The sequence below is a fragment of the Paenalicyclobacillus ferrooxydans genome, assembly GCF_001399675.1.
Lineage (GTDB): Bacteria > Bacillota > Bacilli > Alicyclobacillales > Alicyclobacillaceae > Alicyclobacillus_B > Alicyclobacillus_B ferrooxydans.
In genome coordinates this window covers 1-115343 of record NZ_LJCO01000096.1, presented here as the reverse complement: position 1 = coordinate 115343, position 115343 = coordinate 1, and the positions used below count along the sequence as shown (strand labels likewise).

Genomic DNA, 115343 nt, shown 5'->3' with positions numbered 1-115343 from the left:
AATCAATATGCGCTTTACGAACGCATTCAAGGGGGAAGATTGACTTGAAACAAGGTGCTGTAAACTTGCGACCTCATGACCGCGCTCGAGCATGGGTGATCCGTATCATCCTCTGGGTGATTCTTGTCGTCACACTTGCCCCTCTGTTATATGTCGTTTCCGCCTCTTTCAGCTCGACGGACGCTTTGTCTTCTGCATCCCTCATTCCACTTCACGCGACCTTAGCCAACTATGTCAATGTGTTCTCCTCAGGATTCTTACGCTGGGCTTGGAACAGCACTGAGGTCGCGCTCGTCGTTTCTGCAGCTCAGCTGCTGATTACCAGCACAGCAGCCTACGCGTACTCCCGTTTACATTTTCTTGGACGCAAATACGGGCTCATGGTGCTCCTGTTACTTCAGATGTTTCCAAACTCGATGGCCGTTGCTGCCATTTACGCCGTCCTGGCGCAGTGGGGTCTGCTTGATAGGCTGTGGATGTATATGCTGCTCCTGATTGGCGGCAGTGCTTTTAATATCTGGCTGATGAAAGGCTTCTATGACACGATTCCGATTGAATTGGATGAAGCAGCCCGTGTGGACGGAGCAGGTCACTTTCGGATTCTTATGAGCGTCATCCTTCCGCTCGCGCGGCCAATGTTAGCTGTCGTGTTTTTCCTGTCGATGATTGGTTACTACAGCGAATATATTCTCGCCGGAACAGTCCTTCAATCTCCGTCCAACTACACACTCGGGCTCGGGATGTATAACCTTATCAACACGCAATTTGCACAAAACTGGGGACTGTTCTCCGCGGCCTCTCTCTTGTCCGCAATTCCTTTGGCGGTCGCGTTTGGTTTTCTCAATCCGCTCATGGCTCGGGGACTTACCGCAGGTGCGACGAAGGGTTAATTCAGAGACATCTTAGATATAGCTTACAGAGAAATGGAGAGAGAGAAATGCATTTAAAATATCCAACCTTTCACCCGAACGTTTCAGGTTTTTTGCATGGCGGAGATTACAACCCTGATCAGTGGTTGGATAATCCGCAAATCCTTGCCGAAGATATTCGTCTGATGAAACTAGCCCATTGCAACGTCATGTCCGTTGGGATCTTTGCGTGGTCTGCGCTCGAACCACAAGAGGGCGTGTATACTTTTGAGTGGCTTGACAGCGTGTTGGACAGGCTCTTTGAAAACGGCATTCATGTATTCCTCGCTACACCGAGCGGGGCTCGTCCCGCATGGATGGCTGAGCAATACCCAGAGGTTTTGCGCGTCGGAGCAAACCGCGTCCGCAACTTATACGGCCTGCGTCACAATCACTGTATGTCTTCTCCGATTTACAGACAAAAGGTTCTTGATATGAACACTCAATTGGCGAAGCGGTACGCGCATCACCCCGCCGTAATTGGCTGGCATTTGTCGAATGAGTACGGTGGGGATTGTCATTGTGACTTGTGTCAAGACGGATTCAGAACATGGCTCAAAGAGAAGTATCACTCTCTTGATAACCTGAACCGTGCTTGGTGGTCGCCGTTCTGGAGTCACACCATCACTCGCTGGTCGCAGCTTGAATCACCTGCGCCACACGGTGAATCCATGGTGCACGGGCTGAACCTGGACTGGAAGCGGTTTGTCACGGACCTCACCTTGGATTTTATGCGCAGTGAAATCCAACCGTTGCGTGCCGCCAATCCGGATTTACCGGTAACGACGAATTTCATGGAAGCTTACGATGGACTGAACTACTGGAAGTTTGTGAACGATCTCGATGTTATCTCTTGGGACTCGTATCCGACCTGGCACGATAAGGTGGACGATACAGATCAGGCGGCTTGGGTATCGATGATTCACGATATCAAGCGTTCGATGAAAGGCGGCAAGCCGTTTGTCTTGATGGAGAGCACGCCATCGACGACCAACTGGCAGCCCGTCAGTAAGTTGAAGCGGCCGGGTATGCATGTGCTCAGCGCTATACAGGCTGTTGCCCACGGAGCAGACAGTGTCCAATATTTTCAGTGGCGTAAGAGTCGCGGGTCCAGTGAAAAATTCCACGGTGCGGTAGTCGATCACGTTGGTCATGAAGGCACCCGTGTTTTCCAGGATGTGACCCGAGTTGGAGAGGTTCTGCAGCAACTTTCCGAGGTTGTTGGAAAGACCGTCCGACCGGAAGCCGCCGTGATTTTCGATTGGGAGAATCGCTGGGCCATTTGTGACGCACAGGGGCCTCGAAATGCAGGCATGCATTACGAGGAAACGGTCCGTGAATTTTACCAGGGACTGTGGCAGAACGGGATACCGGTAGACGTCATCAACGAGGAAGCAGACTTCTCGTCGTATAAGCTGTTGATAGCCCCCATGCTGTACATGGTTCTTCCTGGTGTTGGCGAACGAATCTCGGAGTTTGTGAGAGCAGGAGGAACGTTTGTCGCCACTTACTGGTCTGGGATTGTAAATGATACAGACCTGACGTTTGTCGGCGGGTTCCCTGGACCGCTTCGGGAGATACTTGGTATCTGGTCGGAAGAAATCGATGCCCTGTATGACAATGACAGCAATTCTATCGAAATGGTCGAAGGGAATGTGCTCAATCTCTCAGGAACCTACGAAGCCTATGAATTATGTGACCTGATTCACACAGAGACCGCCGAGGTTCTCGCGCGATATGGGGAAGACTTCTATCAGGGCAGACCGGCGCTGACGGTGAACCGCTTTGGTGATGGTTTTGCATACTACGTTGCTTCAAGAAACAAGCCTCCTTTTCATCAAGAGTTTATTGCACAACTGATTCAGCTACATCGGTTGACGAAGGTTCTTGATACAGATTTGCCACGCGGCGTTACCGTGCAACTCCGTTCAGACGGGGAAACGGAGCATGTGTTCGTGATGAACTTCACCTCAGAATCCAAGCACGTTTCCCTTGGTGATGCCGTTCTTGTTGATGCTCTGGCGAAGCTGCAGGTGAAGGATGACTTGAACATAGAACCTTATGGTGTAAGAGTACTGACAAGGACAGCAACGGGTCACTTTGTAAACTAGGTTTCTCAGTGTGGCGGTGTGCAATGGAATGACTTTGACCATTCCGATGCCATCGTCACATTTATCATTGAACCTGGCTGCAAGATTTTCATTCTTTGAGAGGGAGTTGATGACATGATTCAAGGATTTTGGAGCGGGGCGGACGTGTCTTTCCTGGATGAAATTGAAAATAAGGGGGGCAAGTTCTTTGACGAGTCTCAGGAGGATGACTGCTTGGCCATTCTTCAACGTTACGGTATGAACGCGATTCGCTTGCGCATATGGAACAATCCAAAGGATGGCTACTGCAGTTTAGACAACACGCTTCGTATGGCTAAGCGATTGAAGAACCTCGGCTTTGTTCTTGGTATTGACTTTCATTATTCCGACTGGTGGGCTGACCCCGGCAAACAGTACAAACCAAAGGCGTGGGAGAACCTGCCGTTCGACGCCTTGGTTCAAAGTGTCTATGACTTTACATACGAGGTGTTGGACAGGCTTCGGCAGCAAGGAACACCTGCAAATTTTGTGCAAGTCGGCAACGAAGTGACCTATGGCATGCTCTGGGAGGATGGCAGGCTACCTGGTCCAAACGAAGATGATGATGCAGAGGCATGGAAGCGGTTCAGCCGCCTGATGTCCTCGGGTGTTCGAGCAGCCCGCGATTGTCAGGGTCAAGATGTCAACGTACTCTTGCACATTGACCGCGGCGGGGATAATGCGGGCGCGAGGTTCTTCCTCGATCACGTGCTTTCGGAAGGTGTTGAGTTCGACAGCATTGGATTATCTTACTATCCATGGTGGCACGGCAGCATGCAGGAATTCGAGAGTAATTTGCACGACCTGGCTTCGCGATACCAAAAGGACCTTGTCCTTGTTGAGACTGCCTATCCCTGGACTGAAGTCCATCCTGAAAACGCTCTGACTACCGTAGATGCCTCCGCCGCCCAGCAAAAGGTCTTTTTGGAAACGGTGATGGACATTGTACAACGCGTGCCGGGCGGTCTCGGAAAGGGTGTCTTCTACTGGGAACCGGATGCCATCCCAGTGGGGGAATCACCGGCCGGTTGGAGTAAGATGTCTCTCTTCGACAGTGAGGGGAGAGTGCTGCCGGGGGTGGAAGCTTTCAACACATCTGAGAGACATCAATAAGTAATCAGGGTTTTACATTTCTTCTTCATGGACATCCTACGAACCCAGTGTTCGATGGTTGTGGTCAACAGATTCACGAACGACCATACGGGTCGGGAGCTCAATGAACTTTCTGCTTGCATGCTGATTCTGAATTTGCTGTATCAGGAGTTCCATGAGTTTTACTCCGATGTCTTGCCTCGGGATGTGAATGGTCGTCAGTGCCGGAGTGATGAGGTTCGCGAGTTCGATGTCATCGCAACCGGTAACTGACACCTCTTGAGGAACTTGCAACCCCGCCTCTCGGAGCCCGCGTAATGCTCCTACAGCAACCGAATCGTTGGATGCCGCAATGGCAGAGAAAAAGACACCTTGTTCGACAATGTCGCGTATCAAGTCATGTCCATATGTGATGGTGTCTTTGTAATCTGGTATCAGTTGCACCAAATTGGGGTGGACAGGGAGACCTGCTGATTCCAATGCATCAACGTAGCCTTGGTAACGAGGATTTTCCTCCGGATCGTCAAATTCGTACCCTAAAAAGAGAATACGTTCATGTCCAAGGGAGATGAGGTACTCTACATTCTTTCGCATCGCTGTTCGAAGGTCCACAAACACATATGGGGAATCATACGATTTACCGCGGTCGCTGTATACGCAGGTCGGAAACTGGGACGCAACGTTGGATAGGACGACAACATCTTCAATGTCAAACGGTGCGAGGAAGATAATCCCGTCGTAAAATCCATTCATAATGACGTTGATATCTTGAATGCGATCTCGATTCAAGTGGTACCACGACAGGGTGTACCCGTATTCGAGGGCAGTTTCTTCCACGCCTGCAACGATGTCATTGTAAAACAGATTGCTTACCGACGGCCCAATACAGGCAACCTGTCTGTAATGTTGGGAACGCAAGCTTCTTGCGGCTCGATTTGGAACGTAATTCAATTCCTTGATGGCTGCTTCAATTTTTTGTCTTACTTCTGTAGACACGTACCCACTGTTGTTGAGTACTCTTGAAACAGTGGACACGGACACATTGGCCCGTCTCGCAACATCAGTTCGGGTTGCTGGCATGGTGATTCTCCTTCTGTAAAAAGCACGCCGACTTTGCCGCTTTGTTTTTTCTCTCTTCCAATCAATTATACAAGGAATGAAACAGATCGCGCACTAGAGCATCATGTGGACTGGATGTGCTCGAACTGTACGTTTTGTATACTCAACCGAGGCAGGGTACGACCGCTTTCACTCGACGTGATATCTGATATAGCCTTGGGCAAGCATACTTTGAAAGAGGGATACAGAAAATATGATCTTTTCTCCATCCATTGAGGCGATTTATTGTGATACGGGCATAGATTTTTACGAATCCGTTGCTCGTATAGCGCGATTGGGGTTTGAGACGTTTGAATTTTGGAGTTGGTGGGACAAAGATATTCATGCTATCCAAAGACTAACTGAGGAATTCGGTTTAACAGTGGGTTCCTTCTGTACCAAGATGATTCCGCTTGTAAACCCTAGCAGGAGAAAGGAATACATAACCGGATTAGAGGAGAGTATCGCTGCAGCGACCAGCTTAGGGTGCAAACACTTGATCACCCAGGTTGGCGATGAACAACTCGGACTTTCTCGATGGGAGCAGAAGCAGAGCATTGTACAAGGTTTAAAGGAGTGCGTACCGCTTTTACAAGAACGAGGGATTACACTGCTTGTTGAGCCGTTAAATACAAAGGTAGATCATCCGGGTTATTTTCTGGTGAGGTCTCAAGATGGATTTGAGATTATTGACGAGGTTGACAGCCCGAACGTGAAGCTTGTATTTGATATCTATCACCAGCAAGTATCGGAAGGCAATCTGATTCCAAGCATGACTGGTAACGTGGATAAAATCGGATATCTGCACGCTGCGGATCACCCGGGTCGACACCAACCTGGAACAGGTGAGATTAATCTGATGAATGTCTTACGAGCTGTGGATCAGGCTGGGTATACGGGATGGGTTGGTTTGGAGTATGTTCCTATCGGCGACCCGGACGAGAGTCTGGTCCGAATTCGATTTGATTTTGAAGAGTTCTCGCATGAAACTCACTGGTGATGCCGACATACTGGCACCTGTGTCAAACTTGGGGGATATACGAGATTCTACACTTTCACAATGGGTCATTGCCGGCACAGTATAATAGATTGCAGAAAGAGGCGATGACACATGCCGGAGGAACGTAAAACGTTCACCGAGTGGGAAGCGAGCTACGGGATCGCGCTGTTGCATGTAGAAAAGGAGGACCTTCTAACCACCGACGGACTCCCGTTGATGATGACAGGTACGGAATTCGAACAGCGGGTTGTCGGCTATCTTGAGCGGAGAAGAGAGCACGACACCGCGGGCGAATTTCGCCGGACTGACGAAGTGAGTGCGACAGCCGAAGCCATGTATTCGGATATAGGCCCTGCGACAAGTGAGAACCGGTCAAGTGATAGGCGCCGGAACGAGAACAATCGGATGAACAACCACCGGATCGAGAAGCATCGGATCCCGATGAGATACATGGCTTGGCTGCTCGTTTTGGCGACTTTTCCAACACTGATTACCCTGCTGGTGAGCGGTTTCGTTCGTTTATTTTCCCGATTTATCCGTATTCGCTGGCAAATTTCCGCTGCGGTCTTGTTTGCAGACTTGATTGTGCTGCTGATTCGCCCTGTCGGGGCGTTACTCGCTGGGCCAGGGTACACCTGGTACCAGGTGCTAAACTTTGCTTACACGTTTTCAACGCGCGGGTGGGTCATCGCACAACACGTGCTCCTAAACCGCTCACTGAATTTCATTGGAGGGAACCACCCGTTGTTTTGGTCAGTGAGCGCCGGAGGCTCTCCATTGCCGCTCTACTTTGTCCTTGGTGAAGCAGTAGTGAGCAGCTTATTTTGGGCGACCACTCTCGTGTTTACAAAAGCACTCTATTGGGACCTTCGCGAAGTTCGTCAGATGTCATCTCAAGCCGCAGAGGAGTGACGCAAAGACTGATGCGTCGACTCCGTCAGGTCACCACAACTGAGTAAGAAAATACGAAGAAGACGCACATGCGAAGGGGGTCTGTTCGTGAAAGTAGTCATTGCTCCAGATTCATTCAAAGGTTCGTTGCCCGCACACGAAGTGGCTGATGCCTTGGCAGCAGGGGTTCGAATGGCCCATCCGACAACCGAAATTGATCTCGTACCCATCGCCGATGGCGGGGAAGGGACCGTCGACTGCTTGGTCACGGCGGTTGGCGGAGAAAAAATCAGTGTTCAGGTCCATGATCCGATTGGCCGACCGATTAACGCGCACTATGGGATACTGCAAAACGGCACCGTCGTCGTTGAAGTGGCTGCCGCTGCGGGACTTGGATTACTCAAAGAGGAGGAACGAGATGTACTCCAAGCCAACACGATTGGAGTTGGCGAGGTCATTGCAAACGCCCTCGATAGCGGGGCGACTTCTATCCTCGTTGGTCTAGGTGGGAGTGCCACGAACGACGCGGGGATGGGAATGCTGCACGCGCTCGGCGTTCGGTTTTATGATGCCGCTGGCCATGAGCTCCCTCCAACGCCGGAATCCGGTCTGCGGCTCGCTCACGTTGATGTTCGAGGCATTCATCCGAAGCTCAAAGAGGCACGCATTCGAGTGGCTTGCGACGTGACGAATCCCCTCTGTGGTCCTTTTGGTGCCACGGCGGTTTATGGACCACAGAAAGGTGTCACTGAGGAATTGATCCCAGTCCTCGACAGTGCGTTAGAACAGTTCGCATCTGTCGTCGAGAAGGACCTGCAGATATCGATTGCGACGATTCCTGGGGCAGGGGCGGCCGGGGGCTTGGGAGCAGCTTTGGTCGGACTGCTTGATGCTGAACTCGTGCAGGGAATTGACCTTATCTTAAACGAGTGCTCATTTGACGCAGTGCTTGCAAATGCGGACTTTGTCTTGACGGGTGAAGGAAAAACAGATGGGCAAACGGTACAAGGAAAGGCTGTTCAAGGGGTAGCGATGAGGGCAAACCAACGAAATGTTCCCGTATTCTGTGTTTCCGGGGCAATTTCAGCTGACGCGTCACAATTGTATCAGTACGGCGTCAGCGCACTCTTTTCCATTACCCATGGCCCTGTATCCCTCGAGGAGTCGATGAGTTCTGCACGCGAGTACCTAGTCGATACCGCAGCAAACATCACACGAGTCTACTTGGCTGGACAACAAGGCTGTCTTTAAGTCGCGTGTTGGCTGGAGTCTCTCTACTTTGTGCGTGAACCGTTCATTTGTGATCGCTTGCGGGCTTTCAATTCACGGCGTAAGTGCATGCTGAAGGCAAGTGGTGTTCCAACGGCAACAACTGCTCCAACCAATAACACACTGCCCACCAGAGTGTTGATGAGCGAGTTATTCCCTGTGACAGATGCGTAAACCATGCGCGTACCAATGATTCCTGCGATGCTGAGCACCAGTGCCACCCAAATGGGTGGCACTTTCACGTTCGGTTGCTTCTTCAAGTGTTATTCCTCCGATGAAGTCGCTCATATTGATAATAATTCCGCCAGATGAGACGGTACACTTTCAGTGCGTGAGGGATTGCACGCAAGCCGGGGATAAAGGGCAGGAACACCAAAATCAAGGTAACGACCAAAATGGTCGATACGACCAACAAGTCTGCGGAGCTGGAATTGCTGTAAGGCGGAATTTGGTACAGCATTGTGTAGAACCAGAGCCAAACAGCTCCTGGATAATTTCCAGTTTCCTTGATGATTCCCCACTGCCCACCGCTCATGTTGAGCTGCTGAGCATATTGACCCGCAGGTTGATCCTGTAATAGTAACAGGGACTTTGTCCGGTTTACCGCAGGCATTGGGCTATGTGAGCCGTCGATAGTATCTTCCAGTATGCCACTACGTGCTAATCTCAGATAAGCGTTCAAAATTTGAGGAACAGGGCCATAATCCAGTTTTGTTTGGGGCAAAACCAGACTCCCGTTTACCAGTTTGGCCTTGTCGAGATATTTTTCCACATTGTTGACCCATGCTGTCTGTTGCTTGGAAGAGGCACTTGACCATGCGTTCAGCGTCGGAGTAATGCTAGGGTTTACAACTGCGTACCTTCTTAGAGGGGCAAGGACCTCGACCTCGTCTGACATGATTGGGATTTGCACACCAGCCCACGCCTCTGGAGAGATGGGGCCCAGAGTTTGTGCCTGTCCATTGGTGTTATACGGAGGACCGTAAGTGCTGATTGCGTCTTGCCCTGATAAGTCATCGAGTGCGGTTTGGATGAACAATTGGGGTGCTTGGGTTGCTACCTGTTTTGCTGTCAAAGCAGGGACATCAGGCGTTGAGAAGATGGCAGCACACAATAGAACCAGCACGCCGATAACGCCGAGGGCAATGAACATCTCTCGAATCAGGTCGTAGGGTGTTTGGGGATAGTCTGCGTTGGTTTTAGTGATTTTCGCTGGCACTTCGTTCACCTCCGTCAGCATCTTCGTACGGTTCCACTACACCATGTTTGCGAACTAGGAAGAGGTGCGCCGCAATAAGAACGATTAAAACCATCGGCAGAACAAAGATATGTAATCCGTACATCTGTCCGAAGTTCAGCAAATTAAAAAATCCACCTAGCCCTGTAGAATTAATGGCATCCTTTCCTTGAACGCCGATCCACTGAGAGTCAAAGTTGTTTTGGGACAGGTATCCTGTGAGCCCCGCAACAATGGAGACTAAAAAAAGCAGCCAGCCGCCAATCCAAGTAAAATGGCGACCACCTCGCCAAGATGCCATGAAGAACTGCGCCCATAGGTGTAAAATCATAAAAAAGAAGAATGATTGGACCGACCAGAAATGCAGGCTGTTGAAGAAATGCCCAACGGCTGAAACGTGCCACCAATCGGGTCCGAAAATGGACAGGATTGTCCCAGTGATAATGAGCCACGCGAAAGAGGTGACGGTCAGAATGCCAAACAGATAAACATACGAATTTACATATATCGGCATCGTATCCGGGAGCAGGTGCTACATCGGAATTGTTCGTTCAAGGTATCGGCGAAGTGAGCCGGTCATGTTGGAACTCATCTGTCATGACCTCCCGGAAACGGTAGCACAAGGGCGATGATGAACACGAACACCATTAAGAGGACCACAATAATATCGGCCAGGGATAAGTCGAGCCACGAGTATTGCCATGCCCATCCAGGTTGAATAGGGGGTTGCAGCTGAGTGTTCACAGATGATTGTCCCTCCCTGAAATACGTAGATTCAGACATGGTATTTGTTCCCGATATTCCTTGATGTATTCTCACAAGGTGATTCGCAAGAGGCAAGATAAACGTGGTTTCAAACGATATCACAAATGTCAAAGGAGGCGTTCGCGTGCAAGAGGCGCTGGACAAGTACAGTAAGCTGCAAGAAAGACTGAAGGAACTACAGTCAGTGGCCATCGCGTTTTCTGGAGGCGTAGACAGCTCTTTTCTTCTATTCGCTGCACTGAATGCGCTAGGGCGAGAGAATGTACTTGCGGTCACTGCAGACTCTGAAACCTACCCTGAACGGGAACGGGATGCCGCGATTGCCTTGGCACATGAGCTTGGAGCGAAGCACATCGTTCTTCACACGAGTGAGCTAAACATTCCCGGGTACGCAGAAAATCCTGTCAACCGCTGCTATTTCTGCAAGAACGAATTGTTTTCTCACTTGATTCCTGTTGCAGCTGAGCACGGTATTCAACACGTCGCCTTCGGTGCCATTGCGGACGATCTCGGTGACTACCGCCCTGGACTCCAAGCTGCAAAAGAACGCGGCGTTATTGCGCCGCTGCAAGAAGTCATGCTCTATAAACGGGAAATTCGTTATCTTTCAAAAGACATGGGCCTGTCCACCTGGGACAAACCGTCCTTGGCGTGCTTGTCTTCACGCATTCCATACGGAGAATTCATATCTCAAGCAAAACTTTCCATGATTGACCAGGCTGAGTTTTTCCTCTCCCAGTTAGGGTTCCGCCAACTTCGTGTGAGACACCATCACGATATTGCCCGGATTGAGGTCCCGCGAGAGGACATTGTCGAGGTCGCGAAAGTCGCGGACATGATTGCAACGAAGTTCGCAGAAATCGGATATCGTTATGTGACTCTGGACTTAGCGGGGTATCGCACCGGGAGCCTGAATGAAGCGCTGAATAAAGAAGGAGTACGTCAATCTGGCTGACTGCTCTCCGGTGAGTGAGAGTATAGCGTTGAGGGGAGTTGCTGGTTTGAAGGATTACCGTAAAATCTTGGAGGCCGTCCGTGACCAACACTTGAGTGTTGAGGACGGACTAAAGCATCTAGGCCAACTTGAGACAGAAGATTTGGGATTTGCGCAAATCGATCACCACCGCGCACTGCGCAAGGGTTTTCCTGAGGTTGTGTACTGTGAAGGCAAAACGCCCGAGCAGTCTGCGGATATTCTGGTTCGGTTGAGCGAATCCGGCGAGGGGCCGGTTTTGGGAACGCGTGCAGACGAAAGGGTATTCGACCTGGTGAAAGGTCGCGTGCCTGGTATGGAATATGACCGTTTGTCGAGAACCATTGCGCTTCGGCGAGGACTCGCTGTTCCGATAGGAGAGGTGGCCGTGATCTGTGCGGGCACGTCAGATCTCCCTGTGGGTGAAGAAGCAGCCATCACGGCAGAGTTGATGGGTGCTGCAGTCACTCGTATCACAGATGTGGGCGTTGCGGGTATCCATCGGTTGTTCGCTCATCTTGAGGAACTTTACAGGGCTCGCGTGCTGGTTGTCGTTGCGGGGATGGAGGGGGCTTTGGTAAGTGTCGTTGCCGGCTTAGTCAATCAACCTGTAATCGCAGTTCCAACTAGTGTGGGGTACGGCACCCATTTTAACGGGATCACTCCCTTATTATCTATGCTCAATTCGTGTTCGTCAGGTGTCGGCGTCGTCAACATTGATAATGGGTTCGGAGCAGGCTATTTGGCTGGGATGATTAATCGAATGGGGATGTCGGAATGAACGCCGCATATTTTGAGTGCCAAGCCGGTGCCAGTGGGGATATGTTTCTTGGAGCTTGGTTGGACCTTGGCATTGATGAAGGTGAGTGGAGAAAATTACTGCAGGGCTTAGGTGTATCAGGATACGAGTTGTCACGAAGGTCGGTATTGAAGAATGGAATTCGCTCGACCAAGCTTGACGTCATTCTCGCCCATCACGACCATTACGACCATCACGACCATCACGACCATCACGACCATCACGACCATCACGACCATCACGACCATCACGACCATCATGACCATCATGACCATCATGACCATCATGACCATCATGACCATCATGACCATCATGACCATCATGACCATCATGACCATCATGACCATCATGACCATCATGACCATCATGACCATCATCATCGCAATTTGCTTGATATTCTTAATATTCTCGATAACAGTCAGTTGCCAGAGCCAGTCATCACAAAGAGCAAAGCGGCGTTTCGAGTTCTTGCTGAAGCAGAAGGCAAGATCCATGGGATGCCCTTGGACCAGGTTCATTTTCACGAGGTTGGGGCCGTTGATGCCATCGTCGACATTGTAGGATGCATGATTGGTTGGTATCTTGCTGGCATGCCGGAGTGCTATGTGTCGAACATCGAAGTGGGCGGTGGCACCGTCTGGTGTCAGCACGGTTTAATGCCGGTGCCTGCACCTGCAACTTCTGAGTTGTTAAAGGGGTTTCGCACGTATTCAACCGGGGATTTCGGCGAGACCGTTACGCCAACAGGCGCAGCCATCATACGCACCCTGTGTACACCTGCAAAAATACCCCACTTTGTGTCACAGAAAATAGGGTACGGAGCGGGAACAAAGGACTTTAAAGTAGCTAACGTACTTCGGATTCAACTTGGCAGCGTCGAAGACACGGATGGTTCAGGAAACAGCGACTCCATCGTGCCCAACTACTACGAGCCCATTGTCGTCCTTCAGGCGAATGTCGATGACATGACACCTGAGTGGGCTGGTTACACGGCGGAAAAGTTGCTGGAGAACGGAGCACTGGATGCATGGTGGACTCCAATTGTGATGAAAAAGGGTCGCCCGGCTTTGCAGTTTCAGGCAGTGTGTCACCCGGTAGACAAGCAGCGTTTCATTGATTTAATCGAGCGCGAGACAACAACACTCGGTGTTCGGGTGTATGAGTGCCAGCGAGCAGTGTTGGACAGGCGTATTGTGGATGTAGATACACCATATGGATCAGTTCGCGTAAAGGTTGCGTCTAAAGGAACGGAAATACGAAACGTTGCTCCGGAGTTTGAGGATTGTAAGCGTTGCGCCAAGGAATATGACATTCCTTTAAAACAGGTATATCAGGCAGCTCTGGCTCGTTACTACGCGCTGCATGCGATGTAAAAGAGCGCAGCCATCACCACTGTTGTGCGCTGTTATTGATGAGTGGAAGGATGCAATCAGCAAAGACCAATCGAAAAAGGACTCCACGGTGCGGTGGAGCCCAGGGGAACGAAATACGTTCCATCATTTTGCCGGGGTACGCTGGTCTCTACAGTCATTGACAACTTCGACCAGGTGCCTAGCGTAGTTTTCAATCTCCTTAAATTCGCCGCGGGTGATGTGATTGGGGTTGACCAAGTTCCCCCCAACCCCAATCGCAATCGCTCCAGCGTTCAGAAAATCTGTTGCATTGCCCACTGAAATCCCGCCGACCGCAATCATTGGAATGTGTCGTAATGGTCCCTGCAACTCCTGAAGATAGCCTGGCCCCATCGATTTGCTCGGGAAGACTTTTACCGCTGCTGCTCCTGCTTGATACGCTGTTACGATCTCTGTAGGTGTCAGAGCACCACTGAAGATGGGGATGCCGTGTTCTACTGAATAAGTAATCACACTGACATCTACGTGTGGAGTGACAAAAAACTGTGCACCTGAAGCTAACGCTGACTCAGCGTCCGATACCGTCAGGACAGTCCCTGCGCCAATCCACATCCTGTCCTGGTATGTCCTGCGAAGTTGCTCAATCATTCCACATGCGCCCGGCGTGTTCATCGTCACTTCAAGGACTCGGATACCACCTTCGTATAAAGCTGAACAGAGATTCAACTCGGATCCGGACGGAATGCCGCGCGCAATAGCAATAACCCCCGTGTCGAGAAGGAACCTGGCATCGGGAATTCCCTTCAGTCTTTGCACAACACAAGTCTCCTTTCAAGGGCATCATCTACCAGCAACTGCTAGTGGCCGGTTACCACTCGGCAATCGTGCCATCACTGTTACGCCACACTGGGTTTTTCCAATTGTGTCCTGTTCTTGCGGCTTCACGTACGTAGTTTTCGTCGATCTCGATGCCGAGTCCAGGTCCGGTCGGGTTCGCAATAAATCCTTCGTAGTAATGAAAGACGGTTTTATCCTGCAAGTAGTCGAGCAGGTCGTTGGTTTGATTGTAGTGAATCCCAAGGCTCTGCTCCTGAATGAATACATTCGGGGTGCACACGTCTATCTGGACGCAGGCTGCTAACGCAATAGGGCCGAGAGGACAATGCGGCGCCACGGCAACATCATACGCTTCTGCCATGGCGGCTATCTTTTTGACCTCCGAGATCCCTCCTGCATGGGATAGATCGGGTTGGATGATGTCAACAATACCCTCTTCGAAGAGTCGCTTAAAGTCCCAACGGGAATACATGCGTTCTCCGGTCGCGATGGGAGTGGATGTATATTTTGCCACCTCCCGCAATGCTTCGTTGTTCTCTGGGAGCACAGGTTCTTCAATAAACATTAAATGAAACTGGTCGAGTTCCTTTGCAATCACCTTAGCCATGGATTTGTGGATTCGTCCATGGAAGTCAACTGCGATGCCAAAATCCTTGCTTGTGGCCTCACGCACGGCAGCCACTCGGTTCACAATGGCTTCAACTTTCGAGTATGAATCGATAAAGTGCATTTCCTCTGAAGCATTCATTTTGACTGCTGTAAATCCCAGGTCCATTTTTTCTTTCGCCGATTGTCCAACATCAGACGGGCGGTCTCCGCCAATCCACGAGTAGACCCGGAGTTTGTCCCGCACTGCACCGCCAAGAAACTCATGCACCGGTAACCCGTATTTTTTCCCTTTAATATCCCACAGTGCCTGATCGATACCTGCAATCGCACTCATGAGTACAGGCCCGCCGCGATAGAACCCGGCTCGGTACAATGTTTGCCAGACGTCTTCAATCAATGTGGGGTCTTTACCAATTAAGTAATCTTCCATTTCATGCACAGACGCAGCGACTGCTGCGGCGTGGCCTTCTAAAACAGGTTCGCCCCAACCAGCGATGCCTTCATCTGTACTGATTTTCAGAAACACCCAACGCGGGGGTACCACAAACAACTCCAAATCGGTAATCTTCACGTCATTCATCTCCTGTCAAAGCCGCGTTTGGTTGTGCTTTTTTGCTCAAGTACACTTTGGGTAGTCAAAACCTATGCTGGCTACGATAGTGTGATTAAGTATTCTGCTAAAGTTACGTCCGACCCTCCTCGAAACAAATATACAGCTGAAAATACCGAATATTGCTCTAAAATAAAGTGAAGCAGTATCTAGCCACCTCGTCCCGGCTTGGCACAAAACTTGCGATGTGATCTATCGAGGAAACGAAAACTTCTGACACATTGTTGTTTCCAGACTTTCGAGGTGAGGTGTATGAAGGCTTAATGAGATGCTGATGAAGGAGTTGAAACCATGAGTTTGCTCGAAGATGTGCTGGAATTTGAGGATGAGCGTTTTTTTCAAGTGTATACAAAAGGTGTTGGACCGACTGGCCGCTTGCCATTGACGGAAGAGATGTTACGCACCTGGGCGAGCGGGGACCTGTTCGGCTGGACTCAAAATGCAGGCATGGGGTGGGATGTCAACCGACTTGCCAGTCGTCAAATCCTTCTTTTGAGTACTCAAGGCGGCATTCGGGAACCGGATGGAACACCGATTGCCCTCGGCTATCATACGGGTCACTGGGAACTTGGATTACTCACACAAGCGGCAGCGAAAACGCTCAGAGCCGAAGGGGCCATCCCTTTTGCAGCCTATGTGAGCGACCCGTGCGATGGGAGGTCACAAGGAACGAGTGCCATGTTTGACTCTCTTCCATATCGTAATGATGCTGCCTTGGTAATGCGTAGGTTGATTCGGTCCTTGCCGACTCGGGAGGCGGTGATGGGCTTTGCGACTTGCGATAAGGGGTTACCCGCCACCATGATAGCCCTGGCAAGCTTCCCAAACGTTCCGGTCATTCTGGTCCCAGGCGGGGTTACGTTGCCTCCGGAACACGGAGAAGACGCGGGCACAGTTCAGACGATTGGTGCCCGTTTCACTCACGGTGAGATGACATTAGAGGATGCCGCTGAGATGGGGTGTCGGGCCTGTGCAACCCCTGGTGGTGGATGCCAGTTTCTCGGAACGGCTGCGACGTCGCAGGTTGTCGCCGAGGCGATGGGGCTTGCTCTGCCGCATTCGGCATTGGCTCCTTCAGGGCAGCCAATTTGGGAGGAGATTGCTCGTCAATCTGCAGAGGCCATTTTGCACCAAATGAACACACGTATCACATCACAGGACATTTTAACCGATGCAGCAATTCACAATGCGATGGTTGTTCACGCTGCATTTGGGGGTTCAACCAATCTCTTGCTGCACATCCCTGCAATCGCTCACGCTGCCAAACGGAGTGTTCCATCCGTGAAAGACTGGACTCACGTCAACCACGATGTGCCGCGACTGGTGAGTGTGCTGCCAAACGGTCCGGAGTACCATCCGACGGTGCGTGTGTTTCTGGCAGGCGGTGTGCCAGAAGTCATGCTTCAACTTAGAAAAGATAACCTGCTCGATGAACGAGTGCTCACTGCAACTGGTGAGCCGCTGCATGTCGTACTTGATTGGTGGGAGAATTCCGAGCGGAGGTGGCAGCTGCGTAAGCGCTTAGTTGAGCAAGACGGTATTTCTCCGGACCGGATCATTATGGATCGGATGACGGCAAAGCAACGAGGGATGACCTCAACAGTCACCTTCCCAACTGGGAACTTAGCTCCGGAAGGGGCAGTCATTAAATCCACTGCTATCGATCCCAGTGTGGTTGATGACGATGGGGTCTATCGACACACAGGGCCTGTGAAAGCTTATACGTCCGAAAGAGCCGCGATTGAGGCAATCAAGACGGGCACTATTGTGGCCGGTGACGTTCTGGTTCTCATGGGCAGGGGACCATCAGGGACCGGTATGGAAGAGACGTATCAACTTACATCCGCACTCAAACACCTTAGCTTCGGAAAACAGGTCTGTCTGATCACAGACGCACGATTTTCAGGCGTGTCGACAGGAGCCTGTATCGGCCATGTGGGGCCGGAAGCATTGGCAGGAGGCCCGCTTGGCAAACTGCGGGACGGGGATATCGTGAGTGTTGTCATTGACACGCAAAATCTTGTCGGGACAGTAGACTTTGTCGGTGAAGGAGAATGCAGATTCCACGCTGATGAGGGCACTGCCATTCTTGCTGCGCGTCCGGCGCACCCTGGTTTAAAGGCAGACCCCGACTTACCTGATGATACACGTCTGTGGGCTGCGTTGCAGGGTATCAGCGGGGGGACGTGGCGCGGTAGTGTATATGACGTAGACCAAATCATAGAGGTTTTAGAAGCAGGGAAAAAGGCATTGGGTTTGTGAGTACAGAAATAGTTCTGTTAGGAAGAGTGTGTTACGCTGGTTCCAATAAATTGCTAAGAAGGTGTATCGATGCAGACTCGTAAGTTAGGAAAAAGCGGCATTGAAGTAAGTGCATTATGCCTTGGAACGATGACGTTTGGTAACCAAGCTGACAAAAAAGAGTCCCATGACATCCTTTCAAAAGCGTTTGACGCAGGTGTATATTTCATCGACACGGCTGATGCATATCCTTTAGGCGGGACATGGGAACAACTTGGACGGACCGAGGAAATCATCGGCGAGTGGCTGCAGGGGAAGCGCGATAAAGTCGTCTTAGCGACGAAGTGCTTTGGCCAAATGAGCGATCATCCAAATGACAAGGGACTTGGCAAAAAACATATCTTTGATGCAATCGATGCAAGTCTTCGTCGGTTGGGCACGGATTACATCGATCTCTACCAAGCTCATCAATTTGATTGGGACGTGCCCATGGAGGAAACACTCCGGGCTTTTGAGGATCTCGTTCGCCAAGGAAAGGTTCGTTACGTCGGAGTCTCGAACTGGCGGGCGTGGCAGGTTGCGAAGGCGCTCGGTATCAGCCGCTATTTTCACTATGATCCGATTCAGAGCGTTCAGCCGCGGTACAACTTGTTGTTCCGTATGATTGAGGAAGAACTCGTACCGCTCTGCCAGAGTGAGGGGGTTGGGATTATCTCGTATAACCCGCTCGCCGGAGGTATGCTCACGGGTCGATATCAACCAGGACAACAGGTTGAAGATGATACAAGGTTCTCACTTGGCGGCATCGGTGCCGGTGCGGGTAAACTGTATCAGGAGCGTTACTGGAACCAAGCGGTGTTTGAGGCTGTTGAGCACTACCGCAAGTGGTGTGCCGAACAAGGACGGAATATGGTGACGACGGCTGTTCAGTGGGTCATCAGCCAACCGGGGATTACCGCAGCCATCATTGGCGCTAGTCGGGCGTCCCAACTCGACGATTCTCTCCAGGCCGTACATGCACAACCACTCTCGGAGGAAGAACTGAAAGCGCTCGATGAACTATGGTTCCATTTGCCTAAACGCAAAGAATTTCGCTGAGAGAACGTAAACTATCGCCCAAATTTCCATGTGATTGTTTCTTTTAGACTGAGGTGTCTGTTCACGCGCAGGTGACAAGGCCGCGAAATGAGGCTGCATATTGGTTGACAGGAAAAGTACGTTTCAAAATGAGACGTACTTTTCATTTTGAAACATGAAGGCTATACGGGTTGATCGCGGCAAAGCCACAAGTTCTCCGACTCCGTCCATTCAACAAATCATCTCTCCTGGCACGAATTTTGCTGCATGATTCAGTGGTGAAGCAGGTTCTTCCGGGAGGTGCAGTTTTATGAAGATTCTATGCGTCGGTGACGCCATGATTCGTGGAGAAGCATTTGCAGAAGCGGCTCAAAAGCTGGGGGCAGCTGAAATCGTCGCCGGAGATTGGGAGACGGACTGGGACAGTCTCCAGCATCGGCGTCTTGTCGTGGAACAACAGGGGCCAGGCGTGGAGTCGGTTCCGCCCATCTTCTTGGAACATCAAGACACCGAGATGGCGCTTGGATTGTTCTGTCCGTTTGCAACCGAATTAATGGACGCCCTTCCGAGTCTCAAAGTGATTGGGGTCGCCCGCGCAGGTGTAGAAAACGTTGACATCGAGGGGGCAACTGAGCGCGGAATTCTGGTTTTTCACGTGACCGGCCGCAATGCAGAGGCCGTTTCTGATTACGCAGTCGGACTCATGCTCAGTGAAGCACGTAACATTGCAAGGGCGCACGCGGCCATCGCACAAGGGTCGTGGCGCAAACAGTTTTCGAATTCGGACTATGTTCCCGAGTTGAAAGGAAAAACCATTGGGATTGTGGGCTTCGGTCACATTGGGCGGCTGGTCGCGCGAAAGTTTAGCGGCTTTGACGTCCGTGTACTGGTCTACGACCCATGGGTCACCGGAGAGGTGCCGGATGGCGTGGCAGTCGTGGATAAAGAGACGCTGTTTCAGGAGTCCGATTTTGTCACCCTGCATGCTCGTCTGACCAACGAGAGCCGGCATCTGGTGAGTCAACACGAACTCGATTTGATGAAGTCGACATCTTATCTGGTCAATACAGCCCGTTCTGGGCTGATCGATACGGATGCATTGGTCACGGCCTTGCAGAGTGGCAGGATTGCAGGCGCTGCCCTCGATGTGTTCGACGTCGAGCCCATCCCGCAAGACCACCCATTGCTCCAACTGGATAACGTAACGTTAACCACCCATATTGCCGGGACAACGAGGGAGGCGTTAACGAGATCGCCTGAGCTGCTCGTTCAGGAGATTGATAACTTTTTCTCGGGCTCTACGCGAGTCACCTTAAAAAATCCAGAGGTCTTGGAGCGCCCCGGTGTCAGGGACAAGGCAGCCGAAATGATCGATGCGCTCGGTCGCCAGGCACCTGCACGATGAAGCAGCAAACCGCTTTTTCGCAGATGTTGCAAGAGGCAAGGCTCGGTTCGTACGCGGTGGCGGCTTTTAGCGCCTACAGTCTGGAGAGTTTTCAGGCTGCGCTCACAGCCGCTGACAACGCGGGGGTGCCTGTGTTGATTGCACTTGGCGAGCGTTACTTCTCAAACCTTCGCCCGCGTGTTGCCGTCGGGATGTTGCAAGGCTTGCTTGCGGCGAGTGGAACTGAAGATGCCTATCCTTTGCGTGTCGGATTGCACCTCGATCATGCCCTTCAGTTTGAGTCCTGCCGGGAAGCGATTGAAGCAGGTTTTAGCAGTGTCATGATGGATGCCTCTGGTGAGGCGTTTGAAGAGAACGTCTTGCGTACGCGTCAGGTCGTAGAGCTTGCGCATGCGCGAGGGGTTGGCGTCGAAGCCGAACTCGGCGGCCTGGCTGCAGGTGCCGCGAGCCATGAATTCGAGCAGGGAGATGAGGTACTCACCGACCCAAAGCAGGCTGAAGTGTTTGTCCGGGAGACGGGCGTCGACGCCCTCGCCGTATCGATTGGAACCGTTCACGGGATGTACAAGGGTGTACCCAATCTGGACCTGGCAAGACTTGAGGAAATTGCAAGACGCGTCGACGTGCCGCTCGTACTTCACGGTGGATCCGGTACGCCGCCCGAACTTCTTGCGAAGGCCATACGCCTTGGGATTGCCAAGGTGAACGTGAATACGGAAGCCTCCCTGGCCGGTGTCGATGCCATTCAATCGCGACTGTCACAGGCAAAGGCCCCCCATATGTCAGAACTCGGCATACTCTCGCGCAGTGCCATGGAAGCCGTGATGCAAAAGTACATCCGTCTGTTCCAGCCGGGGCGATGACCATGTTCTTGGTCCTCGACGTTGGGACGACGGGCGCACGAGCGCTGCTCATCGACACCTCGGGACGTATTCACGGTATGGCGTATCGCGAGTACAAAAACCGTTTTCTCGGCAAGGGCGCCATTGAGCAGGATGGGATGGCATGGTGGCAGGCTGTGACGGCAGTGGTCCGTCAGGTGCTCGCCCAAGGTGATGACGTTGCACGCGGTGATTCACGTAGTGTTTCACGCAGTATTGAAGCGGTTGCTGTCACTTCGCAACGCGCAACGGTTCTGCCCGTGAATGCTTCCGGAGAGTCGCTTGCGCCGGCGATTCTCTGGCAGGACAAACGGACACTCGGGGAGTGTCAGGGCATTGCAGAAGCTGTCGGTGAAGAGGCCGTTTACCAGACGACGGGCCTTCGGATTGATCCCTATTTTTCCCTTCCGAAAGTCCTTTGGTTTCAACACGAACATCCAGACATCTGGAAAAACACGTACACCTTTTTAACCGTCCACGACTGGATTGTTTATCAACTGACGGGGCGCTTTGCAACGGAGTGGACGCAGGCCTCAAGAACGCAACTGTTCGATGTCAGACAGCGGTCTTGGGCAACCAATTTGGCACAGGACCTGGGACTCGACTCTGTTCCGTTTCCAGATGTACACCCAACCGGCAGTGTTCTTCAGGGACTGTCCAAGCAGGCTGCTGAAATACTCGGCTTAAAAGCGGGAACACCGGTAGTGCTCGCCGGCGGGGATCAACAATGCGCTGCCATCGGACTGGGTGTGACTCGGCAGGGCCAGGTCAAGATTACAACGGGAACAGGGACATTCATTGTGTCTCCAGTAGACCATCCGGTCTTTGACAGCAAAAGGCGCGTCCTGTGCAGTGTGTCTGCTGTACCGAACCAATGGATTCTGGAAGCTGGCATTTTCACCACCGGTGCCGTTTTACGTTGGTGGCGTGATGAATTGGCGGATTGGGCCATAGCCGAAGGGGCGGAGAAAAACGCAGACCCGTACGATGTCATCACGAGCCTGGCTGGTACGGCTCCCCCGGGGAGCCAAGGCGCCTTATTGATTCCTCATTTTGCTGGCAGTGCTGCGCCTTATTGGAATGCCTCTGCACGAGGACTCTTGTTTGGACTCGGGCAGCACCATACCAAGGCAGACCTGGCCCGCGCCGTGCTGGAAGGCATTGCCCTTGAAACGAGCAAGAATCTCGCTTTGATGATGGGCTTGTTCAACGAGACAGGTGCTGAAGTTGGGGCAAACCCCGGGGCTGTCTGCAGCGATGTGGTAGATATGCTAGATGAGAAGCAAGGCAGCAGCAAACAGACGGTTCACGTCACCGGCGGAATGACCCGAAGCTGTCTGTTTAATCAGATTCAGGCTGACGTGTATGGCCGGCCTGTGACACCAGCTTCAACAGAACAGGCTACGGCCCTTGGCGCAGCGGTTCTGGCTGCTGTCGCGATCGGTGCGTATGAGGACCTGGATAGTGCAACAGCCGCCATGTGCAAAATGGATGAGGGGCGGACGGCGTATCCGGACGAGACCGTGCACGATCTCTATCAACACTTGCAGCATTTGCATCACCGTATCTACAGTGCCTTGGAAGCAGCAGGCGTGTACGGGACTTCTGGGAACCTGGAATCGAGTGAATTTTTGTAGTTCCTGGATGCGTTTTAAAATTCAAATCGAGGGGCAGTGACTCATGATGAGTGAGCGACTTCGAATCGACAATCCCATCAATCCGTATCAATGGAACGTGCAAGGAAAGGCCAATGAGCCGATTACGGTCGCAGGGTTACTCGACAAAGCACGCCACATTCTTGGAACGGAAATTGCACACATCCCCGTCACCTGGACCTTGGACGAGATCTTCAACCGACTGGAGGAGAACGCGCCGCGCATTGCGATTCTTGGCGGATCGTGGGATCACCCCGCACATATCATGGATTTGGGGACGGTGTTACGCGCGGCGGTGACCCTCTGGAATCAGGGGGCTGTTCCGTTCTACGCAGCAACGCCGGTGCTGTGCGATGGTACGGCGCAGAACACGATGGGGATGAGCTACTCGCTGCAGAGCCGAAACGCCATCGCGGAGATGGTCGTCAATCATCTGGAGGCCCAGAGCTATCACGGCGCATTTGTCATTCAAGGATGCGATAAACAGCCCCTCGGCGTTGTTTCCGGATTGGCCCAGTTGGATTACGTTCGCCGTCTACGCGGGGAGGCGCCAGTATGGGCATCCTTTGCGCCTGCCCATGTACTCAAAGGCGGCTCAATTCCAGAGAAGCTGCGAGCCGAACTCGAAGTGGTGGCAAAACGAGCAGAGGAACTTGGCCATAGTGATATCGCCGATGACCTGCGGGATACGATGTCCTATATCCTGCAGTGTTCTTCAAACACCGCGTTTCAAGGGGTATTCCTGCGCGCTGTGGCAGCCGGCGTGATTACGAAGGAGCAACATAAACTCTTCGAAAAAGTGCTCGCGGTGAACACATGTGACGCTGCTGGCGGCATCTGTGCATTCCATGGGACCGGGAACAGCTCCAGGGACCTGGTCGCCGGATTTGGCCTGGTTCACCCGGAGCTCGAGCTGCTGACAGAACCGCCCACACTCCAGCAGATTGAAACCGCGATCTCCGCCCTGATTGGCATCGTGAACAAACCGGAGTACAGCGTGGGTGAACTGGTGAAAGCCAACATTAAAAATGCCATCCGCATCCACAGTGCCGCTGGCGGGTCTACCAATTTGATGATGCACCTCGTATCGGCGATGGTCTATGCGGGCGAACCGTACACCTTATTTGACGTAGAGAAAGTGCATCAGGAACACCCGATTCCGGACTTGTTTGACTACAGCCTGACTGAGGGCCGGGACATTTACGCGTTGGCCTTGCAGTGCGGGGCAGGGCAGTCACGCGGCATGGAGACCCTGTTGTACGAACTGAATGAAAACGGTGTGCCTGTCGATCTCGATGCCCCGACGGTCACGGGCACCACATGGAGAGCGCGGATGGCAGACAAAAAGGGACTCTCTGCCCGGAATGTCACCCAAAACCCGATTATTCTATCCGAGCCGCGGCGCCCGTTCAGCGGGATCGACGTGCTGCGCGGGAACTTTTTTGACACCGCCATCGTGAAAATCAGCGGCATGACCACAGAACAGCTTGACGAGTTCGATGAGAAGCTCGCTGTCGTCATTTACTACAACAGTGAAGAAGAAGCCAATCAGAGCCTGCTCGACGTGGAATTGACTGATAAGTGGAAACGGGAGCGGATTGTTGATGAAAAGTTGCTGCGTCAAATCTGCCGCAAGAACGGAGCGACGGCAGATGCAGACGCTGACTACGATACCCTGTTCGACAAAATGGTGGCAGAGCAAATCTTGAAGGTTCTGATTGTGGTTGGCGGTCAGGGGCCGGAAGCGTTTGGAATGCCGGAGATGTTCACGCCGATGCAGCATATCAACGCCAATCATGCGCTGCAGAGAATGTCTGTCCTAATCAGCGACGGCAGGTATTCTGGCGTGACATACGGTGCCGCCATCGGGCATGTGACACCGGAGGCAATTGCGGGCGGGGGACTCCTGTACCTGCAGACGGGGGATGTCGTCCAGCTGAACTTCCGCGATAAAAACCTCGCGCTCCTCGACAGCAAGCTGCTTAGCGAAGGGAAAGTAGAGGCGGCCCAGGATGACTGGACCGAGAGTCGAACCGTGCTTGGTGAAACCCGCAAAGCCCGCTTGATTGAGCGGCGCAGACAGGTTGCCGCATCCAATCGGTTGGTGAACTGCACCGATGCCGCACACGGTGTTGTTCCGCAGAGCGTATGGGAAGAAGCCGTGTGGAATCAATCACATGCAAAAACCGGGGAGGCCCTGCACAGTGTACGATGAGACGAGAAAATCACTTGAAAAGCTAGGTTATCCAGGACGCGATGATATCCCGGTTGGGCCAAGTCAGAAACGGTTTTCCGACGGCGCGCAGGTCCGGGTTGAGATTCCGAGTTGTGAGGGGCCTGAGGTCCTCACTGCGATTCTCGAAGAGGCGGAACGACTCGATGTGCGCCTGCACCGGATCTCTCAAGGCAGCGGGATTATGCTGATGCCGGATGCCGAAATTCGCGAAATGGCAAAGCTCGGTGCTGAGGCGAATGTGGAGGTGAGCCTGTTCATCGGGCCACGCACCGGATGGTCTCCAAGTGCCTTGGCCAAGTCGGACACGGGTTCCATCGTCCAAGGGCGAAGTACAGGTGTGGAGCAATTGGTTCATGCGATTGAAGATGTCAAGCGCGCTTACGGTCTCGGGATTCGCAGTGTTCTCGTCACGGACTACGGCCTGCTTCGGGTATTGAATGAGATGCGCCAGACTGGTGACATCCCTCTGGATATGAAATACAAAGTGTCGGTGATGGCTGGCGTGACCAATCCCGCGGTTGCTCGCACGCTCGAGGAACTTGGCGCCAATACCATCAACGTTGCAACCGATTTATCGTTGGCACAGCTCAGCACCATCCGCTCTGTGACATCGGTTCCGATGGACATCTACGTTGAAGTTCCCGATAATGTCGGAGGTTTTGTGCGCTACTACGAGATCCCTGAATTCGTTCGCCTGACAGCACCTGTCTACATTAAATACGGTGTCAAAAACTCACCGGACATTTATCCGTCTGGCGAGCATCTGAAAGACCTCGCCGTCAAACTCGGTCGTGAGCGTGTCCGGCGTGCCCGAATCGGTCAAGAGTTCCTGGCCCGCTACTACCCAGAGGCCACGGTGAGCATGACTGCTCGTCGCTACGATGACCTCGCAGTGCCGGTGATCCGCTAGCCGTCACCGCAGACGTGGTAGCGTCGCAGAGCGTCACTCGTATTTGGAAGTCTGTTGGGCATAAAAAGGGACTGACCAGACTCCGTATGGCACGGGCTGGCAGTCCCTTTCTCTGTTCTGGGAGTAAAGGCAATCTTAACGCTGGTCCTTAACGCTGGTCGATTGAACCTACAACTCGTCGATTGGACCCACAATCGGATTGTGCAAGATGCCAATGGCATCAATCCGGATTTTGATGTCGTCTCCAGGTTGCAGCGTAAAATCATCTGGCGGCACCAAGCCAGTCCCGGTCATCAGAACCGTGCCGTCGGGAATGGGATTGTCGCGCCGAAGGTAGCCAATCAGTTCCTTAAAGGACCGCCGGAATTGCCCAAACGATACGACGTCTGAATACACGACGGTGCCGCCGCGTTCAATCTGTAACTGGATGTTCCACGATGCCGGATCGCTCACTTCATCCGAATTCCACAACAGTACCGGTCCAAAAGAACAACTTCTGTGGAAAACTTTGGCCTGAGGCAGGTACAGAGGGTTGTCACCTTCGATGTCCCGCGAGCTGAGATCATTGCCGACGGTCCACCCGACAATCTCTCCGCCTCTTGAGAGAACGAGTGAAAGCTCGGGTTCCGGGACCATCCACGTGGAATCACAACGCAACCCGAGTTCCTGCCCTGGAGGGACGACCCGCTGTGCTGTCGCCTTAAAGAACAGTTCGGGCCGTTCTGCCTCGTACACCCTGTCGTAGACACTGTCTGTGATTTTGGTTTCCGCATTTCGCGCGGCTCGACTGCGCTCATACGTGACGCCTGCTGCCCAAACCTCTTCAGAATGAACAGGAGGCAGCAGCAGGCCCTCCTCTTCGAGGGAAGCGAAGGACAGCGAGCTGCCCTGCAGGAACCGCTGTGCACCAGCATCAGGCGAGACACCAAGGGCACGGAAGGCATACCACATCGGCAGCGGATCAGTCCACTGGGGAACTTGACGCGTGACACTGTATACTTCGTCTCTTTCAACAATCCCGAGCTGTACTTGGCGACTCTGCGGGTCCAGATACCGGATGGTCTTCATTGAACTTCCTCCTTGGCGGGTGATGTACAGTGATGCGTTCCTCGATGGGCATGCAGACACCTCTGCAGCAGGTTATCCGTAGCAGCAGGTTATCCGTAATAGATGGCGCATGTCTTGATTTGGCTGTAGAAATCCAGTGCGGCTTGCCCTTGCTCACGGGTGTGGGAACTTGACATCTTCATGCCGCCAAATGGCGCCTGATACTCAACGCCGGCTGTTTCCTGATTAATGCGCACCATACCGGCCTGGGCTTCGTCGAGGAAGCGCAGGCCTTTGCGAATATCTCTTGTGAAGACAGCCGCTGAGAGCCCGTAGACCGTGTCGTTGCAGAGGGCAAGGGCTTCGTCAAAGTCCTGTGCAGGAAGCAGGGTTGCAACGGGGCCAAAGATCTCGTCTGTAACCAGCGGATGGGACTTGTCGACACCAGTCACGACAAGAGGCATTACATAGTGGCCAAGTGCTGGATCGACCTTCGCGACACCCTCGGCAACCTTCCTTGCGTCGCGGTTCGCCATTTGCACATACTTCATGACCGTTTCATGCTGGCTTAAAGATGCAACCGGCCCGAGGTAGCTGCTCGGGTCTGTCGCCTGGCTGATGTAGAGCTTTTGGACCTCGTCCTGCAAGGCTTCGGTGAAGGCTTCGTAAATTGATTGCTCGACAATAATCCGGCTTGTCGCCGTACATTTTTGTCCGGCTGAGCGGAACGCACCACTGAGTACTGCGGGAATCGTCAGGGATAAATCGGCATCGCCAAGCACGACTGCAGCGTTCTTTCCGCCCATCTCGGTCTGATAACGAATGTTTCGTTTGGCCGCCGTCGCCGCAACCTGCATTCCTGTCGCTGTCGATCCGGTGAAGCTGACCCCGTCAATCTCAATCTCTTCAAGAAGGGTATTGCCAATCACGCGGCCCTTACCGATGACCAGGTTCAGCACACCTGCAGGCAGGCCCGCTTGCTGGAATAGCTCTGCCACCTTGACCGCTGTGAGCGACGCGAACTCCGCAGGTTTCCATATCACGGTATTGCCGCAAATCAGGGCAGGTGCCATCTTCCAGATTGGAATGGCGACCGGGAAATTCCACGGTGTGATAATCGCCACGACGCCGAGGGGAACACGTTTGGTGTACTGCAAAACCTGACTGCTGCTAGCTGGAATTACGTCTCCGTTGGCACGTACCCCTTCAGCCGCGTAGTACTTGAGCAGGTTGACTGCCCGCATTACTTCGCCTTTCATCTCCGTGATGGGTTTACCCATTTCCGAACTCGCGACTTGTGCCAAATCATCGATGTGAGCCACGAACAACTCAGCAGTTTTGTACAAATAATTGGCCCGCTCGGTGCCTGTTAAGGCGGCCCACTTTGTAAGTGCATGGCGAGCCGCATCCCCCGCCTGGTGCATGTCGGATGCACTGGACAGATGCAGCACACCGACTGTGTCTTTCGTGTTCGACGGGTTGACGACGGTGATGGTCTCGCCACTTGGCGTCATCCACTCTCCATAAATCAAATTGCGTGAGTCCATAACAGAACCTCCCAAACTTTCTAAGCTGAAATTCAAAGCTGAATTAATGATAACTTCTGTATATTCTTTCTGTGTCCTGCCGCGAATTCACTCAGACAGTGGGCCCGATGCGGTATAGTGCAAAATCATCCATGCCGAGTGATTCCGAAACACACGGCACCCCGTTCACAACTCTGATCAGTTTCTCCAAAAGGCGCGGGACATCCAGCTCGTCTCTGAGTGGTCCGTCGAAGTCATCATAGAACTCGGCATATAAGCGTTCATCCAAGCACCACCTCAAGGTTGGCGCGAGCGGGCTGCCAAATGCGTGCGGTTTTCCTGTCAAATGGAGAATTACGTGCGCACCTGCCGCTGTAAGACCCGTTGTCGTTTCAAGCACATTTGACCCTGGTGCCATGGCCCAGACGGATTCTGAACTTGAGGAGCCGTGACTGACCGTTAACAATGCAGACGACAGACCCTCCGCCAGACTTTGGTGTGAAGAAGGCACGACGATGCGTGCACCGAGGTCGTGAAGCACACCGAGCAGCTGTTTCAGCAGGGAAGTCTGCTCAGCCGTGTCTTCATCAAATAGGAGACCCACCGTCAAATCGCGCCAACTCATCGGGGACCGCGATTGTGATTCTGCTCCCTGCCGCGCGTCTTGTACCCACTGCTCAACTTGTTCCTCTGCTTTCAGCGTGCCTCCCGACTCCTGAATCACCACAAGCTCGATTGGCTTTGCTGTCTGGCTTGAGATCTTGTTGAACAACTCCCGTGCAATCAACCCTTCACAACCTAAACTGACCATCATGCTGCCATAAACATTCGGGTGAAGCGCTAACTGACTGAAGATATGGCGCGTCTGGAGCAAGTCCGCACCGATTTGGGCGCATCCGTGCTGATGTTCAATGTACTTTAACTGCGGGTATCGCATTGCCACGTCAATCGCGACCTGGTTGGCGCACACGACCGCGGGCAGCGTGAACAAGTGGTTTCGAACCCCAAAGCTGCCATCTTTTCGGCGGAATCCCTGCAATGGCGTCATTCGTTTGGTTCCTCCTTGTGCAGGTCTCCACGGCCGCGCAGACTGTCTACATTGTGCACGTGAACATGCTCTCCGGCCGCGACGTCAACGGTTGCTTCACCAATGACTTCGCCGTATTTATGAATCGGGGATCCCTTTCGGATGGCAACCAGGGCAAACTTATGTCCAAATGGAATGTTGCTTTTCAGTGTTACTGACTGGATTGATTCGTTCCTCTGAATCTCTGTTCCCGCTGTTAAAGAATCAAGCGCTGTTGCCACGTTATCTGCGGGATGCATCTGAATCCACGTTCGCCGCTCCTCCACAACGTTCACCTCACTGATGAGCTCTCTCTGAATCCATCACGCCTTACCGACTGTAAGCGAGCTAAAAGTCGCACCAGATCTGACTAAAGTCTGCTGTCGATCCGTCTAAAAGCTGGCGCCAATCCGATAGATGCCAAACTCCCGATGCCCGAGTTTCTCTGCCTTGGTTTGATGCCCGTTCAGTACATCAAGCATGAAGTCAAACAGTCGTCCGCCGACCTCTACGACAGTCTCGTTCCCGTCAATGATGGTTCCGGCATTGATATCGATGTTGTCATTCATCTTGTCAAACGTCACCGTATTGGTCGCTACTTTAATCACGGGAACGATGGATGATCCGGTTGGCGTTCCCCGACCTGTTGTGAAAATGACGACTTGAGCGCCGCCAGCAACCATCCCAGTCAATTGCTCGATATCGTGTCCGGGCGTATCCATCACGACCAGTCCGTGTTTGGTTGGTCGTTCGCCGTATTCGATGACCTCCTGAATCGGAGCCGAGCCAGCTTTGTGAATGCAGCCGAGGCTCTTTTCCTCAATGGTGGTAATGCCTCCGGCGATATTTCCCGGTGCAGGTTGTGCGCCGCGGATATCAACGCCCATCTTCATTGCGTTTTTTTCGATGCGATCGACGATATACAGCAACTTGTCGCCGACCTCCTTGGAGACAGCCCGTTTTGCCAACAAGTGTTCAGCTCCGATGAGTTCTGTCGTCTCAGACAGGATGGATATACCGCCGTGACTGACCAAGATATCGGTTACGACACCGAGCGCTGGATTTGCAGAGATTCCTGAGCAGGCATCGGATCCGCCGCATTCTGTACCTAGAATCACGTCTGCCAGAGGGACCGGCTCTTGAAGGACGGAAGCACTGTCCTTAACAAACTGAGTTGCGGCGTTAACCCCTTTTTGCACGGCCTGTCTCATCCCCCCGGACGCGCGAAGCGTGATGAGTTCGACAGCTTTGCCAGCAGCAACTGCTGCATTGGCCAGTGCCTGCAGGTCATATGGCTCATGCCCCCAACTCAGGATGACGACGCCATACACATTGGGATGGGTTACAAATCCGTTGTACACGCGCAGGGTCTGAGTCAAATCATCCCCGGATTGATCAGTTCCATGTTGGTTTCGGAATGTCACCGCTTCTGGAACTTGCCGCACGATGGACTGAGCAATCTGGTTCATTTCATAGGAGACAGGAAAGACGAGTACGTGATTTCGCACACCTATTCTTCCATCGGAGCGTCTGTAACCTCGAATGTCCAAAGTCGGGCCTCCATTCATAAGCAGAATTTCAATTTTTAAGTAGCAAATAATGTGCCATGGCCAAACAAACCACATCACATAGCCAGGGATTCGTTGTGTTCCAAGTTGAAACACAGACGTTACAGTTTCGCATGACAAGTGAAACGAATTGTTGGCTTTGGCCGTGCTTCGACGTACGCGTGGCGGTGCACCATCGAGAACTCTTTCATCGCTGATATATCAGATTTCATATATCACGATGGAAAGTTACCCACCGCACATTCCTTTCCAGGGAGAGTTGGCATGAAACTTGCTGCCTTCATCTCAGGAAGCATGCTTTTGGCTTTGCCTGAGTCAGGTGGTTAAACCAGCTCATACAGGAAAGCACGGGGAGGTGGCACATGGTGGAAGGCTTGGCAGGCTGGGGGCGAGGAACGGAGCAGAGTTTCGCAGGGGATCACAACGGGTCACTCGGGACCATCCGGAGAGTGCACGTGCCCTCACTGCGAGATGTTGCTATCGAGTCGATTCGAGATGCAATCGTTTCGGGGCACTTAAGGTCTGGGCAGGCCCTGCGTGAGCGCGCACTGGCCGAGCAACTGGGTATCAGTACAACACCCATTAAGGAAGCGCTGCGGATTCTTGTACAACAAGGGCTGGTCATTACAGTCCCGCGTAAGGGAAACTTTGTTTCAACCCAGGTAGATTCCTTGTTGTCAGAAGTTTCAATGATTCGGGCTCAGCTGGAAGGGGCAGCAGCACGGTTGGCTGCGTTGAAGGCGACAGACGAAGACCTCGAGTTGCTTCAAGGTCAGCTCGCGGTGATGAAGAAGCTGACCCGCGACGACGTCCCTGATGCGAGAGCGCTATTCGAAGCGAACACGGCGTTTCATGAAACGGTCCGGGCAATCGCCCGCAACTCGATGATTACGCAGTTTTTGCAGACGGTCTCCGACCTCGACCGTGCGTTTCGAAAACGTGCCCTCGAGATGAATGGCGAGGTGCTTCTAGGGTTTAAGGAACATTCAGGGATTTATGAGGCGATTGCGGCTAAGGACCCGGACGTCGCAGAACTGGAGATGCGACGACACATCATGGAGACGGCTGGGCGGGTTTTGAACAAGGTTGATACTCCCATCAGATGACACTCCTATCAGATGATACTCCCATCAGATCGATCCGAACGGAGGGATTGCAGATGGAAAGCAAGAGTTGGCGCAGTCGGGAAGTCGTGGACGGGATTCATCGCGGGGGGCAGAGGGCGCTGCTCAAGTCCGCAGGCGTAAAAAAGTCGGACCTCCAGAAGCCGTTCATTGGTGTCGCGAATTCGTTTAATGCCATGCATGCGGGGCATGTCCACTTGAACGGTCTGACAGACTTGGTCTGCAAAGGGATTGAAGATGCTGGAGGATACCCGTTTGAGTTTGGGGTAATAGCGCTCTGTGACGGGATCGCTCAAGGGCACGACGGGATGTACTACGTTTTGCCAAGCAGGGAAGCGATTGCAGATTCGATTGAAATTGTCGCGCAAGCTCAACGACTCGACGGGCTCGTGATGCTCGGGAGTTGTGACAAAATTATCCCTGGAATGTTGATGGCCTTATGCCGGATCAATATTCCGGCCCTTCTTGTCACGGGGGGGCCGATGAAACCTGGGAAGTTCGATGGGGAGAGCAGGGCCATCTATGAAATTCGTGAAGCAGCAGGCAGGGTGCTTGCGGGAACGATGGACATGGCCGAATTTGAACGGATGGAGGACAACGTCACAAATGGTCCTGGTTCTTGCGCCATGATGGGCACCGCCAACAGTATGGCGATTGTGTCCGAAGTGATTGGTGCATCACTGCCGGGTTGTGCCACAGCCCACGCCGTGGAACAAAACAAAGCCTACATTGCGCGTCAAAGTGGCCTCAGAGTGGTCGAAATGGTCCGCGAAGACCTTAAACCGTCCGACATCATTACAGAACGTTCGTTCGAAAACGCAATGCGCGTTGCGATGGCTGTCGGGGGATCGACCAACACATTACTTCACATTCCAGCCGTCGCTCATGAACACGGGATTCGGCTGACCCCAGACGACTTTGAACAAATCAGTCGAACCACCCCGTTGCTCGTCAAGGCCAAACCATCCGGACGGCACACCTTATGGGATGTGGATCAGGCTGGCGGGGTATCGGCGATTGTGAAGGAACTGTCTACGTCGCTCCACATGGATGAAAAGACAGCCTACGGGACTACGTTGGCACAGTCCGTAGCGGACACAGTGAATCACAACAAGGACGTGATTCGTCCGATTGAGAACGCGTACGCAAGCGAGGGCAGCCTTGCGATTCTCAAAGGGACACTGGCGCCGGACGGATGTGTGGTGAAACAAGGGGCAGTCGTTCAGGAGATGCGCAAACAAACGGGGCCCGCCAAGGTTTTTGAGTGTCAGGAAGACGCGATTGAAGGAATGCGCCAGGGTCTCATACAGGCCGGAGACGTGGTTGTCATTCGTTACGAAGGCCCCAAGGGCGGGCCCGGGATGCGGGAGATGCTCACAGCCACCGCGGTATTGATGGGGATGGGACTTGGCGAGAGCGTCGCCCTCGTCACAGACGGCAGGTTCTCAGGATCAACGCACGGACCATGCATCGGTCACGTCTCGCCGGAGGCGGCCGCGGGCGGCCCGATTGCGTTCGTCAAGGACGGGGACTTGATTGAGCTAGACATTGAAAACCGTGCTCTGAATCTGCTGGTCGCACAGGATGAGCTTGAGCGTCGGAAAGAACACTGGACGCCAAAGCTGCCGAAAATCAGAACAGGTGTGCTCGAGCGATACGCTGCACTGGTGTCGTCAGCGGATGAGGGTGCAATACTCCGGGTTCCTCATTGAAATTGGGCGAAATGGGAGGAATGGCGAGGTTGATGAATAACAAGATGAAGAGAGTATGGGCGGATGGCGCATCCTGTTACAAGGTACTTGGTGCGTTTATCGGCTTTCCTTCCACTCCATTGGTGGAAATGTGCGCATATAACGGTCTCGATGTCGTTGTCATCGATAACGAGCACGGGCTTTTCTCTGATGAACAGGTTGAATACATGGTGATGGCAGCGGAAGCTGCCGGTATTACTCCGCTTGTCCGTGTGGTCTCAGCCGATCCGTTTCATGTTCTGAAAGCGCTCGACCGGGGGGCACATGGTGTTCATGTGCCTCAAATCGATTCGAAGTCTTTGGCAGAGCAGGTTGTCGAAGCAATCAAGTACCCTCCGCGAGGAAAACGCGGTGCTGCCTTCTCCATGCGGGCCGCCCGTTACGGCACCATACCAACGGATCAATATCTCGAAGAGGCAAATCGTGAAACCTTTGTCTGTATTCATATCGAAAGTATCAAGGCGGTGGAGAATCTGTCCGAGATTGCTTCTGTACGTGACATTGATGCCTGGTACATTGGCCCCACAGATTTATCCGTGTCGATGGGGTTGAAAGGAGATATCTATCACCCGGAATTGCTCGCTGCGGTCGATGTCATCAAAAGGGAAGCGCAGCGGGCAGGTGTGCGTCTCGGCATCCACGTGAAGGATGCTGTGGGGGCCAGGGACCGCTTCGAATGGGGAGCAAACTACGTATGCCTGACCGTGACGTCCCTCATCAACCGTGCCTTTCACGACTACAATACGCAGTCACGCCAGCTTTTTGAGCCCAGTTAGGACACAGGACAACGCCGACTAAATCAAAAACGCAAAGTAAATGCATGAGGAGGCGTCAGGCATGGTGAACTGGGGGCAGGCTCTGCGCACGATATCAGCCATTCCGGTAACACCGTTTGACAGACTGACCAAAGAGATTGACTGGGCAGGCGTGGAAGCGAATGTTGAATTCCTTATCCACAGCGGTATCAAGGTTGTGGTTGCGTGTGGGAATACGAGTGAGTTTTATGCGTTGACGTTAAAAGAAGCCAAGGCGGTAACTGAGCGGGTTGTTCAGGTTGCTGCCGGACGGGCACTCGTCATTGCTGGAGTGGGGTACAACGTGGAGACGGCGATTGAGTTAGGCAGACACGCCCTAAAGGTTGGAGCGGATGCAGTCCTCATTCATCAGCCTGTACACCCGTACGTGACTGATGACGGACTCGAATCTTACTACGAAACCGTGATGGAGGGGATTGGCGCACCCTCACTCGTTTATTTTAAGGACCCCGCCATCAGCGACGATGTTCTTGTTCGGATCAGTTCCCGGAGCGAACTCGTCGGTGTGAAGTACGCCGTCAACGACCTTCCAAGGTTTGCTTCCCTGGTAGGGAGGGTTCCGGCATCAAACGAAGTCGCGTGGATCTGTGGTACAGCTGAGAAATGGGCCCCATTCTTTTTTCACGCCGGAGCGGTTGGGTTCACATCCGGACTGGTGAATGTTTCACCTCGGCTATCACTGGCGATGCTATTCGCGCTGCAGAACAATCAGATGGAGACGGTATGGAAGATTTGGAGCCAAGTCGTGCCTTTTGAAAACCTGCGAGCCAAACACGCGAATGGCTACAACGTGCTGGTTGTCAAGGAAGCGATGAATCTGCTCGGACTACATGGTGGTGCAACAAGGCCGCCAGTTGGCGAACTGGCGGAAGGGGATGCACTTGTGCTTTCGAATATTTTGAAAGGCTGGTCAGTACTGTAGTCTGCTAGGTTTCTCGGTACTCTAGTCGGATTCATTTCATGATAAGAGAGGCGATATAAGTGGTGCAGGGCAAGTTTCAATCGAAAGGCACCTCCTATGGGGACCCGGGTTTCAGCATATTCTTGCGATCCGCCTTTTCAAGGCATCTCGGTTTCGACAACCAGGACTTGAAAAAGCCCATTATTGGCATCTGCAACACATACAGTGAGATTAATCGGTGCCACACACATTTTCCGGTTCTGGTCGAAGCCGTGAAACGGGGCGTGTTGATGGCCGGCGGGATCCCGCTGGAGTTTCCGACCATCTCGCTCGGAGAAGTGTTCACCAGCCCTACAGCAATGTTGTACCGAAATCTTGCTGCGATGGATACGGAGGAAATGATACGTGCGCAGCCGATTGACGGGGTTGTGTTATTAGCCGGATGTGATAAAACGACACCGGCGCAGTTAATGGGGGCTGCGAGTGCCGACATTCCGTCGATTATGCTCACTGGCGGTCCGATGCTCAATGGCGAGTACGAGGGGCGCACCTTGGGCGCGTGCACGGATTGCCGATGGTTCTGGCAGGAGCACCGTGCTGGCCGTGTCGATGAAGCTGAGTTGGAGGCCATTAACCTGGCGCTGGCGCCGAGTGCAGGTCACTGCATGGTGATGGGAAGCGCGAGCACCATGGCGGTCTGTGCAGAAGCCATGGGCATGATGCTCCCCGGGGCAGCAGCTATCCCAGCCCCTGATAATCGCCGTCTGCGGATTGCCGAAGAGACCGGTCGTCACATTGTTTCGTTGGTGGAACAAGGGCTTCGGCCTTCACAGATTATGACCGAGGAGGCTTTTGTGAACGGCATTCGGGCACTGCAGGCAGTTGGGGGCTCCACGAATGCCGTCATTCACCTGGTAGCGATTGCAGGGCGCCTGGGGATTCCTCTCCCGTTATCGCTGTTTCACGAATTGGGACAAAGTACACCGTTTTTAGCCAACCTCCGCCCTGCCGGTCAGTACCAGATGGAAGATTTCGCGAAAGCAGGCGGTGTACCCGCAGTGCTCCATGAACTCAAACCTCTGTTGCACCTTGACACCAGGACTGTAACCGGGAAAACGCTGGGAGAGAATCTGGACGGCTATCGGCGTCCGCAACATGAAAAGTACAAAGCAGTGATTGCCACTTTGGAAGAGCCCATTGCAGACACGGGTGGAATTGCGCTTCTGTCAGGGAATCTTGCACCCCGTGGTGCAGTCATCAAGCCCAAAGCGGCGTCGAAGGCCTTGCTGGTACATACCGGGAGGGCGGTGGTATTTGACAGCGTCGAAGATATGGAGCGCCGGATTGATGATGCTGATCTCGATGTTACGCCTTCGGATGTTTTGGTGTTGAGGAATGCAGGTCCCGTAGGAGCTCCGGGAATGCCTGAGGCAGGAATGATCCCAATTCCCAAAAAACTCTTGCAGCAGGGTGTCAATGACATGGTTCGAATCTCTGACTGTCGGATGAGTGGGACTGCATTTGGGACAGTCATTTTGCACGTAACTCCGGAGGCTGCTGTAGGCGGTCCTCTGGCACTGATTGAAAATGGCGACTTGATTAGCCTGGATGTACCCGCAGGCAGTCTGACGCTGGATGTGTCCGAGACCACCCTGGAAGCAAGGAGAAAAGCTTGGAAACGACCGCCGCATCACGAATCACGAGGTTACACGCGCTTGTATGAGGAGCATGTCTTGCAAGCGGATGAAGGTTGCGATTTTGATTTTCTGCGTTGTGCAGCAGTAGACAAGGAGGCGACAAAATGAGACTTGTCACACTGAAAAAGGGCGGAATGGAAGCCGCAGCAGTTCGCATTGGTGACCTGGTTGTGCCCGTATCGAAGATTAACGAGACCCTGAACCTGGATTTCCCACAATCCATATTCGATTTGGTTGTCGCAGGTAAGATAGCAGCGCTTTCGAATGTCGTTGCAGAACACGTCGATGCTCTCGCTGAGGAAGGATATTTTGTGTCGGAAGCAGAGTTTGGCCCACTATACAGATATCCGCGCAAAATTTGGGGCATCGGTCTGAACTACCGTGAACACGCTGGCGATTTAAACGCCGTATTACCGACGGAAGAACCCGCTAGTTTCATGAAGGCAGATACAACCATCATCGGCCCGAATGACGCCATCCTCTTGCCGCCTCAGTCATCGCGCGTCACTGCTGAAGCAGAAATTGCAGTGGTAATTGGCAAGGAGTGCAAGAACGTGAGTGTTGAGGAAGCCAGCAGCTATGTAGCTGGGTTTACCCCTGTCATTGACATGACCGCTGAAGATATTCTGCAGAAAAATCCACGTTATTTAACCCGGGCGAAGAACTTTGATACGTTTTTCAGCTTTGGCCCCGAGTTGTTGACACCAGACGAACTCCCGACTCTCGAGGACATCTCGGTTGGTACGTATTTAAACCACGCCTTGCATCGTGAGAATGTGGTGTCGAACATGACCTTCCTGCCTCTGTTTTTGGTTGCCTTTCATTCTCAGGTAATGACTCTCCTGCCCGGTGACATTATCTCCACGGGCACGCCTGGCGCAGTCGTTATTCGGGACGGAGATATCGCAGAGTGTCGGATTGATGGTTTTCTCCCACTCACGAACCCAGTGGGCCGGGCGTAAGGAGCATCTCCGATGAACAACATCGAGTCTTTGCTCAGCGGAGTCGGAATGGTTCCGAACGTAACCGGCCGCTTCCCAAACGAACTCGTTAAGGGAGAGCTGCGAACAAACCGGATTGTTGTCCTGCGGCTGACCAAGAAAACTGACGGGAACGCGGCTGGGCTTGGGATGGCTGATGTGACCACAAGCAGGGTCAACGAGTATATCTGGGTTTCTGATGCACTCCTGAAAGATGTTCAGGCAATCGAAGAGCTGGAAGTCGCTGGAGATCCGCTACTGTTTCAGTTTGACTCTACAGGGATGTTAATGGATCTCGACAGTTAGCTTTCTGTCCATTTGTCAACAATACGGCACTCTGGTGGTTCATAATCTTGGGAATTGCGATACAATTTTAACGGAAGGGAGATGACCTATGAAGATTGTCTTGGTAGCACCGTACAAGGAGATGGTACAGGATGCGCAGGAAGTTTGTCGCATGTACGGGGAGCTGATTGACATTGTAGTAGGGACAATGGCTGCTGGTCTTCGTGAAGGTAAGCGTGCCGTTGAAGAAGGTGCGGGAGTCTTGATTAGTCGCGGAGGCACATGGACCATGCTGTCTGAGGCACTCTCCGTTCCAGTGGTTGAAATTGCCGTCACTCCCTATGATGTCCTGAGAGCGTTGCAAAAGGCTCGTAAATACGGAAACAAGATAGGCGTTGCTGGGTTTGCCAATGTGATTAACTCCATGTCCGAATGGAGCAACATGCTGAACGTCGATGTGGTTCCGATTGAGATCCATGATGATACGGAACAGACCCGTCGACGTGTGCACGAAGCCTTAGATCAAGTTCAAGTAGACTGTTTGATTGGTGATCTGACCACCGTTGAATACGCAAAGGAAATTGGGATCCGTTGTGTTTTGATAGAGTCCGGAAAAGAAGCGATCTGGGATGCAATTCAAGAAGCCAAGCGGATTATGGCAGCCAGAATGGCGGACCGAAAGACGTTTGACTCACTCAATTCAGCTTTAAACAGTGTGCGTGAAGGTTTACTGGTTCTTGAGGATGGAACCATTCAGTTTGTCAACCAAGTTGTGCTGAAAATCATCGGCCGTGACGAGTGTGTAGGACTGCCGGCTCGGAAGTGTTTGCCTGCGGCCTTGGTCAGGTTTCTTCTTGAGGAGTCCGGAGAAAACAGCTCTGATATTATTCAAATCGGCAGTAAGTTGTGGTACACACAGAAAAATTACTCGCTAGACAGGAACAACTGTTTTGTCACATTCCATGCGGTTGAAAATATTGAGTCCATTGAACGGCATGTGCGCAGGCGTCTTTCTGAGGGTGGGCACGAAGCACGGTACGTGTTCGATGACCTGTATGGGCAGTCGGTCAAAATGCGAAAAATGATCGCCAAGGCAATCAACTTTGCACAGACCGATTCTTCGGTCTTGATTGTCGGGGAAACCGGGACAGGGAAAGAGGTTCTTGCACAGTCGATTCACAATGCAAGCGGGAGAGTGAACGGGCCTTTTGTGGCTGCCAACTGTGCTGCCTTCTCAGAGCAGTTGTTGGAAAGTGAGTTGTTTGGATACGCCGAGGGCGCTTTCACCGGGGCGAAACGCGGAGGCAAGCCGGGCCTGTTTGAGTTGGCTCATGGCGGGACAATCTTTCTCGATGAAATTGGAGAAACCACGTTGCATGTCCAACAACGGTTGTTGCGCGTATTACAGGAGCGCAGAGTAATGCGCATCGGCGGTGAGCGTGTGATTCCCGTTGACGTGCGTGTCATTGCGGCGACGAATCAACCCTTGTGGCAATTTGTTCGTGAGGGAAAGTTTCGACAAGACCTATTCTTTCGGCTGGATGTCTTGCGGATCAACACAATCCCCCTGCGTCAGAGACTGGAGGATATTCCAGAGTTGGTCGAACGGCTGCTTTACCAGTCCTGGTATAAACGCAAAGGAGTTGGCGTTAGGCCTCGCTTTGACCCGGCAGTGCTCCCTCATTTACAGGCTTATCACTGGCCGGGAAATGTGCGAGAGGTGCAAAACATGGTTGAGTATCTGTTAGCCATCCATACGCACGGTTGCATTGGCCACAATGAGATCGATGAGTGGTTCTCGCACAAGGCCTTGATTGACTTCGACGACAAGAACGAAGAGGCCTCGCCTGCTGCGGCTCACTCTCATTTGAACTCTGAATCTCTGGGGCTGTTGATAGGAAAGAGCATGGAGGAAATCGAACGATGGGCCATCGAAAAAACCCTGAAAGAAACGGATGGCGACATGACAAAAGCCGCTGCTGTGTTAGGTGTATCCAGAACGACGTTGTGGCGCAAGGTAAAGCAGTGGGAAGATGTCATGGCATGACGTAACTGCATGATGTAACCGCATGATGTAGTTAAGAAGGGGCTGCCTGTTGGCAGCCCTTTTCGACGGTAAAGGCAGGCACTCTATTTGGCTGAAACCCCTGTACCTGTGTTGGCCAGTGTTCCTTTGTGCTGTTCAATCTTAACCAGAAGGATTGAAATCGAAGCGATGACGAGGACGATGGTCAGGAAGATCATCCCGGAATACATGCTCCCTCCTGTGCTCTGGATGAGGTACCCAACGATAAACGGACCGAAGAATCCTCCAAGATTGCCGATGCCGTTGATGAGTCCCATTGCACCGCCGAGTGTCTCGTTTGGCAGAATGAGCGGCGGCATCGCCCAAAACACGCCGTTATAAGCAAACATGAACCCTTCGGCGAGGATCACGAAGATCAGGGCCCAGATGGCGTGGCCCTGGCCAAACAGTGTCGAGACGTATAAACAGACTGCACCCAAAAAGACGACGACGGCCGCGTGTTTCTTGCGTTCACCGGTCTTATCCGAGTGATTTGAATTTACGTACAATCCTATCAGAGCTGCAACCCAAGGCAGCGCGGACAAAAATCCTGTACCTACATTGCCACTGTGCGCGATGGACTTGACGAGTGTCGGTAACCACAGGCTGAAGCCGTAAAAACCGATTTGCATTAAGAAATAGAAAAGTACCAAGACCCAAACCCGGCCATCACTGAATGCCTTCTTGTAGCTCGATTCTTCCGCACCGACACCTTCGCGGTCTTTTTCCAAACTGGTAAGGATATAATTCCGTTCCTCCTCAGACAACCACTTCGCCTGATTCGGTTCGTCGTCCATGAAAACCCACCATATTAGTGCCCAGACCCACGGGAAAGCGCCTTCAATAAAGAACAAATAACGCCAGTTGGATACATGTAGAATCCAACCGGAGAGGGGGGACATGATGATGGATGCCAACGGGATACACATCATCCAGTACGAGTTGGCTCGTGCCCGTTCATTCAGCGGAAACCACTTCGCAAGCAGTACAAGCGTCGCGGGCCAAACGCCGCCTTCACACACACCGAGCAGAAAACGAAGTGTCAAGAGTTCACCAAGGTTTTGAACGAAGCCGGTACAAAAGGCAACAATACCCCAGATGATGAGGGTCCAAAAGACAAATTTCTTGGCGCTCATTCGCGAAGCAATGTGTCCACCTGGAATCTGCAGAAACAAGTAGCCAACGAAGAAGAGCCCTCCGACCAAACCAGAGATCGTTGCACCAAATCCCAAAGCCTTTTCCATTCCCGAGTACGCAAAGCTGACGTTGTTCCGGTCGATGAAAGCAATGGTGTACATGAGGAGCGCCACCGGAATAATGCGCACCCACCGTTTTGAAGGAATTGCTGCTGCTCCTGCTGACATGGTTTCTTCACCCTCTTTACAAAAATTTGAAGAGACGAGGTTCAGATGTTGGAAAGTTGCAAGAAGTTTACCAGCCCATTGCTCCTGTACGAGGCTGATCACGGTAGGCCCTGCCATGCACTTCACCAACAAGATGTATTTCGCGTCTTCGCAAACAAACACTCGCAAAATGCGTGCCACGACTTAATGTTGTGTAAATACGGAATTTACGAAAAATTAGTGTTCCAACTTGGAACACAGCTGTTTCAAAGTGTTTTGGTGAGCAGTAACAGATGTGACAGTTCTGCTCCAAATCTGATAACTGGAGTTCAGCTCCTTGTTGGCACGGATCTTGCATCTGATTTTCATAGGAGTCATGGGTCACGGCAGGCAAGAAAAACTGACAGGGGGATAAACATGAGCGTAATTCAACAACTGCTGCAAGATGTTCCGTTACCCCGGATGGTGCGTGTGAAGCAGACATTCCCCAGGCCTGTTGTCGGGAATATCGATGAGGCGATTGTCCAGTCGTTTATGCAGGAAAACGGGAAGATTCCCTGGCCGACCGGTGGTGAAGTGGCGGTTGTGGTCGGCAGCCGTGGTATTGCAGACATCAACCAGATTACCCGAGCTGTTGTGCGTCAGCTGAAACAGTACGGTCTCAAGCCGTTCATTGTTCCCGGGATGGGCAGTCACGGTGGGGCGACAGCAGAAGGCCAAAAGGAAGTGCTAGAAAGCCTTGGGGTTACAGAGGAGTCCATTGAAGCACCCATCCGATCCTCCATGGAAGTCGTACAAATTGGGACTTTGGAAAATGGACTGCCTGTGTACATGGACAAGTTTGCCCATCAGGCAGCTGGAATCGTGGTGGTAAATCGGATCAAACCGCATACCGCCTTTCGAGGTACGTACGAAAGCGGCATCGTCAAGATGATTGCCATCGGCCTCGGTAAACAAAAGGGAGCGGAGGCATGCCACAAGTTAGGCTTTGGCCACATGGCGAAGCATATCGTTGAGGCAGCTGAAGTCGCCATTGCAACCAACAAGATTTTGTGCGGGGTTGCAGTCCTTGAGAATGCGTACGATCACGTTGCGCAAATCGAGGTCTTACCGGCGAGCGAGATCATCGCCCGCGAACCAGCGCTCCTCGAACAAGCAAAAAGCTCTATGCCGCGCATCCTGGTTGATGAAATTGATGTTCTTGTAGTCGACGAGATAGGTAAGGACATCAGCGGGGATGGGATGGATCCGAATATCACAGGGCGTTACGCAACACCGTTTGCAACTGGGGGCCCAAACATAAAGAGAATCACCGTTCGGAGATTGACGGAACGCACACATGGAAATGCAAACGGACTCGGTGTTGCAGATACCACCACAAAACGGGTCTTTGATGCCATAGATTTTTCTAAAACATACCCCAACGCACTCACATCAACGGTGATCGAACCTGTAAAGCTGCCGATGGTGCTGGACAACGATAAACTGGCCATTCAGGCGGCCATTAAGACAAGCAATGTCCTACACGACGAGGATATTCGCCTCGTCCATATCCAGTCTACTCTTTCCCTGGAAGAGATTCGGGTGTCAGAGTCCCTGCTTCCGTTACTTTTGGGGAGAGACGACGTGGAGGTTCTGTCCTCACCTGAAACGTGGCCGTTTGATGAAAATGGTGAGCTTGATACTCATGAACTCTGGAGTGAGTGAGTACTGGAGAAGTGATTGGACGGCTACTTTGGAATTAGGGGGCCAAGCGCATGAAAGCGTATGTCTGGACGAATCCCAGTGAAATTCAGATACGGGAAATTCCGGACCCAACAGCAACAACTGAAGAAGTTGTGGTCAGAGTGCATTATGCCGGTATCTGCGGGTCAGACCTCTCGGGATATCTTGGAGAAAATTCCTTGCGAAAGCCCCCACTCATTATGGGCCATGAATTTACCGGGACTATCATCGCTAAAGATGACAGCGCTCAGGAGCGGGAAATCGGCGAGTTGGTTACCGTAAATCCGCTTTTGGCATGCGGTGTGTGCGAAGCATGCAGACGCGGCTTTCCGCAGTATTGTCCGTTCCGAGAAATCATCGGCATTCATCGTCCTGGTGCGTTTGCAGAGTTTGTTACCGTTCCTGCGTCCGCGTGTCTGCCCGTCTCAAATGAACAAAGCGGGTCACTCACGGAACCGCTGGCATGCAGCATTCGGGCAGCGCGTCAGGCCGGGGTGCAATCCGGTGACGCCGTTGCGGTCTTTGGCGCGGGGATCATTGGTTTATTCAGCGTATGGGCAGCTCGGTTTATGGGAGCCCGAACGGTAGTGCTCGTCGATACCAATCAAGCGAGACTGAAACTGGGCACTGCATTTGGTGCAACGAACTTGGTCGACGTGCACAATGGGGCGGTGTTGGAACAAATTACGGATGCTGCTGGCGGATACGTGCAGCGGGCCATCGATGCGGTGGGTCTCAGCGAGACGAGAGCACAGACGATACAAGTTGTGCAACCGGGTGGAACTGCGGCATGGATAGGCCTGCATGAAGAAGAGAGTGTAGTCCCGGCAAACTTGATTGTCCGCAAGGAAGTAAACACGGTCGGCTCATTCTGTTACGCGGAAGATGACTTTCAGACGGCACATCGGACCATCGAGAAAGGGCACATCGAATTAGACAACGCTTGGCTGTCCATTCGACCTGCCAAGGACATTCAGAGGTCTTTTGATGAACAAATTCACGGGCCTGCAACGTATCCCAAAATTCTGCTCTCTCTCATGAATTAGTTTACGAAAGCCAAGCAGCAGTGTAAGCCGTTTACGTATTTTGGAGTCGTACTGAAATTTGGAGGTGTTGTGGTGATGAAAGGTTACCAAGTCGCAGTACTCCCCGGGGATGGGATTGGAAACGAAGTCGTACCAGCTGCTGTCCGTGTCCTTAATGCAGCAGCCGAGTTGCACGGCGGGCTCAAGTTTGACTACCAAAATTTCTCGTGGAACTGTGCCTACTACCTCGAACATGGCCGGATGATGCCAGAAGATGCGCTCGATACACTGTCGACTTTTGACCTCATCTTTTTGGGTGCAGTTGGTTATCCAGGCGTACCGGATCACATTTCGTTATGGGGAATGCTCATCCCGATTCGCCGTCATTTTCAGCAGTACGTAAACTTGCGCCCAGTAAAAACACTGCGCGGCGTAAAGTCTCCGCTTTCTTCAGAACATGCGAAGGACATCGACTTTGTTGTGGTCCGTGAAAACAGTGAGGGCGAATACTCGAACATGGGTGGTCGCATTCACGAGGGGACACCGTTCGAGACCGCTGTCCAGTTGAGCTACTTTTCCAAAATGGGCGTCGACCGCACGCTCAGGTATGCATTTCAGCTCGCGCAGTCCTCCCGGCGGAAACGTTTGATGGCTGCGACCAAATCGAACGGGATCATCCATACCATGCCGTTCTGGGATGAAATGTGTAAGAGCATGATGAACGACTACCCAGATGTGGAAACCAGACTGATGCATGTCGATGCCTTAGCTGCGTATTTTGTGCTCCATCCGGAGGAACTTGATGTCGTCGTTGGGTCTAATTTATTCGGGGATATTCTGACTGACCTTGGTGCCGCAGTGATGGGAAGTATCGGTATGGCACCTGCTGCAAACATCAACCCGGAGAGAAAGTATCCCTCGATGTTCGAGCCTGTGCACGGCTCCGCACCGGATATCGCAGGTCAAGGGATTGCGAATCCCATCGGGCAGATATGGACCGCCAAGATGATGCTCGATTTCATTGGCGAAGAAGAACTCGGCGCACAGCTCCTCACTGCGATTGAACAGACTTTACAAAGCGAAATCAAGACCCCTGATTTGGGTGGACGGGCTACGACGGAAGAGATGGCGCACGCTGTCATTCAGAATCTCTACCGAAAGTGATTTTTGATATGGCCAAAGGGGGCAGCTAAGTCTGTCTCGGCACAGAGTGTTCATACCGAACGTCATTCCTGAAGCGGTGGCAAACGATTTGGCCGCTCGATTTGATAGAGACTATCGTGATGACGAACTTCCTCCGACAAAGCAAGATTTACAAGCCGGTTTCGCCGAGGCGGAAGGGGTACTGTGCTATTCGCGCATTGCCATACGCAAGGAGAGTTGCGGAAGCGGATGCCTATGTAAAACAAGGCAAGTGGGAGTACTGGACGCCACACCTTCTGCTTGGCCGGGACATCTTCGGTGCTACGCTTCTTGGCATCATCGGTAGCAGTCGTCGTGTACGAGCAGGAACCTCCTCCCTCGACGAACCGGTTGTTGCAGTTACCTACGGTTGTCACAACGCCGCACATCGGCAGCGCGACACATGAGACTCGACTGAAGATGGCCATGCTTGCAGCAAAGAACCTAACCGCTGTGCTCACGGGTGTATTCCCTCCAAATATCGTGAATAGGGAACTGTGGACAACCCCTAACCCATAGCGACGTACGACTAAGGGTTCCGCTTGTGTAAATGAAAATCATGCAGAATCCAAGTTTTTGTAACCCCGTTGTTGATAAAACACCGCAACGTCGACTGGGACTTCCTGAGGAGATTGCAGAGGCCGTTTGTTTTTTAGCATCTCCTGAATCCTCGTTTATCACAGGTGCCACGTTGCATGTAGACGGAGGATTTCTGGCAGGACACCCGCAAATTGTTCCAAGTGAATGAGCACAAAAGGAGAGGTTGCAGACAGTGGCGCTTGACGATGAAATCAGGACTTTTTTAGACCAATTAAAAGAACAACAAGCAATACCGACCTATGAAATGTCACCGCAAGCTGCCAGGCAGGCACGTCTTGAGGCACTTCATGCGACTGAGGAAGTGATACCAAAGCGAAGTGTACAGAGCGTCCTGAACTTGACAGTACCCGGCGAGGACGGAGAGGTGCCCATCCGAGTCTATCGACCCAGTCTGTCCAAGCCTCGCGGAGCACTTGTCTATTATCACGGAGGTGGATGGGTGCTTGGCAATCTTGATACCGTCGACGACACATGCCGTGCACTTTGTGACCAAGCAGGGTATGTGGTTGTATCGGTGGACTATCGTTTGGCGCCGGAACATAGATTCCCGGCTGCTCTTGAAGACTCGTATCTGGCCTTACAGTGGGTTATAGAGCATGCGCTAGAGCTTGACATTGCGAGAGAAAAGATAGTTGTCGGCGGCGACAGTGCAGGAGGCAATATCGCAACTGTCATGGCACTGAAAGCTTTCGAGGAAGGGAAGAACTTGCTCGGGCAACTGCTCGTGTATCCTATCACGAATTATAGTTTTGAGACCGCGTCCTATGAGGAGAATGCGAGCGGTTATAACTTGGAGAAACGGGGTATGGAGTGGTTTTGGGACCATTACCTTCGCCATCCTGATGATGGCCGTAACCCATATGCCTCACCCTTGTTGGCAGAAGACTTATCCGGCCTTCCTCAGACTTTTGTGCTGACAGCACAATATGACCCACTGCGTGACGAAGGGATTGCATACGTGAAACGTCTCCGTGAAGCGGGAGTTCCTCTTCAGCATGTTCATGAGAACACGATGATTCATGGCTTTTTTACAAATTATTGGGGGGGGAAGCGTAGAGAAGCTGCTCTCCACTATGCGGCTGACTGTTTACAGAGGTGGGCTTCGGATGATGAATCGTAATCACGAACCAGTGGGAAGGAAAAGCAGTTTCGCCTGATGTTTTATGCAAGCTTCGTTTTGGTAACATGTTTACAGAGTTTGCAACATGGTAGATAGCGTTTGTCATATTCAAGGGTGGTGCAGCTTTTCAATGAGAACCGACGAATCATTCACACCTAAGCCGCGTATTTTGACCTTTGGCGAGCCACTCGTGGCGATGGTTCCCGATGCACCCGGGGTTGTATCGCCGATGCATCAGTTTCGTCCGTACCCGGTCGGAGCAGAGTTAAACACTGCGGTTGGTTTGGCACGTTTGGGGCTTCACCCTGTGGTTGCGTGCTGTGTTGGAGCAGACCCATTTGGGTCTCTTATCCGGTCCGCTGCACGATCTGAGGGTATCGATATCAGTGAGGTACAAGTGTCAACTGCAGGATCAACAGCAGTGATGTTTAAGCAACGGTCAGGGTTACAGATGAATACGAGTGTTTACTACTATCGCAGTGCCTCACCCATGGCAATGGGTGAATGGAACCCCGAAGCCGTGCAAGAGCGTATTGTCACAGACAACTTTGACTGGGTGCATGCCACAGGGATAACTTGGATGATTAGCAACCAATGCCGAAATGTTGCGACGGACTTGTTTCGGATCGCGCACCAACGTGGAGTTCCTGTGTCGTTTGACATCAATGTGCGCTTAAAACTCGCTGCAGCTGAAGGATGGAGGCAATTAATCCAAGAGGTTCTTCCGTTCGTAACGTGGCTTTTTATTGGGGATGAAGAAGCTGATTTGTTGTTCGCAACGACTCACGCTCGTGAGATTGAGGCTGAGTGTCTAAACCATGGCTTCAATGGAGTAGGTGTGGTTGTGAAGCGAGGTGACAAAGGAGCAACGGTCAGCACTGGCGGAACAGAAATAACGGTCTCAGCTCGTCGAGTCGCGGCGGTGGTTGATACGGTCGGTGCCGGCGACGGCTTTAACGCCGGGTTCATCGCAGGTTTGTTACGGGACGGGAGCGTCGATGAGGCACTGTCACTAGGGACAATTGTTGGCGCATATGCAGTTACCAGTATTGGTGATTATCATGGCTATCCAACATGGACAGAAGCTTTGCAAGAGCTGCGAGGTATCCAAGGTGTTCCAAGATAAGTAAACAGGAAATCTTCTTACTGTAGATCTTGCGATCTGTATATCTGTGATCTGTATATCTGTGATCTGTATATCTTACGATGCCTTACCGTATATCTTCCGAAGCCGAGGACAGTCTATCATTGGAAAATGCAAACCAACTCGGCGGAGGGATCTGTGTGTCAGACGTGAAACTTGCTGTCATTTACTACAGTTCTACAGGAACAAACCACAAGATGGCGAATGCTGCAGCTGATGCGGCAAAAGAAGCCGGAGCGGAGGTGAGGGTCCTCAAGGTGCCAGAGCTTGCTCCTGAGGAAGCCATCGCATCGAATGCGGGCTGGAAGGCTCACCATGAAGCGACGAGGGATGTTCCTACAGCCAGCGCTGGGGACATCGAATGGGCCGATGCCATTATATTTAGTGTGCCGACCCGATTTGGCAATGTTCCATCCCAAATGAAACAGTTCCTTGACACAATGGGGGGGCTATGGGCACAGGGGAAGACCGTGAATAAGGTTGTCAGCGCCATGTCGAGTGCCCAAAACCCACATGGCGGTCAGGAAGCCACAATTCTGAGCCTGTACACGAGCATGTATCATTGGGGCACAATCGTCGTCGCCCCTGGCTATACAGACCAGTCTTTGTTTGGCGCAGGTGGGAATCCTTACGGTACAAGTGTGACGGCAGTGGAAGACGGATCGATTGACAACTCCTCGATTGCTGCCATCAAGCACCAGGCCAAGCGGGTCGTCACAGTTGCAGAGTGGGTGAAGGCAGGCCAGTCCCGAGGGTAATCTCCGCAAGTCGCAAGAGGCTCAAGGATGGAAGGCAGGAAAAACTGGGATAAGCTCACTTTGCATGCCGGAACGTCATATCAAAACGTTGAAACGGGCCGTTTCCATTCGGGAAGCGGCTTTTTGTTTTTCGTGTTAACTGCCGCTGTGCCAGTGCTGATGCAGGATTGTGATGTCCGAAATCGAAACATTACGTCAAAAGGGAGGGACGTTACGTGGCCAAAATCTCGTATGAATCGCTGTATGACCTGCATTTCAGTGGGGAACCTGTGTTATCGCCGACGGGGAATGAGTTTCTTTACGTCCATACAGTCATGGACAAAAAGGCAAATGGGTATCGGTCTGTTATCCACAGATATAACCTCGAGACAAGAGAGGACTCCTTGCTCACCTACGGAGGTGCATCTGCTGGCAAGGCTGTACAAGATAAAAACCCAGTGTATTCCTCTGGTGGGAATACGATCTCATTTGTGTCTAACCGTAGTGGAAAACCTCAGGTGTACCAGTTCTCTAAAGCGGGGGGGGAAGCGAGGCAACTGACCGAGTTTCCAGAAGGCGTCAAGTCATACGCTTTGAGCCCTGACGGGGAACACATGGTGATTGCTGCACGAAGCGAGACATCGATGCCGGTTGAAGCAGAGAAGATACCTGCAGCAGATGTGAGAGTCATTACGCATCTGCGCTACCACGGCAACGGAGAGGGATTCTATGAAGGGAAACCGGTGCACCTATGGTTGTTGACCGTTTCAACCGGTGAGATACGACAGTTGACATCTGGTGCTTACAGTGAGACTGAACCGACATTTGCTCCAGACGGACAGTCCATCGCGTTTGTTTCTTGGCGATCCGATTTTGAACAAGAAGTTACGCCTTCTATCTATCAACTTAATATTGCAAGTGGAGAAATGAACCGGGTCTATGAAGGGAAAGGGATGACCTCTGCCCCGGCATATTCACCAGACGGCAGGTGGATTGCTTTCTTTGGACATCGAGATGGGGAGCGGAGTGGAACGAACAACTGTTTATGGGTCGTGTCGATCTCGGGCGATGAGTTGCACTGCCTGTCAGCGTCGCTTGATCGGCCGCAAGGGACCCAAGTTGGGACAGATGCTCGTTATGAGACCGGCAAGGCAGTTCCAATATGGTCAGCAGACAGTAGGGCCATCTACTTTACAGCGACATCTGAGGGAAATGCGAAAGTTTATCGTGCATCCATCGAGGGGGATGTCCGCTGCGAAACTCTCGGCGAGAATCACGTTGTCACCTCCTTTCACGTCTTAGACGGTACATCGCTTGTCGCAGCGGAAGAGTCGCCTGTATGCCCGGCAGAGATATTTCTCTATGTGAACGGCACGAAGGAACAAGTTACACATCACAATGCTGAGTTTCTCAGTCAATATGAGGTAAGTACCCCGGAACCGTTTAATATTACGGCTCGGGACGGGCTCAGTATTCCCGGTTGGATTCTTCGCCCGGTCGAATTTACAAAAGGACAAAAATACCCGTTAGTCCTCGAGATCCACGGAGGGCCGCATTCTTCTTATGGGAATGCCTTTAACCATGAATTTCAGCTCTTAGCAGCGCACGGCTATGTTGTATTGTACATGAATCCAAGAGGCAGCCATGGGTACGGTGCGGAGTTTGTCAAAGGGTGTGTCGGAGACTGGGGTGGTGGAGACTACAACGACCTCATGGATGCGATAGACGAAGCTATCAAACTGCCTTATGTGGATCCGGACCGACTTGGGGTCACGGGCGGTAGTTATGGGGGCTACATGACAAACTGGATAGTTGGGCATACCGACCGTTTTAAAGCGGCTGTGACTCAGCGGTCGATTTCAAATCTCTACAGCATGTTTGGGACCAGCGATATCGGGTTTTGGTTTAATAAAGTTGAACTCGGAGGTGCAGACCTGTGGGATGCCGAGGAGTTCATTATGAATAGGTCACCAATTCGCTACGCGAAAAACGTGAGCACCCCCACCAAAGTGATTCATAGTGAGGAAGACTACCGCTGTCCCATGGAGCAAGCAGAGCAGTGGTTCACAGCCTTAAAGCGACTCAATGTCGCCACGGAGTTTGTCCGTTTTGCCGGAGAAAATCATGACTTGTCACGAAACGGGAAACCTTTGAATCGGATCTCTCGCTTGAAGCACATCTTGGAGTGGTTCGAAAAATATGTTCGGTGACCGGAGGGATTGGGTTCGCTCGTAGAGCAAGCATGGTACTTCACCGAACTCAAAGATGCAAAACAGCCCCTTCCTCTCGGCGTTGCGCCGACGGAAGCGGGCTGTTTTTTCTCATTCATTTTTCTCATTCAGTCAGGACAACGTCCCTGTATTCATTCAACGCGCCTTCATTCGGTCAGGACACCTTTATTCGGTCAAGACACCTTCATTCAGTCAGGATACCTTCATTTTGGACGGAACTAGCAGGTGGGTCTGTCTTAGCAACACCCTTCCCCCAAATTAGGAGCAGTGTGGCGACCGTGAAGTAGAGCACAGTATTTGGACCAAACTCAAATACGTTCTCAACACCGTTGTGAATGACGATGGCTACAAGGCCGATAAATGCGCCAATCGCTACGTATCTGTTTCTGCCTTCCATACGCTTCACGGTTTTCTTAAACACCTCGCGCAGGAGTGCCAAATGCATCGCCATGAACAGGACCAAACCAATCAGTCCAGATTCGCCAAGCACCTTCATGTAGTAGTTGTCGGAATAGATGCCAAGCCCGAAATCCGAGGCGACTTGTCCACCGTAATGTCCCATCCCGGCACCGAACAACGGGTTTGCGGACATCAGGTTAAAGGCGATGCCCCAACGTTCAAGTCGACCTCCTTGCTGGGCTTTCAACAAGTACACGGGTGAGAACAGGTCTACAAAACGATGATGAATTGGCGGCAAGAAGAAGGCAACAACACCGAGAAACAATACAACAATAAGAAACTTTCGATTGACGAGTGCCGCTACAATGACCAGTGCCAAGCCAAGTGCGAGAAGCGATCCTCTGTCATATGTGAACAGGTGCGTCCCAAAACACATGAAAAAACCGATTCCGTACATCCATTTGCGCCAACGATTTCGTTCATAGAGAAAGAGTCCCACAAGGAGTGGTTCAGTGAGGGCCATATAAGCCCCAAGTTCATTTGGACTTGTAATAATCGAAAATACCCGGGTGCGCAGGTGTTCGTTGACATCAGTCCAACCTTTGGGAATTGGAACAGCAATCACATACTGAAACAGACCGTGCACGCCGACTAAGATGGCGAGCGCAACGATAGCGTGGAAAAGTTTCGGTACGTCTTCAGGTTCAACAACAAACGGGATCAAAAAAGCAAACAGCATATAGAACACATCTGCCCTGTAGCCGTCAAACGCGATGGTTGGCTGGTTGAAACTTGCAAACATCAAAGCAAGACCGTAAATCATGTACCATCCTGCAAACTTGTACCAACCAAATCGTGGTGCGCTATGCCCGGCAAGGAGCTTCCTTAATGCTTGCCATGCAAGAACGAGCAGAGCCAGAATGCTCCATATGGAGCCGATGATGTGCAGGTGGGGTAGGTTTCGAAGCCCGAAATCAATGAGCGGGAAAAACGTGATGGCGTATACAGACCAACGTGCCATCCGATTGGCAGCCAACCCTCCGCGGGAAACAGACTGCACATCGGCTCGTGGAGAAAATGATTTGTGATGCGCGCTTATATCGGTCGATGTCAATGGGTCTCCTCCGTTCGAAACAGTTCACTTGTCAGAATACCACGATCATGTTAAGAAAACATGGCGATGTATGAATCTTGTTCTCATAGACACATCATGAGAGGTGTGTGATAGTATCGATACTGTACGATCCGATATCAGCTCGATACCGACGGGCGCGGCAACGCGTACTAAAGTCGAATTTGAGCCACAAACATCAAGTAAAGGGGTGAACGGTTATACATTCCTATTGGTTTTGGATTGGGAGGTTTCCGGTACGTACATACAGTACAATCTTCGCGGCGGCTTTCCTCCTCGGACTCGGTGTGACACTGTATTTTGCCCGGGTTTACGGAGAAAAAGGAGACACGGATCACTGGTGGAATTTGGCACCCCTCTGCCTGGTCTTTGGGATCGTCGGAGCTAGGTTCTGGCAGGTCTTCTTCTTTGACTGGTCGTTTTACAAGCAAAATCCAGGGCAAATTATCGCCATATGGAATGGGGGATTGTCGATCCAAGGTGGATTGGCAGGAGCCATTATTGCTGCGATCGTCTATCTGTGGCGACACAAGAAAAGTGTGTTGCACTTCTCAGATATCTCCGTACCAGGGGTAACGCTTGGGATGAGCATTGGCCGCGATGCGGATTTCATGAACGCTAGTGCGTATGGGAAGCCAACTGGACACAGTTGGGGTGTGGTTTTTCCGCCCGGTACACTTGCACATGATGAGTATGGCGCGCAACCGCTTTGGCCGGCCGTCATTTGGGAAGCACAGGTGGACATTATTCTCCTCGCCATCCTGTTTATTCTGTTCCAACGGCAGAAGGGTTGGCCAAGAGGGTTTGCTTCAGCCTACTACGTGATTACCTACAGTGTTATAAGGTTTTTCCTCGAGATCTTACGCGGAGACTCTCCTCGATTTGCTCTCGGGTGGGATGCCGCCCAGTACACAGCTGTTGTTACATTTGTGCTCGGGATTGTACTCCTCGTTTGGGTGTTCTGGAAGAACGGTGACAAGCGGATGTTCTACACCCGTCCGAACAACGGTGGCACCACAGAATCCAAATGACAGTCGGACAAGCACATGATATGAATGCAAAGGCCGTACCTTCTGAGGTACGGCCTTTCAGATGGTCCAGAAAGCCACTTTTCGAGGCTTTCTATCAATGTTCTGTTGACTTATGAAGACTCGTCCGATGAGTGCTCGTCATTCGGGAAATTGTCTTGGTGGGCGGTATTTGGCGGTTTGCTGAATCGTCTCCAAATCAAACGGACGAGAATCAGAATTGAGAATGCGATGATGTCAGTGAGCAGGTACACATCCCCGGTCGACAGCACAATTTTTCGAGCCAGGACCAACAGCACAAAGTCCATCAGTCGATGCGGAGACAGTGTCCGAAGTAAATCCAAGAGTTCGTAAACGAGCAGAATGGAAAAGAGATCGTTAATGATAGCGCGAAAACTGGCAAGAATGGACTGAGGGTGGACAACGATGCCTCCCCATTTAACAAGAAAGCCAATGATTCCCCAAACCAGAATGACGAGCATGATGGTAACAATGGCCCAGCGGACATAGACTGTAGCCTTTTCAGTAATGGAGACAATATTTCGTCGGTTCACAGTGTCCTCCTGATAAAGAGATCGAAGATTAGTATTGCCAAGATCGTCGTGAATCAAGAATGTACCACAAGCGATTATAGAAAAAAGGAGGGAATATAAAGATTTGAGGATACAGACAGTTGACGTATAATTGGAAGACTCAAATGGGGAAAAGTTTGGGAAAGCAAGGAGTTGGTGTTCGTCATGGCATCAGGCGGCCAGAATCGAAGCAACATTCGTCCGGGGCTTGAAGTGGATATCGTGTTGAAGAAAGACCAGCCCACGGGGAAATTGACGCGAGGCATTGTAAAGGACATCCTCACGAACTCAGCCAATCATCCAAGAGGCATTAAAGTACGTTTACAAGACGGTCAGATTGGTCGTGTCCAAAATATTGTTGATAAGTCATCGTGAGAAACAAACGGGCTGTGAAAAGCATACCAAAAAGCCTCCGACGTAAGTCGTCAGAGGCTTTTTTCACCCTTAACCAGGGTTATAGAACTTTGGTAGTCCAAGACTCACCATTCCAGACGTCTGTCACGATGTCCTGATAGAAGTCCGGCTCGTGAGATATCAGCAGAATGCTGCCTCGATACGCCATTAATGCACGTTTTAGTTCCTCTTTCGCATCGACATCAAGGTGGTTTGTCGGTTCATCAAAGACCAGTACATTCGACGGCTTGTTGATGAGTTTGCAAAGCCGAACTTTGGCCTTTTCTCCACCGCTAAGCACTTCCACTTTGCTCTCGATATGCTTCGTCGTGAGACCGCACTTGGCAAGTGCAGCTCGCACCTCTGCTTGTCCCATATGGGGGAACTCTTGCCACACCTCTTCAATACACGTTCTGTCCGGGATCTGCTTCGGTTCCTGCTCAAAGTAACCAATCTCAAGGTAGTCGCCGCGCACGACCTCTCCGGACAGCGCAGACAGCTCACCAAGCAGACTTTTCAGCAACGTTGTCTTACCGATACCGTTCGCACCGACAAGCGCTATCTTCTGACCCCGTTCCATTCGCAGATTGAGCGGACGAGACAACGGGCTGTCATAGCCGATAACCAAGTCACATGTTTCAATGATGGTTTTACTCGGTGTCCGAGATTCCAAGAAGTTGAATACCGGCTTTGGCTTCTCTTTCGCGAGCTCTATGACGTCCATGTTATCGAGCTTTTTCTGCCGCGACATAGCCATATTTCGTGTTGAGACCCGGGCTTTGTTCCGAGCCACAAAGTCTTTAAGCTCTGCAATCTCCTGCTGTTGTCTCTTGTACGCGGACTCCAGCTGCTGTTTCTTGACCTCGTAGACCTGTTGGAAGTTTTCGTAATCTCCCACGTACCGATTCAGGTCCTGGTTTTCCATGTGATAGATGATGTTAATCACGCTGTTCAAAAACGGAATATCGTGCGAGATGAGTACAAATGCATTCTCGTAGTCTTGAAGATACCGTTTTAGCCAGACAATATGCTGTTCGTCCAAGTAGTTTGTCGGTTCGTCGAGCAGAAGGATGTCCGGTTTCTCTAAGAGTAACTTCGCTAACAGTACCTTGGTTCTTTGCCCTCCGCTGAGGTCTTCCACGTCCCGGTCGAGTCCGATCTCGTTCAAACCCAAACCTCGAGCGAGTTCCTCGACCTTCGGATCAATCGCGTAAAAGTCCTGATGCGTGAGGAGTTCTTGAATGACACCGACTTCTTCCAACATTTGATCGAGTTCCTCAGGCGATGCATCTGCCATCTTTTCGTACATCAGGTTCATTTCTGACTCAAGATTGAACAGGTACTGGAAGGCGCTGCGGAGCACGTCTCGAATCGTCTGTCCACGTTCGAGGACCGCGTGTTGGTCCAAGTACCCGACTCGGACATTCTTCGCCCACTCAATTTGGCCTTCATCCGGTGCCAGTTTTCTTGTGATGATGTTCATGAAGGTCGACTTACCTTCGCCGTTTGCACCAATCAAACCAATATGTTCGCCTTTTAACATCCGAAATGAAACATTGTTAAAAATGGCTCTGTCACCAAAGCCATGGGTTAGGTTTTTCACGGTTAAAATGCTCAATGGTTTTAACGCCCTTCGCTGTGGAATGTCATGCCGCTGTTTGACGAATGAAATGCGACTCTTCGATTCTGCGGTGCATGGTCTATGATCGTCAAGAGGGGAATCTGTACAAGCACAAAAAAACGAGGTGCCGATACGAAATGTCAATTCGCACCGGCCATGGCGGGAGTGTCGAGTTGCGGTCTACAGAATGGCCACTCGAGCGGTGACGCGTTGTTGTCACAAAATGACCTGCACTTTTGGCGTATCGAGTTGCTACTGCGTGATGGCTTGCAGGATCAGGCTTGACACAGCCACGAGCGCCCATGTCGAGAGCCCCATTAAAAGCGGGCGATGCCCCGTTTTCATGAGAGAGCGGAGGTTGGTATTTAATCCAATCGCCGCAAGGGCGACGGATACAAAAAATTCGCCAAGCAGGCTGATGTTGGTTGCAACGGTGTGTCCAAACAGGCCAAAGGTATCGAGCGCTGCCATAGCCACGAAACCCAGAATGAACATTGGGAACTGGATACGGGTTTTGCGACGCGGCATGTCGTCGACCAGAGCATGCTCAGGCCCAGCCTCTGAATGTTCCACCGTGGCAGCTGTTTCCAATATGTGTTGATTTTGAGTCTGTTTTGCCGTCATGAATGCAAACCAAAGGCTCACAGGGATAATCGCCAGTGACCGGGTCAACTTCACCACAGTTGCGTACTGACCTGCTGCATGAGAAAACGAGTAGCCTGCGGCAACGACTGAAGATGTATCGTTAATTGCCGTGCCAGCCCACATTCCAAATTTCATGGACGAAAAGTGAAACATATGTCCAATCAAGGGGAACAGGAAGACGGCAACAACGTTAAAGAGAAAGATGGTCGAAATGGCGTACGCAATCTCGCCTTCTTCTGCGGCGACAATCGGGGCTATCGCGGAAATTGCAGAGGCACCGCAAATGCTCGTGCCGACGGTGATGAGTCGGATAATGTTCCTGGGCAAGTGGAACATCTTTCCGATCAGCGTGCCGCCCGTCAGGGCAACAGCGAGAGAGCCAATCATGACCCAAAACGACTGGCTGCCTGTCTTCCATACAACGTCTAAGTTTAAATTCGCACCGAGCAATATAATGGCGAATTGAAGTACCCGCTTGGCTGTAAAGGAGACACCTGGTTGTGTACGCACGGGATTTCGTAAAACGCCTCGGAGTAAGATTCCTAATACAATCGCGATGATGGGGGCACCTACGACAGGGAGGAGGTGGCCGATGAAGGAAGCGACGATAGCGATGACACAGGCAGCAAGGAAGCCCGGCAGCAAACGACCGGGGTCTTTCAGTTGTTCAAGCAACGACATATCACAAATCACTCCTTGTGGTGCACTCCTTATGGTGCATCTTGAATGAATCGATAATCAGGAGCGGACCCTTACATATATCCGGCAACAGCAAGCGCGGCTTCTCAAATTTAATGCTGCATATTCATAATGTAAAATACATATTCGTTTTTATTTTCATAAGTAATTATTATAGTGGTGGATGAACCTTCTGCTTCATTACCGTTTGCTTCTTTACCGTCGCCGTCCTGGGATCGCATTATTCTCCGTAACGTAAAGCCCCATCCAATTGAGGATAGGGCTTTACGTCGCAAGGCTTTTTCAGATGAGTTGGCCAGATGGCTGGCCGTTTTCGTTGCACCATGGTACCGTTCGTCCCAGGGAATTGCAGGCTTTCCTGTTTCGATAGACTTGTTATTTGGCGCGTTGCAGATGCTGACGACTTTGTATGCGCTGCTGTCTGTAGAACTGACGCGCGGAAGCCCAGATGTTTCCGGTGATCCAAACTCCGAACAGAAGCACGGGGATTCCGTAGACCCAGTCCATGGTGATTCCATTGGCAATTGCTCTGTAAACAAGAGATGTGCCGTAGACCCCGGCTGCGAGAGCCATCAGCCAAATTGCCCATAATCGGATTACCTTGACCACATTGATTACCTCCTCTGTGCTTCTTTTAGATATTAAGCGTGTTGGTAGCAAGCGGGTACAAAGCCGGGACGAGCTGCGACACGTTTTACACCTTTAAACTCTTTGCTGCACTCGCTTCGGAGTGGACAGTTGGCACAGTCGTTTTCCTGTTCCAGCTTTTTATACCAGTCTCTCCAGATGACGCGATGAACTCGCAAGAGCCGCGGCAGTTTATTCAGTCCTGGAACCCATGGAACCAACATCAACAGCAGGAACAGAATGGCAACGCTGTATGCGGCCATCTGATCTCCAGCGGAAGATGTCGACCAGGGCGGGATTTGGTATAGGAATGTGTAAGGTGTCAACCACCAAGGGCCAGGATACGCTTGTTCGTCGTGATTAATGCCCCATTGCTCGCCTAGCATGTCAATGTTTCCAGCGACTTGATGTAAGGCAGAACCCTGCAGGAACAAGAGATCATTCTGCACATTGTAGCGATAGACGCCATTGTTGGTTTCTCTATCGAGCGTGCCGGACAGCATTCCGGATTTTGCAAGGGACAGTTCATAATTCATCATCGTACTGACAGGTCCGTAGTCACCCTGTGGAATGACAACATTCCCATTAACCGCCTTCGCCTTGTTCAGCGCATTGTTGAGATTGGTATCCCACTTCTGTTGCTGCGCGCCCGTCGCGTGATCATAGGTGTACAGAGCCGTTTGTAATGCCGTATTGTGCGATGCATTTGCCAGCATGGAAAGAGGCGTCAATACATCTGCGTTAGCCGTTTGAATCTGGTATGGCGTTCCCCACCATGTTTGAGGGTGGAACGGACCAATCGACTGGATAGATTGATTGCCGTTGTTATATGGCGGTCCGTAAGTGGCGATGGCACCCGTCCCAGCGAGATCGCCAAGTGCAGTTTGCTCTACCAACACTGGGTTTTGGGTGGCGATTTGTTGGTTCGTGACAGCAGGGCGATATGGAGCTCCCCAGATGGCTGCCACGCCGACAATCAGAACGCCGGCAATAGCGAGACTTACGACGCCTTCTTTAACCATGTCGAAATCTTTCTGTTTGAACTTCAGTGTATCTCTTCCTGCAGCAGGAGCTTTCATTTTTTGTCACCTTCTTGCTCGGTAATCTTTGCTTGATATGGCGGGACAACGCCTTTGCTGCGAACAGCTATCAAGTGCCAAGCTACGAGTCCCATCAGAATTAACGGTAGAACAGCAATGTGCAGGCCGTACACCTGACCGTTGTTGAGGATGTTTAAAAACCCATCGAACCCGGCACCATTAAAAGCATCCTTACTTTGAACCTGATTCCACTGTGAGAAGAAATCCCCGCGGGATAGATAACCGGTAAACGCGGTTACGACAGATAGTCCGAATGAGGCCACGCCAATCACCCAGGTCAGTGCGCGTCCTTCGCGCCATGAACCCATGAAAAATTGTCCAACTAAGTGCATCGTCATGAAGAAGAAAAATGCTTGAACGCTCCAAAAGTGAATACTCCGCATGAAATCGCCAAGGCTTGAATATTGGTACCACAACGGTCCCTTTGAGGCCATAATGACGCCAGATACAATACAGAAAACAAGACTGCTAAGCGTAAATACACCAAAACTATATACGAGGGATGACACATAGACTGGTTGCTCTGACGGCAGCAAGTTATCCCAGGTTAGTTTCTCAGATACGCTTGTGCGCATCGATTTCGTCCAGTTCATTTTTTGTCATCTCCTTTACCATGCGGGTACTTTCCAATTGCGAATACAATGAAGACTGCGAGCCAGAGAAAACCAACGTAGTAATTTGGCCATGCGTTAGACATGTTGACCATTTGAAACACCTCCCGTGTCACAAACTTTAACCCTACTGCGCTTTTGGCAAAAGGTACGTTCAGACCGTTCGTAGGACTAGTCGGTTTATGCTATTGCGTCGTTAGAATGAACTACGGATACCTGACATCGAATCATCTCCAATTCAGCACAGCTTTGAGTGGTGCTTAACGAGTACACTTGAAGCCTAGTTCTTGTCAGGGTATGGACTTGTGCGCGAAATCACACGAGGGGTAATTCAGTCGGGTATTGTGTCATTTTGTTCATGACTGGACAAGCGGGGGGGCATGTATCAGATGGGGCCGGAAAGCGACCTTTGCAGTGTGAGGCTGCATACATCTCACCGGAACGGCTGACGGATTTGGAAGGTCGCACACATGATGCGGTGGGCGTAATTGCAGCACGGGTGACCATGCAAAAAAGCTGTGTCGATTTGGCTGCCGCATCTCAAATCCTTAATTCGGGTCCACGAGGCGGTACCCGACCCCGGGTTCCGTGAGCAAAAGGTTCGGCTGCGCTGCGTTGTCCTCGATTTTCTTTCTCAAGTGGCCCACATATACGCGCAGGTAATGACCTGCGGTTTCTGTGCCTTGTTCGCCCCATACTTGCTTTAACAATTGCCGGTGCGTCATGACACGGTTTGCATTGATGGCCAAGGCTTTTAACAGGTCATATTCGATGGGTGTCAGTTTAATGGGTTCGCCGTTCTTTTCAACGACGCGCCGCGAAAGATCAATTTGCAGAGGTCCAACTTGAATAATGGGTTCGTCCGGTTGCTGAGCGATATGGCGGAGGGCGACTCGAATCCTCGCCATCAGTTCACTCATTCCAAAGGGCTTCGTCATGTAATCATCAGCGCCGTTATCAAGCGCATAAACTTTCCCTGCTTCATCATCGCGGACTGTCAGAACAATAATCGGCATTGTCGCCCACTCGCGAATTTGCCGTAAAACATCGCGTCCATCCATATCAGGGAGCCCGAGATCGAGGATGAGTAAGTCGGGGATATCCATACTGGTTTTGAGAACCCCTTCTCTTCCCGTGGATGCCTCCATGGTGGAATACCCGTGTGCTTCGAGAGTGACACGAAGGAGTTTTCGAATCTGGACTTCGTCATCAATAATTAGAACCTTTGCTCCCATTAGGACGGCCCCCTTATACGCCTCAGGTACACGCTTCAGGCCATGTTCACCAGGCCCGCTTCCCATGCATTTCACCCTAATTAGGGCAGTTTATTAGGACAGACGGTAATCCTCTGTTAGTCAATCAATTCGTGGCTGAACTCTTCTGCCGTCTCTAATATTGGTTCAGGTGCATCACCAACTGGCAGTCTGATGGTTATCACCGTTCCTGCTTTTTCACCCGGCCTCGCAAAGATTTCCCCGCCGTGTGCCTGAATGATTCCTTTGCAGATAGCCAGGCCAAGACCTGTACCTGGCACGTTTTTTCCGGTGTCTGTGCGGTAAAACTTTTCGAAGATTTTTTCAGCGTCGTCAGCTTCGATACCAATGCCATAGTCTCGGATGCGGATGGTAAGAACCCCATCGTACTCCATGACGTCAAGTTCGATGGTGGTTCCATCTGCTGAGTACTTTGCAGCGTTGCTCATGAGATTCACAAGCACCTGTTCAATCAATACTTCGTCAACGGCCGCCGGGGGCAGGGAGCTTTGCAGATTGACTTCAACCTTGCGGTTTTGCAGCGACTCTTTGACTTGTCGCAGGGCGACACCGACAATGTCCGCCACGTCACACCATTTTTTGTTCAATTGAAGCATACCGCTTTCAAGTCGGACCATGCCAAGGAGATTGGTGATGAGTCGATTCATGCGCATGGCGCCTTCACGAACGGTGACAAGCAGTTCTTGCCTGTCGGCGTTAGAAAGGAAATTTTCTCCGTCAATGAGTCCGGTCACAGCACCAATGATGGTTGCCAACGGGGTCCGCAGTTCGTGTGAAATCGAGTCGAGCAGGGAAGTACGCAGCCGCTCAGACTCGGCAGTCAGATGAGCAATCTGGGCCTTTTCCTCGTAACGAACGCGCGCGATGGATACGGCTGCGAGGCCGGCAAGTGCTTGTACCACGCGAATGTGCCAGTGCGGATTGTCCTTTCCGAGTGGTCGTTGAGTGCCGATACACATCACCCCGTGTACCGTGGATTCGGTTTTCAGGGGGACGTACAGGATAGATGTGTTGCGATGGGTATTTGTCCCGTAACCGGCCATTTTCCCGTGCTCAAACACCCAACTGACAACTCTCGGCTCAACTACGGTAAATCCGTTTACAGTCGTCAGTCCCATTTGCGCACGTGCTGTCAGCTGTCCAGATGCGTCAGGCAACATGATGACTGTGGCAAGTCCGAACGTGCGCGACGCATGACCGACAATCTCTCCGAGTACCGTGTCTAAGTCCCGCGCTGCAGCAACTTGATTGCTCAGGGCGAATAAAGCAGACGTGACGCTTTCACGTTCGCGAGAGTCGCGGACACGTTTCCGAAGCTCGGCGGCCAAACTGGCTGTGAATGCAGCCACAGCCAGGTAGACGGCGAATGAAACAAAATAGCGGATATCGGATACGGTAAACGTGTGAATCGGCGGTACAAAAAAGAAATCGAAGGCAACAACCCCGATGCCAGCTGCATAAAAGGCAGAGCCAAGTCCCCATCGAACAGCACTTACGAGGACCGGCAGAAGGTACAACAGCGCCAGGTTAACGAGCGTAAACGCGTAGCCGATCTTCCAAAACATGAGGGTTAAAATGGCAACCATCAGGGTTACGGACAGATAAGGAATCACTTTCGCACGACCAACCCTTGGTTCATCCAGGAGCTGTTCAGATGATGACCATGGTACGACGTAGGAGGTAAGAACCCGCCACTTTGGTCGGGACGAAGATGTTTTTTTCAAGCAGGACAACCCCATTCATCGGAGGACTACCTCTAGTTATAAACCGGTAATGGTGAAAATGCCCTCATTTTTACACTTTTTTTACACCATGACTCAGCATTTATACACTATCTTTACCCAGAACGATCCTACAATCATGACTGTATTAGAGAATCCATGTGTTCGAGATTGTTTGTGATTTTACTGCCTTACAAATGGGCAACGTATAGAGCGGGGTGTGGAGATGGGAGATATCATATCACTTTTGTTGTACTTAGCCGTATTTGGCCTGCTGTTTGTGTTGTTCCGGGTTTTTGACAAGGCGTAGGGGGGATACATGGTGTGGGTGCTGCTTGTTATTTCTGTGGTCTTAATGGTGTACCTGACCTATGTCATTTTCAATCCTGAGAAGTTTTAGGACACGTAAAACAGCTAGGTCAGTTGACAGGTGCTGCGCCTTGAAGAGAAAGATGCGCCAACACTTCCGCCAACACTTCAATGTGCAGTAGTTGTGGATTTTGAGGAGTGAGATGAGATGACGTTTGCTGGGTCAATCGGCATTTTGGCCGTCATTGCGTTGATTTTGTTGATTGGGATCCCACTTGGTGGATACCTGTACCGAGTCTTCAGCGGTCAAAAAGGCAAGTTTGACGGTATGTTCAGGCCGATAGAAGGGTTCTTGTACCGGGTTGTCGGCGTCGACCCGTCGGTTCAGATGGATTGGAAGGCATATTTGCGGGCCCTAATGTTAGTGAACTTTATGATGATGATTCTCGCCTACCTCCTGTTTCGCTTGCAGCACGTTTTACCGCTCAATCCGGATGGCATTAAAGCGATGCCGTGGGATCTGGCGTTTAACACGGCAGCCAGTTTTATCACGAATACGAACTGGCAGAACTATGCGGGCGAACAGTCGCTGTCTTATTTATCACAGATGACCGCCATTACGTACTTGCAGTTTACGTCTGGAGCGACGGGTTTTGTTGCAGCGATTGCTTTTCTTCGCAGTGTCACCGTGAACCGTTCGGAGTCTATCGGAAACTTTTGGGTGGATTTTATTAAGATTCACACGCGAGTCTTGATTCCACTCGCTGTTGTATTTGCCTTGGTTCTCGTAGGTCTCGGTGTTCCAGAGACACTTTTGGGTGCACAGACCGTACACACCTTGCAAGGCGGGACGCAGATTATTTCGCGCGGACCTGTTGCTTCACTTGAAGCCATTAAGCAGCTCGGAACAAACGGCGGTGGATACTTTAACGCGAACTCGGCCCATCCGTTTGAAGACCCGAGTGCCTGGACCACTGTCCTTGAAATGATCGCGATGGGTATTATCTCGTGCGGTCTTGTCTGGACGTTTGGAAAGTTCATTGGAAATCGCAAGCAAGCGGTTGTTCTGTACGTGTTTCTCACGGCTGTCTTAGTCATCGGGGCATTCGTCATCTACGCGAGTGAGACGGCAGGGAACCCGATTCTGCAGCACACGCTGGGCATTCACGGCCCGAACATGGAAGGGAAAGAGGTCCGTTTTGGTCCTGCCATGTCGAGTGCATTTGCGGCCATCACAACCGCGTTTACGACGGGCGCTGTGAACTCGATGCACGACAGCTTTATGCCGATGGGCGGCTTTATTCCGCTCTTGTTTATGATGTTTAACCTGGTGTTTGGGGGTAAAGGCGTAGGCTTGCTCAACATCCTCATGTTCCTGATGATCACGGTCTTTCTGTCAGGGCTGATGGTTGGACGTACGCCTGAGATTTTCGGCAAGAAAATTGAAGCCCGCGAGATTAAGCTCGCCACCATTGCAATGCTGGTGCACCCGTTCATCATCCTCGTTCCCACTGCCATAGCGCTCGTGACGAAGGCGGGAACGTCATCCATCTTGAACCCCGGACTGCACGGTCTCTCCGAGGTGTTGTATGCGTACACATCGGGAGCAGCCAACAATGGGTCCGCGTTTGCGGGTTTGAACGGGAACACTGTCTTTTACAATATCTCGCTCGGACTGGTGATGTTGCTCGGACGGTACGTATCACTGATTGCCATGTTTGCGATTGCCGGATCACTTTCGAAAAAGGCCATTATTCCGCCCAGCGCCGGAACACTGCGGACAGACACGTTTGCGTTTGGCGGGGTTTTTGTCGCGGTCTTTGTCATTGTCGGGGCGCTGACGTTCTTCCCTGCCCTCGCTATCGGACCGATTGGAGAACAACTGCAGATGTGGGCCGGAATCGTGCACTGACAGGCGTTGTCGGTTAGACAAAATGTCAGAGATGCTTCCGTCGGTGAGACGACCTGCGCTGAGAAGGAGATTTGAAGATGGCTCGAAATACGAAATCTGTGTCACGGGATATTATGAAGCGGGCAATCTGGGATTCTTTTGTGAAGATGAACCCTGTTATCCTCGCCCGCAATCCGGTTATGTTTGTGGTTGAAATCGGGTTTGTGATCACATTGTTACTGACTTTTGCACCGAATCTGTTTGGTGGACATTACCCATCTACGCAGCGTATCTATAACCTGATTGTCACCATCATCTTGTTGTTGACCGTGTTGTTTGGCAACTTCGCAGAGGCCGTTGCTGAAGGCAGAGGTAAAGCCCAAGCAGAGTCTCTCCGGAAGACCAAGACGGACCTGGTGGCGAATCGCCGAATGGACAACGGTGGGTACGAAGAGGTTCCGGCGTCTACCCTTCACAAAGGCGACATTGTCCGCGTTGAAGCACTGGAAATGATACCTGCAGACGGTGAGGTCCTTGAAGGACTTGGCAGTGTGGATGAATCTGCCATTACCGGTGAGTCCGCCCCGGTCATCCGAGGTGCGGGCGGAGACTTCAGCTCCGTGACCGGCGGGACGAAGCTGTTGTCTGACGAGCTCATCATTCGCATCACGGTCGACCCCGGGGAGTCGTTCCTTGATAAGATGATTAGTCTGGTCGAGGGCGCGAGCCGCCAGAAAACCCCGAACGAACTTGCCTTGTCAGTTCTGCTTGCAGGGTTGACCTTAATCTTTTTAATCGTCGTTGTTACGCTTGAGCCTCTGGCGCACTACGTTCACCACACGATTGATATTGCGACCTTGATCGCACTCTTGGTGTGTTTGATTCCAACCACCATTGGTGCTCTCTTGTCCGCCATCGGGATTGCAGGCATGGACAGGGTCATTCGATTCAACGTGATCGCTAAATCAGGGAAAGCGGTCGAGGCTGCCGGTGACGTGAACACACTGATTCTCGATAAAACCGGAACCATCACCATCGGCAATCGACTCGCCAGTGAGTTTTTGCCGGCAGGGGACCACACGGAAAAGGACTTGATTGAGTCAGCGGTCATTTCATCTCTCTTTGATGAAACACCAGAGGGTCGTTCGGTGGTCGATCTCGGCAAAGAAAAAGGCGTCTCCTTCGCACGTGAACGATACACGGATGCACAGAATGTGGAGTTTAGTGCCGACACCCGCATGAGTGGCCTCGACCTGGGTGACGGAACGGTAGTCCGTAAAGGTGCCGTGGACGCCATTAAAAAACATGTCTCGGAGCTTGGTGGAACGATCCCAAAGGACTTGGACGAGAAGACCGAATATGTGGCGAAGGCTGGCGGAACACCCCTCGCCGTGATCAAGGACCGCGAGATTCTCGGGGTTATCTACCTGAAGGATATTGTGAAACCGGGGATGCGTGAACGGTTTGAAGAGCTTCGCAAGATGGGTATCAAGACGGTGATGTGCACGGGTGACAATCCCTTGACAGCCGCAACCATCGCGAAAGAAGCCGGGGTGGACGACTACATTGCCGAGGCAAAGCCTGAAGACAAGATGCGTCTTATTCGTACAGAGCAGGATCAAGGCAAACTGGTCGCCATGTCTGGTGACGGAACGAACGATGCACCGGCACTGGCGCAAGCAGACGTCGGGCTCGCCATGAACACGGGCACGACGGCGGCGAAGGAAGCCGGCAACATGATCGATCTTGATTCGGATCCGACAAAGTTGATTGAAGTTGTCTCCATCGGCAAGCAGCTGTTGATTACGCGCGGTGCTATCACGACATTTTCTATCGCCAATGACGTCGCGAAGTACTTCGCTATCATTCCCGCAATTTTCATGGTGACGATTCCCGCTTTAAAAGTGCTGAATGTGATGCATTTGACGAGTCCGCACAGTGCTATATTATCGGCGCTCATCTTTAATGCCATCATCATTCCGCTGTTGATTCCATTGGCCATGAGGGGTGTCAAGTACCGACCGATGAGTGCGACGAACATGCTCGTGAGAAACCTGCTTATCTACGGCATGGGTGGCGTGATCGCTCCATTTGTCGGGATTAAAATCATTGACCTGCTGCTCACGATCTTTGGTGTGGCCAACATATAGGGGGAATTGAAATGGTGAACTTCTGGCGTTCACTGCGCTTCACGATTGCGTTCGCTATCCTGCTTGGCATCATTTATCCGCTTGTGGTGACGGGGATTGGCAATCTGTTGTTCCCGTTTCAGGCAAAGGGAAGCATTGTTTCGCTCCAAGGACGCCCTGCAGGCTCGCTCCTGATTGCACAAAGTATTACGGCCCCAGGCCTGTTTCATCCGCGGCCTTCGGCTGTAAACTATGCTGCAAACGGCTCTGGCGGATCGAACCTTGGGCCGACAAATCCGGCGCTCGTGGCAGAGGTGAAGAAGAACCTGCAGACAGTGGAACAACAAAATCCGGGCACGCCCGTGGGTTCCATTCCAACCTCAATGGTTGAATCCTCGGCTTCAGGACTCGACCCAGATATCACGGTTCAGGATGCACTGATTCAAGTACCCCGCATCGCAAAGGCGACGGGGATCAGCAGGACTGATTTGACGAGTCTCATTAACCAGTACAAACAAGGACGCGCCCTCGGCATTTGGGGCGATCCGATGGTCAATGTCATGCAACTCAACTTGGCGATTGAAAAACGGCTTGGTAAATAACAGGAAAATAACATCCGCTCAGAACATGACACACGGCTCGGCGTAACAAACCGCTCTTACGACACACAGGCAACCCTCAGGACCATGAACACCAAGCGTGGTAATGGGTCAGCCTCGAGGCAAGGTGGCATACATGGCTTCGAATACTGGAGAGGTATTTGGTTCAGAACCGGGCCAGCTCAAGATATTTATCGGTGCTGCTCCGGGTGTGGGGAAAACCTATACGATGTTGCGCGAAGCGGGCTCACTCAGAGCCCGTGGTGTCGACGTTGTTATCGGGTATGTCGATGTCCGGGACAGACCTGAAACCGCTGCGCAAATTGGCGAACTTGAGATTTTACCGAGAAAAAAGATCCGGTTTCAGAAGCGCACCTTTGAAGAGGTAAACATTGAAGCCATTATCGAACGGGACCCAGACGTTGTCGTGATCGATGAATTGGCGCATAGCAATGCCCCCGGTTCGATGTTTCCAAAGCGCTATATGGATGTAGAATACCTGCTTGACCAAGGAATTTCCGTGTTAACCACTGTGAATGTACAGCACATTCGAGGCATTCACGAGGAAGCGGAAGAAATTACGGGTATTCCGGTTCGGGAGCTGATCCCAGAGTCGCTGATTAAGCGGGCGGATGAAGTTTCTGTCATTGATGTCACGCCGGAAACACTCAGACAACGCCTTCGGGATGGGAGTATCTATCCGTCAGACAGGGTCGATCAAGCTCTGCAAAACTTTTTTCGTAAATCGAACCTGTCCGGACTCAGAGAACTGGCATTGCGGATGGTGGCCGAGGACGTTGACGAACGCCTGGAACGGTCCTACTCCCGCCGCAAAATTCCGGGTCCTGTGGGTGCAAGGGAAGTAATTATGGTCTGTGTGAGCCATTTGCCCCGAGCCGCGAAACTTATCCAGCGCGGACATCGTATGGCGATGCGGTTGAAAGCAGACCTATACGTCCTCTCCATCTGCAGCACAGTCGAGGACTCACTTTCGGAACGAGACAAAGCAAGCCTAACCAAGCTGAAAGAACTGGCCGACGAGTACGACGGGGAGTTTGTCGTTGAACCGCGCAATGACCGAAAGATTGGGGACATCATTGCCAAGGCTGCTCAGCGACTCAATGTGACTCAAATTGTCATTGGGCAACCGGCCCCAGACCGGAAATGGGAACTGTGGCGTGAGAACCCGATTCGCTATCTGCTTCGAAACCTGCGGTACACAGACCTCCGTATCGTGGGATGGCGTGATCCGCCAGGACACCCTGTAAAGGTGTGGAAATCAAACGGATCGTCTGGTGAGACGGGGTTGCACCAACGGCTCAAGGGAAGACTGACCATTTACGTGGGTGCAGCCCCAGGTGTCGGGAAAACGTACAAGATGCTTCAGGATGCGCACGACTGGCGAAAGCGCGGGTGGGACGTCGTGATTGGTCTGATTGAGACCCACGGGCGCCAGGAGACTGCGGACCAGATTGGCGATCTGGAGACGGTACCAAAGAAACAGTTGCTGCTCGAAGGGCGTACGTACGAGGAAATGGATGTCGATGCGATTGTAAGGCGAAAGCCGTCGATTGTGCTCATCGATGAACTTGCACATACAAACGTCCCAGGCTGCGTACGCGAAAAACGCTATCAAGATATTCAATATATCCTTGAGCATGGCATCAACGTTGTAACAGCTGTCAATGTACAGCACCTAGAGAGCTTGCACGATAAAGTGGAGCACATCACTGGCGTTAAGGTTCGAGAGCGCGTGCCAGACTGGTTCATGAAACTGGCGAGAGAGATTAAGTTGATTGACGTGACCCCGGAGACACTGCAACAACGCCTGGTGGAAGGCCGAATCTACACGAAGGATAAGGTTGAGCGCGCACTGGATAACTTCTTTCAAACCGCACACCTTGCAGCCCTTCGGGAGTTGGCTCTGCTCGAGGTGGCAGATGATGTGGATCAGCGGATCGACAAAGCGAGAAAGTCCGACCGTCTGAACAGTGTTCGCTCAGAACGAATTCTCGTTTGCGTGAATCACCGCCCGCATTCCGAGAAACTCATTCGGCGTGGCTGGAGGCTTGCAGACCGACTGGATGCCGAACTCTGGGTCCTTGTGGTGTCGCTCGACGAAGGGATGTCTCAACAGGACGAACGCGACTTGATTAAGGTTCAACGCCTCAGCGAACAGTTTGATGCCCATTTTCTGAACAAACCGGCGGTGAACCACAACGTAGGTGCCACCATTGTAGAAACTGCGATGGAACTTGAAGTGTCGCAACTGGTAGCAGGTCAACCATTGGCGCCGAAAGGGCTGATTTCCCGCTTGAAATCCAATCCGCTCGACTATGTACTCGACCACGCAGAATTTGTGGACCTGCACATTGTGGCATATGAGAGGGATTGACGGTGGCGAGGGACTGCGGGGGAACTGAGGGGGAACTGAGGGCGCCGGTTTAAGCTGGTCAGACCAGCCTGCCGGGTTCGAATGGAGGTTGTTCTCGGCAGCTAAGTCGGTGACGCCGACTTAGCCCGCCAAAAGTCAGGGCCGCCACGAAGAATAAGTCGCTGCAAGCGACTTAACCGCTAGATTTTCCGAGACTAAGTCGGTTTGAGCGACTTAACCCCGCCGTTTTTCGAAGCTAAGTCTGTGACGCCGACTTAGCCCGCCAAAAGTCAGGGCCGACGCAAGGAATAAGTCGCTGCAAGCGACTTAACCGCTAGATTTTCCGAGACTAAGTCGGTTTGAGCGACTTAACTCCGCCGTTTTTCGAAGCTAAGTCGGTGACGCCGACTTAGCCCGCCAAAAGTCAGGGCCGCCGCGAAGAATAAGTCGCTGTAAGCGACTTAACCGCTAGATTTTCCGAGATTAAGTCGGTTTGGGCGACTTAACCCCGCCGTTTTTCGAAGCTAAGTCTGTGACGCCGACTTAGTCCGCCAAAAGTCAGGGCCGACGCAAGGAATAAGTCGCTGCAAGCGACTTAACCGCTAGATTTTCCGAGACTAAGTCGGTTTGAGCGACTTAACTCCGCCGTTTTTCGAAGCTAAGTCGGTGACGCCGACTTAGCCCGCCAAAAGTCAGGGCTGCCGCAAGGAATAAGTCGCTGCAAGCGACTTAACCGCTAGATTTCCCGAGATTAAGTCGGTTTAGGCGACTTAACTCCGCCGTTTTTCGAAGCTAAGTCGGTGACGCCGACTTAGTCCGCCAAAAGTCAGGGCCGCCGCGAAGAATAAGTCGCTGTCAGCGACTTAACCGCTAGATTTCCCGAGGTTAAGTCGGTTTGGGCGACTTAACCCCGCCGTTTTTCGAAGCTAAGTCTGTGACGCCGACTTAGTCCGCCAAAAGTCAGGGCCGCCGCAAGGAATAAGTCGCTGCAAGCGACTTAACCGCTAGATTTTCCGAGATTAAGTCGGTTTAGGCGACTTAACCCCGCCGTCTTTCCCACCCAAGTCGCTCAGAGCGACTTAATGCAGTCGGGTAGCGGTTGAGCGTGACTCATCACCGGGCCTATCCTCGATTTAGACACGCCACGTCTTAGTAACCTACTACTGTACCCGTCTCCTTTGTGATGTGAGGCACTGTCTTGTATAAGAACCATGGATATAGTGATCCTGAAGGTATATGTTCATTCTTGGCTATCTTCTGTTCGTTACAGAATGTAGGACAGTCTCGTTGGGAGGAACTTAGACATGCTGTTTATCGATAACAAGGGGATCACGGATCCGACGATAAATTTGGCCATTGAGGAGTACGCACTCACAAATCTCGATATCGAGGAGACGTATCTACTCTTCTACATCAATAAGCCCTCTATTATCATTGGAAAGAATCAGAACACCTTTGAGGAGATCAACCACGAATACGTGCGTGAAAATGATATCCACGTTGTCCGAAGGCTCTCTGGCGGTGGAGCCGTGTATCACGATTTAGGAAACCTCAGTTTCAGCTTTATAACCAAAAACGACGGAGACAGTTTCAGGAACTTTCGTCGGTTCACAGAACCCGTTACAAGGGCACTGCATGAACTGGGAGTCGACGCAGTACTGACCGGTCGGAACGATATTCAGGTCGGAGACCGGAAAATTTCAGGTAACGCACAGTTTGCAACGCGAGGCCGAATGTTCAGTCATGGAACCTTGATGTTTGACGTGAACATGGAGGCGGTTGTGTCTGCACTTCATGTGAGTGCAGATAAAATCGCGTCGAAGGGCATCAAGTCGGTTCGTAGTCGTGTTGCGAACATCAAGGAGTTTCTGCAAGAGGACATGACGATTACAGAGTTTCGTGCAAAGTTGTTGAAAGCTATTTTTGGCGGTCAACAAGTACCAGAATATCGCCTTGGTGACGCGGATTGGGAGGAGATTCGCCAACTATCAGACCGACGGTACCGAAATTGGGATTGGAATTATGGAAAATCTCCAAGTTTCAATGTAAGGAAATCAAAGCGGTTCTCTATCGGATCCATCGACGTGCGGTTGCACGTCACTAACGGCATCATCGAATCTTGCAAGATTTACGGTGACTTTTTCGGTATGGGTGATTTAGGCGACGTCGAGAGCAAGATTGTAGGCTGCCGTTATCGGCTTGAGGACATTCGGGATGCGGTGGAACCAATCGATTTGAATGTCTATTTTGGAAATATCACGATGGATGAGTTTCTCACACTGTTTGAATAAACCAGAAGCGTAAACACGTTTATTGTCCATAAAAACGTACCATGTGAAGAAAACGTACCATGTGAAGAAAACGTACCATGTGAAGAAAACGTACCATGTCCAGAAAAACGTACGATGTGATGAAAACCCGCACCATGTCTACAAAACGTACTATGTGACATGGACGTACATGTTATAGCCGCATTGGTGTGTGCTCAAGAGGGACAGTTATGTGACAAACTGCACAGACTCGCTCGCGTAAATCTGTATCATCTGTATGAGAACAGTAGGAGCGATGACGTCATGACAATCCACCAATTCATGTATCTTAATTTGCGTCCTGGGATTTACAATAAATCACAGCGTGAGTGGTTGTTCCAGAAGGCAGTCTCGTGCCTTGATAGGCATGCAGTACTTGAAGTGCACAGCCACAGCAACCTCATGGTAGAGCGAACGCTGACATTGCGCCCAGGACTCAGGTATATCGCCTTCAAAGATCGGCCGAACCACATGGTGACCCAGATCTGTCAGCGTTATGGCGGGCATCAAACCTCACAATCAGTAGGGGACGATCAGGCGTTTTACATTGACGGAAGGTGTATCGATGGAGTTCAAATTGCGCGGCAGACGATACATTTGCTCCACAAGCCTCAGCGGTTCACACCGAGCCTTCGGAGACTCGTGGTTTGGACAAGTCATGTACCACATCAATTGATGGACTTATTACATGACGAGGGCTGGGAGTTCGATGTCTGTGACACGCCTCGAGTTGGTCTCGTGACGACAATTTTGGCTCGAAGGGCTACGCTTTACTTACCCTCGAGTCCTCTTGTACAGGGTTCCTGATTGTCGATCCGATGGTAAAACAAAGCGGCACTGCGGTAGCAAGCTTTCAAGCCTTCTTTACCGCAGTACCGCTTTTGTCTAGAACACAGCTGCATGTGCCATAACTTCGTCGTATACGCCCCGTACATACAGACTGTCCTGCTCCGTAGCAGCGTCTGATACAACGAGCGCAAAACCATCTTGAAAACCTTCCACGTAGGCTTCGTCGAACATTTCTCCAATATGTTGTCTCAAAAGCGTTGGATCTTCACTCGGCTTAAAATACAAAAAGAGGGCGGCGAGCGGACCACAAGATTTCTCTTCAAGAATGTCTTCTGCTACAGCTGAGCGCCCAATGGCTTCGTATGCGTCATAGATATCTCCAGAATTCAATTTTGCGCGGAGATCCACCTGAAATATATCCTCGCCAGCCTGCCTTTTTTGCTGGACTAGGGAAGTTATGAACTGAATGGCCGATCCGATACTTTCAACTGGGTGAGCGGTCTCCGACCTCATATCTTCATCACCCGCAGTCTCCAGTGGAATGGCTCCACTTCAGATACAGCAACATTTAAGCCAAGTCCCTCAAGCTCGCTGATGAGAGGTCCAGTACGGTGTGGTGCGTGAATCTCGCAGAGGGTTCCGAGTGGGGCATCCTGAACAAGTTGCAGAATGTCGTGTCGCGGGTGTGTCCTGAACAAATGGCATTGCGTGCATCAATCAGGAGGAGTGAATCCTGTCGCTGAATATCTAGCAGTTCAAGCATGTATATCGTCTCCTTTGGTTCACCGTGATTTACCCTAGTGCTGAGGCAACTGACCATGAGCCCCTATCGACGTCTAGAGTATGTCAGAATACCGCGGTCAAACTTGTGCCGCAGCTCACAAACGACCATTCTAGACGCATCAGGAGTTCGGCAGAGCACCTGGATGGGACTAACCGTGGCGGAGTATATCTCGTTGACCCGAAGTCGGTTTGCCGGATGGCAACTACCAACCAGGCATGAAAAAATCGCACAATCGTGTGACTGCGCGGGATTTAGGAAATGTACCTATCGGTGAGAACTGGTCTTATTGGGGGACAGAGAGTCGCAACTTACTACTCGGCATTACTCCAAATGAGAAGTGCAGTTCGGGCATCGCGTGGCTTCGATAGGGATGTCCGTGATGCAAAACGTGCACTTTTTGGTCGTGGGCGCAACTACAGGTGCGGGCTTTTTAAAACGATTGAACTGGCGAACCACCAGGAATACGACAAAAGCAACAATGAGAAAGTTAATGACGGTGTTGATGAATGATCCGTAGTTGATAGTCGGAGCGCCAGCAGCCTTCGCTTGGGCCAATGTGGCATAGTGTTTGCGTGAAAGGTTGATAAACAGGTTGGTAAAGTTGACTCTGCCAAGTATCAGACCAATGGGCGGCATGATGATGTCATTGACAAGCGATGTGACGATTTGATTAAATGCAGCGCCAATGATGACGGCAACCGCAAGGTCCAAGACATTTCCGCGCATAATGAATTTCTTAAACTCTTGAAACATTCTATCTCCTCCGGCTCTAAGCTTCGTGAATCAGCTTCGTGAATATGCTCGTTTCATGTCGTTTGCAGTCAGTCTAGTAAATTTGCTGATAGACGTCAATTATAATCATAGACGTGATAAGCATCTAAGGGTGGGAACAACACTCCGGGTCATGACCGGGACCGGGACAGAAGACCCGGACAGAGGGCCTGACAGAGGGACAGAAGTATAAGAAACGGTAAAAAGAGGACGCATATCTATCGTCGGATAGACACGCGTCCCCAGTTCCGTATTTTTTATTGCCTGTTCATGTATCAACGTTACTTCGTGGCTCATCAGCCACAGCGTGAACCAACGAACCAACCAACGAACCAACCAACGAACCAACCAACGACTAGAGGAACATACAGCTTAGTACGAAGCCAGGTTATAGAGACTTGGTGCGTAGATACCAGGTTTTGTACTCGTAGCCTTTCTCTTTCGCTTGTTCAGGGGTTTCGACGGCGTCCGCAATCGCAGGCGGTGCCACAACCACGTTTTCCCCCGGAGTCCAATCCGCTGGTGTAGATACACCGTGTTTATCCGAAGTCTGGAGAGCATCCACAACACGGAGAATCTCACTGATGTTTCGTCCGACGTTCATTGGATAATAAATCATGGCCCGCATGATTCCCTTGTCGTCAATGACGAAAACAGCACGGACCGCAGCCGTTGTGCTTGCACCGGGGTGAATCATGCCGTAGGCGGTCGATACCTTCATATCGAGATCGGCGATAACAGGGAATGTCACCTTGTGTCCAAAGACGTTCTCAATGTCACGAATCCATGCCAGGTGCGCTTGTACTCCGTCGACTGACAGTCCAATCAGTTGCACGTTGCGGGCTTCGAATTCTTCTGCACGCGATGCGAAACTGCCAAACTCGGTAGAGCATACCGGGGTAAAATCCGCAGGGTGAGAGAAAAGTACGACCCATTTACCTCTGAAATCGCCGAGCTTCAGTTTCCCTTGCGTGGTCAACGCTTCAAACTCTGGTGCTGGTTCATTCAAACGTGCCAATGATGTCATCTCAATCCCTCCTCGTAAACGCGCAGTAAGGCGCGCTAAATTCATTATAGCGAATGACGCATAGCGAAGGGCTCTATTTCATTCTGTTTATACTTTAATTCAAAATAAATTCATTCAATTGCGTTGACTCTCATTTGATTGCTTCGACAATCACGGCTTCGTAATGCATGGTAAAGCCGTTTGGACACTGAGTGTCGATGGCACTCGCGATCTCAGCTTGGACCAACGGCGGTGCGTAGGAAAGCAGGGCAAACAACTCGTTGAAGAATGCTAAGACGTCGTGACCGGTCGAGAATGTGTAAGGCAACTTGTGCCGACTGACGCGAATATCTCGGAAGCCAGCCTCTGTCATCGCGGCAGGCAGTTTTGAGGCTTGTTCCATCTTGATGAGAAATGGCTTTGCCATTTGAATCGCGTCTCCAAGCACATCCTCTGCAATGACAAAGAACTCACTCCAGGTTTCATTGCCCGGTACACTCAATACTACGTGTCCACTGGCAGCTACAGAATCGTAGAGACCCTTCATGCTCTCCGCAGGCTTCGAGAAGAACGGGAACGCGAGGTTGCAGACAATGAGATCGAACGGTGGCCCGTCGAAACGGATATCGTTCGCGTTCATCTCGACGAACTGAGTATTTTGGAGACCCATGACTTCGGAAGATTGGACGCACTGACGGATCATAGCGGCCGAGTAGTCTGCCCCGACAATATCAGCGTTAGGGTTTTGCTGTGCGACACGGAGAGAAACAGTTCCAGGGCCGCACGCCACGTCAAGTACACGTTTTGCACCCTGAGAAATATGTTGCTGGGCGATCTCGATAACGAATTTTGCCACCTCTGGTGCAATGAATGTTCCTACGGTGTCCTTATATCGCATAGCACCTGCGTCTGTTTTAAAGTTTGGGATTCGCAATTGGGTTATCCTCCTATGCGTTCGTGTTGAGTCTCTCTCATGATGTATCAGTTGCCCTGTCGACAATGTGACGAACACCACAATGAACGGATGCACTTGTAAGCTGTGGCTGCACTTTGAACGGACGATGAATGAGCTCCGTTTCACTGAATATGGTTAACAATGAGTGCGTGGTATCGTTCATAATTCGTCTTACCGTTCACAGGGACCTTGATTTGTCTTGGCCGCATCTTGTTTGCTTGCGGCGCCAGTTGCGATAATCTTGCCACTCTAGTCCGTATTGAGGAGGAGTTGTCATGAGAGTCGTTGCCTACGTTGACGCGATGTATCGGCTGACTGATAAACAAGCCGGATACGGGTTCCTCGTCGAGCAGATTGATGGAAGTACGGCCGTGACAATTCTCGTTGGGAACAAATCACTTCCCTTTTCCCGGCAAGGATCTGCTCAAACCGAAATTATGGCGATTGAGGATTTTGTCAGCAGGTTTGCTAGCTCGTTGTCTGTGCCGCTTCACTGTATCTATACGGATTCTGAAGGTATCCTTGGTCACCTGAATCACATCCGAACCAGAGTAAGATGGATGCGACGTGACTCGGTAAAGATTCAAACCGCTCATGCGATGGCTCAAAAACTTCGCCATCTCCCCGAATTGGTCGATATTCCGCCTTGTGGAATATCGACTTTTCACTGTGCGGGGCCTTGACTGACATTGGATGGTACAAATCATAAATCTATGTTTTGGAGTGAATCAATTGACAAAGGAGGGGAAATATAAGGGCAAGGAGGTATGCATGATGAAATATCCGTTGCGAAGACCTGATGAGAACAGCACGAATCGCTATCTCAGTGATGTGACAGCGGATGGAGCTCCGTGGGATGATGATGACGACCCGTTGATCGCGAGCCATGATGCTGCCACCGAGTCAAATTCGCTTGAACAGAGTCCACGGGAATAATCCCCGTGGACTTTTTATTTAAGCTCGGGACCCCAAATTATCTTCCTGACAGACGTTCTGAGTTTGGGCCGACATCCCACGCTAAATCCCTGACAGACGTTCTGAGTTTGGGCCGACATCCCACGCTAAATCCCTGACAGACGTTCTGAGTTTGGGCCGACGTCCCACGCTAAATCCCTGACAGACGTTCTGAGTCTGGGCCGACGTCCCAAGCTAAATCCCTGACAGACGTTCTGAGTTTGGGCCGACGTCCCAAGTTAAATCCCTGTCAGACACTCTGAGCTGACTTTACAAGAGACACCTTATTCCCATCTCACTCCCCGTCGCCAATGTGGTGACTCTTCGTCTAAACTGACATTCGCTGCATTCGCTTGGTGACATTTTTAAGCCAGGTCGTCAATTTTATGTTTTTTTAATGACGGCCTGTGAACTTTAAGAGGTAAAATTACGTCTGGTAAATGGGACAAGCAGACGACCTTTCTATCCGCATTGTCTGAGTGAAAGCGTGGGGGTTCAACATATGGGAACAAGGTGGCGAACAGTAAGTCAGGCCCCAATACTTGTGACCCTGAAAAGGGTCTGGCCGGTTTTTGCAGTGCACTTGGCAATTGTATTGACGGCTGTAGCCGTTTGGCAGAATTACTTTGGTACGTTATCACCGACGATCAGTCCTCGACAGTTCGGTGTTTTCATCGCCGGTTTATCGCACTGGGATGCAACTTGGTTTTTGGAGGTGGCCCGATCCGGGTATTTGCGCAAGATTCCGGATGAAACCGCGTTTTTCCCGCTTTACCCTGCGTTGATGGGACTGGGTGGGCGGCTTCTCAGTGCGCTCCACCACGGAGGGCTCCATGGTGTCGTCGGAAACCGTACCTACCTGTTGGCCGGAATTGCAATTTCCAACGTTGCTTTTTTTGGAGCGCTGTCTTTTTTATACCAACTGGGGCGGCGGTTTTACTCTGAGCGGCAGACGATGCGCGGTCTGTGGTTTTTGGCTCTCTTTCCAAGCAGTTATTACTTCTCCGCCGCCTACAGCGAGTCACTGTTCTTGCTATGCGTGGTTGCGGCCTTCTGGCTCGGTTATCAGCGGCGGTACTTCTGGGCTGGCCTGTTGATGGGACTTGGCGCACTCTGCTGGGACCTTGGAATTTTTGGCGTCCTCTCTTTGCTCTGGCTGGTCTGGCGTGATTTTCGCGTGGACCGACGGGTGGGGCGTTTATTCCTCCGCGCCGCTTCGGTATCGCTTATTCCCGTAGCGTGTCTATTGATTTATTTCGCATGGCTAGATCATGTCTACAAAAATCCACTGATGTTCCTGTGGGCAGAAAAGCATCATTGGCATCGACATTTTGCGTTCATCTGGACGTCACTTCGTCTGGATTACCATTATGATCCGGTCGGCTTCCTGGCCTCGGTGACGTTTCTCATCATACTCCTTGCCTCGATCCGGAGAATACCGCTCGAACAGTGGCTGTTCAGCGCCATACTTCTGTTAATCCCGTTATTCTCTGTCGCAGGTAAGTACCCGATGTCAATGGTTCGTTTCGTCTTGATGCTGTTCCCGCTGTTCTTGTTTGTCGGCGCAAAAATGCGGCGGTTGGAGACGTATATTGCCGTTATCGCAGGCTCCGCAATATTCCTCGTTTGGCTCACTGGACTATTCTCGTCTGCCCACTGGGTAGCGTAAGTTTTCTGGGATGGCTCTCGGTTTTTCCGGGGGCGATCCCGCCTTTTTTATTGTGACCAGCGTAGTCCTCGTTGTTATGAAAACCTAATCTCTGCAGTCGGTGCTTGACATGGCCGAAAAGTCTGACATAGTCAAAGGTAAGACGGAAGCTGGAAAAGGTGTGCATCGATTGGGAGAATATCATTCACTCGTCTATCAGCAACGCATGTTTTTTCGCTCAGGAAAAACGAGAGACATCGCGTTTCGTCTCGATGCTTTGAATCAGTTGCAAAGGGTCATTCAAGAGAACGAAGATGAACTAATGCAAGCTTTGAAACAAGACCTGAATAAATCCGAGTTTGAAGCGTACTCCTCCGAGATCGGCGTTGTACTGGCTGAAATTCGTTTTACACAGAAGCATCTTTCCTCGTGGGTAAAGCCAAAAAAAGTGAAGACTCCGATGACCCACATCGGATCGACAAGCTATATCTACTCCGAACCGTATGGGGTATCGCTGATTATCTCACCGTGGAATTATCCGTTCCAACTTGCGCTTGCACCCTTGATTGGGGCCATCGCGGCAGGGAACTGCGCTATCCTCAAACCGTCTGAGTTGACCCCGAACACATCGGAAGTCATGAGGCAACTGATGTTGAGTGTGTTTCCGCAGGAATACATTGCAGTCGTATTGGGCGGGGCTGAGACCAGTCAGTCTTTATTGGAAGAAAAACTGGATTATATCTTTTTTACCGGTGGTGTCGCGGTCGGCAAGATTGTCGGGGAGCGTGCAGCCAAGCACTTAACCCCGGTGACACTTGAACTCGGTGGGAAGAGCCCGTGCATTGTGCATGAGGATGCCAATCTTAAACTGGCAGCCAAGCGCATCGCGTGGGGGAAGTTTCTCAATGCTGGTCAGACTTGCGTGGCTCCAGACTACTTGTATGTGCATACGAAGGTAAAGGATTCCTTTCTCAGTCATCTGCAACAGGCAGTACAGCAACTGTATGGAACTGAGCCGCTTAAAAACGAAAATTATACACACATTGTCAGTGAGCGGCATTTTGCCAGACTTGAGTTGCTGAAGCAAAGTGGGAGAATCGTGTTCGGGGGCGGGACTAACGCCAATCAATTGGCAATGGAACCAACCGTGTTGACGGATATTAATTGGGACCATCCGGTAATGCAGGAGGAGATCTTCGGGCCGATACTTCCAGTTCTCGACTATAGCGACCTTACCGAAGTGCTCGAAGGCATCCACCATCATCCGAACCCATTGTCACTATACCTGTTCACAAACGATTCGTCCGTTCAAAAACATGTGCTCGATGAGGTGTCATTTGGCGGCGGTTGCATCAATGACACGGTATACCACTTCGTTTCTCCTTACCTGCCCTTTGGAGGAGTGGGTAACAGTGGCATTGGTGCGTATCATGGGCAAGGCAGTTTTGACACGTTCTCGCACAAAAAGGGCGTACTGAAACAAACCACTCGCTTCGATATCCCAGTTCGGTACCCAAACGTCAAGAATGGGTTAAAAATGCTGAAGATGTTTTTAAAGTAGTTCAGAGCTTATCTGATAATCTGCCATCTGATAAGGTACTATTTTCTGATAAGGTACTATTTAATGAGGTACTATTTAATGAGGTACTATCCAATCTGGGAACACGAATCAGAGACCACAAATCAGAGATCACGAACGTAGGAGTGTCAGCGGCGTGTTTGATCGGTTTTTTGTTCACTTTGGGATTGTTATTTTTCCCTTGCTGTTCTATCAGCTTTGGGCGTTTCGAAAATCGTTTGACCGTTTGCCCTATGCGACACCTATCGTTGGGTTGTACGGGGGACTTTCCGCCGTTTTGTCCGAGATGTACCCGCTGCACATCTTCGGCATGGCGGAAGACATGAAACTAATCCCTATCATTTTGGCCTTTTTATATGGAAAACGGAACGCTGGACTGATTTCCGTCGCCATCGTTGCAGCGTACCGTCTTCATGCAGGGCACTCAGGGGTATTGCTTGCCGTGATTTCGATCCTTGCATACAGCGTTCCACCCTTACTGGTGTCCAAACGTTTCGACGGTTATTCGTCTGCTCGCCGCTTGCTCGTGAGTGTTGGGCTCGCTCTCAGTGCTACACTCATTCAATTGCTGTTTGTTTTCGTGTATTTTGACACGCAGGCACCAAATCATGGTTGGGCGCTGCTTCAGCCTTACATTCAGACCTTGGTGCCCGCAGCAGTAGTGCAGACGCTGTTGATGCTGCCCGCGGTATTTGTTCTCGATAACATTGTTGAGGCAGGCAGGGTGCATCTGCAACTGGTGGAGTCGCAAAAGTCTCTTCGTGAAAGTGAAGAACGTTACCGATCCTTGGTCGAGTACAACCCCGAAGGTATTTGTGCCATTGACCGGCAAGGACAAATTCTCTTTGTCAACAAAGCCTACGAGGAGATAACCGGGTATTCCACGGAAGAATTGGTCGGATTGAACCGACTCAAGGTGTGGTTTGCTGAAGATGAAGAGTTGGCACAAGGTATCAGCAGACGTGCGTTGAACGGTGAGGTTCTGTCCAATATGGATGTCCATCTGCGGCATCGACAAGGCGACCGGATTCCGGTACGACTGACGATTGTGCCACTGATCGTGTCTGGTGAGCCGAATGGCTACTATGCCGTCGTAACGGACCTTCGCCCGATTCGCCGGGCGGAAGAAATGATGCAAAAACTGGACAAGTTGTCGACAGTTGGGGAACTTGCTGCTGGGGTTGCCCATGAGATACGCAACCCACTGACTTCGCTGAAGGGATTCCTGAAGCTGTTGAAGACGCATGATCCGACGACCAAACGATACGTGTCCATTATGGAACACGAAATGAATCGCTTGGACTTAGTCTCCGGACAGATGCTTGTACTTGCCAAGCCTCAGGTAGAGACGAAAAAGCGAATGGATGTCAGCACCGTTGTACGTGAAGTGATTGAGATTATGCGGCTGCAAGCGCTACTTGCGAGTATTTCGATTGAAGATGCAGTGACGATCCAGTCTGCATTTGTCATCGCTGACGCAAATCAGTTAAAGCAAGTTTTAATTAATGTCACGAAGAATGCACTGGAAGCCACGGGAGCAGGCGGGACTATTACCATCGGCTTAGAGCGACAAGGCCCTGTACTGGTGATGGTGGTGCGTGACACAGGACGAGGCATGCCGGCTGATATGGTCAAGAGACTTGGTGAGCCTTTTTACACGACCAAAAGCAGTGGTACAGGTCTCGGACTAATGGTCTGTCATCGGATTATCGAACAACACGGTGGAGACATCCGGTATGAAAGCCAAGAGGGAGTAGGGACGACCGTTACCATAGGCTTGCCCGATGCAGATGTGATCCATGTAGAGGCGCATGCCCGCTCTGTGAAATTATCTTCCTCCATGTAACGAACAGCCTCAGATATACAAAAAAGTGGCCGTCACCGAAGGTGACGGCCCAAGTATATAAAAAGGGGGTCAAAAGTGAATCAGTAGTGGCTGCCTACGAGACTTATGATAACCTGCAAATGTTGCAATCATGTTGCAAATACATTAAGTTATGTGAAATTTTTATTGTGACATCTCCACAACGTGAACAAATCAAAGGGAATGTCCTGTGCCTGCGGTTCGGAGACCGATTGAAGCGTTATAATTCTCAAGAGATCTGTAAGAAAGAACATCGTTCGTGAGGAGGAGCATTATGCTCGTGCGTCCATTGACGGAAGAGTATCCAGCGTATTACGTGCCTTACGTTGGCTTGGTTCCAGATGGAAATCTTGTAGAGATTCTGCAGCAACAGCAAACAGATACTTGTGCTCTGTTCTCGAAGCTTAGCGGGAAAGAGGCAGATTACCGCTATGCACCGGAAAAATGGATGACCAAAGAGGTTCTCGGTCACATCACGGACACCGAGCGTATCATGAGTTACCGTTTGCTGCGGGTGCTTCGCGGAGACAAGACCCCGCTTGCCGGCTTTGATGAAGGTGAGTACATGAAAAACGCACCGTTCCACCATTGGAGTGTCTCCGACCTGTTAGACAACTACACCGCCGTCCGCCAGTCCACCCTCGCATTGCTTCGCGGTGTGGATGCCGAGGATTGGCTGAGAAAAGGCGTCGCAAACAACATGGACGTTTCAGCAAGGGCGATTGCATATATCATCGCTGGACACGAGCGTCATCATGTCCAAATTGTACTGGAGAGGTATCTCGCAATGTAATCATTCTAATTATTCGCTGTGGGTGTGGTGAATGATTATGTTAGACCGACCTCATTTCGGGTCGGTCTGTTTTAATTTAACGGGCCAGAAGGCAGCACGTCCGAGGAGAGCCGTAATGGACGGAACGAGCAGGGGACGGACGATGAAGGTGTCGAGCAGGACCCCAATTGCGGTCACAATGCCAAACTGCACGAGAATCTGTAATGGCAGGCTCGCAAGCACGGCAAAGGTGGCTGCCAGGATTAGGCCCGCTGATGTAATGACGCTGCTCGTGCGACTTACACCTTCGCTGATGGCATTTTGGAGTGTCATGACCTCTTTCGCTTGCCAAATCCGTGACACCATAAAGATGTTGTAATCCTCCCCAAGGGCAACAAGGAAAACGAATGAGTAAAGCGGTATTGCACCGGAAATCGCGGACGTGTGCAGTCCGTAGTGCAACAAGATCCAACCGAGACCGAGCGCTGAGAAGTAGGATAGAACGACGGTCAGAATGAGGTAGACCATCGCGACAACGGATCGCAAATACAGAAGCAGCAACACGGCGATGATGGCGATGACGATAGGAATAACGGTACGTGTATCTCGGTTGGTGTATTGCTGTGTATCGTATTGCGTCGCTGTTTCTCCTCCAATCCACACGTTACTTGAACTCGTGTTCGAAACTGCAGATCCGTTTGAACCTGTTTGATTACGAGCGGCATTCGTACCTGACGTCACCGAGGCATTGCCAAGGGTCTTTTGAACGCTCTTTTCCATGATGGGGATGTCTTGCATCGCCTGTAAAGAGTATGGGTCTTCGTTGAGCGTCACGTTATAAAGGTAAATCCCTGGTTCTGCTAAACTCCGCTTTGGCTGGCTCACAGATTGAACAAAGGACAGAGACTTGAGTGTCTTTGCCACTGCCTGAGCAGATTGGCTTGCTCCGCTGTCCGTCTTTTGGTTGCCAGCCGCGCTCGCCCCATTGCTTTGATCCGATCCTGTGGTTTGAATCATCACCTGAACTGGAGCCAGCGTACCTTTGGAAAAATGATCGGAGAGCAACGTGTAACCTTCTCGACTTTGCATCGTTTTCGGGAACGAGGTCAGCAAGTCGTAGGTTGGCCGAATCTGCGCGGTAAAGGACGCAAGAATGCCAAGTACGATGACACTCGCGATGACCACTGGCCATGGTCGTGTGGAGACGATGCGCCCGATTGCTTGGCTGAACCGTCCTGGAGTTCCGGAACCTCTTGTTGCTTGACGCCTAGACATCGACTTTACACCACGTTTTGCACCGCTAATGCGCCGCATCTCCTCCGTGCGCGGAATGAACGGGAAGAACGCCATTCGACCGAGAATCGCAAGGAGAGCAGGAACCAGCGTGATCCCGGCAAGAGCCATGACCAGGATTGACAAGCTGAAGGGCACGGCAAATCGATGGTCTGAGCCGTACTTTGCAAAAAGCAGAGTGAAGAGCGACAGGACAACGGTGAGACCGCTCATCGCGACGGCCCCGGCGGCTCCGCCCGCAGCCTTTTTCATCGCTTGATGCTTGTCAGACTCGACAGCCAGCAGTTCACGGTAACGGGAGACGATGAATAGACAGTAATCCGTGCCTGCACCAAAGAGCAACACGGTCATGATAGAAATACCTTGTGCGTCTACCACGATGATTCCTGATTTTGCCAGAAGTCCGAGTAACGGGCTAACGACTCCGTAGGCAAAGCCAACACCGACTAACGGCACAAACGCGAGAATGGGAGAACGATAGAGCAAAATCAGCAAGACAAGAACGAGCAGAGTGGTCGAAGCCAGCAGCGTGACATCGGCATTTTTAAACAGACCCTGCGCGTCAACCGCAATGCCGACTGGTCCGGTGATGCGTACGTGAAGCCCAGGAGAGCTGATACTCTGCGACAGGGCATCCTTGCCGGCTGCAGCCTGGATTTGGGTTGTCATGTTCTGAATTGACTTGGTTAATACCGAAGGGTCAACATTTTGCTGAAAAGTGACGGGTAATACAAAGGTAGTGTGATCCGATGACTCAAACCCCCGCAGAGCTGCAGCTGGCATGGAATCGAGCGGAGGAATGGACTTTTGTCCAGCGATTGGATGCGTTCGCAGTTGTCTGGTGAAGACTTGAATGTCTGTCAGATCTGCAGTGGTCAGCCCGCCTGCACGGTACCAAACCACCAGCGCCGGTTGACCAGCAGATGACGGAAATGCAGTCTGCAGCTTTGTACTCGCGACAACGCTCGGAGCACTTGCAGGTAAGGAAGCCGCCTGGTTGTTTTCTTCACGGTTGACGGAAGGGGCCGCAATGGATAGAACTGCCGCAAGTACAATCCAAACAGCCACTGTGATCCACTTTGACCAACGCCCCGCGACCAAGGCGCCCCATTTTTCAAAGAAACTCGATTCGTGCATAGACTGCTCCTTTTGCCGATAGAAACGGCGTGATGTCATTTTATTTATATACTGGAAGGTTAATTTTGTCGAGATAGAAAAATGTTTTTTACGAAGAACGTCAAAAAGAGGGCAAGCCCACGTGAGCTTGCCCTCCGATTGATCACTCGTCAGTGCTGATTACTCGAAGTTGTACAGCGCGGTAGACAGGTAGCGCTCACCGGTGTCAGGCAATAAGACCACAATCGTTTTGCCCTTGTTTTCCGGACGCTTTGCCAGTTCTGTTGCTGCGTGGATGGCCGCTCCAGATGAGATACCGACCAGTAGACCTTCTGTTTTGGCAACGCTGCGTGAAGCTTCAAAGGCTTGCTCATTTGTGACTTGGACAATTTCATCGTAGACCTCTGTGTTGAGCACAGATGGAATGAACCCTGCTCCAATACCCTGGATTTTATGAGGTCCTGAGCTACCACCGGACAAGACAGGAGAATCGGTCGGTTCTACCGCAATGATCTGAACGGATGGCTTACGTTCTTTTAAAACCTCACCGACCCCTGTTATCGTTCCGCCCGTGCCGATGCCGCTGATGAACAGATCGACCTCGCCGTCGGTGTCTTCCCAGACTTCGAGCGCAGTCGTGTTGCGATGAATTTCGGGATTTGCTGGGTTATCGAACTGCTGCGGGATGAAGGCGTTGTCCATTTGCTCTTTCAGTTCTTCTGCCTTGGCAATGGCACCTTTCATGCCCTTTGGTCCTTCTGTCAGTACAATTTCTGCGCCCAGCGCCTTGAGCAGGTTCCGACGTTCAACGCTCATGGTCTCAGGCATGCAGAGGATACAGCGATATCCTTTGGCTGCCGAAACAAAAGCAAGCGCAATGCCTGTATTTCCGCTGGTCGGTTCAATAATCGTCGTCTGGCCTGGCGTAATTAAGCCCGCTTGTTCTGCAGCCTCAATCATGGCGAATCCAATCCGGTCTTTGACGCTTCCGAGCGGGTTGAAGTATTCCAGTTTGGCTAGTACCTCCGCACCAGTCTCATCACTAATCTGGCTGAGACGCAGCAGCGGCGTATTGCCAATCAGTTGAGTCAAGTCTCTCGCAATTTTGGGGCGTTGTTTCAAGGTCATCAGTCACCAGCTCCTCTTTTTCATAAGGACGAATCGCACACAGTTGTCGAATTCTTCCTTCACTTGTGTGAAGTGGTAGTTTTACTTTGCGTCTCATACACTCCGACAGCTCAATATAATACCCTTAATTCCGATGAACATAGTCGGCTCGAGATCAATAGTATCGCATTGACTGACCATTGTACAGTTCCACGTGATCAAATCTACTCGATAGGCGGAAACAAAATCAAACTTGGGTATTGACGACGTCTTCTGTCCAAATGTACACTGCACATATCCCTTTAAACCGATTAAACAAATCAGAATAAGAGGTGTTTGATCCGTGGCTATCGTGAGTGATGAACAGGTTGTTTCACTGGCTGAAACGTTTGAGTTCTTACGGCCAGAAGAGATTTTAGCTGAGGCTTTAAAGCGAATTCCAAACCTGGCGTTGGCATGCAGTTTTGGGGCCGAAGATATGGTTCTTCTCGATATGCTCATGAATTTGGCACCTGAGACAAAGGTTTTTTACCTTGACACAGACGTGCTCTTTCAGGAGACATATGACCTCATTGAGGAAGCTAAACAACGATACACAATTCCGAACCTGATTCGGGTCAACTCGACATTGACACTGAAGGAGCAGGCAGAAATACATGGCGATGCGCTGTGGACGAGGGAACCGGACAGGTGCTGCAACATCCGAAAAGTCCAGCCATTGACTGAAATGCTATCTACTCTAGACGGATGGATCACGGGTATTCGGCGTGACCAAACAGCCTTTCGGGCTGGTGCGCAGGCCTTCGAACAAGACTACAAGTTTGGACTGATTAAGGTCAATCCGTTGATTTGCTGGACCGAGGGTGATGTATGGCAGTATATCCGCGACAACAATGTGCCCTATAATCCCCTTCACGACCAAGGGTACCCGAGTATCGGCTGCGTTCATTGCACCAGAGCGGTGAAACCAGGCGAAGACTCGAGGAGTGGTCGATGGTCAGGCTTTGTCAAGACGGAGTGCGGATTGCACAAGTAAGTGGGGAACGTCATTTCACACGCATCTTGACAATACAGGAGGAAACAGATTGAATAACAAAACGGCAGCATCCCTAGTACCCCTTGTGAACCGAGAAGTCAAGGGAATAGAGCGGGAGCATCTCCTCGCAGCATGCAAAAGCTTCGTGAAAATTCCTTTAAATACGTGGTCCTATTCGGACCTTGAGATGCTCGCTACGGGTGTTTTTTCTCCGCTCGACGGCTTTGTCAACAGTACAGACTGGAACAGCATTCTGCAGAATATGCGCCTTGCCGACGGACGGGTCTGGTCTATCCCGATTACGCTTGCGGTTACAAAAGACGTGGCAGAGCATCTGCAGGTAGGCCAAACAGCTGCCTTGGTGGGTGAGGATGGTGTCACATACGGCACCATTGATGTGACGGAAGTATATCAACCCGATAAGGCTCGTGAGGCACAAGCGGTTTATCGAACAACGGACGAGGCACATCCTGGCGTTAAGAAGCTGTATGAACGCGGGGATTATTACGTCGCAGGGCCCATCCAGCTTATCAATCGGAAACAACCGGATGAGTTTATGGAGTATTACCTCGATCCGGTTGAAACACGCGCAGAGTTTCAGCACCGTGGTTGGAATACTGTGGTTGGGTTCCAGACGCGAAACCCGGTTCACCGTGCCCATGAATACATCCAAAAAACAGCACTGGAAACGGTCGATGGCCTGTTCCTGAATCCCTTGGTCGGGGAAACCAAGGCGGATGACATCCCAGCTGACGTGAGGATGCGAAGCTACCAGGTCCTGCTCGAAAACTACTACCCAAAAGATCGTGTTTTCCTCGCTGTTTACCCAGCAGCCATGCGCTATGCAGGCCCTCGCGAGGCCGTACTCCATGCGCTGGTTCGGCGAAACTTCGGCTGTACCCACTTTGTTGTGGGGCGCGATCACGCTGGCGTTGGCAGTTACTACGGAACTTATGATGCACAGAGGATTTTCGATCATTTTAACGTTGCCGAGCTCGGCATTACGCCTCTGTTTTTCGAGAACAGCTTCTACTGCGAAAAGTGTGACGGAATGGCGTCTGACAAGACATGCGCTCATGATGCACAGCACCGCTACATCTTGTCTGGCACAAAAGTGAGACAGATTCTTCGAAGCGGTGAAAGACCGTCACCGAAATTCACCAGACCGGAAGTCGCAGACGTTCTGATTGCTGGATTAGCGGAGGTGCAACGGGTTTGAGCGAGCAAAAGCTGTCAAAAGTCGAAGTCATTAAACAAGAGGGAAATCAGCTTCGAGGGACGATTGCCGAGGCGTTGCAGGATGGAACGGTAAAGTTTGAGGAAGAAAACATCCAGCAACTGAAGTTCCACGGAGTCTATCAACAAGACGACCGGGACCTGCGCAAACAGCTCCGCAAGGAAGGGAAAGACCGGCACTACATGATGATGGTGCGGGCCCGAATCCCCGGTGGCATCCTTACCGCTGAGCAATACCTGCAGTTTGACGCGATTTCTGAGCGGTGGGGCAATGGCACGATGCGCATTACGACTCGTCAAACCTTTCAGTTGCACGGAATTCTAAAAGGTGACTTAAAGGCTACGATGCAGGCCATTAATGAGAGTCTGATCACGACTCTTGGCGGCTGCGGCGATCAGGTCCGCAACACCATCTCTTGCGCTATGCCTCGTCGAGAGCCGTATGCGGATGTCGTTCGGCAGGACCTCTTGGACCTCGTGGACCGGTTTAGTGCGAGGACGGGTGCCTATCATGAGATCTGGCTTGACGGGGAAAAAGTGGACCTCCCGACAGACGCCCCGGAGGAACCGCTCTACGGGCGAACCTACCTGCCGCGCAAGTTCAAAATCGGTTTCACGTACGAAGGAGACAACTGTGCCGACGTGTATTCGAACGATCTCGGTATTGTCGTTCACCTCGAAGGCGGCACTGTTTCAGGGTACACCCTGCTGATTGGCGGCGGGATGGGGAGAACAGCAAGTGACTCGAGCACACACCCGCGTCTCGCCTCAGAGTTTGCCTTTGTCACGAGAGCCGAACTTGGCGACACCTGTGAGGCAATCATAACGGTGCAACGGGATTACGGAAACCGAGAGAACCGCAAGGTTGCACGTATGAAATATCTCATTGATGAAAAGGGCCTCGAGTGGTTCAAACACCAGGTGGAGGACCGTCTGGGACATCAGTTGACGCCGCCGCGGGACCTGGTTTGGGATTCCTTCGAAGACCATCTCGGCTGGAACAATCATCACGACCATGATGAATGTTATCTCGGGCTGTTCATCCCGGAAGGCCGCATCAAGGACGAAGGGGATTATCGTCTGAAGTCTGTACTGCGGCAGATTATGCAGGATTACGGGCCAAGGGTGCATCTGACGACGCAGCAGAATCTGATCCTTGAGGGCATTCGCCACGCGGACAGACTGCAGATTGAGCGGCTTCTCCGTCAAGCGGGGGTCCCTTTGGTGGAAGAGGTGAGCACCCTGCGCCGCAATGCAATGGCATGTGTCTCCATGCCGACCTGTGGTCTCGCCATTGCGGAGGCAGAGCGTGTTTTACCCAGCTTACTGCCGCAGTTGGAGTCTGTTCTGTCACAGTACCATCTGGAGGACGAGCCCATTACGGTCCGGATGACCGGGTGTCCAAATGGGTGTGCTCGGCCGTATATCTCCGACATCGCTTTTGTAGGGCGCGTACTCGGTAAGTACGATGTGTTTGTCGGAGCTGATGCAATGGGGACAAGGCTGAACGAAGTGTTTTTGGAACAAATCGCTTTCGAAGACCTGGCGAGCACGTTGGAACCCGTGATTGCGCTTTACGCAAGGGAGCGTAAGGAGTATGAACGGTTCGGTAACTTTTGCCATCGAGTCGGTTTGGAGGCGCTGCGTGATGCAGTGCGGATGGTTCGATGAGTCGCTGCACACGAGGGATACAAGCCGGGACTGTGTACCTTGTTGGTGGGGGGCCAGGAGCACCAGGTCTTCTAACGGCGCGCGCCTCACAGGTCTTGGCAGTGGCTGATGTAGTCGTATATGACCGATTGATCTCACCGCGTTTGCTGTCTATGGCATCAAATACCGCGGAGTTTATCTACGTCGGCAAAGAGGCAGGGCACCACGCGATGAAGCAGCACACGATAAATGACTTGCTTGTTGACTTGGCCTTTCAGGGAAAACAAGTGGTTCGTCTAAAAGGCGGCGATCCGTTCGTGTTTGGCCGAGGCGGAGAAGAGGGAGAAGCCTGCCTCGGTGCGGGTGTGCCGATTGAGGTTGTGCCAGGCATTACATCACCCGTAGCGGTGAGTGCCTACGCAGGAATCCCTGTGACGCACCGTGGTGTGTCAACATCCTTCACAGTCATCACGGGTCACCAATGTGAAGCCGGGAGGCCTGAAGATGTCGATTGGCGAAGTCTCCGGTCGGAAACCGGGACTTTGGTGATTCTCATGGGGATCAGCCGTCTAGACAAGTTGACTCAGTGTCTCTTGTCACTCGGCCGCAATGCAGACACCCCGGTTGCCCTCATCCGTTGGGGGACACGTGCAGACCAGGCCGTCCTCACCGGATCACTCGGAACCATCTGCAGACGGGTAGAAGAAACCTCGTTTCAGCCGCCCGCCATTATTGTCGTTGGCGATGTGGTGAATCTGCGCGACACACTCCAGTGGTTTGAACAAAGGCCTCTTTTTGGCAGGCGTGTCCTGGTCGCAGCGGACACGACAAAAGAAGGACGGCGAATGGCAGAATCGCTCGAAGCGCTGGGTGCAGAGACAGTCGATATCTCTGTGGAACAAGGCACGCGTGTCAATCGCACGGAGATACAGCGGATGCTGTCGCGTCCACTCTCACCTCAATCCTCTCTTTATTTCTGTAACGTGCAGGCTGTCCATCAGTTCTTTGCGGTACACAGCGGGTTGGACCTCGATGTTCGCACTCTGGCAAAGTACCAATTTGGAGCACGAAACACACAAGTAGCTCAAGCCTTGAACAAGCATCGAGTTACGGCTGATTTTATTGGCACCCCTGACAAATCACTGCTTGCGTCAATGGATGGTTATCAGCACACGGAATTTCAGGTGGATGTCGCAAGGGTTGACGGTGGGGTTACCGCAGAGATATATCGGTTCTGCAACACTGAGGTGAACACTTCACAGCTTCAGGCTATCGTAAATGCTTGTGATACGCCTTTTGATCTCTGTTGGTCCACATCAGCGGAGGCTTCGAGGTTGATTCAAAGGCTGCAGACGTATGCTGACAAACTGCTCGTCCGCAACTGGTTGACTCGCGATGACGCACCGGAACCGACAGATGTGCAGCGGGTTTTGGGTGACGATGGCCGACAGGCTGTTGAGGCTGTTGAGGTCGTGAGATGACGAAGTTGGACAGGGATAACGGCAAATCTGTGGCCGTGTCCACGACCCTCATCCTGTTCGTTGGCCATGGAACTAGGGCGGCTGCTGGTGTCTCTGAGTTTTTGCAGTTCTGCCGTCTGGTAGAACAACAGATTCTTGAACAACTGGGTTCAGAGGTTTGCACGCACCCAAAGGACCGATTGAATAGGGCGTCTCTCAGGTTCGAGTGTGCCTTTCTTGAGGTCTGTGAACCTGATTTGGTGACAGCACTCATCCGCGGGTGCACACCAGATGTGTCTCTGGTGCTCGTTGTTCCTCTTTTCTTGTTTCAGGCGGGCCACATGAAACACGATATTCCAGGACTGATTCAGGCAGCGGAGTCGCAAACCGGATCGGTGAAGATAGAAGTTTTACCGGCGATCGGTGTAGACCCGGCCTTTATCGAGGTCGCGATGACAAGGCTAACGGAAGCAGGGTACGTGACAAAGGGTGAAGTCGAGTCGCAGGCAGTATTGCTCCTTGGGCGTGGGAATCAGGACAGTTCGGCGCAAAGTGATTTTGATGTATTGGCTAGTCGCGTCAGGAGTCAGGCCAACGTGCACGAATCCTTGTTTGCGACAGGCTACCTGGCGGGAAGTGGCAGAGATTGGCGAGACGCACTGTCTTCCTTAGTTCAAACCGGAGTTCAAGCCGGGGCACGGTTTGTTTATATTCAGCCGTATCTTTGGTTTCACGGCTGGCTGACGGAGCAACTGCCAAAATGGGTTGAGGATTGGCGGCGGGAGGCCATTTGCGATGCTTCGCTACGCGATGCCAATCAGAGTGCTGGTGCCAGTGAGAGTGGTGCCAATGAGGGGGCGGCGAAACAACTGGAAATTCGCATTGGGGAACCGCTTGGAGTTCACCAAACCCTTGTCTCTTCTGTAGCTGAAAGGGTTTTGACAGTGCTAGTGAGATAACTCCATTGCCATGTTTATGAGAAATTGAAGTAAGTACCGAAGTACTGATTGAATGACGGCTTTGTGATAAGAAGGTGGTTGTCGTGCCCGAGCCTCGTCCATATTATGCAGCGTTCCTCGACTTGTCCGGACGTCTTTGCATCGTTGTAGGCGGTGGGAAGATCGCTGAGCGGAAAGTCCAAAAACTGCTTGATTCACACGCCAGGGTGCGGGTTATCAGTCCCAACCTCTCTCCTCAATTAATGAGGTCGGTGGCGGATGAAAGAGTGGAGTGGATACAGCGGGGCTACCAATCCGGTGACGTCTCCTCTGGCTGGCTCGTTTTCGCCGCGACCAATGATCCGAAAGTGAACCGCGCCGTGGCCTGTGAAGCCGAGGCGGCAGGGAGAATGGTGTATGTTGTGGATGACCCTGCAGCCTGTACATTGACCGTTCCTGCTACAGTAAAACGAGGGGCGTTGCATGTTGCCATCTCGACATCAGGAACCAATCCGCGTCTGGCAAGACAGCTGAGACGAACTCTTGAGGCCGACCTCGACGACAAAACCAACGGTTTTCAAAAGGAAATCCTAGCTCTGTCGGAGCCCTTCCAGAGTGAGGACTTATAAGCCGCGAGGAAGCAGCACGGAACCGAGCCGTTACGTCTTGTTTCCGCCCCTTCGTGGTCCGGTGGTCAGTGAGCGGCGTTGCCGCTTTGGAGGCGACTTTGCATATTCCACAGTTTGTGGACTGACTCGACGGTCGTTCTCAGGGGATACCTCTTTCGGACGAAGAAAGTTACTCCACAGGGGCGCCCGTATCGGTGCGTCCTTCATCCCATCGAGCTTAAACGGTGCGTAGGGAGCCCAGTACGGGACGCCAAAAGAACGCAGTGACAGCATGTGGTTGATGACCAGAATGATACCGACCACAAGCCCGTAAAGCCCGAAAATGCCAGCCAGGATGATCATCGGGAAACGCAGGATTCGCAGTGCAATGGCAGCGTTGTAGGCGGGCGTTGCGAACGATCCGATGGTTGTCAAAGCGACCACCACGACGGTGATGGGACTCACGAAACCTGCTGAGACAGCAGCCTGTCCGATGACGAGGACGCCGACAATCGACAGTGCACCACCGACCTGCTGAGGCAGACGGAGTGTTGCTTCTCGCAGGACCTCCATGGAGACCTCCATGATGAGCACCTCAACGACGGCAGGGAATGGCACCCCGGCACGACTGCCTGCCACAGCGACCGCAAATTTGGTTGGAATGAGCTCAGGATTATAGGAAATGACGGCAACGTACATAGCCGGGAGAATCAGAGAGAACACCAGTGAAACCAGTCGCACTGCCCGGACAAGAGTCCCCATCAACCAACGTTCGGTGTAATCGTCCATGACTTGATAAAACTGAACGAATGTTGCCGGTGCGATGAGGGCGAACGGTGTCCCGTCAGTCAGGATGACGACACGGCCTTCCAATAGGGCTGCGCAGCACTTGTCCGGGCGTTCAGAGTTCAACATCTGCGGGAACGGGCTCCAGTGGTTGTCTTCAATATATTGCTCGATGGTGCCGGCGTCGAGAACACTATCAATATCAATTTTGTTGAGACGGTTGCGAACACGGCGGACAAGATCGGGATCGCAAAGACCTTCCACGTAACAAACAGCGACTTTGGTTTTGGTCATGCGTCCGAGTTCCATCGACTCCATTCGGAGGTCCGGTGTCTGTAAGCGGTATCGAATCAGTGACATATTGGTACCAATAGCTTCTACAAACCCGTCTCTTGGGCCTCGAATGGCCTGTTCGGTTTGCGGATGAGACGGCGTACGATGATCGATGGACCTCGTGGATAGGACGATGGCTTCTTTGAGGTGTTGTATCAAAATGACCGTGTTCCCGCGAAAAAGTGCCTCGGCCAATTTGGTGACGCTGACCTCCACATAAGCTTCTCCGAAGTTCAAAGCCTGCTTGAGCAGAAATCGGACAACATCGCCTCGGGCCACTTTCGTCCTGGTCATGTTGGTGGTCACGAGAGGTTTTAAAACGTCCTGATTGATGCGTTCGCTGTTGACGAAGTTCGATAGGTACATCACAGTAGCCTCATATTGTCCAAGAACGTCGATTTCTCGCGTTGTGAGGTCGTCATTTGGACTGAACAGGCTGCGAAGAATTGCAATCGTTTCGTTGTTGTTTCCGGAGACTTTTTGTTTGCCAATCGCCTCAAGATGTTGACTGGGAGGCATCGTGTCAGATGCACGCTTTTCTGCGTTATTTGACTTCCAGAAGGACATCAGGTTCTCCTTTGCTTTGCAGGCTTATTACGAGTGAGTCATCTAGTTGGTGTGTTACGCATGGTGCTTCATTCGTAAGAAGGTGCCGATAAGGACCCCGACCATCGCGAACAACAGCGGCAACCAGACTGGGCCGAGCAAGTGTCCCATCACTTTGAATGTGGGTGCATAAACAATTCCTACAGTCCCCAGGTAAGCTGCGAGTACAAATGAGAGCGGATGAGCAACGCCTCCGGCATCGCGGTAAGCATCCCAGATGGCAAACATATAGACGCAAGGGTAAAACATCAGCCATTGAAAATTGGTGACACTGATACTCTTCTCAATATGACCTTGAAAGCTCAGCATAATGGCTTGATTGAGCTCGGCCTTCACATTGATGACAAACTCCAGGAGTATAAACACCAGACCTTTGATGTACTTTCCATTCAGCAGTTGGCCAAAGCCGGGAATCGCGATGCTCCAGAGAATCTTCTCAGTTTTGTTATTCACACTGTACGCCTCATTTGCCCATGACCATGAAATTTACCCGGGAGTATATGATTGGGTCTAGATCAGCAATCTATACATCTGAGGTTGGTAACCAGATGGGGGGAGGAAAATGCCCGATAAACCGGCGTAATGAGCAGGTTATAAGTCTATGGCAGGCCAGTTGGTTTTGTAGAACGCTGGTCTGCCTTTTTTCCGTTTGTGTGATAGTTTTCGAAATCATTGGATATCACTGGTTGTTCTTCTCTCATTAGAAATGATACGATAAATAGGCAGAATGTTTCGTTTATCAAAGCTGGTTGTGGATTCTGATTTCATACATATCTATGGGTACTAGGTTCATATACAAACATCGGAGGAGGAAGGACCATGAAGATAACCTTTCAACATACGTATAACGCTCCGCGTGAACAAGTATGGACACTGCTTCAAGACGAAGACACGTTGGTTCGGACGTTACCTGGATGCAAACGCCTTCATTTGGTTCGAGACGGCTTGTACGAAACAGAACTCGGGCTCGATGTGGGCCCCATCAAGGGACTGTTCGAGGGCCATGTTGAGATGTGTGAACAAGAAGAGCCCACTCGCTATCGTTTGAAACTCAGTGGTCGAGGAAAACCCGGAGAACTCACAGCGGACTCCTGGGTTTTTCTTGAAGATAAAGACGGAAAGACGGTGGTGACATGTGACGCAGACGCACAGGTCAGTGGGTTGTTAGCATCCGTTGGTCAACGGGTTACCGGAAGTGTCGCCCGAATGTTGCTCGGGCGCTTCTTCAAGAATGTCGAAGCAGAGTTGCGCAGGTCGGCAAGTTAGTGGTTTGCAGCACAGGAACGTGAAGGCCTGAGAGCTGACGCGAGAATGCCAATCCATGAATGCTTGAGATGCAACCAGGAGGTGTTGATAGTGAGTCAGAAACAGCATGTGACCCTGACTGTGAATGGTGTAAAACGCTCCCTTGAAGTAGAACCGCGACAACTTTTGGTTCATGCCCTGCGAGATGACCTCGGGCTCACAGGTACCCACGTCGGCTGCGATACCAGTCAGTGCGGGGCCTGCACGGTGCTCTTGAATGGCGAAGCTGTGAAGTCGTGCACAACGCTTACAGTTCAGGCCGATGGTGCCGAAGTGACGACGGTTGAAGGGCTTGGCGACATGAACGATCTGCACCCTGTGCAGGAGGGCTTCTGGGAAAAACATGGGCTTCAGTGTGGTTTTTGTACTCCCGGTGTGATGATGACCGCTGTGGGGCTCTTGAAACATAACCCCAATCCTACCGAGGAAGAGATTCGAGAAGGGTTGGAAGGTGTTATCTGTCGATGCACCGGCTATCAAAATATTGTTCGTGCGGTTCAATATGCAGCTCAAAAAACCAGCCAACAGGGAACCGCGGTGGAAGTCGCTGCTGCAGGCAGCGGATCGGAAGAGTAGAGGAGGGCGTGTGAATGGCGAGTGTATTCGGTTCAACACTGAAACGTCGTGAAGACCCACGGCTCATCACGGGGAACGGTCAGTATTCAGAAGACATCCAACTGCCGGGAATGTTGTACGCGAGCGTCCTCAGAAGTCCGCATGCGCATGCACGGATCGTCAACATCAATACGGATGCAGCGAAAGCGCTCGAAGGCGTGGTGGCGGTCTACACCGGAAAAGATCTTGAGGGCAAGATTGGCACTGTCCCAACAGCGTGGCTTCCGCCAGACAGCAACATTCAAACACCTCCGCACGAGGTTCTTGCTGTGAACAAAGTTCGTTATGTCGGTGATGGCGTCGCGCTTGTGGTTGCGGAAAACCGTTACGTTGCCAGAGACGCCGTTGACCTGATTCAAGTGACCTACGCGCCCCTGCCCGCTGTGGCGGAGCAGGAACAGGCGATTGCTGATGGAGCGCCGATTTTGCACGATGGCGTCGAGAACAATGTTGCCTTCCACTGGCAGGCCGGAAACGCCACAGACGATGTCTTCGAGAATGCTGAAGTCATTGTGAAACAACGTTTTCGCCAGCAACGGTTGATTCCAAACCCGATGGAGCCTCGTGCTGCAACGGCTCAGTATAACCCTGCGACCGGTGAAATGACGTTATGGGCCACATCTCAGAACCCGCATATTCATCGGTTCCTGCTCTCCGGCATTCTGGGGATTCCGGAAAACAAACTCCGGATTGTATCTGTTGATGTGGGCGGAGGGTTTGGCGCAAAAATCGCTTGCTACCCCGACGAGGCCATGGTCGCCTATGCAGCGCGTGACCTGAAACGCCCCGTCAAATGGGTCGAAGACCGCCGCGAGAACTTCCTTGTCACCTCACATGGGCGCGACATGGTCCTTGATGTCGAGTTTGCTGGAACCAAGGACGGTGACTTCACGGCCATTCGAGTTAAAAACATCGCCAACATGGGTGCATATCTTTCCACCGCAGGTCCTGGTGTTCCGACCATCCTGTTTGGACTGATTGTCCCTGGCGCGTACAAGATTCCATATGCAGCGGTTGATGTGTACGGCGTATTCACGAACACAACACCGACCGATGCCTATCGCGGCGCAGGGCGCCCGGAGGCCACATATCTGCTTGAGCGCATGGTGGACCTGTTTGCTGCCGAGATTGGCAAGGATCCGGTCGAGGTTCGCCGCCGCAATCTGATTCAATCTCACGAGTTCCCATATAACACCGCCATGGGCCTCGAGTATGACAGCGGGAACTATGAGGTTGCCCTGGATAAAGCGCTTGCCATGGTCGGCTATGAAGAATTGAGGCAAAAGCAGCAGGAACTGCGCAGTCAAGGCCGTCACCTTGGCATCGGCGTGACAACCTACGTGGAGATCTGCGGCCTCGGGCCTTCACAGGTCGCTGGCGCGGTCGGATTCCAAGGTGGTCTTTGGGAGAGCGCCACCGTGCGCGTCCATCCAACCGGTAAAGTTACGGTGTTCACAGGGGCATCGCCGCACGGTCAAGGTGAGGAGACCACGTTTGCACAGATTGTCTCACAGCGCCTTGGCGTCCCGTTTGAGGACATCGAAGTGGTGCATGGGGATACCAATCGGATCGCCATGGGCTGGGGCACCTACGGCTCCCGGACGACACCTGTCGGCGGCAACGCGATTGCAGTCGCTGTCGACAAGGTCCTCGAGAAGGCGAAAAAGATAGCGGCCCACATGCTCGAGGTGTCGGAGGAAGACGTTCGCTTCGAAGACGGCAAGTACAGCGTGGAAGGCGCGCCAACTCGTTCCGTCACTATTCAGGAAGTCACCTTGCAGGCATACCTGGCATGGAACCTTCCGCAGGGTGTGGAGCCGGCGCTTGAGGGCACTGCCTTTTACGATCCGGTGAACTTCGTCTACCCGTTTGGCACGCACATCTGCGTGGTTGAGGTCGATGAGGAGACCGGTGATATCGACCTTGTCAAATATGTGGCTGTTGACGACTGCGGGCGCGTCATCAACCCGATGGTTGCGGAAGGTCAGGTTCACGGCGGTATCGTCCAGGGGATAGGGCAAGCACTGTGGGAAGGCGCGGTCTACGACGAACAGGCACAGCTGCTCACGGGTACGTTCATGGATTATGCAATGCCAAAGGCGCGCTTCTTTAAGGAGTTTGAAACAGCATTCACCGAGACGCCAGCCCCACAGAATCCGCTCGGCGTAAAAGGTATCGGCGAAACAGGCACGATTGCGTCCACCCCAACCGTAGTCAACGCGGTAATGGATGCCTTGCGGCCATTTGGCGTGAAGGACATCAACATGCCGCTGACCCCGGAACGCGTCTGGAATGCGATTGAGAAAGGGAGGCAGGAAGCGTGATCTCAAGCACATTTGAGTACGAGCGCGTCAGTACTGTGGCCGAAGCGATTGAGAGACTGCAGGCGGCGGGTGGCGAAGCGAAACTTTTGGCAGGCGGACACAGCCTGCTGCCAATGATGAAGCTGCGTTTAGCAAGTCCCGGCAAGTTGATTGATATCAGTGCTGTTCAGGAACTCCATGGGATTGTCCGCGAACCTGACGGGTTGGTGGTCGGAGCCTTGACGACGCACGCACATGTGGCATCGAGCCCGATGGTGCGTGAGTACCTCCCGGCTTTGGCGCAGGCTGCGTCCAAAGTGGGCGATCTCCAAGTCCGAAACCGTGGTACCCTCGGCGGCAATCTGTCACATGCTGACATGGCATCTGACCTGCCTGCCGTGGCGCTGGCTTATGAAGCCGAGGTCTACGTTGTCACGATGGATGGCGAAGAGACGCTGCAAGCGGAAGAGTTCTTTCTCGGTCCGCTGTTAACGGCGATGCCTGAAAACAGTGTGATGCGGAGCGTGAAATTCCGAACGCCGCCAAGCGGATCGAAAAGCGTGTATGAGAAAGTTCCGCACCCAGCATCGGGTTACGCGGTGGTTGGTATTGCCGCAGTGGTGGCCGTGAACGAGGACAACGTCGTGACCCACGCACGCATCGGTATCACGGGTGCAGCGGACGTGGCCTACCGGGCGCGCGGCGTCGAAGACGCGCTCATCGGCAAGGCCTTCACTGAGGAGGCGATTCAATCCGCCGCTGTGTACGCTTCGGATGACGGCATGATTGCCGGCGACCTCTATGCCTCCGAGGCTTACCGACGCCAGTTGTGCAAGGTTCATACGGCGCGCGCTTTGAGGAAGCTGCTGGCACAATGAACAGTCCCAGTCAGGTACAAGAGACGCTGACAGCGCATGGGTACTACCCAAGTTCAGCACTCGCAACGGCCCTGTTCCTGACCATTCGACTCGAACGTCCACTGTTTCTTGAGGGCGAACCGGGGGTTGGCAAAACCGAGCTAGCAAAGGTGATTGCCTCGGCCCTCGGCCGCCCTTTGTTACGCCTCCAGTGCTACGAAGGGTTGGATAGACAGGCGGCGTTGTATGAGTGGAACTACCAAAAGCAGTTGCTTCATATCCGCGTTGCGGAGGCGGTGAGTGAAGCCGGAACAGCGAACAGTCGTGAAATGGGGAATGGCGGGGGAGCAGGGAACCGTGACGGGGCGTCCAATGGCTTCAATTCCGATATCAATCTGCTCGATACCGGAGACACGAGGGACAACCGGGGGGCGCTCTCGCGCGGTTCGCTCGAGTCGGAACTGTTTTCAGAGGAGTTTCTCTTGAAGCGGCCGTTGCTCGCGGCCATCGACTTCGAAGGTCCTGCCCCGGTGCTGTTAATTGACGAAGTAGACAGGGCGGACGAAGCATTTGAGGCGTTTTTGCTTGAACTGCTCGGAGAGTTCCAAGTGACCATACCCGAACTTGGAACCATCAAGGCCAAGGACCGCCCGGTTGTGATTCTGACCAGCAACCGGACCCGAGAAGTGCACGATGCCTTGAAGCGCCGCTGCTTTTATCAGTGGATTGATTATCCTGAGTTTGATAGAGAACTCGAGATCCTCCTCGCGAAGGTGCCGGAAGTCGCAGCTGAAATCGCCCATTCCGCAGTAGCTTTGGTGCAGAGACTACGTGAAGAGCCGCTGTTCAAACGTCCTGGTGTTGCTGAGACGGTACACTGGGCAGAGGCACTCGCAGCACTGGGTACGAAAAAGTTACACCCTGAAATTGTGGAGCAAACCCTTGGTTGTCTTCTGAAATACAAGGATGACTTTGATTTCCTCACGCAGCGAAAGGGCGAAGCGGGATCGCGCATCTCGACACTCGTGACCGAGGCCGAGCGCCAATGACGGACTTTCTCGCTGGGAATCAGACCGTTTCACATCTGCTTGCATTTCTCAGGGGACTCAGGGCAATGGGGTTTCGTATTGGCAGTGATGAGGAGCAATTGGCACTGACCGCTATCTCGGAGGTTGGGTGGGAGAGTGAATCGGTGTGCCGGGACGCGGTGGCTGCTGTCGTCGTCAAGAACCCAGTCGAATACCCGCTGTTTGTCATGGCGTGGCAGCAATTCTGGTTGCTGCTTCGCCGGCCGGGTGATTCCTGGGTCGCACGCCAGACACTGATGTCCAGCGTCATGCGGCAAAAGTCAGAGCGGCATAAACGTCCAGACGTGATTTGGATGGGACAGAACCAGGCGGGGCGCCCTGCGTCGGAGGAGGAAGCACCAGATAACTTCTCCGTGTTTTTGAAGGGTGCGCAAACCCCGGACGAAGTCTTGCGCTACAAGGACTTCTCGAAGCTGACGGAGGCTGAAGTTCAGGAACTGCTCTCCTTCGGATTACACTTGGAACCCGCGAAGCAGCGAAGCCTGCGCAGAACGGCCAGTCGGCAAGGCAAGACGCTTGACTTGTCGGCGACGCTTCGTAAAAACGCTGGCAGCACAGAAGTGGCGCAGTTGGTGTACCAGAAACGACGTACCAAGCCGAGACCGCTTGTGATGATTTGTGACGTGAGCGGATCGATGGACCCCTATAGTCGGGTGATGTTACGGTTTGCTCATGCACTTTGTGTGAACGACTGGGACATCGAAGTCTTTGTATTCAGCACCCGGTTGACCCGCGTCACGCGTTGGCTGGAAATTGCAGATGGCAACGATGCGTTATCCACGCTGACAGCGAATGTTCAACACATGTCGGGCGGTACGCGTCTGGCGCAAACGCTGCGAGACTTTCATGACGACCATGCGCGCACAGTCCTGCATACCGGTGCGATTGTACTGCTGGCGACGGACGGGCTCGATACCGGATCGACCGAAGAACTGGAGACACAGCTCAGACGTCTATGCCGCCTGTCGCAACAACTCATCTGGTTGAACCCGCTGGCTGGACATCCGGGATACACCCCGACAGCGAGGGGGGCAAAGCTGCTGCAGGCCTATGCCGATCACGCTTTTCCAGCCCACAATTTCAACGCGCTCGACGCAGCGTGGCAGCGGATTCGGGTGCTTAGGCAGAGCCGGCCTCCGCGCCGTCAAAGTGGATTCACAGAAGGTTGAGAGGCGGTTGGGCTGACGAGCGAGGGGTGGGCTTGGAGCATGCTGCAACCGCAAGGACGCGCGAGGGTTAGACTTTGAGTAGGGTGCAACCGCAGAAACGAGTGAGGGTTAGACTTTGAGTAGGGTGCAACCGCAGAAACGAGTGAGGGTTAGACTTTGAGTAGGGTGCAAAGTCGGGGCTGGTCTGGTCGGGAATGGACTCTACCAACCAGCCGGTGGGGAATTTAAGCGACATGGCGCCGCTTGATGCGACTAGGGCGGACGAGCAGCAGGTAGCTGGCTATGGCAGCGAGATCGCAAATGGGAATGACGATACCAAGGGGAAGGTCAGCTCCGCTGCCCATCATGCCAACTAAAGGGGCAGCAAGGGCACCCATCAGCATCTGGGGCAAACCCATTACGGCAGCCGCACTGCCGGCACGGCCCCCCTGCTCTTGCATGGCGAGGGAGGTAGCGGTCGGGCCAACAATCCCCACGCAGCACACAACGAAAAAGAGCGGCGGCAACACACCAACAAGAGAGGCGCCAGTTGCTATCATCAAAAGAAAAGTTAAGCCGGCGACACCCGCGAGAATGAGACCGCCGACAAGCACCTTGGTTTCACCATACCTCCGGGATAGGCGTGCCGAGACTTGGCCTGCTATGATAATCCCAAGCCCGTTGGTTGCAAATGCGACACTAAACATCTGCGGCGATAGGCCGAAGATGCCTTGCAAGACAAACGGCGACCCGGAGATGTAGGAAAACATTGCTGCGAAGATGAATCCAAGGCTCAAGGCATAGCCGATGAAGTGCTTATCTCGCACCAACAGTGAGACCGTTGATGCGGTTTGCCGCAGACCGCCGGTATGTCTGCGTTCGGGCGGCAAGCTCTCTTTGAGACCAAAAAGCACGCTGATAAACATCAGGCCCCCGAGTGCAGCGAGCACGATAAATACGCCATGCCAAGAAGTGAAACGCAAGATCTGACCGCCGAGGATGGGGGCTGCAATTGGAGCAACTCCATTGACCAGCATGAGGAGCGCCAGGAACTCTGTCATCTTGTGGCCCTCATAGAGATCGCGGACGATGGCATTGGCAATGACAATCCAAGCCGAGCCAGCGAGTCCCTGAATCAGCCGCAGCCCGATTAAAACGTAGATAGAATTGGTAGAGGCACATAAGAGGGATGCGATGGTATAGATGGCGGTGCCTGCGAGAAGGGGTATTCGCCGTCCCCGTGCATCGCTAAGCGGGCCTGCCAGCAACTGACCCGTGGCAAGGCCGATGAGACAGGCAGTCAAACTTAACTGGGCTACTGAAGCCGAGGCGTGCATATCACGGCTCAAGGCAGGCAGTGCGGGCAGGTACATGTCAATCGAGAGCGGTGCAACGGCAGACAGAAAACCAAGAATGACGATCTTGGAAACGCGTCGTTCTACAGCCTCAGGGCTGGAAAGATGTTCGTGAGCCATGTTGTCCTCCATATTTTGAGACTAGATGTCACCGTGTAACGGATCGCAACGGATCGCAAACGGGCAACCAACGGGCAACCAACGGGCAACCAACGGGCAACCAACGGGCAACCAACGGGCAACCAACGGGCAACCAACGGGCAACCAACGGGCAGCGCGCACAAATAAGTTCCATTTCTTCCCTTGATGCTTATTTTATCGGGTTTCCGGAGTGTGCAGAGGACAAAATTACCCCTATCTGTTCAAACGGCCCGGTGATCCGTTGGAATTCGCTCTACAACGAACTTTCCATACGTTATTCCGGCAGGGGTGTCAGCGTCTGAGCCAGATAAGGGAAATATTTTCCCTTGTCAGCCCAGCACCACAGCCCAGCACGTCAGCCCAGCACGTCAGCCCAGCACGTCAGCCCAGCACGTCAGCCCAGCACGTCAGCCCAGCACGTCAGCCCAGCACCACAGCCCAGCACCACAGCCCAGCACCACACCCTAGTGCAACACCTTGCCGATCACGGTTTTATTGCCGGTATCTACCGACACCGGTTTATTCCATTGAAAGCTGGGATTCTTACGATGTCACTCATTATACAGACAAGTTGTGGAAAAGTTCAGGGTACGTTCGAAGGCTCTGTCGCCGTATGGAAGGGTATTCCCTTCGCCAAGGCGCCTGTAGGAAAGCTGCGGTTCCAGGCGCCACAGCCCCGTGAGCCGTGGGAAGGTGTGTTCGATGCAACGGAGTTTGGTCCGGCTTGTGTTCAGGGCCCGAACGCGATGAACCCAAAGGAAAAACTGCCTCAGAGCGAGGATTGCCTGAATCTGAACATCTGGTCACCTGGGGCCGACGACAAGAAGCGCCCCGTGATGGTTTGGATCCACGGCGGGTCATTCGTCTTCGGATCAGGCCGCACACCTTGGTACAATGGGCGGTCGTTTGCTGAACAAGGTGACGTGGTCGTCGTGACCATCAACTACCGGCTCGGTCCGCTCGGATTCCTATATCTCGGCGATCTCGTTCAACAGCACCCGGAGTTTGGAGAAGAGTATGCGGTATCTGGCAACTGCGCCTTGCTCGATCAGATTTCGGCTCTCCAGTGGGTTCATGACAACATTGCGGCGTTCGGAGGCGACCCTGACTGTGTGACCGTTTTTGGCGAGTCAGCTGGCTCGATGAGCGTCGGTTCGTTGCTTGTTGCACCCGCCGCCCGTGGTCTGTTTCAGCAAGCCATTATGGAAAGCGGTGCCCCGTCGATGAAACGGATCGACACCGCTGTCGAGACACGGAATCGTCTCCTCGAAGCTTTAGGCCTTGGCTCAAACGACGCGGCGCAGCTGTTTGAACTGCCTGCAGAACAACTTGTTGCGGCCTCGGACAAAATTGCGCAAGGAACACGGCTCACGTGGAGTCCTGTCATGGACGGCACAGTGATCACGAAGCCTTTCGCCACCGCACTTGAATCGGGAGCATCAAAAGGAATTCCACTCCTGATTGGATGTAACCTCAACGAGCTCACGCTATGGACTGCGCGCGATCCGATGTGGCGGCAAGCTCAAGACGATACCGCTTTGATGCAAATGTTTGAGCGTCGCTGGGGGAAAATCCCGCCTGAACTTGCTTCGTTCTATTTCAATGGCAAATCGGGGACGGAGTTGCTCGATGCTCTGACGCAACTTGGTTCATACAGCGTCTTTGGCGCTCCCATCCAGAAGATTGCGAACCGGCGAGTCGGCGACAGTCCCTTGTACGTGTATCGGTTTGACTGGCAAAGTACCGCGGCGAAGGGTGTCTTGAAGGCATGTCATGCCCTTGAGATCCCGTTTGTGTTCAACACCATTGACGATCCGAGTTCACAAGTATTCACAGGAGACTCCGCAGACCGTGCTGCTGTGGCCATGCAGATGCATCACGCGTGGATTGCATTTGCACACACGGGTAACCCGAATACTGGTGAACTGCCCCAGTGGCCCGCGTATAATCTCGATAGCCGTCCAACGATGATCTTTGATGTGGAAAGTCGTGTGGTGAACGATCCGTACGGGGAAGAACGCATCGTCTGGGAGCAAGTCATTGGGCAGTAGAGAGTCCCGGAATCAACCCCTTTACGCCTAGGTTGACGACGGCACCCGTTGGTTGACAGCGGGTGCCGTGCTCTTGCTGCTCTGCGTTGAAACAGAGCGGGCGATTGGGTGGTAGGCAGGGTAGCCGGCCTTCGATCGATTGGTCAGCTGACACGTTGGGGCCGCGCAGAGCGGCTATTCTATTTCGCCAGATGTTCAAAGAAGCTGCAGTAGATGTGCCCCCCGGCATAAAACTGGCCAAGGTCAACGGACTCATTTGGTGCGTGTAATCCGTCCGCGAGGCCGGAGAATCCCAGGGACACCATTTCGACGCCAAGAAGGTTTTTGAACGTTCCCAAGACGGGGACGGTCGCTCCCATTCGCATGTGGATGGGGGCTGCCTGTTTCACCTTCTCGAGTGCGGCGTCTGCCGCCGAGAGGGCCGGGTGCGTCTCCGGCATCAAATATGGATCAGCTTTCCCAGGAAGCGGTGTGACGGAGGCTTCCACGCCACTTGGCGTGTGAGCGAGAATGTGTGCCCTGATGAGCTCACGGATCTTATCAGGATCTTGGTTCGCTGCCAGCCGGCAGGTGATCTTTGCGTGGGCTTCGCAAGGGATAACAGTTTTGGTTCCGTCGCCCTGAAATCCGCCCCACATTCCATTAACTTCGAGTGTCGGTCGAAACCAGGTACACTCCGTGACGGACCAGCCAGGCTCGTGGACGAGCTCGGTAGCTCCAATGGCTTGACGAAACACGTCTCCAGACACAGGGATTCGTCTAGCCATCTGTCTTTCAGCATCGCTCGGGTCAACAACGTGATCGTAAAAACCAGCAACGGTGACTCGTCCATCCGGATCGTGCATCGATGAGATCATATCGGTCAGCACGTGCAGGGCGTTGCGAACGACGCCGCCAGCGAGTCCTGAATGCAGATCCGTCCCTCCCGTTTTGATGTCAACCTGCAACCCGCACATTCCCTTCGTTCCAACAATGACCGTGGGCAGGTCCCGAGAGATTTGCGCTGAGTCGGAGCTGGCTGCATAGTCACAAGCCAGCTTCGCTTGGTTTTCCTCGATCCACTTTGGCAACGATGGGCTGCCAATTTCCTCTTCGCCCTCAACAATCAGCTTCACGTTTAATGGCAGACGTCCGCTTGTTCGCAGATGAGCCTCAACAGCATGGATAAACACCAGCACATTCCCTTTCATGTCACTGGCACCACGGGCATATAGTCGGTCACCGCGAACCTCAGGTTCAAATGGAGGAGACTGCCACAACTCGAGCGGATCGGCCGGTTGAACATCGTAGTGACCATAGAGCAGGATGGTCGGGGCTCCTTCGGCGTGCAGCCAGTCCGCGTAGACGACTGGATGTCCACCCGTCTCACAAATCTCTGCATGCTCAAGACCAGCGTCGGTCATGCGGGACGCGAGCCAATGTGCTGCATTGAGAACGTCACCCTTGTTCTCCGGAAGGGTGGAGACACTCGGGATACTGAGGAATGCCTTAAATTCGGCAAGAAACCTTTCCTGATTTGAATCCAAGTACGATTTCCAAGTCTGCAATCCGGATCACCTTTTCTCTTTTGTCGTTTGCGGGTTTGTCTGTAAACCTGAATCTCAACGTCCTACCATCGAATTATAGACGAAATTTACTTATATGGTGGATTATTTAGACAAATTATGGATTTACACGTGGGATCCGGTGAGGCGCAGCACAGTGCGCTCACGGGGGATGAGTCCATCGGTAGGGCTTACATGGGGATAGAATTTGGTCCTTTTATCTGTGAACTTAATCGAACAATGCTCCGTCTTTGTCTATAGAGTGTGTGCCAACAGTGAAAGATGGCTGATTGGCATGCAAAATGTCATACTAAGGATGATTTGTGAGGTTCGGTGAACTCGGGCCGAGAGGACTGCGTCGCCCGGGAGGTGGCCGGTATTTGACGGAAGACGATATTCGTCTGATTAAGAGTGCAAAACGCGGTAACATGGACGCGTTTTCTAAAATGGTGTCAAACTACAAAAACTTTGTGTACAGAACCGCATACGGCATTCTGAATCACAAGTCGGATGCTGAAGATGTCACCCAGGAGACTTTTATTAAAGTGTATCAGTCTCTCAAAGGGCTTCGCGATGAGCGGACGTTTCCATCGTGGTTGGCGAAAATCACCGTGCGAAATGCACTTGATTGGCGAGAACGGCATCGTCGGCATCGTACAGAGTCCTACGAAGAGTCGTTGGTTTCAAGCGGTCTCAATCCACATCATCAAAGTGAGATTCGGATGGATTTGTACCAGGCGATGCAACGACTCGGTGCGGATCATAGAACCATTCTCATCCTGCGTGAGCTTCATGGTTTTAGTTACGACGAACTCGCTGAGATTCTGGAGCTTCCAGTTGGAACTGTGCGATCACGATTACATCATGCAAGGCTGCAACTGCGTGACGAGTTAAATAGAGAAGGGAGTGTGTGACCATGTATTGTGATTTTCAAACCAGCGAACTCTCCGCCTATGTGGACGGTGAGCTGTCGGGTGAAAAACGGAAGGTAGTTGAACATCATGTAGGGCAGTGTGCCGAATGTCGCGAAGTCATTCGCGACATGCAACAGGTTCACGAGTGGGTGCTGCAAACCCTCGAGGCGGAAGTTGTTTCCACGGATCTTCAACCGCGTGTTCTTTCCGCTGTGTCCTTGATGCATCAAAGTGTCCAAGCAAAAAGGGTACTCCAGCTGTACACCTGGGGCCTGGTGGTGGTTTTTGCAGCAGTCGTTTGGGGCATCTTAGCGTCACCTGTCGGACGTTTGATGGAAGTCTTCTTCCGTCTAGGGGTGGCAGCAGGGCATAGCTCTCTTCGTTTGCTCGGAGCAGTTGGATTTACCTGGTCAACCGTCATTATCGTCTCGAGTGTTGTTCTCTGTACGGTATGTGCGATTACAGTCTTTCGGATGTTGAAACCAAGTGAGGTTGTTCTATGAATCGATGGTTTGGCAGATTGCTTGTGGTGGTACTTTTTGCGACAGCGTTTTTGCTGCCGGTCTTGATGTACCGACCCCAGGTACAGGCTGCAACCCAGGGACGCATGACGTCCGCTGAAACCCTTGTGACGGAGAGCCCGACGGTCATTCCGAAAAATGAGCAGGTCGAGGACGTCCTCGTCCTTGGCCATAATGTTACCGTGGAAGGAAAGGTCACGGAAATCCTTGTCGTCCTCGATGGAAACGTCCACCTGGGACCGAACTCTTATACAGGTATCGTATTTGACCTTGGCGGCAGTATCACGCAATCTCGCGGCGCGCACGTTGGTGCGATGTATCACGTACGGCTGAACACGCCGTTTTGGAATGGGGCGTTGTTTGGTGTTACCGTATCGCTGCTTGTATGGGCAGGTATGCTTGCGGTGAGCGTCGCCTTGGTTCTGCTAGCTGTACTTTGTGCCATCGCTTTGCGAAATCAGCGCGTTCCGCTTGGCAAGCAAGACGGTTCGATCCGGAAGATGGGACTTCTCGGAGTACTAGTCACCGTCATTGTAGGAGCTGTCGGCAGTCTGCTGGCGTTAACAGTGGTTGGACTCCCGGTGGTCGGTCTTATCGCAATCCTCTATCTTATTGCCGGAATTGGCGGTTTTTCCATGACTTCGATGTGGATCGGCGGACTTGTCCTAGGGCGTCAGTCCAACGAACCGTTTGTTTCGCCGGGAAACCGAGCGTATATCGTGCAGGCGCTGATCGGATCAAGTTTACTGATGGCCACGATGAACATCCCGTTTGTGGGATTAATAGTGTTCCTGATGACATGGTTAACGGGGATTGGAGCCGTGACCACTTGGCTCTCGGAGTTGTTGCGTGCGCGTAAATTGCAGAAGCGGCACACGTAGGTGGACCGGTTCAGGCGCCGCAGGTACGACGGGGGCTTGGCGTGCGGCAGGAGCCTGGAGGAGCCTGGAGGAGCCTGGAGGAGCCTGGAGGAGCCTGGAGGAGCCCGTGCCATATGGTGAGGCGGAGCTGGGGGTGACGGGAGCTGGCATAAAGGAACTGAGTTCCGCTAATAGGCTGAGCCGCTAGTGACAGTGGTGGCATAAAGGAACTGAGTTCCGCTAATAGGCTGAGCCGCTAGCGACGGTGGTGGCATAAAGGAACTGAGTTCCGCTAATAGGCTGGGCCGCCAGTGACGGTGGTGGCGTAAAGGAACTGAGTTCCGCTAATAGGCTGGGCCGCTAGTGACGGTGGTGGCGTAAAGGAACTGAGTTCCGCTAATAGGCTGAGCCGCTAGTGACGGTGGTGGCATAAAGGAACTGAGTTCCGCTAATAGGCTGGGCCGCTAGTGACGGTGGTGGCGTAAAGGAACTGAGTTCCGCTAATAGGCTGAGCCGCTAGCGACGGTGGTGGCGTAAAGGAACTGAGTTCCGCTAATAGGCTGAGCCGCTAGCGACGGTGGTGGCGTAAAGGAACTGAGTTCCGTTAATAGGCTGGGCCGCTAGTGACGGTGGTGGCGTAAAGGAACTGAGTTCCGTAAAATTGTGGTCGATCGGAATCTCAACTGCCTTATCGCATCGGACTTGTGGAATTCGCTTTTCGCGGCATTGCGCGAAAAACAGAGATGCCAATTTCGAACAAAATCAACACGATAATCTGCGCAATGACGAGTACCACTGAGGTTGTCACTTCGGTAGTAAAACGAACGAGTTGACCTAAATTCAACATGTATCTACCTCTCAAAATGAGTCAGTGTCTATGTTGCGTCCTGTTGAGTGTTTCAAGCCGTGAAACCACAATCCGCACAGTGTTGAATCCCCAAAGCGCACATGGTGAAGAATATCGGAACGTCGTTCAGTACAACACTATGTGTAACCTAATCGTGATCCCTCGAAACATGTTTATCAAACAAGCCCTTTGAAGGTGTTTCGCCTAAAAAGACGGAGACCTTTATCAAATAGTTCACGAGCTCGTAAATTTTTTTGACCGTTTCATTTGTGAGCGTCGGATGAACATTGAGGGGTTGCGGGCCCATCACAACTGTGATTGGGCCCACACCTCAATTGGCATTCGAGGTAGCGACGACAATAAGCACACCGACGGAGTGAATGCTTTATGAACCAATATAGACGAAAGCACGCCATCGGCTCCGCCATTGTGGTTGCTGCCGTGACGGTTCTCAATGTAAACGATGCGGTGATTACAGCGATTGCACGCGATTGTGGCAGCAGCGTCAGTGACACAAACGGACGTGCAAGCAATCTCAGCGTCACAAGCGGATGCGCAAGCAGCGTTAGAGTCACAAGGGGACATGTAAGCAGCGTCAGCGTCACTAACGAGCCTGGCAGTGGTCTCAGCGTTAGCGTCACAAACGGGCGGTCTGGCACGGTCAACGCAAACGAAAACGGCACGACCGGCAGCAGGGTCGAACCGGGTGACCCGAGTCATATCTCCGGTTCGGACAGCACAATCTACTACCGAAACAAAGTTGTCGTTTTGACCTACCACGATATATCGCCGAATGTGTATTCACCGTTTGTCATGACCCCGAAAGCATTTGCTGCACAACTCGATGCATTTCAAAAGAGAGATTTCCATGTCATCACTAACGCAGAGTTCATCCGCTTTATCAACGGTCAGGGTCCGGTCCCCCCGAATGCAATTTTGCTGACATTTGACGACGGGTACCGGAACATGTACACCTATGCGCTTCCAATCTTAATGAAATACCACGTGCAGGGGACGTTCTTTGTGATTGTTGGGACAGCCGACAAACAGGACCCCAAAACACTTTCCTGGTCGCAAATTCAGACCATGGAACAAGAGGGTATGACGTTCGGAAGCCACACTTACGACGCCCACTCCTTAATATTTCGCCACGGGGAGTTGACACCTGTTTTCAATACCACAATTGTGGTGAACGGACATTTGGAGACCGAGCACCAGTACTACACGAGGGTACAGGTCGACTTTGTAAAGGCGAGAGCCAGACTCAGCGAAGTACTCGGTGTGAATGTGGTAGAGTTCGCGTGGCCATATGGTTATGGAAACTCAGCCTCCAATCGGATTGCACGGAGAGCTGGATATCAGTATCTGTTTACGACTGCACCTGGCTATGTCACTGCGCAATCGAACCCCCATTTCATTCATCGGATAGATGTTGGGAAGACCAATATTACCCCGAAAGAGGCGGTACAAAGGATACTTGACACAGGAAGGTTTATGCCATGGTTGTACCATCGAGAATAAGCTAATAGACGCCGACACTTTGGTCCCGTCACGTCGCAAGACTGCCTGTCATGAAACCCACACTTGTCCGCTATTCGTCTGGTATCGATCCCGTTAAAGACCCCGCAGCAGCCGCAATCCACGCCATGAAACTCCTTGGTTGTTTTTTACACCTCCTAAACCGTCACAATTCGAGCTTTTTCTACGAAATTTATGGAGAACATCAGTGAACTTGGGAGATTGAAAGAAAGGGAGTAGAGATATGAATGTAGCATGTGACTTAGGAACAGCAAACTTTCGAGCCTCAGTTTCCGGGGGAGAAGGGGCGTTCAGCGAACCTAGCGTCGTTGCGCGTGATACACTTGGCAAAGTAACTGTTGGGCACGATGCACATGCTATGATTGGACGCAATCCAGGACAAATCGAAGTCGTTTCTCCTTTTGAAGGCGGGATTCTGCGCAACTTTGAAGCGGCAACAGAAATTATCAGGTATTGCACGACGCGGCTTATGCCAAGGCGTTTTCGGAGGAATAAATTCGCGCTGACTCTGTCTATTCCATCGGGACTTACCCAGGTGGAACTGCGTGCGATGGAAGACGCAGGAAAAGCGGCCGGCGCAGGGAAGGTTCAGTTTGTCAACTCGTGTGTAGCTGCCGCGGTGGGTGCAGGGTTGCCTGTTGAGAACCCACGCGGGTTCCTTGTGGTTAACCTCGGAGGCGGTGTAACGGAGGTCGCGCTCCTGTCACTGCGCGGTGTGGTTGCAAGCGCAGCGGTGCGGACGGGAGGTCGGGGTATTAATGAGCGTCTCAGTGAATATGTCAGAAAAGAGCATTCGCTTTTGGTTGGAACCCAGACCATGGAGGCCGCGAAAATTAATTTGTGCGATGATGCTGAAGCGACTGAACAAGAAATTCGTGGTCGTAATGTCCTTACGGGGTTGCCACAAAGCGTGATGCTTCAAAGAAGTATTGTGGACGAGCAAGTACAATCGTACTGCAAGATGATTGTCGAGTTGATTGGACAAGTCATTTCCAAATGCCCCCCTGAACTCGCAGGCGATATCATCGATCAAGGCATCATGTTAGTCGGAGGAGGGGCTTACATTGCGGGGATCGTCTCTGAACTAGCTGATCATCTCGACGCACCTGTAATTGTTGCCGACGAGCCTGAGAGCTGCGTGATTCGAGGTTTAACGCAGTACGCGGCAGCAGGTCCAAAGTCGCGAGTGCGCAGTTTACTCAAGCTCGCCTCCCATTGAGACGGCTGTGCCTAAGGTCTGTCGACTGTGCCTCAAGTGCCTCGTTTTCTGGTCACGCCGATTCCTTGATTCGTTTCGAGTATGTGGAAACAATTCCCGAGTACCGAAATGCTGAAGTGCCAAAATGCTGAAGTGCGCTGCTGGTGCAGGTTTTCGAACCTGCGCCTTGATTTGTTTTACGTCCATTCATTGTCTCAGAGGGTTGTCGCATATCGCGGCGTATATATGTATTTGGTGGACATCGAAAGTCGCAGCAGGCAAGGCGGTAAGGCGGTAAGGCGGTAAGGCGGTAAGGCGGTAAGGCGGTAAGGCGGTAAGGCGGTAAGGCGGTAAGGCGGTAAGGCGGTAAGGCGGCAAGGCGGCAAGGCGGCAAGGCGTTAAGGCGGCAAGGCGGCATCACTGCAGC

At 52.1% G+C, this 115343-nt stretch carries 99 protein-coding genes (1 of these 99 running past the window's edge); 67 read left to right on the top strand and 32 right to left on the bottom strand.

Going from position 1 to position 115343, the window contains the following annotated elements:
* The 4 genes from AN477_RS21245 to AN477_RS21230 all read left to right on the top strand — a co-directional run.
* Positions 1-43, top strand: partial view of a carbohydrate ABC transporter permease gene (locus AN477_RS21245; protein ID WP_054971185.1) — the 3' end only. 923 nt of this gene lie to the left of the window's left edge; 43 of the gene's 966 nt are visible here — the last part of the coding sequence; the start codon falls outside the window, past its left edge; its stop codon occupies positions 41-43.
* 1 nt (position 44) lies between these two features.
* On the top strand, positions 45-890 hold the full coding sequence (locus AN477_RS21240) for a sugar ABC transporter permease (RefSeq protein WP_083486541.1): 846 nt from the start codon (positions 45-47) through the stop codon (positions 888-890).
* A 47-nt stretch (positions 891-937) separates the two neighbouring features.
* Positions 938-3019, top strand: coding sequence for a beta-galactosidase (locus AN477_RS21235; RefSeq protein WP_054971184.1), 2082 nt, complete (start codon positions 938-940; stop codon positions 3017-3019).
* Between the two features lie 114 nt (positions 3020-3133).
* Entirely contained in the window at positions 3134-4150 is a 1017-nt protein-coding gene (locus AN477_RS21230; RefSeq protein ID WP_054971183.1) for a glycoside hydrolase family 53 protein, read from the top strand.
* 36 nt (positions 4151-4186) lie between these two features.
* Here AN477_RS21230 and AN477_RS21225 read toward each other — a convergent pair whose 3' ends face one another.
* Positions 4187-5209, bottom strand: coding sequence for a LacI family DNA-binding transcriptional regulator (locus tag AN477_RS21225; RefSeq protein WP_054971182.1), 1023 nt, complete (start codon positions 5207-5209; stop codon positions 4187-4189).
* Positions 5210-5441: 232 nt separating this feature from the next.
* On the opposite strand from AN477_RS21225, the gene AN477_RS21220 reads away from it, so the two are divergent.
* The 3 genes from AN477_RS21220 (at position 5442) to AN477_RS21210 (ending at position 8369) form a co-directional block, all read left to right on the top strand.
* Positions 5442-6227, top strand: a complete 786-nt coding sequence (locus AN477_RS21220; protein ID WP_054971181.1) for a hydroxypyruvate isomerase family protein — start codon at positions 5442-5444, stop codon at positions 6225-6227.
* A gap of 111 nt (positions 6228-6338) precedes the next feature.
* A complete protein-coding gene (locus tag AN477_RS21215) occupies positions 6339-7139 on the top strand; it encodes a hypothetical protein (RefSeq protein ID WP_054971180.1) in 801 nt (266 codons plus the stop codon).
* An 87-nt stretch (positions 7140-7226) separates the two neighbouring features.
* Positions 7227-8369 carry a glycerate kinase gene (locus AN477_RS21210; RefSeq protein WP_054971179.1) on the top strand — a complete coding sequence of 381 codons (1143 nt, stop codon included), beginning with the start codon at positions 7227-7229 and terminating at the stop codon, positions 8367-8369.
* A gap of 23 nt (positions 8370-8392) precedes the next feature.
* Here the strand turns inward: AN477_RS21210 and AN477_RS21205 are convergent, their stop codons facing one another.
* Genes AN477_RS21205 through AN477_RS21195 form a run of 3 tightly spaced genes read right to left on the bottom strand, consistent with a single transcriptional unit; the run spans position 8393 to position 10138 of the window.
* The gene (locus AN477_RS21205; RefSeq protein ID WP_054971178.1) at positions 8393-8647 is read right to left on the bottom strand and encodes a hypothetical protein; all 255 of its coding nucleotides are present in this window, start codon (positions 8645-8647) and stop codon (positions 8393-8395) included.
* The gene (locus AN477_RS21200) at positions 8644-9606 is read right to left on the bottom strand and encodes a hypothetical protein (protein WP_054971177.1); all 963 of its coding nucleotides are present in this window, start codon (positions 9604-9606) and stop codon (positions 8644-8646) included. Before AN477_RS21200 ends, AN477_RS21205 begins: the two co-directional genes overlap by 4 nt.
* Entirely contained in the window at positions 9587-10138 is a 552-nt protein-coding gene (locus AN477_RS21195) for a cytochrome b N-terminal domain-containing protein (protein ID WP_083486540.1), read from the bottom strand. Before AN477_RS21195 ends, AN477_RS21200 begins: the two co-directional genes overlap by 20 nt.
* A 375-nt stretch (positions 10139-10513) precedes the next feature.
* On the opposite strand from AN477_RS21195, the gene larE reads away from it, so the two are divergent.
* The 3 genes from larE to larC are packed head-to-tail and all read left to right on the top strand — an operon-like array spanning position 10514 to position 13534.
* Positions 10514-11344: an ATP-dependent sacrificial sulfur transferase LarE gene (larE, locus tag AN477_RS21190; RefSeq protein WP_054971285.1), complete on the top strand. Its 831-nt coding sequence runs from the start codon at positions 10514-10516 to the stop codon at positions 11342-11344.
* A 46-nt stretch (positions 11345-11390) separates the two neighbouring features.
* Positions 11391-12143: a nickel pincer cofactor biosynthesis protein LarB gene (larB, locus tag AN477_RS21185; protein WP_054971176.1), complete on the top strand. Its 753-nt coding sequence runs from the start codon at positions 11391-11393 to the stop codon at positions 12141-12143.
* Positions 12140-13534, top strand: coding sequence for a nickel pincer cofactor biosynthesis protein LarC (gene larC, locus AN477_RS24025; RefSeq protein WP_083486539.1), 1395 nt, complete (start codon positions 12140-12142; stop codon positions 13532-13534). The genes larB and larC overlap by 4 nt, the downstream gene beginning before the upstream one ends.
* Positions 13535-13657: 123 nt before the next feature.
* On the opposite strand, the gene AN477_RS21170 is transcribed toward larC, so the two are convergent.
* Positions 13658-14329: a bifunctional 4-hydroxy-2-oxoglutarate aldolase/2-dehydro-3-deoxy-phosphogluconate aldolase gene (locus AN477_RS21170; protein WP_054971173.1), complete on the bottom strand. Its 672-nt coding sequence runs from the start codon at positions 14327-14329 to the stop codon at positions 13658-13660.
* Positions 14330-14381: 52 nt separating this feature from the next.
* A complete protein-coding gene (gene dgoD, locus AN477_RS21165) occupies positions 14382-15530 on the bottom strand; it encodes a galactonate dehydratase (protein WP_054971172.1) in 1149 nt (382 codons plus the stop codon).
* 330 nt (positions 15531-15860) lie between these two features.
* Between dgoD and AN477_RS21160 the strand changes: the two genes are divergently transcribed.
* The 7 genes from AN477_RS21160 to AN477_RS21130 all read left to right on the top strand — a co-directional run bounded on the left by AN477_RS21160 (position 15861) and on the right by AN477_RS21130 (position 25974).
* Positions 15861-17831 carry a YjhG/YagF family D-xylonate dehydratase gene (locus tag AN477_RS21160; protein WP_054971171.1) on the top strand — a complete coding sequence of 657 codons (1971 nt, stop codon included), beginning with the start codon at positions 15861-15863 and terminating at the stop codon, positions 17829-17831.
* Positions 17832-17900: 69 nt separating this feature from the next.
* On the top strand, positions 17901-18908 hold the full coding sequence (locus AN477_RS21155; protein WP_054971170.1) for an aldo/keto reductase: 1008 nt from the start codon (positions 17901-17903) through the stop codon (positions 18906-18908).
* Between the two features lie 289 nt (positions 18909-19197).
* Complete coding sequence (locus AN477_RS21150) at positions 19198-20292, top strand: 2-hydroxyacid dehydrogenase (RefSeq protein WP_054971169.1); 1095 nt, start codon at positions 19198-19200, stop codon at positions 20290-20292.
* Positions 20289-21155, top strand: coding sequence for a class II fructose-bisphosphate aldolase (locus AN477_RS21145; RefSeq protein WP_054971168.1), 867 nt, complete (start codon positions 20289-20291; stop codon positions 21153-21155). Before AN477_RS21150 ends, AN477_RS21145 begins: the two co-directional genes overlap by 4 nt.
* Before the next feature lie 2 nt (positions 21156-21157).
* Positions 21158-22810, top strand: a complete 1653-nt coding sequence (locus AN477_RS21140; protein WP_054971167.1) for an FGGY-family carbohydrate kinase — start codon at positions 21158-21160, stop codon at positions 22808-22810.
* A gap of 46 nt (positions 22811-22856) precedes the next feature.
* Positions 22857-25043 (top strand): dihydroxy-acid dehydratase domain-containing protein, encoded by a 2187-nt coding sequence (locus AN477_RS21135; protein WP_083486556.1) that lies wholly within the window; start codon positions 22857-22859, stop codon positions 25041-25043.
* Complete coding sequence (locus AN477_RS21130; RefSeq protein ID WP_211266047.1) at positions 25033-25974, top strand: U32 family peptidase; 942 nt, start codon at positions 25033-25035, stop codon at positions 25972-25974. The genes AN477_RS21135 and AN477_RS21130 overlap by 11 nt, the downstream gene beginning before the upstream one ends.
* A gap of 168 nt (positions 25975-26142) precedes the next feature.
* On the opposite strand, the gene AN477_RS21125 is transcribed toward AN477_RS21130, so the two are convergent.
* The 5 genes from AN477_RS21125 to AN477_RS21105 all read right to left on the bottom strand — a co-directional run bounded on the left by AN477_RS21125 (position 26143) and on the right by AN477_RS21105 (position 31181).
* Positions 26143-27042 (bottom strand): fumarylacetoacetate hydrolase family protein, encoded by a 900-nt coding sequence (locus tag AN477_RS21125; protein ID WP_054971164.1) that lies wholly within the window; start codon positions 27040-27042, stop codon positions 26143-26145.
* An 89-nt stretch (positions 27043-27131) separates the two neighbouring features.
* A complete protein-coding gene (locus AN477_RS21120) occupies positions 27132-28568 on the bottom strand; it encodes an aldehyde dehydrogenase family protein (RefSeq protein WP_054971163.1) in 1437 nt (478 codons plus the stop codon).
* A gap of 91 nt (positions 28569-28659) precedes the next feature.
* The gene (locus AN477_RS21115; RefSeq protein WP_054971162.1) at positions 28660-29595 is read right to left on the bottom strand and encodes a UxaA family hydrolase; all 936 of its coding nucleotides are present in this window, start codon (positions 29593-29595) and stop codon (positions 28660-28662) included.
* Positions 29592-29900, bottom strand: coding sequence for a UxaA family hydrolase (locus AN477_RS21110; protein ID WP_342668583.1), 309 nt, complete (start codon positions 29898-29900; stop codon positions 29592-29594). Before AN477_RS21110 ends, AN477_RS21115 begins: the two co-directional genes overlap by 4 nt.
* Before the next feature lie 105 nt (positions 29901-30005).
* Positions 30006-31181, bottom strand: a complete 1176-nt coding sequence (locus AN477_RS21105) for a UxaA family hydrolase (protein WP_083486555.1) — start codon at positions 31179-31181, stop codon at positions 30006-30008.
* Between the two features lie 362 nt (positions 31182-31543).
* On the opposite strand from AN477_RS21105, the gene AN477_RS21100 reads away from it, so the two are divergent.
* The 8 genes from AN477_RS21100 to AN477_RS21065 all read left to right on the top strand — a co-directional run bounded on the left by AN477_RS21100 (position 31544) and on the right by AN477_RS21065 (position 40781).
* Positions 31544-32287 carry a GntR family transcriptional regulator gene (locus AN477_RS21100; RefSeq protein ID WP_054971160.1) on the top strand — a complete coding sequence of 248 codons (744 nt, stop codon included), beginning with the start codon at positions 31544-31546 and terminating at the stop codon, positions 32285-32287.
* Between the two features lie 53 nt (positions 32288-32340).
* Positions 32341-34017 carry a dihydroxy-acid dehydratase gene (gene ilvD / locus AN477_RS21095; RefSeq protein ID WP_054971159.1) on the top strand — a complete coding sequence of 559 codons (1677 nt, stop codon included), beginning with the start codon at positions 32341-32343 and terminating at the stop codon, positions 34015-34017.
* Between the two features lie 32 nt (positions 34018-34049).
* The gene (locus AN477_RS21090; protein ID WP_054971283.1) at positions 34050-34832 is read left to right on the top strand and encodes an HpcH/HpaI aldolase family protein; all 783 of its coding nucleotides are present in this window, start codon (positions 34050-34052) and stop codon (positions 34830-34832) included.
* 61 nt (positions 34833-34893) lie between these two features.
* On the top strand, positions 34894-35793 hold the full coding sequence (locus AN477_RS21085; RefSeq protein WP_169787936.1) for a dihydrodipicolinate synthase family protein: 900 nt from the start codon (positions 34894-34896) through the stop codon (positions 35791-35793).
* A gap of 59 nt (positions 35794-35852) precedes the next feature.
* Positions 35853-37577 (top strand): IlvD/Edd family dehydratase, encoded by a 1725-nt coding sequence (locus tag AN477_RS21080; protein WP_245631919.1) that lies wholly within the window; start codon positions 35853-35855, stop codon positions 37575-37577.
* Positions 37574-38431 (top strand): fumarylacetoacetate hydrolase family protein, encoded by an 858-nt coding sequence (locus AN477_RS21075; protein WP_054971158.1) that lies wholly within the window; start codon positions 37574-37576, stop codon positions 38429-38431. Before AN477_RS21080 ends, AN477_RS21075 begins: the two co-directional genes overlap by 4 nt.
* 12 nt (positions 38432-38443) lie before the next feature.
* On the top strand, positions 38444-38755 hold the full coding sequence (locus AN477_RS21070; protein ID WP_054971157.1) for a hypothetical protein: 312 nt from the start codon (positions 38444-38446) through the stop codon (positions 38753-38755).
* A gap of 88 nt (positions 38756-38843) precedes the next feature.
* The gene (locus AN477_RS21065; RefSeq protein ID WP_054971156.1) at positions 38844-40781 is read left to right on the top strand and encodes a sigma 54-interacting transcriptional regulator; all 1938 of its coding nucleotides are present in this window, start codon (positions 38844-38846) and stop codon (positions 40779-40781) included.
* Between the two features lie 83 nt (positions 40782-40864).
* Here the strand turns inward: AN477_RS21065 and AN477_RS21060 are convergent, their stop codons facing one another.
* Positions 40865-42163 carry an MFS transporter gene (locus tag AN477_RS21060; protein ID WP_054971280.1) on the bottom strand — a complete coding sequence of 433 codons (1299 nt, stop codon included), beginning with the start codon at positions 42161-42163 and terminating at the stop codon, positions 40865-40867.
* Between the two features lie 396 nt (positions 42164-42559).
* Between AN477_RS21060 and AN477_RS21055 the strand changes: the two genes are divergently transcribed.
* The 9 genes from AN477_RS21055 (at position 42560) to AN477_RS21015 (ending at position 51885) form a co-directional block, all read left to right on the top strand.
* The gene (locus AN477_RS21055) at positions 42560-43849 is read left to right on the top strand and encodes a nickel pincer cofactor-dependent isomerase, group 22 (RefSeq protein ID WP_054971155.1); all 1290 of its coding nucleotides are present in this window, start codon (positions 42560-42562) and stop codon (positions 43847-43849) included.
* A gap of 50 nt (positions 43850-43899) precedes the next feature.
* Entirely contained in the window at positions 43900-44913 is a 1014-nt protein-coding gene (locus tag AN477_RS21050) for a zinc-dependent alcohol dehydrogenase (protein ID WP_054971154.1), read from the top strand.
* A gap of 75 nt (positions 44914-44988) precedes the next feature.
* Positions 44989-46056, top strand: coding sequence for a tartrate dehydrogenase (locus AN477_RS21045; protein WP_054971279.1), 1068 nt, complete (start codon positions 44989-44991; stop codon positions 46054-46056).
* 119 nt (positions 46057-46175) lie between these two features.
* Positions 46176-46481 carry a hypothetical protein gene (locus tag AN477_RS21040; protein WP_054971153.1) on the top strand — a complete coding sequence of 102 codons (306 nt, stop codon included), beginning with the start codon at positions 46176-46178 and terminating at the stop codon, positions 46479-46481.
* A gap of 143 nt (positions 46482-46624) precedes the next feature.
* Positions 46625-46822 carry an SDR family oxidoreductase gene (locus tag AN477_RS21035; protein WP_054971152.1) on the top strand — a complete coding sequence of 66 codons (198 nt, stop codon included), beginning with the start codon at positions 46625-46627 and terminating at the stop codon, positions 46820-46822.
* 24 nt (positions 46823-46846) lie between these two features.
* Positions 46847-47794, top strand: a complete 948-nt coding sequence (locus AN477_RS21030) for an alpha/beta hydrolase (RefSeq protein WP_054971151.1) — start codon at positions 46847-46849, stop codon at positions 47792-47794.
* A 130-nt stretch (positions 47795-47924) separates the two neighbouring features.
* The gene (locus AN477_RS21025; protein ID WP_054971150.1) at positions 47925-48920 is read left to right on the top strand and encodes a sugar kinase; all 996 of its coding nucleotides are present in this window, start codon (positions 47925-47927) and stop codon (positions 48918-48920) included.
* A 158-nt stretch (positions 48921-49078) separates the two neighbouring features.
* On the top strand, positions 49079-49696 hold the full coding sequence (gene wrbA / locus AN477_RS21020) for an NAD(P)H:quinone oxidoreductase (protein WP_054971149.1): 618 nt from the start codon (positions 49079-49081) through the stop codon (positions 49694-49696).
* Between the two features lie 215 nt (positions 49697-49911).
* Positions 49912-51885 (top strand): S9 family peptidase, encoded by a 1974-nt coding sequence (locus AN477_RS21015; RefSeq protein ID WP_054971148.1) that lies wholly within the window; start codon positions 49912-49914, stop codon positions 51883-51885.
* A gap of 205 nt (positions 51886-52090) precedes the next feature.
* Here the strand turns inward: AN477_RS21015 and AN477_RS21010 are convergent, their stop codons facing one another.
* Positions 52091-53419, bottom strand: a complete 1329-nt coding sequence (locus tag AN477_RS21010) for an O-antigen ligase family protein (protein WP_157062102.1) — start codon at positions 53417-53419, stop codon at positions 52091-52093.
* A 218-nt stretch (positions 53420-53637) separates the two neighbouring features.
* Here AN477_RS21010 and lgt point away from each other — a divergent pair, with 218 nt between their 5' ends.
* Positions 53638-54468: a prolipoprotein diacylglyceryl transferase gene (lgt, locus tag AN477_RS21005; protein WP_054971147.1), complete on the top strand. Its 831-nt coding sequence runs from the start codon at positions 53638-53640 to the stop codon at positions 54466-54468.
* Between the two features lie 110 nt (positions 54469-54578).
* Here the strand turns inward: lgt and AN477_RS21000 are convergent, their stop codons facing one another.
* Positions 54579-55019: a hypothetical protein gene (locus AN477_RS21000; RefSeq protein WP_054971146.1), complete on the bottom strand. Its 441-nt coding sequence runs from the start codon at positions 55017-55019 to the stop codon at positions 54579-54581.
* A gap of 183 nt (positions 55020-55202) precedes the next feature.
* On the opposite strand from AN477_RS21000, the gene AN477_RS20995 reads away from it, so the two are divergent.
* Positions 55203-55412, top strand: coding sequence for a YwbE family protein (locus AN477_RS20995; protein WP_054971145.1), 210 nt, complete (start codon positions 55203-55205; stop codon positions 55410-55412).
* A 79-nt stretch (positions 55413-55491) separates the two neighbouring features.
* Here the strand turns inward: AN477_RS20995 and AN477_RS20990 are convergent, their stop codons facing one another.
* The 7 genes from AN477_RS20990 to AN477_RS20960 all read right to left on the bottom strand — a co-directional run bounded on the left by AN477_RS20990 (position 55492) and on the right by AN477_RS20960 (position 63731).
* A complete protein-coding gene (locus AN477_RS20990; RefSeq protein ID WP_054971144.1) occupies positions 55492-57048 on the bottom strand; it encodes an ABC-F family ATP-binding cassette domain-containing protein in 1557 nt (518 codons plus the stop codon).
* A gap of 255 nt (positions 57049-57303) precedes the next feature.
* Positions 57304-58377: a YeiH family protein gene (locus tag AN477_RS20985; RefSeq protein ID WP_054971143.1), complete on the bottom strand. Its 1074-nt coding sequence runs from the start codon at positions 58375-58377 to the stop codon at positions 57304-57306.
* Between the two features lie 393 nt (positions 58378-58770).
* Positions 58771-59004, bottom strand: coding sequence for a hypothetical protein (locus AN477_RS20980; protein ID WP_054971142.1), 234 nt, complete (start codon positions 59002-59004; stop codon positions 58771-58773).
* A 32-nt stretch (positions 59005-59036) separates the two neighbouring features.
* Complete coding sequence (locus AN477_RS20975; protein WP_054971141.1) at positions 59037-60101, bottom strand: hypothetical protein; 1065 nt, start codon at positions 60099-60101, stop codon at positions 59037-59039.
* A complete protein-coding gene (locus tag AN477_RS20970) occupies positions 60098-60715 on the bottom strand; it encodes a cytochrome b N-terminal domain-containing protein (RefSeq protein ID WP_054971140.1) in 618 nt (205 codons plus the stop codon). Before AN477_RS20970 ends, AN477_RS20975 begins: the two co-directional genes overlap by 4 nt.
* Before the next feature lie 566 nt (positions 60716-61281).
* Positions 61282-61968, bottom strand: coding sequence for a response regulator (locus tag AN477_RS20965; RefSeq protein ID WP_054971139.1), 687 nt, complete (start codon positions 61966-61968; stop codon positions 61282-61284).
* A gap of 116 nt (positions 61969-62084) precedes the next feature.
* Positions 62085-63731, bottom strand: coding sequence for an ATP-binding protein (locus AN477_RS20960; RefSeq protein ID WP_054971138.1), 1647 nt, complete (start codon positions 63729-63731; stop codon positions 62085-62087).
* Between the two features lie 316 nt (positions 63732-64047).
* Between AN477_RS20960 and kdpF the strand changes: the two genes are divergently transcribed.
* The 7 genes from kdpF (at position 64048) to AN477_RS20930 (ending at position 74146) form a co-directional block, all read left to right on the top strand.
* Entirely contained in the window at positions 64048-64128 is an 81-nt protein-coding gene (gene kdpF, locus AN477_RS25975) for a K(+)-transporting ATPase subunit F (RefSeq protein WP_083486537.1), read from the top strand.
* A gap of 117 nt (positions 64129-64245) precedes the next feature.
* Entirely contained in the window at positions 64246-65949 is a 1704-nt protein-coding gene (gene kdpA, locus AN477_RS20955; RefSeq protein WP_054971137.1) for a potassium-transporting ATPase subunit KdpA, read from the top strand.
* A 77-nt stretch (positions 65950-66026) separates the two neighbouring features.
* Positions 66027-68078 carry a potassium-transporting ATPase subunit KdpB gene (kdpB, locus tag AN477_RS20950; RefSeq protein ID WP_054971136.1) on the top strand — a complete coding sequence of 684 codons (2052 nt, stop codon included), beginning with the start codon at positions 66027-66029 and terminating at the stop codon, positions 68076-68078.
* Positions 68079-68089: 11 nt separating this feature from the next.
* Complete coding sequence (kdpC, locus tag AN477_RS20945; protein WP_054971135.1) at positions 68090-68659, top strand: potassium-transporting ATPase subunit KdpC; 570 nt, start codon at positions 68090-68092, stop codon at positions 68657-68659.
* A gap of 133 nt (positions 68660-68792) precedes the next feature.
* Entirely contained in the window at positions 68793-71051 is a 2259-nt protein-coding gene (locus AN477_RS20940) for a histidine kinase (protein WP_054971134.1), read from the top strand.
* A 1283-nt stretch (positions 71052-72334) separates the two neighbouring features.
* Positions 72335-73321, top strand: a complete 987-nt coding sequence (lplA, locus tag AN477_RS20935; protein WP_054971133.1) for a lipoate--protein ligase — start codon at positions 72335-72337, stop codon at positions 73319-73321.
* 282 nt (positions 73322-73603) lie between these two features.
* Entirely contained in the window at positions 73604-74146 is a 543-nt protein-coding gene (locus AN477_RS20930) for a hypothetical protein (protein WP_054971132.1), read from the top strand.
* A 78-nt stretch (positions 74147-74224) separates the two neighbouring features.
* Here the strand turns inward: AN477_RS20930 and AN477_RS20925 are convergent, their stop codons facing one another.
* The 4 genes from AN477_RS20925 to AN477_RS20905 all read right to left on the bottom strand — a co-directional run bounded on the left by AN477_RS20925 (position 74225) and on the right by AN477_RS20905 (position 77623).
* The gene (locus tag AN477_RS20925) at positions 74225-74641 is read right to left on the bottom strand and encodes a hypothetical protein (protein WP_054971131.1); all 417 of its coding nucleotides are present in this window, start codon (positions 74639-74641) and stop codon (positions 74225-74227) included.
* 592 nt (positions 74642-75233) lie between these two features.
* Entirely contained in the window at positions 75234-75665 is a 432-nt protein-coding gene (gene mscL, locus AN477_RS20915; protein ID WP_054971129.1) for a large conductance mechanosensitive channel protein MscL, read from the bottom strand.
* A gap of 406 nt (positions 75666-76071) precedes the next feature.
* Positions 76072-76710: a peroxiredoxin gene (locus AN477_RS20910; RefSeq protein WP_054971128.1), complete on the bottom strand. Its 639-nt coding sequence runs from the start codon at positions 76708-76710 to the stop codon at positions 76072-76074.
* Between the two features lie 130 nt (positions 76711-76840).
* Positions 76841-77623: a class I SAM-dependent methyltransferase gene (locus AN477_RS20905; RefSeq protein ID WP_054971127.1), complete on the bottom strand. Its 783-nt coding sequence runs from the start codon at positions 77621-77623 to the stop codon at positions 76841-76843.
* Between the two features lie 296 nt (positions 77624-77919).
* On the opposite strand from AN477_RS20905, the gene AN477_RS20900 reads away from it, so the two are divergent.
* From AN477_RS20900 to AN477_RS20880, 6 genes are all read left to right on the top strand, one after another.
* The gene (locus AN477_RS20900; RefSeq protein WP_054971126.1) at positions 77920-78327 is read left to right on the top strand and encodes a hypothetical protein; all 408 of its coding nucleotides are present in this window, start codon (positions 77920-77922) and stop codon (positions 78325-78327) included.
* 91 nt (positions 78328-78418) lie between these two features.
* The gene (locus AN477_RS24835; RefSeq protein WP_157062100.1) at positions 78419-78580 is read left to right on the top strand and encodes a hypothetical protein; all 162 of its coding nucleotides are present in this window, start codon (positions 78419-78421) and stop codon (positions 78578-78580) included.
* Positions 78581-79100: 520 nt separating this feature from the next.
* Positions 79101-80267 (top strand): hypothetical protein, encoded by a 1167-nt coding sequence (locus AN477_RS20895; RefSeq protein ID WP_054971125.1) that lies wholly within the window; start codon positions 79101-79103, stop codon positions 80265-80267.
* A gap of 169 nt (positions 80268-80436) precedes the next feature.
* Entirely contained in the window at positions 80437-81807 is a 1371-nt protein-coding gene (locus tag AN477_RS20890; protein WP_245631918.1) for an aldehyde dehydrogenase, read from the top strand.
* A gap of 154 nt (positions 81808-81961) precedes the next feature.
* On the top strand, positions 81962-83671 hold the full coding sequence (locus tag AN477_RS20885; protein ID WP_054971124.1) for an ATP-binding protein: 1710 nt from the start codon (positions 81962-81964) through the stop codon (positions 83669-83671).
* 292 nt (positions 83672-83963) lie between these two features.
* Positions 83964-84482: a DinB family protein gene (locus AN477_RS20880; RefSeq protein ID WP_054971123.1), complete on the top strand. Its 519-nt coding sequence runs from the start codon at positions 83964-83966 to the stop codon at positions 84480-84482.
* Between the two features lie 51 nt (positions 84483-84533).
* On the opposite strand, the gene AN477_RS20875 is transcribed toward AN477_RS20880, so the two are convergent.
* Entirely contained in the window at positions 84534-86891 is a 2358-nt protein-coding gene (locus AN477_RS20875) for an MMPL family transporter (RefSeq protein WP_054971122.1), read from the bottom strand.
* A 159-nt stretch (positions 86892-87050) separates the two neighbouring features.
* Positions 87051-87998: a cysteine synthase A gene (gene cysK, locus AN477_RS20870; RefSeq protein ID WP_054971121.1), complete on the bottom strand. Its 948-nt coding sequence runs from the start codon at positions 87996-87998 to the stop codon at positions 87051-87053.
* A gap of 322 nt (positions 87999-88320) precedes the next feature.
* Between cysK and AN477_RS20865 the strand changes: the two genes are divergently transcribed.
* The 6 genes from AN477_RS20865 to AN477_RS20840 all read left to right on the top strand — a co-directional run bounded on the left by AN477_RS20865 (position 88321) and on the right by AN477_RS20840 (position 94926).
* Positions 88321-89013, top strand: a complete 693-nt coding sequence (locus AN477_RS20865; protein ID WP_054971120.1) for a phosphoadenylyl-sulfate reductase — start codon at positions 88321-88323, stop codon at positions 89011-89013.
* 49 nt (positions 89014-89062) lie between these two features.
* Positions 89063-90232, top strand: a complete 1170-nt coding sequence (sat, locus tag AN477_RS20860) for a sulfate adenylyltransferase (RefSeq protein ID WP_054971119.1) — start codon at positions 89063-89065, stop codon at positions 90230-90232.
* On the top strand, positions 90229-91920 hold the full coding sequence (locus AN477_RS20855) for an NADPH-dependent assimilatory sulfite reductase hemoprotein subunit (protein WP_054971118.1): 1692 nt from the start codon (positions 90229-90231) through the stop codon (positions 91918-91920). Before sat ends, AN477_RS20855 begins: the two co-directional genes overlap by 4 nt.
* Complete coding sequence (cobA, locus tag AN477_RS20850) at positions 91917-93380, top strand: uroporphyrinogen-III C-methyltransferase (protein WP_054971117.1); 1464 nt, start codon at positions 91917-91919, stop codon at positions 93378-93380. Before AN477_RS20855 ends, cobA begins: the two co-directional genes overlap by 4 nt.
* Positions 93377-94318, top strand: coding sequence for a sirohydrochlorin chelatase (locus AN477_RS20845; RefSeq protein WP_054971116.1), 942 nt, complete (start codon positions 93377-93379; stop codon positions 94316-94318). The genes cobA and AN477_RS20845 overlap by 4 nt, the downstream gene beginning before the upstream one ends.
* 83 nt (positions 94319-94401) lie before the next feature.
* Positions 94402-94926, top strand: a complete 525-nt coding sequence (locus tag AN477_RS20840) for a precorrin-2 dehydrogenase/sirohydrochlorin ferrochelatase family protein (protein WP_083486535.1) — start codon at positions 94402-94404, stop codon at positions 94924-94926.
* 30 nt (positions 94927-94956) lie between these two features.
* On the opposite strand, the gene AN477_RS20835 is transcribed toward AN477_RS20840, so the two are convergent.
* Together AN477_RS20835 and AN477_RS20830 are read right to left on the bottom strand one after the other, a co-directional pair.
* The gene (locus AN477_RS20835; protein WP_054971115.1) at positions 94957-96591 is read right to left on the bottom strand and encodes a spore germination protein; all 1635 of its coding nucleotides are present in this window, start codon (positions 96589-96591) and stop codon (positions 94957-94959) included.
* A 54-nt stretch (positions 96592-96645) separates the two neighbouring features.
* Positions 96646-97083, bottom strand: a complete 438-nt coding sequence (locus AN477_RS20830) for a hypothetical protein (protein WP_054971114.1) — start codon at positions 97081-97083, stop codon at positions 96646-96648.
* Between the two features lie 366 nt (positions 97084-97449).
* Here AN477_RS20830 and AN477_RS20825 point away from each other — a divergent pair, with 366 nt between their 5' ends.
* The 6 genes from AN477_RS20825 (at position 97450) to AN477_RS20800 (ending at position 103967) form a co-directional block, all read left to right on the top strand.
* Complete coding sequence (locus AN477_RS20825) at positions 97450-97896, top strand: SRPBCC family protein (protein ID WP_054971113.1); 447 nt, start codon at positions 97450-97452, stop codon at positions 97894-97896.
* A gap of 90 nt (positions 97897-97986) precedes the next feature.
* Positions 97987-98511, top strand: coding sequence for a (2Fe-2S)-binding protein (locus AN477_RS20820; protein WP_054971112.1), 525 nt, complete (start codon positions 97987-97989; stop codon positions 98509-98511).
* Between the two features lie 14 nt (positions 98512-98525).
* On the top strand, positions 98526-100874 hold the full coding sequence (locus AN477_RS20815) for a xanthine dehydrogenase family protein molybdopterin-binding subunit (RefSeq protein ID WP_054971111.1): 2349 nt from the start codon (positions 98526-98528) through the stop codon (positions 100872-100874).
* Positions 100871-101731 carry an FAD binding domain-containing protein gene (locus tag AN477_RS20810; RefSeq protein WP_054971110.1) on the top strand — a complete coding sequence of 287 codons (861 nt, stop codon included), beginning with the start codon at positions 100871-100873 and terminating at the stop codon, positions 101729-101731. The genes AN477_RS20815 and AN477_RS20810 overlap by 4 nt, the downstream gene beginning before the upstream one ends.
* Positions 101728-102759, top strand: coding sequence for an AAA family ATPase (locus tag AN477_RS20805; RefSeq protein ID WP_054971109.1), 1032 nt, complete (start codon positions 101728-101730; stop codon positions 102757-102759). The genes AN477_RS20810 and AN477_RS20805 overlap by 4 nt, the downstream gene beginning before the upstream one ends.
* Positions 102760-102824: 65 nt before the next feature.
* On the top strand, positions 102825-103967 hold the full coding sequence (locus AN477_RS20800; protein ID WP_169787935.1) for a vWA domain-containing protein: 1143 nt from the start codon (positions 102825-102827) through the stop codon (positions 103965-103967).
* Positions 103968-104191: 224 nt separating this feature from the next.
* On the opposite strand, the gene AN477_RS20795 is transcribed toward AN477_RS20800, so the two are convergent.
* Positions 104192-105421, bottom strand: a complete 1230-nt coding sequence (locus AN477_RS20795) for a multidrug effflux MFS transporter (protein ID WP_054971107.1) — start codon at positions 105419-105421, stop codon at positions 104192-104194.
* Between the two features lie 569 nt (positions 105422-105990).
* On the opposite strand from AN477_RS20795, the gene AN477_RS20790 reads away from it, so the two are divergent.
* A complete protein-coding gene (locus AN477_RS20790) occupies positions 105991-107493 on the top strand; it encodes a carboxylesterase/lipase family protein (protein WP_083486552.1) in 1503 nt (500 codons plus the stop codon).
* A gap of 179 nt (positions 107494-107672) precedes the next feature.
* Here AN477_RS20790 and AN477_RS20785 read toward each other — a convergent pair whose 3' ends face one another.
* Entirely contained in the window at positions 107673-109040 is a 1368-nt protein-coding gene (locus AN477_RS20785; protein WP_054971105.1) for a dipeptidase, read from the bottom strand.
* A 377-nt stretch (positions 109041-109417) separates the two neighbouring features.
* Here AN477_RS20785 and AN477_RS20780 point away from each other — a divergent pair, with 377 nt between their 5' ends.
* From AN477_RS20780 to AN477_RS20770, 3 genes are read left to right on the top strand one after another with little or no spacing between them, the layout of a single operon-like run.
* Positions 109418-109951 (top strand): RNA polymerase sigma factor, encoded by a 534-nt coding sequence (locus tag AN477_RS20780; RefSeq protein WP_054971104.1) that lies wholly within the window; start codon positions 109418-109420, stop codon positions 109949-109951.
* Between the two features lie 2 nt (positions 109952-109953).
* Complete coding sequence (locus tag AN477_RS20775) at positions 109954-110454, top strand: anti-sigma factor family protein (RefSeq protein WP_054971103.1); 501 nt, start codon at positions 109954-109956, stop codon at positions 110452-110454.
* The gene (locus AN477_RS20770; RefSeq protein ID WP_054971102.1) at positions 110451-111353 is read left to right on the top strand and encodes a hypothetical protein; all 903 of its coding nucleotides are present in this window, start codon (positions 110451-110453) and stop codon (positions 111351-111353) included. The genes AN477_RS20775 and AN477_RS20770 overlap by 4 nt, the downstream gene beginning before the upstream one ends.
* A gap of 667 nt (positions 111354-112020) precedes the next feature.
* Here AN477_RS20770 and AN477_RS24830 read toward each other — a convergent pair.
* Positions 112021-112179, bottom strand: a complete 159-nt coding sequence (locus AN477_RS24830; protein ID WP_157062099.1) for a hypothetical protein — start codon at positions 112177-112179, stop codon at positions 112021-112023.
* Between the two features lie 387 nt (positions 112180-112566).
* On the opposite strand from AN477_RS24830, the gene AN477_RS20765 reads away from it, so the two are divergent.
* A complete protein-coding gene (locus AN477_RS20765) occupies positions 112567-113700 on the top strand; it encodes a polysaccharide deacetylase family protein (protein ID WP_054971101.1) in 1134 nt (377 codons plus the stop codon).
* Between the two features lie 241 nt (positions 113701-113941).
* Positions 113942-114937: a rod shape-determining protein gene (gene mreB / locus AN477_RS20760; RefSeq protein ID WP_054971100.1), complete on the top strand. Its 996-nt coding sequence runs from the start codon at positions 113942-113944 to the stop codon at positions 114935-114937.
* Positions 114938-115343: the final 406 nt, after the last annotated feature.

Excerpts from the sequence above, each read along its gene's own strand:
- AN477_RS21070 (WP_054971157.1), top strand. The coding sequence starts at position 38,444 with ATGAACAACATCGAGTCTTTGCTCAGCGGAGTCGGAATGGTTCCGAAC.
- AN477_RS21040 (WP_054971153.1), top strand. The coding sequence starts at position 46,176 with ATGACGAACTTCCTCCGACAAAGCAAGATTTACAAGCCGGTTTCGCCG.
- kdpF (WP_083486537.1), top strand. The coding sequence starts at position 64,048 with ATGGTGTGGGTGCTGCTTGTTATTTCTGTGGTCTTAATGGTGTACCTG.
- AN477_RS21120 (WP_054971163.1), bottom strand. The coding sequence starts at position 28,568 with ATGGACTCACGCAATTTGATTTATGGAGAGTGGATGACGCCAAGTGGC.
- AN477_RS21060 (WP_054971280.1), bottom strand. The coding sequence starts at position 42,163 with ATGTCAGCAGGAGCAGCAGCAATTCCTTCAAAACGGTGGGTGCGCATT.
- AN477_RS20880 (WP_054971123.1), top strand. The coding sequence starts at position 83,964 with ATGCTCGTGCGTCCATTGACGGAAGAGTATCCAGCGTATTACGTGCCT.
- AN477_RS20765 (WP_054971101.1), top strand. The coding sequence starts at position 112,567 with ATGAACCAATATAGACGAAAGCACGCCATCGGCTCCGCCATTGTGGTT.
- AN477_RS20875 (WP_054971122.1), bottom strand. The coding sequence starts at position 86,891 with ATGCACGAATCGAGTTTCTTTGAAAAATGGGGCGCCTTGGTCGCGGGG.
- AN477_RS21135 (WP_083486556.1), top strand. The coding sequence starts at position 22,857 with ATGAGTGAGCGACTTCGAATCGACAATCCCATCAATCCGTATCAATGG.
- cysK (WP_054971121.1), bottom strand. The coding sequence starts at position 87,998 with ATGACCTTGAAACAACGCCCCAAAATTGCGAGAGACTTGACTCAACTG.
- AN477_RS20995 (WP_054971145.1), top strand. The coding sequence starts at position 55,203 with ATGGCATCAGGCGGCCAGAATCGAAGCAACATTCGTCCGGGGCTTGAA.
- AN477_RS24830 (WP_157062099.1), bottom strand. The coding sequence starts at position 112,179 with ATGTTGAATTTAGGTCAACTCGTTCGTTTTACTACCGAAGTGACAACC.
- AN477_RS21195 (WP_083486540.1), bottom strand. The coding sequence starts at position 10,138 with ATGCCGATATATGTAAATTCGTATGTTTATCTGTTTGGCATTCTGACC.
- AN477_RS20975 (WP_054971141.1), bottom strand. The coding sequence starts at position 60,101 with ATGAAAGCTCCTGCTGCAGGAAGAGATACACTGAAGTTCAAACAGAAA.
- AN477_RS21065 (WP_054971156.1), top strand. The coding sequence starts at position 38,844 with ATGAAGATTGTCTTGGTAGCACCGTACAAGGAGATGGTACAGGATGCG.
- AN477_RS21055 (WP_054971155.1), top strand. The coding sequence starts at position 42,560 with ATGAGCGTAATTCAACAACTGCTGCAAGATGTTCCGTTACCCCGGATG.
- AN477_RS20985 (WP_054971143.1), bottom strand. The coding sequence starts at position 58,377 with ATGTCGTTGCTTGAACAACTGAAAGACCCCGGTCGTTTGCTGCCGGGC.
- AN477_RS24835 (WP_157062100.1), top strand. The coding sequence starts at position 78,419 with ATGAAATATCCGTTGCGAAGACCTGATGAGAACAGCACGAATCGCTAT.
- AN477_RS20970 (WP_054971140.1), bottom strand. The coding sequence starts at position 60,715 with ATGAACTGGACGAAATCGATGCGCACAAGCGTATCTGAGAAACTAACC.
- ilvD (WP_054971159.1), top strand. The coding sequence starts at position 32,341 with ATGGAAAGCAAGAGTTGGCGCAGTCGGGAAGTCGTGGACGGGATTCAT.
- AN477_RS21105 (WP_083486555.1), bottom strand. The coding sequence starts at position 31,181 with ATGAATGGAGGCCCGACTTTGGACATTCGAGGTTACAGACGCTCCGAT.
- kdpA (WP_054971137.1), top strand. The coding sequence starts at position 64,246 with ATGACGTTTGCTGGGTCAATCGGCATTTTGGCCGTCATTGCGTTGATT.
- AN477_RS21100 (WP_054971160.1), top strand. The coding sequence starts at position 31,544 with ATGGTGGAAGGCTTGGCAGGCTGGGGGCGAGGAACGGAGCAGAGTTTC.
- AN477_RS21220 (WP_054971181.1), top strand. The coding sequence starts at position 5,442 with ATGATCTTTTCTCCATCCATTGAGGCGATTTATTGTGATACGGGCATA.
- AN477_RS21090 (WP_054971283.1), top strand. The coding sequence starts at position 34,050 with ATGAATAACAAGATGAAGAGAGTATGGGCGGATGGCGCATCCTGTTAC.
- AN477_RS20800 (WP_169787935.1), top strand. The coding sequence starts at position 102,825 with ATGGGGTTTCGTATTGGCAGTGATGAGGAGCAATTGGCACTGACCGCT.
- AN477_RS21225 (WP_054971182.1), bottom strand. The coding sequence starts at position 5,209 with ATGCCAGCAACCCGAACTGATGTTGCGAGACGGGCCAATGTGTCCGTG.
- AN477_RS21215 (WP_054971180.1), top strand. The coding sequence starts at position 6,339 with ATGCCGGAGGAACGTAAAACGTTCACCGAGTGGGAAGCGAGCTACGGG.
- AN477_RS21160 (WP_054971171.1), top strand. The coding sequence starts at position 15,861 with ATGAGTTTGCTCGAAGATGTGCTGGAATTTGAGGATGAGCGTTTTTTT.
- AN477_RS21140 (WP_054971167.1), top strand. The coding sequence starts at position 21,158 with ATGTTCTTGGTCCTCGACGTTGGGACGACGGGCGCACGAGCGCTGCTC.
- AN477_RS20835 (WP_054971115.1), bottom strand. The coding sequence starts at position 96,591 with ATGTCCTTCTGGAAGTCAAATAACGCAGAAAAGCGTGCATCTGACACG.
- AN477_RS21085 (WP_169787936.1), top strand. The coding sequence starts at position 34,894 with ATGGTGAACTGGGGGCAGGCTCTGCGCACGATATCAGCCATTCCGGTA.
- AN477_RS20940 (WP_054971134.1), top strand. The coding sequence starts at position 68,793 with ATGGCTTCGAATACTGGAGAGGTATTTGGTTCAGAACCGGGCCAGCTC.
- AN477_RS21235 (WP_054971184.1), top strand. The coding sequence starts at position 938 with ATGCATTTAAAATATCCAACCTTTCACCCGAACGTTTCAGGTTTTTTG.
- AN477_RS20930 (WP_054971132.1), top strand. The coding sequence starts at position 73,604 with ATGACAATCCACCAATTCATGTATCTTAATTTGCGTCCTGGGATTTAC.
- AN477_RS20790 (WP_083486552.1), top strand. The coding sequence starts at position 105,991 with ATGTCACTCATTATACAGACAAGTTGTGGAAAAGTTCAGGGTACGTTC.
- AN477_RS20900 (WP_054971126.1), top strand. The coding sequence starts at position 77,920 with ATGAGAGTCGTTGCCTACGTTGACGCGATGTATCGGCTGACTGATAAA.
- AN477_RS21025 (WP_054971150.1), top strand. The coding sequence starts at position 47,925 with ATGAGAACCGACGAATCATTCACACCTAAGCCGCGTATTTTGACCTTT.
- AN477_RS20825 (WP_054971113.1), top strand. The coding sequence starts at position 97,450 with ATGAAGATAACCTTTCAACATACGTATAACGCTCCGCGTGAACAAGTA.
- AN477_RS21050 (WP_054971154.1), top strand. The coding sequence starts at position 43,900 with ATGAAAGCGTATGTCTGGACGAATCCCAGTGAAATTCAGATACGGGAA.
- larC (WP_083486539.1), top strand. The coding sequence starts at position 12,140 with ATGAACGCCGCATATTTTGAGTGCCAAGCCGGTGCCAGTGGGGATATG.
- AN477_RS21115 (WP_054971162.1), bottom strand. The coding sequence starts at position 29,595 with ATGACGCCATTGCAGGGATTCCGCCGAAAAGATGGCAGCTTTGGGGTT.
- lplA (WP_054971133.1), top strand. The coding sequence starts at position 72,335 with ATGCTGTTTATCGATAACAAGGGGATCACGGATCCGACGATAAATTTG.
- kdpC (WP_054971135.1), top strand. The coding sequence starts at position 68,090 with ATGGTGAACTTCTGGCGTTCACTGCGCTTCACGATTGCGTTCGCTATC.
- mreB (WP_054971100.1), top strand. The coding sequence starts at position 113,942 with ATGAATGTAGCATGTGACTTAGGAACAGCAAACTTTCGAGCCTCAGTT.
- kdpB (WP_054971136.1), top strand. The coding sequence starts at position 66,027 with ATGGCTCGAAATACGAAATCTGTGTCACGGGATATTATGAAGCGGGCA.
- AN477_RS20815 (WP_054971111.1), top strand. The coding sequence starts at position 98,526 with ATGGCGAGTGTATTCGGTTCAACACTGAAACGTCGTGAAGACCCACGG.
- AN477_RS20895 (WP_054971125.1), top strand. The coding sequence starts at position 79,101 with ATGGGAACAAGGTGGCGAACAGTAAGTCAGGCCCCAATACTTGTGACC.
- AN477_RS20965 (WP_054971139.1), bottom strand. The coding sequence starts at position 61,968 with ATGGGAGCAAAGGTTCTAATTATTGATGACGAAGTCCAGATTCGAAAA.
- AN477_RS21045 (WP_054971279.1), top strand. The coding sequence starts at position 44,989 with ATGAAAGGTTACCAAGTCGCAGTACTCCCCGGGGATGGGATTGGAAAC.
- AN477_RS20805 (WP_054971109.1), top strand. The coding sequence starts at position 101,728 with ATGAACAGTCCCAGTCAGGTACAAGAGACGCTGACAGCGCATGGGTAC.
- AN477_RS21035 (WP_054971152.1), top strand. The coding sequence starts at position 46,625 with ATGAAAATCATGCAGAATCCAAGTTTTTGTAACCCCGTTGTTGATAAA.
- AN477_RS20910 (WP_054971128.1), bottom strand. The coding sequence starts at position 76,710 with ATGACATCATTGGCACGTTTGAATGAACCAGCACCAGAGTTTGAAGCG.
- AN477_RS20770 (WP_054971102.1), top strand. The coding sequence starts at position 110,451 with ATGAATCGATGGTTTGGCAGATTGCTTGTGGTGGTACTTTTTGCGACA.
- AN477_RS21075 (WP_054971158.1), top strand. The coding sequence starts at position 37,574 with ATGAGACTTGTCACACTGAAAAAGGGCGGAATGGAAGCCGCAGCAGTT.
- AN477_RS20775 (WP_054971103.1), top strand. The coding sequence starts at position 109,954 with ATGTATTGTGATTTTCAAACCAGCGAACTCTCCGCCTATGTGGACGGT.
- mscL (WP_054971129.1), bottom strand. The coding sequence starts at position 75,665 with ATGTTTCAAGAGTTTAAGAAATTCATTATGCGCGGAAATGTCTTGGAC.
- AN477_RS21150 (WP_054971169.1), top strand. The coding sequence starts at position 19,198 with ATGAAGATTCTATGCGTCGGTGACGCCATGATTCGTGGAGAAGCATTT.
- AN477_RS20795 (WP_054971107.1), bottom strand. The coding sequence starts at position 105,421 with ATGGCTCACGAACATCTTTCCAGCCCTGAGGCTGTAGAACGACGCGTT.
- AN477_RS20845 (WP_054971116.1), top strand. The coding sequence starts at position 93,377 with ATGACGAAGTTGGACAGGGATAACGGCAAATCTGTGGCCGTGTCCACG.
- AN477_RS21145 (WP_054971168.1), top strand. The coding sequence starts at position 20,289 with ATGAAGCAGCAAACCGCTTTTTCGCAGATGTTGCAAGAGGCAAGGCTC.
- AN477_RS21230 (WP_054971183.1), top strand. The coding sequence starts at position 3,134 with ATGATTCAAGGATTTTGGAGCGGGGCGGACGTGTCTTTCCTGGATGAA.
- AN477_RS20925 (WP_054971131.1), bottom strand. The coding sequence starts at position 74,641 with ATGAGGTCGGAGACCGCTCACCCAGTTGAAAGTATCGGATCGGCCATT.
- AN477_RS21125 (WP_054971164.1), bottom strand. The coding sequence starts at position 27,042 with ATGAAGACCATCCGGTATCTGGACCCGCAGAGTCGCCAAGTACAGCTC.
- AN477_RS21155 (WP_054971170.1), top strand. The coding sequence starts at position 17,901 with ATGCAGACTCGTAAGTTAGGAAAAAGCGGCATTGAAGTAAGTGCATTA.
- cobA (WP_054971117.1), top strand. The coding sequence starts at position 91,917 with ATGAGTCGCTGCACACGAGGGATACAAGCCGGGACTGTGTACCTTGTT.